The sequence below is a fragment of the Sorangium sp. So ce131 genome (assembly GCF_051519095.1).
Classification (GTDB): Bacteria; Myxococcota_A; Polyangia; order Polyangiales; family Polyangiaceae; genus Sorangium.
Map to the genome: position 1 here is coordinate 11,336,462 of NZ_CP150455.1, position 115,343 is coordinate 11,451,804.

General features: G+C 72.5%; 94 protein-coding genes (1 of these 94 cut by a window edge). 43 read left to right on the forward strand and 51 right to left on the reverse strand.

What is annotated here, in order from left to right:
• Together WMF43_RS41105 and WMF43_RS41110 are read left to right on the forward strand one after the other, a co-directional pair.
• Positions 1-443, forward strand: the 3' end of a protein-coding gene (locus WMF43_RS41105; protein WP_437673350.1) for a DNA methyltransferase. It extends 907 nt beyond the left edge of the window; only the last 443 of its 1,350 coding nucleotides appear in the window; its start codon lies off the left edge, out of view; the stop codon is at positions 441-443.
• 109 nt (positions 444-552) lie between these two features.
• Positions 553-894, forward strand: coding sequence for a hypothetical protein (locus tag WMF43_RS41110; RefSeq protein ID WP_437673351.1), 342 nt, complete (start codon positions 553-555; stop codon positions 892-894).
• Positions 895-970: 76 nt separating this feature from the next.
• On the opposite strand, the gene WMF43_RS41115 is transcribed toward WMF43_RS41110, so the two are convergent.
• The gene (locus WMF43_RS41115; RefSeq protein WP_437673352.1) at positions 971-2,248 is read right to left on the reverse strand and encodes an NAD(P)/FAD-dependent oxidoreductase; all 1,278 of its coding nucleotides are present in this window, start codon (positions 2,246-2,248) and stop codon (positions 971-973) included.
• 118 nt (positions 2,249-2,366) lie between these two features.
• Here WMF43_RS41115 and WMF43_RS41120 point away from each other — a divergent pair, with 118 nt between their 5' ends.
• On the forward strand, positions 2,367-2,666 hold the full coding sequence (locus WMF43_RS41120; protein ID WP_437673353.1) for a 2Fe-2S iron-sulfur cluster-binding protein: 300 nt from the start codon (positions 2,367-2,369) through the stop codon (positions 2,664-2,666).
• A gap of 33 nt (positions 2,667-2,699) precedes the next feature.
• Positions 2,700-3,068, forward strand: a complete 369-nt coding sequence (locus WMF43_RS41125; protein ID WP_437673354.1) for a PDZ domain-containing protein — start codon at positions 2,700-2,702, stop codon at positions 3,066-3,068.
• 25 nt (positions 3,069-3,093) lie between these two features.
• On the opposite strand, the gene WMF43_RS41130 is transcribed toward WMF43_RS41125, so the two are convergent.
• A complete protein-coding gene (locus WMF43_RS41130) occupies positions 3,094-3,489 on the reverse strand; it encodes a YbjN domain-containing protein (RefSeq protein ID WP_437673355.1) in 396 nt (131 codons plus the stop codon).
• A gap of 438 nt (positions 3,490-3,927) precedes the next feature.
• Here WMF43_RS41130 and metK point away from each other — a divergent pair, with 438 nt between their 5' ends.
• Positions 3,928-5,175 carry a methionine adenosyltransferase gene (gene metK, locus WMF43_RS41135; protein WP_437673356.1) on the forward strand — a complete coding sequence of 416 codons (1,248 nt, stop codon included), beginning with the start codon at positions 3,928-3,930 and terminating at the stop codon, positions 5,173-5,175.
• Positions 5,176-5,499: 324 nt separating this feature from the next.
• Positions 5,500-6,795 carry a hypothetical protein gene (locus WMF43_RS41140; RefSeq protein ID WP_437673357.1) on the forward strand — a complete coding sequence of 432 codons (1,296 nt, stop codon included), beginning with the start codon at positions 5,500-5,502 and terminating at the stop codon, positions 6,793-6,795.
• A gap of 103 nt (positions 6,796-6,898) precedes the next feature.
• Here WMF43_RS41140 and WMF43_RS41145 read toward each other — a convergent pair whose 3' ends face one another.
• Together WMF43_RS41145 and WMF43_RS41150 are read right to left on the reverse strand one after the other, a co-directional pair.
• On the reverse strand, positions 6,899-7,546 hold the full coding sequence (locus tag WMF43_RS41145) for a phenylalanine--tRNA ligase beta subunit-related protein (protein WP_437673358.1): 648 nt from the start codon (positions 7,544-7,546) through the stop codon (positions 6,899-6,901).
• A gap of 125 nt (positions 7,547-7,671) precedes the next feature.
• Positions 7,672-8,985, reverse strand: coding sequence for a phage head spike fiber domain-containing protein (locus WMF43_RS41150; protein WP_437673359.1), 1,314 nt, complete (start codon positions 8,983-8,985; stop codon positions 7,672-7,674).
• 137 nt (positions 8,986-9,122) lie between these two features.
• Between WMF43_RS41150 and WMF43_RS41155 the strand changes: the two genes are divergently transcribed.
• Complete coding sequence (locus tag WMF43_RS41155) at positions 9,123-11,771, forward strand: O-antigen ligase family protein (protein WP_437673360.1); 2,649 nt, start codon at positions 9,123-9,125, stop codon at positions 11,769-11,771.
• A gap of 24 nt (positions 11,772-11,795) precedes the next feature.
• Here the strand turns inward: WMF43_RS41155 and WMF43_RS41160 are convergent, their stop codons facing one another.
• Positions 11,796-15,254 (reverse strand): FG-GAP-like repeat-containing protein, encoded by a 3,459-nt coding sequence (locus tag WMF43_RS41160; protein WP_437673361.1) that lies wholly within the window; start codon positions 15,252-15,254, stop codon positions 11,796-11,798.
• Positions 15,255-15,599: 345 nt separating this feature from the next.
• Between WMF43_RS41160 and WMF43_RS41165 the strand changes: the two genes are divergently transcribed.
• The 3 genes from WMF43_RS41165 to WMF43_RS41175 all read left to right on the forward strand — a co-directional run bounded on the left by WMF43_RS41165 (position 15,600) and on the right by WMF43_RS41175 (position 20,745).
• Entirely contained in the window at positions 15,600-17,807 is a 2,208-nt protein-coding gene (locus WMF43_RS41165; protein WP_437673362.1) for a GumC family protein, read from the forward strand.
• Between the two features lie 102 nt (positions 17,808-17,909).
• The gene (locus WMF43_RS41170) at positions 17,910-19,364 is read left to right on the forward strand and encodes a hypothetical protein (protein WP_437673363.1); all 1,455 of its coding nucleotides are present in this window, start codon (positions 17,910-17,912) and stop codon (positions 19,362-19,364) included.
• 130 nt (positions 19,365-19,494) lie between these two features.
• The gene (locus WMF43_RS41175) at positions 19,495-20,745 is read left to right on the forward strand and encodes a glycosyltransferase family 4 protein (RefSeq protein WP_437673364.1); all 1,251 of its coding nucleotides are present in this window, start codon (positions 19,495-19,497) and stop codon (positions 20,743-20,745) included.
• A 7-nt stretch (positions 20,746-20,752) separates the two neighbouring features.
• On the opposite strand, the gene WMF43_RS41180 is transcribed toward WMF43_RS41175, so the two are convergent.
• Together WMF43_RS41180 and WMF43_RS41185 are read right to left on the reverse strand one after the other, a co-directional pair.
• Positions 20,753-21,502 carry a class I SAM-dependent methyltransferase gene (locus WMF43_RS41180; protein WP_437673365.1) on the reverse strand — a complete coding sequence of 250 codons (750 nt, stop codon included), beginning with the start codon at positions 21,500-21,502 and terminating at the stop codon, positions 20,753-20,755.
• 61 nt (positions 21,503-21,563) lie between these two features.
• Positions 21,564-23,072, reverse strand: a complete 1,509-nt coding sequence (locus WMF43_RS41185; RefSeq protein WP_437673366.1) for a glycosyltransferase family 4 protein — start codon at positions 23,070-23,072, stop codon at positions 21,564-21,566.
• Between the two features lie 1,335 nt (positions 23,073-24,407).
• On the opposite strand from WMF43_RS41185, the gene WMF43_RS41190 reads away from it, so the two are divergent.
• The 7 genes from WMF43_RS41190 (at position 24,408) to WMF43_RS41220 (ending at position 30,172) form a co-directional block, all read left to right on the forward strand.
• On the forward strand, positions 24,408-24,893 hold the full coding sequence (locus tag WMF43_RS41190) for a MerR family transcriptional regulator (protein ID WP_437673367.1): 486 nt from the start codon (positions 24,408-24,410) through the stop codon (positions 24,891-24,893).
• Between the two features lie 17 nt (positions 24,894-24,910).
• Positions 24,911-26,128: an IscS subfamily cysteine desulfurase gene (locus WMF43_RS41195; RefSeq protein ID WP_437673368.1), complete on the forward strand. Its 1,218-nt coding sequence runs from the start codon at positions 24,911-24,913 to the stop codon at positions 26,126-26,128.
• 75 nt (positions 26,129-26,203) lie between these two features.
• The gene (gene iscU, locus WMF43_RS41200) at positions 26,204-26,653 is read left to right on the forward strand and encodes a Fe-S cluster assembly scaffold IscU (RefSeq protein WP_437673369.1); all 450 of its coding nucleotides are present in this window, start codon (positions 26,204-26,206) and stop codon (positions 26,651-26,653) included.
• A 51-nt stretch (positions 26,654-26,704) separates the two neighbouring features.
• A complete protein-coding gene (locus WMF43_RS41205; RefSeq protein WP_437673370.1) occupies positions 26,705-27,172 on the forward strand; it encodes a HesB/IscA family protein in 468 nt (155 codons plus the stop codon).
• Between the two features lie 62 nt (positions 27,173-27,234).
• Positions 27,235-27,771, forward strand: a complete 537-nt coding sequence (hscB, locus tag WMF43_RS41210) for a Fe-S protein assembly co-chaperone HscB (RefSeq protein ID WP_437673371.1) — start codon at positions 27,235-27,237, stop codon at positions 27,769-27,771.
• Positions 27,768-29,816, forward strand: a complete 2,049-nt coding sequence (gene hscA, locus WMF43_RS41215; protein ID WP_437673372.1) for a Fe-S protein assembly chaperone HscA — start codon at positions 27,768-27,770, stop codon at positions 29,814-29,816. The genes hscB and hscA overlap by 4 nt, the downstream gene beginning before the upstream one ends.
• Positions 29,816-30,172, forward strand: coding sequence for a 2Fe-2S iron-sulfur cluster-binding protein (locus WMF43_RS41220; RefSeq protein ID WP_437673373.1), 357 nt, complete (start codon positions 29,816-29,818; stop codon positions 30,170-30,172). Before hscA ends, WMF43_RS41220 begins: the two co-directional genes overlap by 1 nt.
• Before the next feature lie 37 nt (positions 30,173-30,209).
• Here the strand turns inward: WMF43_RS41220 and WMF43_RS41225 are convergent, their stop codons facing one another.
• The 5 genes from WMF43_RS41225 to WMF43_RS41245 all read right to left on the reverse strand — a co-directional run bounded on the left by WMF43_RS41225 (position 30,210) and on the right by WMF43_RS41245 (position 34,348).
• Positions 30,210-30,494, reverse strand: coding sequence for a hypothetical protein (locus WMF43_RS41225; RefSeq protein ID WP_437673374.1), 285 nt, complete (start codon positions 30,492-30,494; stop codon positions 30,210-30,212).
• 104 nt (positions 30,495-30,598) lie between these two features.
• Complete coding sequence (locus WMF43_RS41230; protein WP_437673375.1) at positions 30,599-31,225, reverse strand: hypothetical protein; 627 nt, start codon at positions 31,223-31,225, stop codon at positions 30,599-30,601.
• Entirely contained in the window at positions 31,207-31,860 is a 654-nt protein-coding gene (locus tag WMF43_RS41235; protein ID WP_437673376.1) for a hypothetical protein, read from the reverse strand. The genes WMF43_RS41230 and WMF43_RS41235 overlap by 19 nt, the downstream gene beginning before the upstream one ends.
• 224 nt (positions 31,861-32,084) lie before the next feature.
• On the reverse strand, positions 32,085-33,176 hold the full coding sequence (ychF, locus tag WMF43_RS41240; protein WP_437673377.1) for a redox-regulated ATPase YchF: 1,092 nt from the start codon (positions 33,174-33,176) through the stop codon (positions 32,085-32,087).
• 221 nt (positions 33,177-33,397) lie between these two features.
• Positions 33,398-34,348 carry a LysR family transcriptional regulator gene (locus tag WMF43_RS41245; RefSeq protein WP_437673378.1) on the reverse strand — a complete coding sequence of 317 codons (951 nt, stop codon included), beginning with the start codon at positions 34,346-34,348 and terminating at the stop codon, positions 33,398-33,400.
• A gap of 82 nt (positions 34,349-34,430) precedes the next feature.
• On the opposite strand from WMF43_RS41245, the gene WMF43_RS41250 reads away from it, so the two are divergent.
• Both WMF43_RS41250 and WMF43_RS41255 read left to right on the forward strand, forming a co-directional pair.
• Positions 34,431-35,447, forward strand: coding sequence for a zinc-binding alcohol dehydrogenase family protein (locus tag WMF43_RS41250; protein WP_437673379.1), 1,017 nt, complete (start codon positions 34,431-34,433; stop codon positions 35,445-35,447).
• 165 nt (positions 35,448-35,612) lie between these two features.
• Positions 35,613-36,011 (forward strand): hypothetical protein, encoded by a 399-nt coding sequence (locus WMF43_RS41255; protein WP_437673380.1) that lies wholly within the window; start codon positions 35,613-35,615, stop codon positions 36,009-36,011.
• 35 nt (positions 36,012-36,046) lie between these two features.
• On the opposite strand, the gene WMF43_RS41260 is transcribed toward WMF43_RS41255, so the two are convergent.
• From WMF43_RS41260 to trxA, 8 genes are all read right to left on the reverse strand, one after another.
• A complete protein-coding gene (locus WMF43_RS41260; protein WP_437673381.1) occupies positions 36,047-37,165 on the reverse strand; it encodes a DegT/DnrJ/EryC1/StrS family aminotransferase in 1,119 nt (372 codons plus the stop codon).
• A complete protein-coding gene (locus tag WMF43_RS41265) occupies positions 37,162-37,842 on the reverse strand; it encodes an acyltransferase (protein ID WP_437673382.1) in 681 nt (226 codons plus the stop codon). Before WMF43_RS41265 ends, WMF43_RS41260 begins: the two co-directional genes overlap by 4 nt.
• Positions 37,839-39,560: a hypothetical protein gene (locus tag WMF43_RS41270; RefSeq protein WP_437673383.1), complete on the reverse strand. Its 1,722-nt coding sequence runs from the start codon at positions 39,558-39,560 to the stop codon at positions 37,839-37,841. The genes WMF43_RS41265 and WMF43_RS41270 overlap by 4 nt, the downstream gene beginning before the upstream one ends.
• Before the next feature lie 6 nt (positions 39,561-39,566).
• Positions 39,567-39,839: a preprotein translocase subunit SecG gene (secG, locus tag WMF43_RS41275; protein ID WP_104985237.1), complete on the reverse strand. Its 273-nt coding sequence runs from the start codon at positions 39,837-39,839 to the stop codon at positions 39,567-39,569.
• Positions 39,840-39,997: 158 nt separating this feature from the next.
• Positions 39,998-40,831, reverse strand: a complete 834-nt coding sequence (gene tpiA / locus WMF43_RS41280) for a triose-phosphate isomerase (protein WP_437684194.1) — start codon at positions 40,829-40,831, stop codon at positions 39,998-40,000.
• A gap of 5 nt (positions 40,832-40,836) precedes the next feature.
• Positions 40,837-42,072 (reverse strand): phosphoglycerate kinase, encoded by a 1,236-nt coding sequence (locus tag WMF43_RS41285; protein ID WP_437673384.1) that lies wholly within the window; start codon positions 42,070-42,072, stop codon positions 40,837-40,839.
• 4 nt (positions 42,073-42,076) lie between these two features.
• Positions 42,077-43,102 (reverse strand): type I glyceraldehyde-3-phosphate dehydrogenase, encoded by a 1,026-nt coding sequence (gene gap / locus WMF43_RS41290; protein WP_437673385.1) that lies wholly within the window; start codon positions 43,100-43,102, stop codon positions 42,077-42,079.
• Positions 43,103-43,402: 300 nt separating this feature from the next.
• Entirely contained in the window at positions 43,403-43,732 is a 330-nt protein-coding gene (gene trxA, locus WMF43_RS41295) for a thioredoxin (protein WP_437673386.1), read from the reverse strand.
• 199 nt (positions 43,733-43,931) lie between these two features.
• On the opposite strand from trxA, the gene WMF43_RS41300 reads away from it, so the two are divergent.
• Together WMF43_RS41300 and WMF43_RS41305 are read left to right on the forward strand one after the other, a co-directional pair.
• A complete protein-coding gene (locus WMF43_RS41300; RefSeq protein WP_437673387.1) occupies positions 43,932-44,570 on the forward strand; it encodes a hypothetical protein in 639 nt (212 codons plus the stop codon).
• Positions 44,571-44,687: 117 nt separating this feature from the next.
• Positions 44,688-45,410 (forward strand): polyprenol monophosphomannose synthase, encoded by a 723-nt coding sequence (locus WMF43_RS41305; RefSeq protein ID WP_437673388.1) that lies wholly within the window; start codon positions 44,688-44,690, stop codon positions 45,408-45,410.
• Between the two features lie 43 nt (positions 45,411-45,453).
• Here the strand turns inward: WMF43_RS41305 and WMF43_RS41310 are convergent, their stop codons facing one another.
• Entirely contained in the window at positions 45,454-46,830 is a 1,377-nt protein-coding gene (locus WMF43_RS41310) for a serine/threonine protein kinase (protein WP_437673389.1), read from the reverse strand.
• Between the two features lie 159 nt (positions 46,831-46,989).
• Here WMF43_RS41310 and WMF43_RS41315 point away from each other — a divergent pair, with 159 nt between their 5' ends.
• The 3 genes from WMF43_RS41315 to WMF43_RS41325 all read left to right on the forward strand — a co-directional run bounded on the left by WMF43_RS41315 (position 46,990) and on the right by WMF43_RS41325 (position 50,720).
• The gene (locus WMF43_RS41315; protein ID WP_437673390.1) at positions 46,990-47,892 is read left to right on the forward strand and encodes an SPFH domain-containing protein; all 903 of its coding nucleotides are present in this window, start codon (positions 46,990-46,992) and stop codon (positions 47,890-47,892) included.
• A complete protein-coding gene (locus tag WMF43_RS41320; protein WP_437673391.1) occupies positions 47,889-48,860 on the forward strand; it encodes a hypothetical protein in 972 nt (323 codons plus the stop codon). Before WMF43_RS41315 ends, WMF43_RS41320 begins: the two co-directional genes overlap by 4 nt.
• A 231-nt stretch (positions 48,861-49,091) precedes the next feature.
• Complete coding sequence (locus tag WMF43_RS41325; protein WP_437673392.1) at positions 49,092-50,720, forward strand: N-acyl-D-amino-acid deacylase family protein; 1,629 nt, start codon at positions 49,092-49,094, stop codon at positions 50,718-50,720.
• Positions 50,721-50,833: 113 nt separating this feature from the next.
• Here the strand turns inward: WMF43_RS41325 and WMF43_RS41330 are convergent, their stop codons facing one another.
• Together WMF43_RS41330 and WMF43_RS41335 are read right to left on the reverse strand one after the other, a co-directional pair.
• A complete protein-coding gene (locus WMF43_RS41330; protein WP_437673393.1) occupies positions 50,834-51,454 on the reverse strand; it encodes a hypothetical protein in 621 nt (206 codons plus the stop codon).
• A gap of 168 nt (positions 51,455-51,622) precedes the next feature.
• Positions 51,623-52,000 (reverse strand): hypothetical protein, encoded by a 378-nt coding sequence (locus WMF43_RS41335; protein ID WP_437673394.1) that lies wholly within the window; start codon positions 51,998-52,000, stop codon positions 51,623-51,625.
• Between the two features lie 876 nt (positions 52,001-52,876).
• Between WMF43_RS41335 and WMF43_RS41340 the strand changes: the two genes are divergently transcribed.
• Positions 52,877-54,769: an APC family permease gene (locus WMF43_RS41340; protein ID WP_437684195.1), complete on the forward strand. Its 1,893-nt coding sequence runs from the start codon at positions 52,877-52,879 to the stop codon at positions 54,767-54,769.
• A gap of 90 nt (positions 54,770-54,859) precedes the next feature.
• Here the strand turns inward: WMF43_RS41340 and WMF43_RS41345 are convergent, their stop codons facing one another.
• From WMF43_RS41345 to WMF43_RS41375, 7 genes are all read right to left on the reverse strand, one after another.
• The gene (locus tag WMF43_RS41345) at positions 54,860-55,648 is read right to left on the reverse strand and encodes a hypothetical protein (protein ID WP_437673395.1); all 789 of its coding nucleotides are present in this window, start codon (positions 55,646-55,648) and stop codon (positions 54,860-54,862) included.
• A 3-nt stretch (positions 55,649-55,651) separates the two neighbouring features.
• Entirely contained in the window at positions 55,652-56,419 is a 768-nt protein-coding gene (locus tag WMF43_RS41350) for a hypothetical protein (RefSeq protein ID WP_437673396.1), read from the reverse strand.
• Complete coding sequence (locus WMF43_RS41355) at positions 56,416-57,150, reverse strand: ABC transporter ATP-binding protein (RefSeq protein ID WP_437673397.1); 735 nt, start codon at positions 57,148-57,150, stop codon at positions 56,416-56,418. The genes WMF43_RS41350 and WMF43_RS41355 overlap by 4 nt, the downstream gene beginning before the upstream one ends.
• 11 nt (positions 57,151-57,161) lie before the next feature.
• Positions 57,162-57,944 (reverse strand): TetR/AcrR family transcriptional regulator, encoded by a 783-nt coding sequence (locus tag WMF43_RS41360; RefSeq protein WP_437673398.1) that lies wholly within the window; start codon positions 57,942-57,944, stop codon positions 57,162-57,164.
• 171 nt (positions 57,945-58,115) lie between these two features.
• Complete coding sequence (locus WMF43_RS41365; RefSeq protein ID WP_437673399.1) at positions 58,116-59,075, reverse strand: gluconeogenesis factor YvcK family protein; 960 nt, start codon at positions 59,073-59,075, stop codon at positions 58,116-58,118.
• Positions 59,076-59,119: 44 nt separating this feature from the next.
• Complete coding sequence (locus WMF43_RS41370) at positions 59,120-59,878, reverse strand: DNA methyltransferase (protein WP_437684197.1); 759 nt, start codon at positions 59,876-59,878, stop codon at positions 59,120-59,122.
• A gap of 355 nt (positions 59,879-60,233) precedes the next feature.
• Positions 60,234-60,647, reverse strand: a complete 414-nt coding sequence (locus WMF43_RS41375) for a hypothetical protein (protein ID WP_437673400.1) — start codon at positions 60,645-60,647, stop codon at positions 60,234-60,236.
• Between the two features lie 507 nt (positions 60,648-61,154).
• On the opposite strand from WMF43_RS41375, the gene WMF43_RS41380 reads away from it, so the two are divergent.
• Positions 61,155-61,937, forward strand: coding sequence for a hypothetical protein (locus WMF43_RS41380; RefSeq protein ID WP_437673401.1), 783 nt, complete (start codon positions 61,155-61,157; stop codon positions 61,935-61,937).
• 56 nt (positions 61,938-61,993) lie between these two features.
• Here WMF43_RS41380 and WMF43_RS41385 read toward each other — a convergent pair whose 3' ends face one another.
• The gene (locus WMF43_RS41385; protein WP_437673402.1) at positions 61,994-63,511 is read right to left on the reverse strand and encodes a serine/threonine-protein kinase; all 1,518 of its coding nucleotides are present in this window, start codon (positions 63,509-63,511) and stop codon (positions 61,994-61,996) included.
• 100 nt (positions 63,512-63,611) lie between these two features.
• Here WMF43_RS41385 and WMF43_RS41390 point away from each other — a divergent pair, with 100 nt between their 5' ends.
• The 5 genes from WMF43_RS41390 to WMF43_RS41410 all read left to right on the forward strand — a co-directional run bounded on the left by WMF43_RS41390 (position 63,612) and on the right by WMF43_RS41410 (position 73,416).
• Positions 63,612-67,646, forward strand: coding sequence for a protein kinase domain-containing protein (locus tag WMF43_RS41390; protein ID WP_437673403.1), 4,035 nt, complete (start codon positions 63,612-63,614; stop codon positions 67,644-67,646).
• Between the two features lie 366 nt (positions 67,647-68,012).
• Positions 68,013-68,939: a hypothetical protein gene (locus WMF43_RS41395; RefSeq protein ID WP_437673404.1), complete on the forward strand. Its 927-nt coding sequence runs from the start codon at positions 68,013-68,015 to the stop codon at positions 68,937-68,939.
• A gap of 115 nt (positions 68,940-69,054) precedes the next feature.
• Complete coding sequence (locus WMF43_RS41400; RefSeq protein ID WP_437673405.1) at positions 69,055-70,212, forward strand: zinc-dependent alcohol dehydrogenase; 1,158 nt, start codon at positions 69,055-69,057, stop codon at positions 70,210-70,212.
• Between the two features lie 569 nt (positions 70,213-70,781).
• Positions 70,782-71,309, forward strand: a complete 528-nt coding sequence (locus WMF43_RS41405) for a hypothetical protein (RefSeq protein WP_437673406.1) — start codon at positions 70,782-70,784, stop codon at positions 71,307-71,309.
• Positions 71,310-71,559: 250 nt separating this feature from the next.
• Positions 71,560-73,416 carry a hypothetical protein gene (locus tag WMF43_RS41410; RefSeq protein ID WP_437673407.1) on the forward strand — a complete coding sequence of 619 codons (1,857 nt, stop codon included), beginning with the start codon at positions 71,560-71,562 and terminating at the stop codon, positions 73,414-73,416.
• Between the two features lie 21 nt (positions 73,417-73,437).
• Here WMF43_RS41410 and WMF43_RS41415 read toward each other — a convergent pair whose 3' ends face one another.
• The 8 genes from WMF43_RS41415 to WMF43_RS41450 all read right to left on the reverse strand — a co-directional run bounded on the left by WMF43_RS41415 (position 73,438) and on the right by WMF43_RS41450 (position 85,650).
• Positions 73,438-74,991: a PGRS family protein gene (locus tag WMF43_RS41415; protein WP_437673408.1), complete on the reverse strand. Its 1,554-nt coding sequence runs from the start codon at positions 74,989-74,991 to the stop codon at positions 73,438-73,440.
• 65 nt (positions 74,992-75,056) lie between these two features.
• Positions 75,057-76,001: a hypothetical protein gene (locus tag WMF43_RS41420; protein WP_437673409.1), complete on the reverse strand. Its 945-nt coding sequence runs from the start codon at positions 75,999-76,001 to the stop codon at positions 75,057-75,059.
• Positions 76,002-76,055: 54 nt separating this feature from the next.
• Positions 76,056-77,312 carry a hypothetical protein gene (locus WMF43_RS41425; RefSeq protein WP_437673410.1) on the reverse strand — a complete coding sequence of 419 codons (1,257 nt, stop codon included), beginning with the start codon at positions 77,310-77,312 and terminating at the stop codon, positions 76,056-76,058.
• 727 nt (positions 77,313-78,039) lie between these two features.
• The gene (locus WMF43_RS41430) at positions 78,040-79,290 is read right to left on the reverse strand and encodes a serine/threonine-protein kinase (protein WP_437673411.1); all 1,251 of its coding nucleotides are present in this window, start codon (positions 79,288-79,290) and stop codon (positions 78,040-78,042) included.
• A 237-nt stretch (positions 79,291-79,527) separates the two neighbouring features.
• Complete coding sequence (locus WMF43_RS41435; RefSeq protein WP_437673412.1) at positions 79,528-81,267, reverse strand: ABC transporter permease; 1,740 nt, start codon at positions 81,265-81,267, stop codon at positions 79,528-79,530.
• Positions 81,264-82,469 carry an ABC transporter ATP-binding protein gene (locus WMF43_RS41440; protein WP_437673413.1) on the reverse strand — a complete coding sequence of 402 codons (1,206 nt, stop codon included), beginning with the start codon at positions 82,467-82,469 and terminating at the stop codon, positions 81,264-81,266. The genes WMF43_RS41435 and WMF43_RS41440 overlap by 4 nt, the downstream gene beginning before the upstream one ends.
• The gene (locus WMF43_RS41445; protein ID WP_437673414.1) at positions 82,466-84,589 is read right to left on the reverse strand and encodes a hypothetical protein; all 2,124 of its coding nucleotides are present in this window, start codon (positions 84,587-84,589) and stop codon (positions 82,466-82,468) included. Before WMF43_RS41445 ends, WMF43_RS41440 begins: the two co-directional genes overlap by 4 nt.
• Complete coding sequence (locus tag WMF43_RS41450) at positions 84,586-85,650, reverse strand: AAA family ATPase (protein ID WP_437673415.1); 1,065 nt, start codon at positions 85,648-85,650, stop codon at positions 84,586-84,588. Before WMF43_RS41450 ends, WMF43_RS41445 begins: the two co-directional genes overlap by 4 nt.
• Positions 85,651-85,727: 77 nt before the next feature.
• Here WMF43_RS41450 and WMF43_RS41455 point away from each other — a divergent pair, with 77 nt between their 5' ends.
• Complete coding sequence (locus WMF43_RS41455; protein ID WP_437673416.1) at positions 85,728-86,282, forward strand: hypothetical protein; 555 nt, start codon at positions 85,728-85,730, stop codon at positions 86,280-86,282.
• A 49-nt stretch (positions 86,283-86,331) separates the two neighbouring features.
• Here WMF43_RS41455 and cysK read toward each other — a convergent pair whose 3' ends face one another.
• Together cysK and WMF43_RS41465 are read right to left on the reverse strand one after the other, a co-directional pair.
• Positions 86,332-87,291 (reverse strand): cysteine synthase A, encoded by a 960-nt coding sequence (cysK, locus tag WMF43_RS41460; protein ID WP_437673417.1) that lies wholly within the window; start codon positions 87,289-87,291, stop codon positions 86,332-86,334.
• 40 nt (positions 87,292-87,331) lie between these two features.
• Complete coding sequence (locus WMF43_RS41465) at positions 87,332-88,402, reverse strand: sulfate/molybdate ABC transporter ATP-binding protein (RefSeq protein WP_437673418.1); 1,071 nt, start codon at positions 88,400-88,402, stop codon at positions 87,332-87,334.
• A 311-nt stretch (positions 88,403-88,713) separates the two neighbouring features.
• On the opposite strand from WMF43_RS41465, the gene WMF43_RS41470 reads away from it, so the two are divergent.
• Positions 88,714-89,658, forward strand: coding sequence for an NAD-dependent epimerase/dehydratase family protein (locus WMF43_RS41470; RefSeq protein ID WP_437673419.1), 945 nt, complete (start codon positions 88,714-88,716; stop codon positions 89,656-89,658).
• Positions 89,659-89,692: 34 nt separating this feature from the next.
• On the opposite strand, the gene WMF43_RS41475 is transcribed toward WMF43_RS41470, so the two are convergent.
• Positions 89,693-90,409 carry a DUF434 domain-containing protein gene (locus tag WMF43_RS41475; protein ID WP_437673420.1) on the reverse strand — a complete coding sequence of 239 codons (717 nt, stop codon included), beginning with the start codon at positions 90,407-90,409 and terminating at the stop codon, positions 89,693-89,695.
• A 371-nt stretch (positions 90,410-90,780) separates the two neighbouring features.
• On the opposite strand from WMF43_RS41475, the gene WMF43_RS41480 reads away from it, so the two are divergent.
• Complete coding sequence (locus tag WMF43_RS41480; RefSeq protein ID WP_437673421.1) at positions 90,781-91,608, forward strand: hypothetical protein; 828 nt, start codon at positions 90,781-90,783, stop codon at positions 91,606-91,608.
• A gap of 140 nt (positions 91,609-91,748) precedes the next feature.
• Here the strand turns inward: WMF43_RS41480 and WMF43_RS41485 are convergent, their stop codons facing one another.
• Complete coding sequence (locus WMF43_RS41485) at positions 91,749-93,329, reverse strand: AAA family ATPase (protein WP_437673422.1); 1,581 nt, start codon at positions 93,327-93,329, stop codon at positions 91,749-91,751.
• The gene (locus WMF43_RS41490) at positions 93,326-94,912 is read right to left on the reverse strand and encodes an AAA family ATPase (RefSeq protein ID WP_437673423.1); all 1,587 of its coding nucleotides are present in this window, start codon (positions 94,910-94,912) and stop codon (positions 93,326-93,328) included. The genes WMF43_RS41485 and WMF43_RS41490 overlap by 4 nt, the downstream gene beginning before the upstream one ends.
• 382 nt (positions 94,913-95,294) lie before the next feature.
• Here WMF43_RS41490 and WMF43_RS41495 point away from each other — a divergent pair, with 382 nt between their 5' ends.
• Genes WMF43_RS41495 through WMF43_RS41505 form a run of 3 tightly spaced genes read left to right on the forward strand, consistent with a single transcriptional unit; the run spans position 95,295 to position 97,938 of the window.
• Complete coding sequence (locus WMF43_RS41495) at positions 95,295-96,356, forward strand: glycosyltransferase family 2 protein (RefSeq protein ID WP_437673424.1); 1,062 nt, start codon at positions 95,295-95,297, stop codon at positions 96,354-96,356.
• Positions 96,353-96,961: a class I SAM-dependent methyltransferase gene (locus WMF43_RS41500; protein WP_437673425.1), complete on the forward strand. Its 609-nt coding sequence runs from the start codon at positions 96,353-96,355 to the stop codon at positions 96,959-96,961. The genes WMF43_RS41495 and WMF43_RS41500 overlap by 4 nt, the downstream gene beginning before the upstream one ends.
• Positions 96,962-96,963: 2 nt before the next feature.
• Positions 96,964-97,938, forward strand: coding sequence for a lysylphosphatidylglycerol synthase transmembrane domain-containing protein (locus tag WMF43_RS41505; RefSeq protein ID WP_437673426.1), 975 nt, complete (start codon positions 96,964-96,966; stop codon positions 97,936-97,938).
• On the opposite strand, the gene WMF43_RS41510 is transcribed toward WMF43_RS41505, so the two are convergent.
• On the reverse strand, positions 97,935-98,585 hold the full coding sequence (locus tag WMF43_RS41510; RefSeq protein WP_437673427.1) for a hypothetical protein: 651 nt from the start codon (positions 98,583-98,585) through the stop codon (positions 97,935-97,937). The genes WMF43_RS41505 and WMF43_RS41510 overlap by 4 nt on opposite strands.
• Before the next feature lie 107 nt (positions 98,586-98,692).
• Here WMF43_RS41510 and WMF43_RS41515 point away from each other — a divergent pair, with 107 nt between their 5' ends.
• From WMF43_RS41515 to WMF43_RS41530, 4 genes are all read left to right on the forward strand, one after another.
• Complete coding sequence (locus WMF43_RS41515; protein ID WP_437673428.1) at positions 98,693-100,864, forward strand: DUF2079 domain-containing protein; 2,172 nt, start codon at positions 98,693-98,695, stop codon at positions 100,862-100,864.
• Positions 100,839-101,288, forward strand: coding sequence for a universal stress protein (locus WMF43_RS41520; protein ID WP_437673429.1), 450 nt, complete (start codon positions 100,839-100,841; stop codon positions 101,286-101,288). The genes WMF43_RS41515 and WMF43_RS41520 overlap by 26 nt, the downstream gene beginning before the upstream one ends.
• 180 nt (positions 101,289-101,468) lie before the next feature.
• Positions 101,469-102,683, forward strand: coding sequence for an ammonium transporter (locus tag WMF43_RS41525; RefSeq protein WP_437673430.1), 1,215 nt, complete (start codon positions 101,469-101,471; stop codon positions 102,681-102,683).
• 260 nt (positions 102,684-102,943) lie between these two features.
• On the forward strand, positions 102,944-103,693 hold the full coding sequence (locus WMF43_RS41530; protein WP_437673431.1) for a YebC/PmpR family DNA-binding transcriptional regulator: 750 nt from the start codon (positions 102,944-102,946) through the stop codon (positions 103,691-103,693).
• A 102-nt stretch (positions 103,694-103,795) separates the two neighbouring features.
• On the opposite strand, the gene WMF43_RS41535 is transcribed toward WMF43_RS41530, so the two are convergent.
• Positions 103,796-104,638, reverse strand: coding sequence for a CPBP family intramembrane glutamic endopeptidase (locus tag WMF43_RS41535; RefSeq protein WP_437684199.1), 843 nt, complete (start codon positions 104,636-104,638; stop codon positions 103,796-103,798).
• On the reverse strand, positions 104,635-105,942 hold the full coding sequence (gene coaBC, locus WMF43_RS41540) for a bifunctional phosphopantothenoylcysteine decarboxylase/phosphopantothenate--cysteine ligase CoaBC (RefSeq protein ID WP_437673432.1): 1,308 nt from the start codon (positions 105,940-105,942) through the stop codon (positions 104,635-104,637). Before coaBC ends, WMF43_RS41535 begins: the two co-directional genes overlap by 4 nt.
• Before the next feature lie 160 nt (positions 105,943-106,102).
• Between coaBC and WMF43_RS41545 the strand changes: the two genes are divergently transcribed.
• A complete protein-coding gene (locus WMF43_RS41545; RefSeq protein WP_437673433.1) occupies positions 106,103-106,636 on the forward strand; it encodes a putative signal transducing protein in 534 nt (177 codons plus the stop codon).
• Positions 106,637-106,754: 118 nt separating this feature from the next.
• Here WMF43_RS41545 and WMF43_RS41550 read toward each other — a convergent pair whose 3' ends face one another.
• The 4 genes from WMF43_RS41550 to WMF43_RS41565 all read right to left on the reverse strand — a co-directional run bounded on the left by WMF43_RS41550 (position 106,755) and on the right by WMF43_RS41565 (position 113,791).
• Complete coding sequence (locus WMF43_RS41550; RefSeq protein WP_437673434.1) at positions 106,755-108,521, reverse strand: VanW family protein; 1,767 nt, start codon at positions 108,519-108,521, stop codon at positions 106,755-106,757.
• 75 nt (positions 108,522-108,596) lie between these two features.
• Positions 108,597-109,961 carry a protein kinase domain-containing protein gene (locus tag WMF43_RS41555; RefSeq protein WP_437673435.1) on the reverse strand — a complete coding sequence of 455 codons (1,365 nt, stop codon included), beginning with the start codon at positions 109,959-109,961 and terminating at the stop codon, positions 108,597-108,599.
• Positions 109,962-110,255: 294 nt separating this feature from the next.
• The gene (uvrC, locus tag WMF43_RS41560; protein WP_437673436.1) at positions 110,256-112,550 is read right to left on the reverse strand and encodes an excinuclease ABC subunit UvrC; all 2,295 of its coding nucleotides are present in this window, start codon (positions 112,548-112,550) and stop codon (positions 110,256-110,258) included.
• Between the two features lie 995 nt (positions 112,551-113,545).
• Positions 113,546-113,791, reverse strand: coding sequence for a hypothetical protein (locus tag WMF43_RS41565; protein WP_437673437.1), 246 nt, complete (start codon positions 113,789-113,791; stop codon positions 113,546-113,548).
• A 941-nt stretch (positions 113,792-114,732) separates the two neighbouring features.
• Here WMF43_RS41565 and WMF43_RS41570 point away from each other — a divergent pair.
• Entirely contained in the window at positions 114,733-115,185 is a 453-nt protein-coding gene (locus tag WMF43_RS41570; RefSeq protein WP_437673438.1) for a DNA-binding protein, read from the forward strand.
• Positions 115,186-115,343 lie beyond the last annotated feature (158 nt).

Here is a 115,343-nt window from a genome sequence, read left to right on the forward strand (position 1 = left end):
AGCCCGGCTCGGTCCACCTCGCGGTCACGTCGCCGCCGTACCCGGGCGTCTACGACTACCTCGCGCACCACGAGGCGAGGCTGCGGTGGCTGCGGCTCCGGAGCGCCCGCTTCGAGCAGGCGGAGATCGGGGCGCGCCGGCACCTCGACCCGCTCGGCGCCGACGCCGGCCGCACGCGCTGGCGCGAGGAGCTCGGCGGGGTGCTCACCGCGCTCGCGCGCGTCCTCCGGAGCGGCGCGCCGCTCGTGCTGCTGCTCGCCGACAGCGTGGTGGCCGGCGCCCCGGTGTACGCGGTCGACGTCGTCCGGGCTGCCGCGTCCGGCGCGCGCTTCACGGTCCGCGCGGTCGCGTCCCAGCCGCGCCCCCACTTCCACCGCCCCACCGCCCGCGCCTTCCAGCGCCGCCCGCGCCACGAGCACGCCATCCTGCTGATCCGCGGCTGACCCGCCGAAAATTGCTCCTCGACGCGGGCCCGTGGCAGGGTGCACAGGCCCTCGATCAGCGCGCCTCGCGAGCCGCAGCGGCCGCCGGCGGCGCCCCGGGCGCACGACCATGGCGAGAGCTCTCCTGGCAGTCCTCCTGTGCAGCACCATCGCGCTCGGCTGCGGTCGATCCAGCGACGGCAGAGGCAAAGCAGACCTCGACAGCACGGGCGTCGACGAGTGCGACAGCGCCCTCGCCGCGATGGCCGCCTGCGTCGGCAAGCTGCCGGCAGAGGCCAGGGGGAGCCAGGAGGCCGCCCTCCGGATCGCGCGCGACGTGCTCGAGGCCAGGGCGGAGGCGGACGACGAGGCGCTCGAGGGCGAGGCGAAGGCCGAGGCGCGCGCCGCGCTCAAGGCAGCCTGCCGACAGATGAGCGACGCGGCGGCAGACCGCGCCGCCTGCAGCCTCTGATCGGGCGACCCCGCGCGGCGCGCCGCGCGCCGCCGCGCTCGGCGACCCCGCGCGGCGCGCCGCGCGCCGCCGCGCTTCAGACGAAGACGGGGAGCTCGGGCGGGTAGTGCTGCTGGAGGAACGACGCCCACTGCGGCCGCCGCTCGGGATGGAACACGTCGCCCGCGAGGATGGTGGTGATGAGCTTGCGCATCGTGGGCCGCTGGCTCTCCTCGAACAGCGTCTCCCGGAAGTGGCCCTTGTAGAACCCCTGCACCACGCCGAGGAAGAGGTCGACCGCGTAGCGGACCTCCGCCTCGTAGCCCGCGAACGCGGCGCGCGAGGTGTCGCCGGCGTCGAGCGCGCGGTGGATCGCCGTGGCCGCGAGATCGGCGCCCTTGATGGCGAGGTGCGCGCCCGTCGAGAAGAGCGGGTCGATGAACCCGCCGGCGTCGCCGACGAAGAGCCAGCCGTCCCCGGTGAGCTGATCGATCCGGTACGAGAAGTCGGCGAGCGCGCCCACGGGCCGGGTGCGCCGCGCGTTCGCGAGGAACTCCCGCGCCCAGCGGCTCTCGGCGATCGTGCGGTCGAAGAGCTCGTCCAGGGTCTCGCCCTTGGCCCGGCTCCGGATCCAGCTCGACGACACGACCGCACCGACGCTCGTCACCGCGCCGCGGAACGGGATGAACCAGAACCAGCCGTGCTCGAAGATGACGACCTGGATGTTGCCCTGGTGGATCCCTTCCTCGCGGGCCGCGCCCTCGTAGTGGGCGAAGAGCGCGGTCTTGTCGAGCTCGGCCACCTGCGCCTTGCGCCGCATCCGCGAGGCGAGCAGCGTGTCCCGCCCCGTGGCGTCCACGATCACCGGCGCCCGGAGCTCGACGACGTCGCCGGCGGCCGCGCGCGAGCCCGGCGCGGCGTCGCCGGAGCGGGCGACCGGCCGGGCCCGCACCCCGACCGCGCGCGAGCCGTCGAACACGACCTCGACGGCCTCCCACGACTCGCGCACCTCCGCCCCGAGCTCCGCCGCGTGCCGGAGCAGCAGGAGGTCGAACTCGTCGCGCGGCACCTGGTAGGCGAACTCGAACTTCGGGTCGAAGGCGTCCGCGAAGCTGTACGTCCGCGTCCGCCCGGTCGACGAGCACAGGAACCGCGCGCCGTATTTCCGGAGGAACCGCGCGTCGAGCTTCTCGTCGAGCCCGAGCCGCTCGAAGACCTCGCGGGAGTGAGGCAGCAGCGACTCGCCGATGTGAAAACGAGGGAACCTCTCCCGTTCGAGGACGAGCGCCCGGCGACCGAGCCGGGCCAGCGAGGCGGCCAGCGTCGACCCGCCCGGCCCGCCGCCGAGGATGATTACGTCCCAGCGATCGTTCATGAGCTCCTCGTATAGTGCGTCGCCCCGCCCGAGAAAATGCGCTCCCGTGGACGGGAGCGCGCGCGCCCGCGCCGGGGCGGGAGCGCGCCCGCGCCCGGGCGTGCAGAATGAGGCGGCGATGCCCACCGTCGTGTTCGAGGCCAGCGCGCTCGGCCCCGCGGTCTCCGCGGAGGCTCCCGGCGGCCGGCTCATCGACGTCTGCGACGACGCGCGCGCGCCGGTCGCGTCCTCGTGCCGCGCCGCGCGCTGCGCCGCCTGCCGCGTCGAGGTCGTCGAGGGAGCGCAGCACCTCGAGCCGCCGCTCGAGGACGAGCGCGAGCTGCTCGAGCGCCTCGGCGCCCCGCCGCGGCACCGCCTCGCCTGCCAGGCGGTGCTCCGCGCCGGCCCCGGGCTGATCCGGGTGCGCGGCGTCGGCTGACGCTGCCGCCCGCTCCGGCGTTATGGTGTCGCCGTGGCAAGCACATCCTGGAGCGCGGCGCTCCTGCTCGCGGCCGCGGGCTGCGGCGCGGGCGTGGGCTCCATCGGGGCCGTCCTCGGCAGAGACAACGACTCGCAGGCGCTCTACGTGCGCGAGGCGCCGCCCGGCCTCGCCGCCGAGCGGGCCGGGCTCGTCCCCGGCGACGAGATCGTGATGATCGACGGCGTCTACGTCCGGGATCTCCCCTCCGCCGAGATCCGCGATCGGCTCCGCGGCGCCGTCGGGAGCGCCGTCGAGCTCACCGTGGTCCGCGGGGGCGACGTGCGGCGCGTCCGGCTCGTGCGCGGCGAGCTCCAGGCGCAGGAGGGGATCAAGCCGAAGGAGGAGCGGATCCAGCCTTGATCAGGGGCCCGGCCGGGGGCGCTCCTCACTCCGCGGCGAGCTGCTGCAGCTCGGCATAATGCTTGTTCGCGTAGAAGGAGAGCACGTTGACGGCGTCGCGCACCTCGCTCGGATCGAGGTCCTCGAGGCGGTACTCGACGCTCAGGATCACGTCGCCCTCCTCGTCGGCCGAGAGCTTGGCCATGTTGATCTCGCGGTTCAGCTGCAGGAGCCGCCGCACGACGGCGTCGCCGTCCTCGGGCTCGCTCGGGAGACGCACGAACGGGATCACCGCGAAGAGGACGAAGGGGGGCGCCACCCGCACGAACAGCGGGAAGAGCCGCTCGGCCCCCTGGAAGTCGCTGCGCATCGTGTCGTTGGACACGACCTCCACGGCCCAGCCCTCGTTCTCGAGGCAGGCCTTGATCTCATCGAACGTCATGGCGCGGCATCATAGCCGGTCGAGGTGCCCCCGGGAGCGCGCCGCCCCGGCGGCCTTCCCCGCCGCCCAGCCGGCCTCGCGCGCGGCGGCGCCGCGCCGCCGGAGCAGCTCCCTTGCCCGCAAGCAGCGGCGCCAGGGGAAGCAGCGGCAACAGCGGCAGCAGCGGCGGGCTGCTGCGGGGGCACCATCGACGGGCTGCTTCAGGGGCAGCAGCGACGGGCTGCTGCGCGCGGAGGCCAGGCTGCTTCGCCGCGTCCGCCGCGCGCGAGGGCTCGGCGCGCGGCGATCCCCCGGCGGGCGTGGGCAGCGCGGGCCCGCTCCGTCGCCCCGCTCCGACCGACGTCTTTTCTCCGGGGCGGGCCGCGGCTCGCGTTGACGGTGCCGCGCGCTCGAACTATTCGTAGGGGCCGTTTTTTCGAGCCGTTTAAGGAGCGACGCATGCGCCGGTACCAGTTCACTTCCGAGTCCGTCACCGAAGGACACCCCGACAAGGTGTGCGACCAGATCTCCGACGCCATCCTCGATGGGATCCTCGAGAAGGATCCGACCGCCCGCGTCGCCTGCGAGACCCTGGTGAAGACGGGCATGGCCGTCGTGGCCGGCGAGATCACGACGTCCGCGTGGGTCGACATGCCGGTCGTCGTGCGGAACACGATCAAGGACATCGGGTACACCGACGCGGCGATGGGCTTCGACTACGAGACCTGCGCCGTGCTCACGGCGATCGAGAAGCAGTCGCCCGACATCTCCCGCGGCGTCACCGAGGGCGAGGGCCTCTTCAAGGAGCAAGGCGCCGGCGACCAGGGGCTCATGTTCGGCTTCGCGACGGACGAGACGAGCGAGCTGATGCCCGCCCCGATCAGCTACGCCCACCGCCTCGCCCGCAAGCTCGCCGATCTCCGCAAGTCGAAGAAGCTCGACTGGCTGCGCCCTGACGGCAAGACCCAGGTCACGATCGAGTACGAGGATCACACGCCCGTCCGCGTGAGCGCGGTCGTCGTGTCGACGCAGCACCACCCGGACGTCAAGCACAAGACCATCGTCGAGGCGGTGCGCAGCTCGATCATCGACAAGATCATCCCGGCCAAGCTGATGGATCGGAACACGAAGGTCTACGTGAACCCCACCGGCCGCTTCGTGGTGGGCGGGCCCTTCGGCGACGCCGGCCTCACCGGCCGCAAGATCATCGTCGACACCTACGGCGGCATGGGCCGGCACGGCGGCGGCGCCTTCAGCGGCAAGGACCCCACGAAGGTCGATCGCTCCGCCTGCTACTACGCGCGCTACGTCGCGAAGAACGTCGTGGCGTCCAAGCTCGCCTCGCGCTGCGAGGTGCAGATCGCGTACGCCATCGGCGTGGCGCAGCCGGTCGGCGTGCACATCAACACCTTCGACACGGGCCGCGTGAGCGACGAGGTGCTCGCGAAGTACATCCTGCAGAACTTCGACATGCGGCCGAAGGCGATCATCGAGCAGCTCGATCTGCTCAAGCCGATCTACCGCAAGACGGCCGCGTACGGCCACTTCGGGCGCGACGAGTTCACCTGGGAGAAGACCGACCGGGCCGCCAAGATGGCTGACGATCTGCTGCGCCCGACGCAGGTCGCGGTGCCCGCGGGCGCGAACGGCACCAGCAAGAAGGAGCCGCGGCGCAAGGGCAAGAAGGAAACGGGCGCCGAGGCCTGATCGTCCAGAACGCCCTGACAGGCGAGTCGGAGCGGGGCGGAGGCGGATCGCCCCACCCCGCGCGTGATGCAGCGTGAGAGCGCCGGCGTTCCCAAGCGCCGGCGCTCTCACGCTTTGTGACCCGAGCGCTCCTCGCGGGGCGGGGCGCCGCGCATGAAGCGGGGACGCGTGCCCTGATGTGGGCGCCTGACTCACAAAAAAGCACCGGACCTTGCCGGGATCGGCTGACGGTTGGCGCTGCTTCTGCTGATAAAATCATCGTTAACTCCCGTATCGCCGGATTGACCTGAACCTCACCGGTTCATGCGACCTCGAGGAGCGCCGATGAGAGCTTGGCTGGATTTCTTGAGCTTCATGACGATCGCGGGGGGCCTGGGCGTCGCCTGCACCGGGAGGATCGGTCCGGCGGGCGACCTCTCGGTCGGGGACGGCGGCTCGAGCGGCGTGGGAAGCACGACCGGCCTCAGCGACGCGACGAGCACCGCGGCGCCGGCGACGACGACGAGCGCCGCGTCCGGGGGTGGAGGGCCGGGCTGCGGCGGCGAGCCGGACGACGACGCGGACGGCGACGGGTTCACCGAGGGCCAGGGCGACTGCGACGATTGCAATGCGCTGGTCAACCCGGGGGCGCTCGAGCTCGCGACCGTCGGCGGCGAAGGGGGCGCCGCGCCCGGAGGGGTCGACGACGACTGCGACGGGCAGATCGACAACGTGCCCCTGCCCTGCGACGGCGATCTCGCGCTCGACGATCTGGATCCGTTCAACGCGGCAAAGGCGGTCGAGCTGTGCAAGGTGTCCTCAGGCCCGGGCGACTGGGGGGTGGTCTCCGCAAGCTGGGTGTTGGTCGACGGCACCGATCCCCCGGAGGAGCCAGAGCTGAACGAGAACTTCCATCGCGGGCACGGCATCCTCACGGGGTTCGGGCCCAACGTCTCGCCGAGGGGAGGCGCGCGGCTGCTCGCGCTCTCGAGCGGCACGGCGCGACAGCAGGAAGACCCGGGCTTCGAGAGCCCGGAGGGGTTCAACAAGGGGTACTCCAGCGAGTTCCCCCAAGGCTTCCCGAAGCACCCCAGCAACTGCACCGATCCCGTGCCGGCCTCGCCCGAGGACCCGACCGCAATCGAGATCACGATCCGCGTCCCCTCGAACGTCCGCGGCTTCTCGTTCCACGTCAATTACAACACGTTCGACTGGCCCGACCTCTGCTCGGACTTCAACGATTTCTTCATTGCCCTCCTCTCGCCGGCGCCGCCGGACCGCATCGACGGGCACCTCCTGTTCGACACCGGCGAGAACGCGATGAGCGTCAACAGCGACTTCATCAACGTGTGTAATTGTCCAGGCGGCCCGCCGTGTGTGCTCGGGGGCAAGTCGTTCGCCTGCTCGGGCGGGACCCGGGAGCTGCTCGGGACGGGGTTCGAGAACCACGCCGCGACGAGCTGGCTCGTGACCTCGGCGCCCGTGGAGCCGAACCAGGAGATCAAGATTCGCTGGGGAGCGTACGACGCTGGAGACTATCAGCACGACTCGACCGGCCTCATCGACAACTGGCAGTGGATCGCCGATCCAGGCGTGACCGTCACGACGAGGCACGATCCGCCGCCGGATCCAGCGCCATAGGGGGGAGTCAGGAGGCCCGGCGCCGGCGTCCGGGCGCGCCGGCCCGCGCGCCCGCCCCTGCCCCGCTGGCCGCGGCGCGCCCGCCGCTCAGGCGACGAGCCGCTCAGGCCACGATCGGCGCGTCGGAGGTGGTCGCGCCGATGCCGGCGAGCAGCTCGCGGTACCACGCGGCGGCTTCCGCCGCGCGGCCCGGCAGCGCGCGGCTGCCCCAGAGGACCGAGAGCGTGCGCGTCGTGCCGGCGTGGGTCTTCGTCCGCTGCGCGTCCTTCACGGCGTTCGCGCACGGCCCCTCCGCGTCGAAGACGCAGAGGAGCCCGGCGAGGTCGATCTCCTGCCCCGAGGCGTTGAAGACGTACCGGGCGCCGGCGGGCGCGACGCCGACGTGGAGCGGCGGCTTCGCGCGGTCGAGATCGATGACGCTGATGGGCAGCCCGGTGTGGAGCGACACGGCGTTGCACGCGTCGACAGCGGCGTTGATCGGCGAGAGCGCGCCGCTCTCGGCGGCGCGGAGGAGGTACTCGGAGGCCGGCTTGCCCCGACCCGTCGGTTTGTAGCCGCCGTGCCGGAGCAGGTCGCGGACGGCCGAGCGCACGCCATCGTCCGGGCGGAACTCCGGGCGGAACGGCGCGGAGGCCTTGTCGGACAGGAGGCCGCGGAGCGCCTCGCTCGCCGGCAGGTCGCCGAGCGGCGCGGGGAAGCTCGTGACGAAGGCGATGGCGTCGAGCAGCGGATGCGCCGAGATCGTGAGCACGCGCGCACTCTACACCAGCGGCGCGACCGCGCGAACCGCGCCTCCGCCAGGCGCCGGGCGGCCGAGCGCGCCCGGCGAGGCCGGGCCGGAGGCGCGCGCGCGCGCCGAGAACGCGCGCGCGGCGCTCAGCGGACCTCGTAGAACGCGACGCGGCGCAGATCCGCGCATTCCTGGCTGCCCTCGGGGCCCCCGAGGAGGTGGATGCGCCCCGACTCGGGGACTGGGATGGCGCCGACGTCCTCCGATTCGACGACCGAGATCGCCTCCTCCCCGTCGATGACGACGTCCAGCGACAGCCCGGTCGGCGAGCTCAGGACATCGACCTTGAAGGCCTGCTCTCGCTTCCAGGAGAGCGGCTCGGTGGCCAGGGTAGCCGAGCCGCGAGCGCCCGTGATCGTCATCGCGATGGCGCCGTCCGAGGCGCGCAGCGACACGCGGTTTCCGGGATCGATGTAGAGGAGGTCGTGATCGGCGAGCTGCTCGCCAGAGGCGTAGTTGGGAGCGAACTCGATCGATGCCTTGATCCACCCCTTCCAGATCAACCACTCGGCGTTGCTCGCGAACAGCACGTCGGCCTCGCGCCTGCGCGCGGCGCCCGTGGTCGGGATCGCCGACGACGGGTATCTGGCGCTCTCGAGGCTCAAGAACGCGAAGCTCGCCGCGCCCGCCTGGGCCGCCTCGGCCGCCGCGGGATAAACGAAGAGGTTTCCGGCGCGCTCGACCTCGACGCCGGTGAAGTCGATGCGTCGCCACGCGCTCGCCGGCGCGGGCACCCTCGTGGACGCGCCGCCCTGCGTGTCCTCGTCGAAGGTGGAGTTCCGCACCCACGCGAGCTCGCCGTCTTCTCCGGAGACGTCGCCCACCCAGCCGGACACGGTGGAGGTCGCGCCGACGGCGCCGCTGACGGGGACATAAGCCGCGGACGTTTCCTCCGCATCCACGTCGGCGACGCGCCCGGCGGACATCGCGCCGTCCGGCCCGGGCGCCTCCTCGAGGCTCGCCTCGCTGTACAAGCGCCAGAGCGGCATGGTCGGCGTCGAGAACGGGATCCGGTTCTCGCGCGCGCCCTCGAGGCTGAGCCCCCAGGGGCTGTCCTCGCCGACCCGGCGCGCCCGCGCCACGTCGGCGGGAATCCCGCTCACGATGGCGCGCTCGCCGATCTGCACGGTCTTGTCCGGCGTGGGGCTCTCCAGCGTGAGCCAGCGCGGGAGCTCGTAGAGCCCGGGATCTTCGGGGGCGCTCGCGGCCCACCCGTACAGCATCGCGTCCGGCAGACCGTCGGCGCCGCCCTCGCCGCCGGCGGTGGTCGGGGTGGTGCCGGGCTCGCGCTCTGTTCCAGTCCCCTCCCAGCGGGGCGCGCACGTCAACGCCGCGCTCGCCGCGAGGATCACCAGCGGAAGGGCCGTTGACGCGCCACGGCGAGCGGCCGCGCTCCTCATGCCCGGATGATTGTCCTCCCCCACTCACGCTGTCAATGCTGGCAGCGCGCGGCCTTGCCCTCGTTTGACGAGCAATCCCGTCCGCCTGCGACGAAGATCGACTACCCTGGCCGGCCGTGGAGCCGGACGACGCGCGCGTGAGGCCGAGGTCGCCTGTCGAGCGGCGGCGCTCAGCGGCGGCGCGGCGCCGCGCCCCCGCGCCGCCCTCGGAGCGCGCCGTCCCGTGGCTGCTCGGGGCCACGATCCTCGGTTCCGTGCTCGCCATCGGCGCTGTCCATACGCCCACGCTGGCGATCGTGTCGCTCGTGACGGCCGTCGCCGCCGCGCTCTCCCTCCGCGCCAGCGCGCGCGGCGCGGACCGGCAGCCCTACGTGACGGCGCTGCCGACGCTCACGCTGCTCGCCCTGACCGCCTACACGCTCCTGCAGGCCGTGCCGCTGCCGCTCTCGTGGCTCGCGCGCGTCGCGCCGGCGAGCGCCGATGTCTGGTCGCGCGCCCTCATGCCGCTCGGCGAGGCGGCGCCTCGTTATGGAAGCCTCTCGCTCGACCCTGGGGCCACGCTCGTCGAGGCCACGAAATCGCTCACGTACGCCGGGGTCTTCGTCACGGCCGTGTTCGTCGGCGCCAGGCACGGCGCGAGGCTCGGGATCACCCTCGTGTTCGGCAGCGCGTTCCTCGCCGCGCTCACGACGATCGTCCACGGCCTGCTCGGCACGACGCAGGTCTTCGGCGTGTACGAGCCGCGGTTCTCGGTCGCGGCGTGGCACGTCGGGCCGCTGCTCAACCCGAACAACCTCGCCGGCTACCTGAACCTCGGCGTCCTCTCGGGCGTCGGGCTGCTGCTCACGAGCAGGCCGATCCTGCCTGTCTGGGTCACCGGGGTCGGGCTCACCGCGATCGTCGGGGTCGGCATCATCGCCTCGTCGCGCGCAGGGCTGCTCGTGCTGCCGCTCGGCCTCGCCCTCTTCGCGCTGCTCGCGTGGCGGCGGCGCAAGCGGATGCTCTCGAGCCGCCGCGGCTCCAGCACGGCGACCTGGCTGCTGAGCCTCGCCATCAGCGGCGGCGCGCTGCTCGCCGCCCTCGCCACGACGAACCGCACGCTCGCGGAGGTCGCGGACGACAACATCAACAAGCTCTGGCTGTTCTACTCGACGATCCCGCTGCTCGCCGACCACTGGCTCTTCGGCATCGGGCGCGGCGCGTTCGAGACGGTGTTCCCGGCGTACCGCCAGTGGCCGGGCAACATCGTGTTCACGCACCCGGAGAACTTCGTGCTCCAGTGGGCGGCGGAGTGGGGCGTCCCCGTGGCCGCGGCGGCGCTCGTCGCGCTGGGCATCGCGTTTCGCCCTGGCAAGCTCGCCCTCCGGGCGAGCACGGCGGCGCTGGGCGCCTGGGTCGGCTGCATGGTGCTCCTCGCCCAGAACCTGCTCGACCTCGGCCTCGAGGTCCCCGGCGTCTCGATCGCGCTCTTCGCGACGTTCGGCTCGCTCTGGGGCGATGCCTACCGCGAGCGGCCGCTGCGCGAGGCGCCGCCCGACGACCCCGGGTCGGCGCGGCGGGCGTGGCTGCTGCCGGCGTGCGCCGCGGGGTCCGGGGCGGCGCTCGTCGCCCTGATGGTGGGCTTCGGCTGGCGCGACGTCGATCACGACCGCCGGGAGCTGCGCGCCCTGGGCGAGGCCGGCGCGGCGAACGGCGGCTGGCCGCGGTTCCGCGGGGAGCTCCGCGCGGCGATGCTCCGCCACCCGGCGGAGCCCTACTTCCCGCTCCTCGGCGCGGTCGTCGCGCTGCAAAGCCGGAGCGAGAGCCCGATCCCCTGGCTGCAGCGCACGCTCGAGCGCTCGCGCCGCCACGGCCGCGCCCACCTGCTGCTCGCGGAGGTGCTCGCCTCGCGCGGCGCCAAGGAGCAGGCGCTCCTGAGCCTCCGGCTCGCCGCGGAGGACGACCCCGAGGTGATCACCACCGCCGCTGCGCTCGCCCGGCAGTGGACGCAGCGCTGGGACGAGCTCCAGCGGGCCGTGCCGGAGGGCGAGGCGGGCGCCGAGATGCTCGAGCGGATGGCCGTCTCGTGGGATCGCCAGGGCGACATGGAGCTGCGGCTCCGGTGCGCCGAGGAGGCGATCGCGCGCGACCCGGCCCGCATCAAGGCCCGCTGGGCCGTCGGCGATACGCTGCTCGCGATGCTGGATGCGCCGAGCTCCACGCGCTGCGGCGGCGCGGGGGGCGCGGAGGCGCAGCGGGCCGCGTGCGAGCGCCAGGTCGAGGAGCACGCGGCGGCGATCCAGAGCCACAAGGAGAGCTCGTTCCTCGCGGTCCACCTGCGGGCGCGGCTCCTCTTGCTGCGCGGGAAAGCCGCCGAGGCGGAGCAGCTGCTCGCGGGGAGCTGCGAGCGGCTGGACGACCGGACCAGCTGTCTCCGCCTGCGGGTGCAGGCGGCGTCGCAGATGCCGTCGTCCGAGCGGCTGCTGCCCGCGATCCGCGATCTCCTGTCCGCCTCGTGCAGCGCTCCGGCGCCGTGCGCGGCGGCCGCGACCTGGGCCGGCGATCTGCTCGCCGCGCGGCGGGAGTACTCGTCGGCCGTGACCCACTACGCGCGGGCAGCGCAGGACGAGCCCACGGAGGAGCGCCTCCTCAAGCTGGCCGACGCCGCGAGCAACGCAGGCGCGCACGTCCAGGCAGCGGAAGCGCTGGAGCGGGTGCTGCACCGCCGCGGCGGCCAGGATCCCGAGCTGCGCAAGCGGATCTTCGACGAGAAGGCGAAGGCGCTGTCGCCTGCGCTCACCCCCTGAGCGATCGCCCGGCGGCGCACCCCATCAACACAACCTGGCTGCTCGGCGCATGGCCGCGCGGCGGTTCGACGGAGCGCGCGCCGCGGCTCGGCCCCTGACCAGCGCGAGCAACGCGACGGCGAGGCCGCCGAGGCCGGCCGCCCAGGGGCTCCCGGGCTGCCCGGGAGCCTCGGAGCAAGCGCAGCCGCGGCCGTAGAGGAGCGTGTCGTCCAGCGCCGCCTCGCCGCCGGTCCCGCCCACGCCACCACCGCCGCCGCCGCCGCCGCTACTGCCGCCGCCCGCCCCGCCGTCGCCGCCCGCGCCGCCGTCGCCGCCCGCGCCGCCCATGCCGCCGGCGCCGCCGCCCCCTTCGCCTTGGGGCATCCTCACGATCACGCCGTCCGACCCGCGATCCGGAGAGAGCCCGGCGGCGGAGACCGCACGTACGCCGACGTAGTACTTCGCCCCGTCGAGGAGCGGCAGCCCGCTGATCGACGCCTCGGAGACGTCGCCGACGTCCTGCCACGCCGGCGAGGTCACGTACTCCCCGCGGCCGCCGACGACCGCCACCTGGTAGGACATGGCGACGTCGACCGGCGTCCAGCGCACGTGGAGCGTGTCCCTGGTCTCGATCTCGTCGACGTCCTCCTCCGGGTCGGGCCCGCTCGGATCGACGTCCCAGACGCGCGCGGGCGCGGGCAGGATCTCGTGCCGCAGGTTGTAGAGATAGCCGTCCGCGACGCTCACGACGATGTCATCGTGGCCGTCGCCGTCCGTGTCGGCGAGGATCGGTGAGCCCACCGGATCGCCGAACGCGTAGGACCACACGAGCCGCGCCGTGCACGCGTCGACCGCGTAGAGAAAGCCGTTCGCGGAGCCGACCACGACGGTGGGCCCGGCGGACGCGCGCCCGGTGAGGTTGCCCGAGATCGCCACGTCGCCGAGCTGGCCCATGGAGGCCCCCGCGAGCGCCGCGGCTTGCTCGTCGGCGAACGCGGCGTCGCCGGCGAGCACGATCGAGGTCGACTGCCCGGCCGCGGAGGCGCCCAGCTCGGTGAAGGTGAGGCGCGCCGGCCGCACGAAGGACCCCTCGACCAGGAGGGGCCTGCCGTCGCACCTGGCGATCGCGCCGTGCGGGAAGGGGCGGTTGTCGTCCGTGCCGCGCCAGAGCGCGGTGCGCAGGTCGTGCTGCAACGTCCGGGCAGGGAAGCGCCCCCCCTGGAGCGTCATCTCGAGCTGCTGATCGCCGGACACATCGGCGAGGATCGGCATGAAGTAGGTGAGCGCCTCCGCGCTCTGGCCGAGCAGGCTGCCGTCCCGCCCCGACAGCACCCGGGCGGCGTTGATCGCGACCGCGACGTCGTCCGCGCCGTCCCCGTCCCAGTCGGCGATCGCGGCGGCCTGGGTCCCTGCCGACGCGTTGATCGCGTGCTTCCAGCGCATGCCGCCGTCCCGGTTGAGCGCCAGGACGTCGGTGCGCAGGGCCGTGTCGGCCGTGACCGCGACGAGCTCGGGCGCGCTGTCGCCGTCGAGATCGGCGTGCAGCACGTCCCACGCAGGCCTCTTTTCCACCAGCGTCTCGCCTGTCTGCACGCCGCTCGCGTCGAGCGTCGCGACGGAGTACTTCGGCGGATCGACGATCGGGTGCCGCAGCCGGAAGCACGCGAGGGTCGCCGGCGAGCTGCCCTCGGCGGGCAGGATGGATGCGCCGAACGCGTCGCGCGCGCGCCAGGCGGCCTTGGCCGGGGCGACGTTGCTCGCGCCCTCCGACGCGATGCGGACGAGGTCCCCCCGGCTGTCGACGACGACCACGCTCTCGGCCGCGTCGTTCGGGAAGAGCTTGGCCGCGATCGGGGCCCGGCCGAAGTCGACGAACGCGCCCGGGCCGGTGCTGTAGCCGCCGGCGCGCAGCCCGGGCAGCACCTCGCGCCCCTCCTGCATGAGGTTCGTGGGCGCGAGCGACGCGTCGAGCAGCGTGACGAACCCGTCGTCGCGGGAGACGACGAGCTGCGGCGACGCCAGGGAGGCCGCCGCCGGCAGCTCGAGCGCCGCGATGCCGACGTCGGGATCGACGGCGTACACGGCGGTGGTCGAGGCCCCCCCCGCGCTCACCGCGTACGACGTGAGCGCCACCGGCTCCGTGGTCGCCTCCAGGATGAGCTCGCCGCGCCCGTCGCCCGTGAGGTCCGGCGTGACCAGCGAGAACGAGAGGTTCGTCGTGCGCGCCCTCGACCAGTCGACCCGCGTGCGTACCCGCTCGCCGTGCAGGTCCCAGAGCCGCTCGACGCGGCGCGCTGAGCCGCGCCTGAACCGGAACGTCGACACGCGCTCCTCGCGCGCCGTGACGATCCACTGCTCGGCGCCAGCGTCCCCTCGGACCGCGCCCTGCGCGATCTCGTCGGGGATGACGGCGAGCTCTGCGCCGGAGGCCGCGTCGAGCACGTAGGATGTCCACCCATCGCCCGTCTTGCCGCTCACCAGCACCTCGAGCGTGCCGTCGCCGTCGAGATCCCACGCGAGGCGCGTCGGGGCGCGGGCGTCGCCGCCGTCGTTGGGGCCGAGCGTCCTTCGCCACACGACCCCGATCGAGGGCGTCTCGCCCGGCCTGTACGCGAGCAGGAAGATCTCGCGCGTCCCCTGCACACCGATGACGCGGTTCTGCAAGCAGAGCGCGCGCTGTCCGGGGCTCGACGGGTCGCCCACGTTCACGGCCTCGCACACCGCGCCGCCGAGGTATACGCCGATGCGGGCCGACTCCGCGATGACGTCCCCTGTCCCTGAGACGAAGAACATCTGATCGTGAGAGGAGACCAGGAGATCGGCTGTCCCGTCTCCATTCCAGTCGCCCACCGTGTCGACTCCGGTATTGCAATGCGCGCGCGGCGGGAGAGACGGCAGCTTCTCGACCGCGCTGAACCCCCGCGCGAAGCTGTAAATCACGCCCGGGCTGGCGGTGCTCACCGAGCAGCAGCCGCACTCGTCGAGGAAGAGATCGAGGCCGCCGTCGCCGTCGAAGTCGGCGAGGCGCGCGGCGCCGAGCGTCCCGATCTCCGTCGCGCTGTCGAGCCACAGGATGGCGCCGCTCTCGCCGTCGATGGCCGCCGCCCCTGCGCCGGTCAGCACCACCGCCTCGAGCCGCCCGTCCCCGTCGAGATCCTCGACGGCGTGCACCGTCTGGAACCCGAGCGGGGGGGTCCTCCAGAGAAAGTTTCCCTGCGGATCGGAGAGCACCGCGCGGCCGCCGGACACGAACAGGACGTCGGTCTCGCCGTCCTGGTCCACGTCGCCGGCGAACACCTTGGACTGCGCGAGCGCGCCGCCGAGGTACGCCCGCCAGTAGGGCGCCGGCTTCACGATATTGCTGGTCGACTCCGTGGCGCCCGTGCGTTGGGGGTCGTGACGGGCAGATCGCCAGTCGGCGGCGGCCGAGCCGCCGCCCAGCAGGAGCGCAGCGCACACCGAGATCGCCGCCGCGCCGCGTGTTACGAAGGACGATCGTTCCATTCTGGTTGTCCCAGCGCGCATCCCCGCTGCTGCCGCGCGGTCCGAGTGTACCTGATCGTTACGGAGGTACCACCGCGCACGAATGTGTCATACCTCGCCGCCGCCGCGCCGCCGGCGCCGCGGCAGCCGTGACGCCAGAGATGCACACCTTGTACCACATCCACTCCCTATTCGGAGCGCCGGCTTGAATTTCGGGGGCCCGGGAAGCACCTTAGCCCCCCACGCGGACCTCTACCCTCGATGAACGCGCCCGCGCGCGCCTGACTTATGGCCGACGAAAGCAGAGCTTCCTCCACGACCGCCCCTCGCGATGACGCCTCTGGCGAGCGCGGTTTCGACCTCGTTGTGGCCTTGCGCACGGTCAGCAAGCACTGGGCCATCGCGCTCACGACCCTGATCTTCGTCGCGCTCGGCGTCACCTTCTACACGCTCGGGCAGAAGAAGATCTATCAGTCGGCGGCCACGGTGCAGTTCGACCCGAACCCGCCGCGACCGCTTGGCCGCGGCGTCGACACCGTGGTCGACATGGGGGCTGGCTCGTACTGGAACAACCGCGAGTACTACGAGACTCAGTACAAGGTCATCCGGTCGATGCGGGTGGCGACGGCGGTGGTCGCCCAGCTCAACCTGCAGAATGACGCGTACTTCCTGGAGAACCTCCCGAAGGACGCGGCGCCCCCCGCGGCGAAGGCGGTGAGCCCCGAGGAGGCCGCGGCACTCCTGCGCGACCGGCTCTCGGTCGAGCCGGTGAAGGACAGCCGCCTCGCGGTGCTCCGCTACGACGACGCGGATCCCGAGCGGGCGCAGCGCGTCCTCGCCACGGTGATCGACGTCTACGTCGAGCAGAACCTCGACGACGCGCTCGCCTCGACGAACTCGGCGGTCGACTGGCTGAGGACGCAGCTCGACAAGCTGAAGAACGATCTCGAGGCGAGCGAGACGTCGCTCCACGAGTACAAGCTCACGAAGAACATCCTCGACGTCGATTTCGAGGACCAGTCCAACCTGCTCCGCGAGGAGATGAAGCAGATCAACGACGCCCTCACCGCCGTGCGCACGCGGCGCGAGGAGTTCGCCGCGCGGAACCACGAGCTGGCGAAGCTCGACCCGAACAACCCGCTCGATCTCCCGGCGTCCGAGCTCATCCAGAGCCCGGTCCTCCAGATGCTGCGCGCGCGCCACGAGGAGTGCGTCCGTGAGCGCGACGCGCTCATCGGCTCTGGCAAGGGGGAGAATCACCCGGACGTCCGCGCCGCGACCGAGCGGCTGGCCGCGAACAGGAACTCGCTGGTCGCCGAGATCAAGAACGTTCAGGGCGCCGTGAGCCGCGATCTCGCCATCGTGAAGCGCCAGGAAGGCGGCCTCGTGACGCTGTTCGAGGACGCGAAGAAGCAGGCCTTCGAGCTGAACTCTCTCAAGATCGAGTACGATCGCCTCCGCAGGAACAAGGACAACACGGAGAAGCTCTACCAGCTCGTCCTGGAGCGCACGAAGGAGAGCGATCTGCAGCGCATGCTGCGGGTGAACAACATCCGTGTCCTCGACAGGCCCGATGTCCCGCTCGTCCCGCTCCGGCCCCGCGTGGCGGTCAACATCGCCGTGGGCATCCTCGCCGGGCTGCTGCTCGGGGTCGGCGCCGCGCTGGCGCGGGCGATGCTCGATCGCACGCTGAAGACGCCGGTCGAGATCGAGCGGGAGCTCGGGCTGCCGTTCCTCGGCCTGGTTCCGTCATTCGACAAGCGCGAGAAGGAGGCCCCCCTGCGCAAGGGGCGCCGCCGCGGCAAGCTCGCGGTCGACTCCGGCCGGCGCGAGCTCCTCGTCCATGACCAGCCGACGAGCGGGATCGCCGAGGCGGCGCGCGCGATCCGGACCAACCTGCTCTTCATGTCGCCCGATCGGCCTTACAAGACGCTCCTCGTCGCGAGCGCCGGCCCCCACGAGGGCAAGACGACGGTGTGCTGCTACATCGCCGTCGCGATGGCGCAGGCCGGGCAACGGGTCGTCCTCATCGACTGCGATCTGCGCCGGCCGCGTCTCCACCGGGTCTTCGGGAAGGGCCCGGAGATCGGCGTCACGAGCGCGTTGCTCGACGACTCCGTGGTGGACGACGAGGGCGCGCTCAGGACCGAGGTGGACAACCTCTACGTCATCCCCGCCGGCCCCATCCCGCCGAACCCGGCGGAGCTCCTGCACAGCGATCGCTTCAAGGCGCTGCTCCGAAAGCTCCAGGACCGCTTCGACCGGGTGATCATCGACAGCCCCCCGCTCGTGGCGGTCACCGACGGTGCGGTGTTGTCGACGCTGGTCGACGGCACCGTGCTCGTCGTGCGCGCCTCCGCCACGACGCACGACTTCGCGCGCCACGGGATCCGCTCGCTGCGCGACGTCGGCGGCAACGTCATCGGGGCCGTGCTGAACGCCGTCGATCTGGCCCGGCAGGAATACGGCTTCTACCACTACTACGGCTACAAGAAGGACGGCTACTACGAGGCGGCCCCCGAGCCGGCGCCCCCCGAGAGAGCGGACCCGCCCCCGCCCGCCCTGCCGAACTGAGGAACACCGACGTTGCTGTCTGCACGGCTCCCCAGCGCACGCGGCGCTCAGCGCGCCGCCGGCTCGGCCCCTGCGAAGGCGAAGCCGCGCTCTCGGCTGCTCGTGACGCTGGTCGTCGCGGCGCTGGCGGCGGCCGGTCCCATCCTCGAGGGAGCGCTCGGAGAAGGGCGCGGGTGGACCATCGGCCTCCTGCTCATGCTGGTCGCCCCCTCGCTCGCCCGCGCCGGCGGGCCTCGATTCCACCCGATGGACCCGGAGACTTACATCCCGGGCTGTTACTTCCTCAGCACCGGCTACACGCCGCTCCTCGGGATCCTGAAGTCCGCCAACTTCTCCCTGTCGAGCCGCGACGCCGCGGCGATGCAGCTGGCCTATGCCGGCGCGATAGGCTGCGCCCTCGCGTGCACCGCGCTGAGCCGCGTGTGGGAGCGGCCGAACGTGGAGCGTATGGTCCCGCTGCGCAGCCCGAGGGCGATCCTGGACCAGGATTGGGGGGCGATCGCCGTCGGGGTCGTCGGGCTGGCGCTCGTCGGCGCGTGGCTCGCCTCGGTGGGCCTGGGGCGGATCTTGACGGTCGACTACGGCCAGACACACCTGGAGGAGGACGGCAAAGGGCTGCTCACCTCGGGCTGGTACCTGATCCGTTTCGCGCTCGTCTACTGCTTCCTCCGGGTCGTGTCCCTTCGCAAGGTCGGTCTCCCCGCGCCGAAGGTGCTGTTCCTCGTGGGCGCATGCCTGCTCGGGAGCCTCCTCTTCCAGACGATGATGGGCCGGCGAGGCCCGCTCGTCTGGGCCGCCCTCTCGATCGTCCTCGCCTTTCACGCCTACGGGTTCCAGCTCCGCCGCCTGTGGCTGGCCGTCGGGGTGGTGGGCGCCCTCTTCTATGGAGTCGCCCTCGAAGGCGCGCGCGCCCAGCAGGGCAGAGGCTTCGACGCGCAGATCGCCTCGGCGATCATGCACCTCGAGCAGAAGGACCTGCTCGAGGTCAACGAGTTCGAGCGCGTTTATGACAACGTCGTGATCGTGGCGAACGACAGGCCCCCGATCCTCGACTACCCGGGAGAGAGCTGGCTCAACGCGGTTCTCATCCTGATACCCAAGCCGATCTGGAGCGAGCGGCCGCTCGCCGTGTCGCAGCGTTACGTCAACTGGATCGCGCCCGATTTCGCGCGCCACGGCGGCGGGTTCGCGATGAACGCCGCCGCGGAAGGGTTCCTGAACCTGGGCTTGCTCGGCGCAGGCATCGAGGTCGCGGTGTTCTGCGGGCTCTTCTTCATGCACCCGCTCAACGTGGCGGCGGGGCGCGACACGCCGATGCTCGTCCGCACCGGCGGCGCGTGCCTCGCCTCATTTGCCTACAATCAGTTCCGGGGTGAGCTCACCGGGCTGCTCAAGATCACCGTCTCGCTGGGGATCGCGCTGCTCGGGGCGCTCCTGTTCACCTCGGTCGTGAGGCGCCTCCGCCGCGGGGTCTCGCTCCTCGGCCTGGCGCGCCACCGGCCGCTGCGAAACCTGCGCAGCACACGCCTCGATCAGCCGTCGGCGCCCGGCGGATAGGCTCGCGTCCGTGTGGTATGGTCGCGCGCGCCGCGCCTCGCGCGGCGATCGCGCCTTTCCTTGCAAGTCCTTGCAAGAGCTCCGCCGGGCGGATCCGACCCGACGACCTGACTGAAGAGCCACGCGGCCCATGCGCATCCTCTACGTCTCCCCGTATTTTCCCCCCGAGCCAGGGGCCCCTGCCGCGCGCGTGTCGGAGCTCGCCCGAGCCTGGCGGCGCGCAGGGCACGAGGTCACGGTCCTCACCGGCATGCCGAACCACCCGACCGGCGTGATCCCGCCCGACTACCAGGGCCGGATCCGCATCGAGGAGGACTTCCACGGCGTCCGGGTCCTCCGCACCTGGATCTACGCCGCCGCGAACCGCGGCAAGGTGCGCCGCTCGCTCGCCTACGGGTCCTTCGCGCTTTCCGCGCTCACGCTCGCGCAGCTCGGCTTGCCGCAAGCGGATGTGCTCATCGCGACGAGCCCCCAGTTCCTCTCGGCCGCGGCCGGCTACGGCATCGCCACCCTCCGCCGGCTCCCGTTCGTGTTCGAGGTGCGCGATCTCTGGCCCGAGTCGATCGTGGCCGTGGGCGCGTTGCCGGCGGACCACGCGGTCGTTCGGGGGCTCACGCGCGTCGAGGAGCACCTCTACCGCGTGGCCGACGAGATCGTCGTCGTCACGCAGCGCTTCCGCGAGCGGCTCGTCGAGCGAGGGGTGCCCGCCGAGAAGATCGAGGTCATCCGCAACGGCGTGGACCTCGGTCGCTTCACGCCGACCTCGCGCGACACGCCGCTCCGCGCGAGGCTCGGCTTCGGCGACCGCGTCGTCGTGGCGTACGTGGGCACGCACGGGATGGCGCACGGCCTCTCCGCCGTGCTCGACGTGGCGAACGGCCTGCGCGCTCGCGACGACATCCGGTTCCTCTTCGTCGGCGAGGGCGCGGAGCGCGCGAGCCTCGAGGCGCGCGCGCGGGAGCTCGGGCTCCCAAACGCCACGTTCCTCGGCGCGCTCCCGCGCGACCTGATCCCCGAGGTGTATGCCACGGCCGACATCTGCCTCGTCCCGCTCCGCAACGCCGAGCTCTTCCAGACGGTCATCCCCTCGAAGATCTTCGAGATCCTCGCCATGGCGCGGCCGATCGTGATCTCGGTCGACGGCGAGGCGCGGTCGATCGTCGAGGAGGCGCGCGCGGGCGTCTTCGCTCCCCCCGAGGACGTGCCGGCCATGACGGAGGCCATCGTCGATCTCGCCTCGGATCCCGCGAAGCGGGGGCGCATGGGCGAGGATGGGCGAGCCTACGTGATCCGCTCGTTCGATCGCGACACGCTCGCGCGCGACTACGTAGACCTCTTGGAGCGCGTGCTGCGTCGCTCGGATCGCGCAGCAGCTCGTTAGGCAGACCTCACTCGCGCACGAGGCTGGCGGTGAGCGTGATGCGGAACGGCGCGAGCGCCTCGACCTTGTCGAGCACGAGGTGCATCGCCATGACCGCCTGGTGCACCCCTGGGAACAGCACGGTGTACGTCGGGTGGTCCACCCCGGAGCTGAGCTTGTCCACGCGGAAGCCCGTCTCCTTCGCGATGCGGTCCACGGCCCACACCGTGTTCATGCGAAAGAAGGTGGGGTAGGCATCGCCTTTGGTGGTCTTGCTGGAGTTGGAGCGCAGCAGGTCCACGTAGAGCTTGTGGAACCAGTACGGCGTCAGGTGCGTCGCGAGCCCGGTATACGAGAGGAGGTTCGGCGCCGTGAACACGAACCGCCCGCCCGGGCGCAGCAGCCGGTGCGCCTCGCGCATCAACGCCTCGGGCTTCTCCACGTGCTCGAGCAGGTGGTCCGCGGCGATCACGTCCACGCAGCCGTCCGGCAGCGGGATCGCGTCGCCGAAGGCGCGGATGTGGTGCGGCGCCGGGTTGCGCGCGAGCGCCTGCTCGTCCGGATCGACGGCGTAGATGGTCTTGCCGTCGAGCGGCACGGTCGCCACCTTGCCGAACCACAGCGGCCCGCAGCCCAGGTGGATCACGTCCTTCGCCGGCGCGACCGCCTCGTCCACCATCCCCTGGTAGACCTTCCAGTAGTGCGGGCGGTCGGTGAACCGGTAATAAAGCTCGTTCGTCTTCTTGTTGAAGTCGACGATATTCCGGAGAATCCTCACGGTATCCTTGCTTCATCCGGCGTCGCGACGACGCCGGATGCGGGAAGAAGGCCTCACACGCTCACACGATCGACAGGTGCCCCTGCGCGCGCGGCTCCAGCGTGCGGGGCGGCGGCCGGCGCAGCAGGCGCTCCGCCGAGTCCACCACGAGCTGCAGCAGCAGCTCCGCCTGGGGGCTGACCGCGCTCTCCTCGCTGTCCCAGCGGAAGCGCAGCGTGACCGTCTCGCCGCCCAGCTCGATCGTGAACGCAGCGACCACCGCCTCGCGGAGCTGCTGCTGCGTCGCCGCGTCGTGCGTCCAGCTCCAGGACTTCACGCGCGCGCTGCCGTTCGCGCCGGCCGAGCCCACCTCCATGGCCACGAGCTGCGCCTCCTTCGCGAAGCGATCGAGCACGGCCCGCAGCTTCTCCGGGCCGCTGGCGGTCTCGATCTCGAGCAGCGCTCGCGGCACGGCGCGCCGCAGCGCCTCCACCGTGGCCTCGCGCAGGCGCCCGGCCTTGGCCGGCCGCGCGCCGAAGACCGCGAAGGAGCCGGCCGCCCGCACCACGATGAAGAGCACCGCGCTGCAGCCCGCGAGCGCGAAGCCGATCTCGTGCGAGCGGCCGACATACGCCACCAGCGCGACGACCGTGAAGAGGAGGCTCAGCCCGTACAGGATGAGCACCGCCCCGCGGTGAGAGTGGCCCTTGTCGAGCAGCTTGTGGTGGATGTGCGAGCGGTCCGCCGAGAAGATCGGCCGGCGGGCGATGAAGCGCCGCACCATCGCCGAGATCATGTCGAAGATCGGCAGGCCGAGCGCCAGCAGCGGCACCATGACCGCGAGCGCGGTGCCGCCCTTGGCAGTGCCCACGCCGAAGAGCGGGATGGCCGCGAGCATGAACCCGAGGAACATGCTCCCGGTGTCGCCCATGAAGATCGTCGCCGGGTGGAAGTTATGGAACAGGAACCCCACGATCGCGCCGGCGAGCGTCGCCGCGAGCAGGCAGATCACCAGGTTGCCAGGGTAGCCGCCCAGGTACGCGGTGATGAAGTTGGCGACGCAGGCGAAGAAGCCCACGCCCGCCGCCAGCCCGTCGAGCCCGTCAATCAGGTTGACCGCATTGATGATCGCGACGAACCAGGGGATCGTCACCAGGAACGACAGCGGCCAGAAGGAGACATGCCCGAAGTAGGGCAGCGTCACGCATTCGAGGCGGAGACCGAAGGCCCACGCCAGCGACGCCACGAGGATCTGCGCCAGCAGCTTGTGCCGCGCCCGCATCCCCTTGATGTCGTCCCAGGCCCCGACCGCCGCGATCGCCAGGCCGCCGACCACGAGGCCCGCCACCAGCGAGGTCTGCGAGAACCACATCACCGCGATCTGCGTGCGCAGCGCCACGAGCGCGAAGAGCGGCAGCATGAAGCCGGCCACGATCGCCAGCCCACCCAGGCGCGGGATGCACCGCGTGTGCACGCGCCGCGCGGTCGGCTCATCCACCGCCCCCACGGTGAACGCCAGGCGCCGCACCAGCGGCGTCGCCACCCAGCTAAGGATCAGCGCGAGGATGACCGCGGTGAGCGTACTTACCATCGCTCACCCGCCGTGCGGGAGCTCCGCGCGTCTCGAAGGCGTCGCGGTGCGCGGAGTTCGTAGCTCGTACTCATACAGACATCCTTCGTCGGTGCGCCCCTACTACACCAAGTCAGCGCGGGGAGCATGGGAAAAGTAAACGGAAGAAAAAAGTCAAGCCCTTCGTTGCAGCCCGTGGATTTTACAATGATGCTGCACGGTTCACTTCCCCTATCAGAGCTTGCGTAAAGCCGCTCCACGGTGGAGTGACGTCGTGCCGACGTCTCGATGTCCCGAGAGCGGAGTCATGTGGTGCCGATCCATGGCGCGGCGGCGTGTCGCCGAGGTGCGCTGCAGCCGCCCGATGTTTCCACCCGCTCCGGAGGGACAGGGGAGCATCGTGGGCCGGTTTTTTGAAATGAACGCACGAAGCAATTGCCCGCGTAGGACGGCGCCCCTCGGCGCCGCTGCAATGTCCTGGTGAAGCGCCCCGGGGACAGGAGCCCCGCTCCTCGAAAGGAAGGCCGACGCGAAAGCGTTGCGCGAAAGCCGCGAGCCGGAGCCTCGCCCCAGGTGGAGCGCCTCGGCGGCGCATGGCCTGGCGGCTGCGACCCCGGCGCGTGCGATGTAGCACGTGGCGACCGAGCACGGCACGAACCTTGACGAACGGCCGCGACGGTAAGTGCTACCGGCGTCCATAAAGTGCTCTCTCCGGGCGGTAGATACGAGCTCTGCAGTCCGTGAGGCCACCGGAGCACACATCCGAGCTCTGTCCGCCGAACCGAGGCGATCGCAGGGACCGGGCATGGCGACTTCTCTGGTGCTCGCCATTCGCGTGGCATTCACCGGAAGCACCACCGAAATCTGAGTCGGACGAATAGGGATCTTCCCTATACAGGTCAGCGCAGGCCTGCTTGTGGTGAAGCAGGGAGCGCCTGAACAGCATAAATAGCGTCCTTGACGTAATTTTGTGAGCGGACGGCAAGAGCATTCACCGCGGCGCCCGGTCACACGCCAGGAACGAGCCTCTCGACCGATGCAGCCGGACGTGGCGTTGGCGCCGTGAGAGCGTGGGCGGACGGTGGCAGCCGGGGGCGCTCTTCCAGGATTTCGCGCACGCCCGATTCCAGGTGCTTCCGGAACACGGCGACGTTCCCCGTACAACCCGGTTGACAGTCTTGGCGCAGCGCTCTAAAAGGTCCCCCAACCCTGACGCATACGTAAGGGTCAGGCTTCAGCATGACGACCCGGCACCACCTCCCCGTCGCCCAGCAGCACCCCGGAGGACCGCCCACGTTCAGTCCGTCTGGGACGGAAAGTTCCGAAGGCACCGAGGAAGAGGAGCGCCTCCTCCAAGTGGGGGACATCGCGAAGGCGACCGGGAAGACGGTGCGGGCCATTCATCATTACGAGGAGGTCGGGCTGCTCAGGCCGCACGCCCGGTCCAAGGGGCGCTACCGGCTCTACGACCACGCGGCCCTCACCCGGGTCCGGTGGATCGGCAAGCTCCACGACCTCGGGCTGTCGCTGAGCCAGATCCAGCAGATCGTCTCGACCTGGGAGGCGTCCTCGTCGGCCCCCGGCGCGATGTCGCGCATCCGGGACGTCTACCAGCAGAAGCTCGAAGAGGTGCGGGGGCAGATCGCGCACCTCGAGGCGCTCGAGCACGAGCTCGTGGCGAGCCTCGCCTACCTCGACACCTGCGAGACGTGCGACCCGGCGGAGCTCGTCGCCGCCTGCACGAACTGTAACCTCCACGACAAGAACCAGGCTGAGCCTGAGCTCGTCGCCGGGATCCGCGGCGGCAATGGGCATTGCCGCCAGGGCTCGAATCACCGCTGAGCGAGAACACCATGGGCATGCAACTTCCGATTTACATGGATTACCACGCGACGACGCCGGTCGATCCGCGTGTCCTCGACGCCATGCTGCCGTACTTCAACAGCAAGTTCGGCAACGCCGCGAGCCGGAGCCACGTGTTCGGCTGGACGGCCGAGGAGGCCGTGAGCCACGCCCGCGAGACGCTCGCCAAGTTCATCGGCGCGTCGAACCCGAAGGAGATCGTGTTCACCTCCGGCGCCACCGAGAGCGACAACATCGCCATCAAGGGGGTCGCCGAGTTCTACAAGGACAAGGGGAACCACATCATCACGAGCGTCATCGAGCACAAGGCGGTGCTCGACACCTGCAAGCGGCTCGAGAAGCAGGGCTACGAGGTGACCTACCTCAAGGTCGACAAGTACGGGATGGTCGACCCGGACGACGTCGCCAAGGCGATCACCGACAAGACGATCCTCGTCTCGATCATGCTCGCCAACAACGAGGTCGGCACGGTCCAGCCCATCGCCGAGATCGGCAAGATCACGAAGTCGAAGGGCATCCTCTTCCACACCGACGCGGTGCAGGGGGTCGGCAAGATCCCCTTCAATGTCGAGGAGATGGGGGTCGACCTCGCGTCGGTGACGGCGCACAAGATCTATGGCCCGAAGGGCATCGGCTGCCTGTACGTGCGCAGGTCGAAGCCGCGCGTGCGCATCACCGCGCAGATGGACGGCGGAGGCCACGAGTTCGGCATGCGGTCCGGCACGCTCAACGTGCCCGGCATCATCGGGTTCGCCAGGGCGGCGGAGATCCTGATCGAGGAGGGCGCGGCGGAGTCGGCGCGCATCCTCGCGCTGCGCGAGCGGCTGCGGACGCGGCTCTGGAAGGAGCTCGACGCCATCCAGCTGAACGGCTCGCCCGACCGGCGGCTGCCGGGCAACCTCAACGTCTCGTTCAGCTTCGTCGAGGGCGAGGCCATGATGATGGCGATCAAGGACGTGGCCGTGTCCAGCGGCTCGGCGTGCACGAGCGCCAGCCTCGAGCCCTCGTACGTCCTCCACGCGATGGGCATCGGCGACGACCTCGCCCACTCGTCCATCCGGTTCGGGCTCGGCCGCTTCACGACCGAGGAAGAGGTCGACTACGTGGCCGATCTCGTCATCCGGAAGGTCAACAAGCTGCGCGACATGTCGCCGCTCTACGAGATGCACAAAGAGGGGATCGACCTCAACAGCGTGCAATGGGCGGCGCATTGAAGAGCGGCGCGGACGGCGCCGGTCCATTCGAAGATTTGGATTTCGATACGGAAGGAAACGGTCGAGGAGAGAGCCATGGCATACAGCAATAAGGTCATCGAGCACTACGAGAACCCCCGGAACGTCGGGACGCTCGACAAGGACGACGAGCACGTCGGCACCGGGCTCGTCGGCGCTCCGGCCTGCGGCGACGTCATGCGCTTGCAGATCAAGGTCGGCGAGGGCGGCGTCATCGAGGACGCCAAGTTCAAGACGTTCGGCTGCGGGTCGGCCATCGCGTCGTCGTCGCTCGCCACCGAGTGGCTGAAGGGCAAGACGATCGACGAGGCGGAGACGATCAAGAACAGCATGATCGCCGAGGAGCTCCACCTGCCGCCGGTGAAGATCCACTGCTCGGTCCTCGCCGAGGACGCCATCAAGAGCGCGATCGCCGACTTCCGGGCCAAGCAGCAGGCGAAGCGGGCGCTCACGGCGCAGCCCTCGGGCAACGCCGAGGGCGCCGCGTCGGTGGGCGCGGCGGAGTGACAGCACGGGGCCGCGGGGGGGCGGCCCAGCGCGCCGGAGAGGAGCAACGCCATGCAGAGCAGTGAGGAGACGACCACGACCAAGGCGGCGGACGCCGACGCCCGCGCCGCGACGGGCGCCGCGCCCGCGCAGGACGACGGGGCAGCGGCCGAGGCGCCGGCCAAGTCGAAGCGCACGCTCGCGGTGAGCGACGCCGCGGTGCAGGCGATCCGGGCCCAGCTCGCCAAGCGCGGGACGCCGGAGGGCGCCATCCGGGTCGGGATCCGCGGCGGCGGCTGCTCCGGGTTCTCCTACGTCATCGAGTTCGACGACAAGCCGCCCCGGTCCGGCGACCTCGTCCTGGAGTTCGCGGAGCAGGACAAGCCCACGGTGCGCGTCTTCTGCGACAAGAAGAGCATCATCTACCTGGGGGGCTCGGTGCTCGACTGGGAGAAGACGCTCATGTACCAGGGCTTCAAATTCAAGAACCCGCACGAGGCGACGCGCTGCGGCTGCGGCCACTCGTTCACGGTGGCCTGAGCCGCCGCCCGCGCCCGCCCCCCAGCGGAGGCGCCTCTTTTTCGAGCATTCCCGAGCCCGCCATGACCGATCCCTTCGATACCCTGGGCGTCGAGCCTCGGTTCGACCTCGACCTGCGCGCGCTGGAGCAGCGCCACCGCGATCTCTCGCGCGCGCTCCACCCCGATCGCTACGCGGGCGCGCCCGCGGCCGAGCGCCGGCTCGCGCTCGGCCGCGCGATCGAGGCCAACGACGCGCTGCGCGTCCTCAAGGACCCGATCCGCCGGGCCGAGGCGCTGCTCCAGCGCGCCGGGCTCGCGCGGGGCGAGGAAGCCGAGCAGAAGGCGTCCCCTGCCCTGCTCATGGAGATGATGGAGTCGCGCGAGGAGCTCGCCGAGGCGGCGCGGGGGCGCGATCGCGCGCGGGTGGCCCGCCTGGGCGACGCGATGCGGGCGCGCGAGCAGGCGACCCTCGCGGCCATCGGGCGCGCCTTCGCGGCCGCAGGGGGCGAGGCGACGAAGCTGAAGGGCGTGCTGGCCATGCTCAGCGAGCTCCGCTACATCCGGCGCTTCCTCGACGAAGTGAGCGCGATCGAAGAAGAACTCACGGATCCGACATGACCCTCCTCGAGATTTTCGACCCCAAGGCCAGGCCCAGCCCGATCGGCATCGATCTCGGGACGACGAACTCGCTCGTCGCCCGCGTGCGCGACGGCCGCCCCGTGGTCATCGACGACTGCAACGGAGAGCGCCTCGTGCCCTCCGTGGTGCACTACGACGAGCGCGGCAACGCCGTCGTGGGCCAGAGCGCGGCGCGGCTCGCGCCGAGCCACCCCCGCGAGACGATCGTGAGCGTGAAGCGGTTCATGGGCCGCGGCGCGGACGATCCGGAGACGCGGCGGCTCGGGCCGTACGAGTTCGCGGAGCCGAAGGGGCCCGAGGACGCGAAGAGCGTGCGCTTCAGGGTGCGGGACAGGGTCGTGACGCCGGTCGAGGTGTCGGCGGAGATCCTGAGGGAGCTGCGCACCTCGGCCGAGCGCGAGCTCCGGTCGGTGGGCGGCGTGGTGATCACGGTGCCGGCCTACTTCGACGACGCCCAGCGGCAGGCGACGAAGGACGCCGGCCGGCTGGCCGGGTTGGAGGTGCTGCGCCTGCTCAACGAGCCGACGGCCGCGGCGCTCGCCTACGGGCTGGACAAGCAGCAGAACGGCCTGTTCGCCGTCTACGACCTCGGCGGCGGTACGTTCGACGTCACCGTGCTCCTCCTCGACAACGGCGTCTTCCAGGTAAAGTCGACCGGCGGCGACAGCGCGCTCGGCGGCGACGACATGGACAGGGCGCTCGCGGAGCGGCTGCTCGCGGAGATGGGCGCGACCCGGCGCACGCCCGAGGTGGTGCGGCTCGCGCTCGACACCGCCCGGAGCATCAAGCACGCGCTGACCGACGTGGAGCGGGTCGAGATCGAGCTGCCGGTGCAATCAGGCGAGGCGACAGAGGCGGCGCAGGCGCCGGCCCGGACGGACGCTCGCGCGGCGTCGAGGCTGGTCACCGTCACGCGCGGCGAGCTCAACGCGCTCATCGCGCCGCTCCTGGAGCGCACGGGCGCCGCCTGCCGGCGCGCGCTCCGCGACGCGGGCGTCCAGGCCGCGGACCTCGACGGCGTGATCCTCGTCGGCGGGGCGACGCGGGTGCCGTACGTGCGCGAGTACGTGGCGAAGCTCTTCGGCAAGGAGCCGCTCAAGGACATCGATCCGGAGGAGGTCGTCGCGCTGGGCGCGGCGATCCAGGCCGACATCCTGGCCGGATCGGAGGAGCGCGCGGACGAGGTGCTCCTGCTCGACGTGCTGCCGCTGTCGCTCGGCATCGAGACGATGGGCGGCGTCGCCGAGAAGATCCTGCCGCGGAACACGACGATCCCGGCGGGGGCGCGGCAGGTGTTCACGACGTATGCGGACAACCAGACCGGGTTCGATCTGCACATCGTGCAGGGCGAGCGGGAGCTCGCCGCCGATTGCAGGTCGCTCGCGCGCTTCGTGCTGAAGGGCATCCCGCCGATGCCCGCGGGCATGGCGCGGCTCGAGGTGACGTTCCGCGTCGACGCGGACGGCCTGCTCGGCGTGACCGCGCGCGAGCTGACGACCGGCGTCGAGCAGAAGGTCGAGGTCAAGCCGAGTTACGGGCTGACCGACGAGGAGGTGGAGAACATGCTCCTCGCGGCGCTGGATCACGGCGAGGACGACCTGCTCAAGCGGCGGCTGGTCGAGGCGCGGGTCGAGGCGGAGCGCGTGGCGATGGCGACGCGCAAGGCGCTCGCCGCGGACGCCGACCTGCTCGGGCCGGGCGAGCGCGAGGCGATCGAGGGGGCGCTCAGCGCCCTCGACGCGGCGATCCGCGGCGACAAGCCGGGGCTGATCCAGGCGCGCACGGACGCGCTCGATGAGGCGACGCGCGGGTGGGCGGGGCGGCGGATGGATCGCGCGGTGGCGAAGGCGATCGGGGGCAAGCAGGTCGAGGACGTCGAGGCGAAGGTCGCCGCGGCGAGGGGCGTGGACGCACACCTGGCCGAGCACGCGGGGAACGACGCGGGCCGCGCGCCGGGCGACGTCGAGGCGAGCGGCGCGCGCCCGGCGCAGACCGGCGCCGGCGCCGAGGCGAGGAGGAGCTGATGGCCAAGGTCCGCTTTCTGGCGCACGGGCGCACGTGGGAGGTCGAGGTCCCGGTGGGGTCGACGATCCTCAAGGCCTCGAAGGCCGTGGGCGCCCCCGAAGGGGACGCGTGCGGCGGCGTGTGCGCGTGCTCCACCTGCCACGTCTACGTCACGAAGGGGCGCGAGCTCCTCAGCGAGGCCGAGGAGGACGAGGAGGACATCCTCGACAAGGCCTTCGACGTGCGCTCGGTCAGCCGCCTCGGCTGTCAGGCGACGATCCAGAAGGAGGGCGAGATCGAGGCGGAGATCTCCCGCGAGAGCCTCGACGCCTTCTACAACGAGCACCCGAACGTGAAGGATCCCCGCAAGGGCTGAGCCTGCGGCGCGAGCCGCGCCAGGCCGGGGCGGCGCGTTACGACGGCGGCTTCGCCTTCGCCGTCGCGGGCTTCGGCTCGCGCGGCGGGGGCGGCGGGGGCGGCGGCTTGTTGAGCTTCTCCAGCTCGGTGCGAGCCTCGCTGGTGATGCGGCGAGCGATGTGGGCGAAGGCCGAGGCGGCCTCCCGCGCGGGCGGCGTCGAGAAGATCGCGACGACGTGTTGTGCGGCGGTCTTCCTGCCGATGGGGACGAGGAAGAAGGTCAGGGCGGCGAGGAGGAACACGACGCCGTTGACGAGGCGTTTGAAGAAGTCGCCGACCACAGGAGGCGGAGGCTAGACGGCGCGCGCGCCCGCGGCCCACTTCCTGGCAGCCGGGCGGATCCGTGCGGGACCCGCGGCGGCGCAGCGCCGGGCCGCGGCCGCGCTCAGGCGACCACGCGCGCGGCGCGCTCGGGCGCGTCCGCGGGCGGGGGGGTCGTCCTCGACCTCACCGCGCCGCGGACCGGCGCGAGCTTGGCCCGGAGCTTCCGGTAAGCGTCCGCGTCGACCGGCTCGCCGCGGACCCAGGCGCGGAGGAACGGCATCACCGAGGGCTCCCAGGCGGCCCCGAGGCGCAGGGCGAGGAACTCGCTGTAGAGCGCGGTGAAGAGCGTCTCGAGCTCCTCGATGAGGTACATGCGCTCGTAGAACTGCTCGTCCACGGCGTCCTTGACGACGCTCGGGATCTTGACGCCCGAGAGCGCGAACGCGTCGGTGTTGAAGAGGAACGTGTACTCGAGCTCGCCGCGGGTGATACGGACGCGCGCCTGCGACGGGAGCTTGCCCTGGCGCAGCGCCTCGTGCGCCTCGGGGGCGCTGCTCGGCGCCGCGCCCTTGAGGCGGCTCTGCTCCTTCTCCTGGACGAGCGTGATCTGCCCCTCGAGCCAGAGCTCGCAGACGCCGAGGGCGTCGAGGGAGAAGCGGCCCTCGAAGACCTCGCTCTCGAACCAGAGCCAGACCAGGAACTCACGGCCGACGAAGCGGCGCTGCTCGATCAGTTCGGCGAGGCCCACAGGGCACCTCCAGCGGTGGGGTCTGCGTGAAAGACGGTGGGTTTGAGGAGCTCGAAGGCGGTCTGCTGCTCGGCCGTGAGGCCGAGATCCCGGGCGGCCGTGTAGGGGCTCTCGGGCACCAGATCGAGCTCGAAGGTGTCGCCGAAGAGCTCGACGAGCCCCTCGTGCGCGCGCGACGACTGGTTCCAGAACCGCACGACGCCGGCCTCGAGGTTCCAGGAGAGATCGACGACCTTCATCGCCGGGATGAGCTGCGCGCGCAGCTTCCTCGACACGACGGCGCGGAGCTCCTCCTTCTCGCGGCGCCCGAGCTTCTCGCGCCCGCGTTTGGCGAGGTGCTCCCGCTCCGCCTCGGCGAAGTGCGCCTTGAAGAGCGCCGAGGGCACCTGCCAGCGATCGGTCCGCAGGCCGAGGTTGAGGTACGAGTTGAAGAAGATCTTGCCGTGATCGAGCTCACAGTCGAGCGGGTTCTCGATGGAGCACCACCCGGCGCGTTGCTCCGCGTCCTCCTCGACCGTGAGCGGCTGGAACGCGCGGAGGCGGATGCGCTCGACGAAGCGGTCGCGGAACCCGTCCGGCAGCTCGCCGCGGACGTAGAACTTCGAGAATGAGATGGATCCTTTGAGTGCGCCCAAATGATCGTCCTTTCGTCTCGTGAGGACGAGCGACGTAGCCGAGGCGGCCCGCAGGCGTCAATAAACCGGACCCGGGCGGCCGGGCGTGCGTGCGGCCGGCGGGGTCAGACGGAATCTGACGGAAGCTGACGGAAGCTGACGGAAGCTGACGCGAGCTGACGCGAGCTGACGCGAGCTGACGCGAGCTGACGCGAGCTGACGCGAGCTGACGCGAGCTGACGAGATCAGACGTTGAACAGGAAGTGCGTGACGTCGCCGTCCTGGAAGACGTACGTCTTGCCCTCGACGCGCAGCTTGCCGGCGGCGCGGATCGCGGCCTCGGTCCGGTGCTCGACGAGGTCGTCCACCTTGTAGACCTCCGCGCGGATGAAGCCCTTCTCGAAGTCGCTGTGGATTACGCCCGCGGCCTGCGGCGCGGTGCAGCCGATCGGGATCGTCCAGGCGCGGATCTCCTTGGGGCCCGCCGTGTAGTAGCTCTGGAGGCCGAGGAGCCGGTAGGCCTCGCGCGCGAGCGTCGACAGCGCCGGCTCCTTCATGCCGAGGCTCTCGAGCATCTCCTTGCGCTCGTCGGGGGCGAGCTCGTTCAGCTCCGACTCGAGCTTGCTGCAGACCGGCACGACGCCGCTGCCCTCGGACGCGGCGCGCTCGCGCACCTTCGACGCGAGCGGGCCCGTGCCGGAGACGTCGGACTCGTCGACGTTCGCCACGTAAAGGACCTTCTTCGCCGTGATCAGGCCGAACGTCTTCACGACCTTGCGCTGGTCGTCGTCGAACGAGACCCCGCGCACGGGCTTGCCGGCCTGGAGCGCCTCGAGGCACCGCTCCATGAGCGCGATCTTCGGCAGGAGCTCCTTGTCGCCCTTCGCCTGCTTCCTCGTGCGCTCCAGCATGCCCTCGAGCGAGCCGAGGTCGGCCAGCATGAGCTCCGTCTCGATGGTGTCGATGTCGCGGAGCGGGTCGACGCCGCCGTCGACGTGCACGACGTCGGAGAGCGTGAAGCAGCGGACGACGTGGAGGATGGCGTCCACCTCGCGGATATGACTGAGGAATTTGTTCCCGAGCCCCTCGCCCGTGCTCGCGCCGCGCACGAGCCCGGCGATGTCGACCACCCGCACCATGGCGGGGACGATCTTCTCGGTCTTGATGTACTTCGCGAGCGTCGTGAGCCGCTCGTCCGGCACCGGCACGGCGCCGACGTTCGGCTCGATCGTACAGAACGGGTAGTTCTGCGCTTCGGCCTTCGCCGCCGTCAGGGCGTTGAACAGGGTGCTCTTGCCCACGTTGGGCAGTCCGACGATGCCGACCTCGACGCTCATGGCGCGCACGTCTAGCACAGGCAGGGTCGCGCGGCCGGCCTCGCAGTAGAACGCCCCTAAGGTCATCCCCGACGGACGCGGCGGTCGCCGCGGAAGGCCCTGGGGCTCAGAGTCCGGCCCGTCCGGCTCCCTGCACCGACGGCGCAGCGCGGCTCAGGAGGTGCGCTGGCCGAAAAGGCGATCGGCCCAGAGGACCGCGCCCGGCATGCCCGCGCCCGCGGTCAACGCCGCGCCCGATCCGGCGCGCGCAGGGCGCCGGCGAGGAAGTCGACGAAAGCGCGCACCCGCGCGGGGAGAAAGCGCGACGGGAGGTACACAGCGACGACCTTCCGGCGCACCGGAACCCACCCGGCGAGCACCTCGCGCAGCCCGCCCGCGGCGACGTCGGGCGCGGCGAGGTACGCCGGGAGCTCGGCGATGCCGAGGCCAGCGCGCGTGGCCTCGAGCACCGCGAGGACGCTGTCGCTCGAGAAGACCGCGGGTAGGCGCACCGGCGCCTCGGCCCCGCCGGGCTCGGCGAGCCGGAACACGACGTGCGCCGCGCCGCCCGCGCCGTAGCGGAGCCCGGCGTGCGATCCGAGCTCCGCCGCGTCGCGCGGGGCGCGGTGGCGGCGGAGGTACGCGGGGCTCGCGTAGAGCCCGCGCCGGTCTTCCTCGAGCGGGCGCGCGACGAACTCGGCCGGTGGGGCGGAGAGCATGCGCACCGCGACGTCGATCCGCTCGTCGACCAGATCGGCGAGCCGGTCGCCGCAGCGGAGATCCACGGTGACGCCGGGGTGCTCGGCCTGGAAGCGCGCGCAGAGCGGGGCGACGCGGCTCGCGCCGTAGACCGCCGGCGCCGCGACGCGCAGGGGGCCGCGCACCGCCTGGTCGCGCGCCGCTATGTCGCGCTCGAGCGACTCGACGTCGGCGAGGAGCTGCCGCCCGCGCGCGACGTACGCCTCGCCGAGGTCCGTGAGCGAGACCCGGCGCGTCGTGCGCTGCACGAGCCGCACGCCGAGCCGCGCCTCCGCGCGGGAGACGGCCTTGCTCACCGCCGAGGGCGTCAGACCGAGCCGCTCCGCCGCCGCGGAGAACGAGCGCAAATCCGCGATCGCGACGAGGAGCTTCAGCGCGTGCGCAGCCTCACCCGGGTCGATTGATGAACTCGGTTCATGAATCCTCGTCTTCACGCGCCGATTGTACGCCGCAGCGATCGGGTGCACCTCTCCATGCGCAACGGGACCTCCTGCCGGTCCCGGAGAGGAGAACGCCATGCGCGCCGTTGGATTGCACCGTTACCTGCCCATCGATCACCCCGAGAGCCTGCTCGACCTGGAGATCCCGGAGCCGACGCCCGGGCCGCACGACCTGCGCGTGCGGGTGCGCGCGGTGGCGGTGAACCCGGTCGACGTGAAGGTCCGCGCGCCGAAGCCAAAGGTCGAGGACCCGCCGCGCGTCCTCGGCTGGGACGCCGCCGGCGTCGTCGAGGCGGTCGGCGCGGAGGTGAGCGCGTTCCGGCCAGGCGACCAGGTCTACTACGCGGGGAGCATCGCGCGGTCGGGCAGCAACGCCGAGGTGCACCTCGTCGACGAGCGCATCGCGGCGCGGATGCCGCAGTCGCTCGGGTTCGCCGACGCGGCGGCGCTGCCCCTCACCGCGCTGACGGCGTGGGAAGGGCTCTTCGAGCGCCTCGGCGTCGATCGCGACGGGCGCGACGCCGGGCGCACGGTGCTCGTCATCGGCGGCGCCGGCGGCGTGGGCTCGATGGTGGTGCAGCTCGCCAAGGTCGCCGGGCTGCGCGTCGTGGCCACCGCGTCGCGCAAAGAGAGCCAGGCGTGGGCCCGCGCGCTCGGCGCGGACCTCGTCGTCGACCACCGCGCGCCGCTCCGCCCGCAGCTCGAGGCCGCAGGGCTGCGGCACGTGGAGCTGATCTTCAACACGCAGAGCACCGACGCGTGGTGGGACACGATGGTGGACGTCGTGGCGCCGCTCGGTCGCATCGTGGGGATCGTGGAGACGAAGGGGCCGATCGATCTCGGGAGGCTGATGTCGAAGAGCGCGAGCTTCGCGTGGGAGCTGATGTTCACGCGGTCCCTCCACGGGACCCCGGACATGGACGCGCAGCGGGAGATCCTCACGCGCGTGGCGGCGTGGGTGGACGAGGGGCGGCTCCGCACGACGCGCGGCCAGCACCTCGGCCAGATCAACGCGGCGAACCTGCGCGCCGCGCACGCGCACATCGAGTCGGGGCAGGCGATCGGAAAGCTGGTGCTGGAGGGGTGGGGCTGACCGCGACGGCCGCCGCGCCTTGCGCGAGGGCCGACGGCCCGCGACGGCCGCCGCGCCTCCGCCGGGTCAGGCAGGCGCGTCCGCGCCCGGGTGACCCGCGCCGCCACGCGGCCGCGCGCTCGGCCAAGGCGGTGCGCTCGGGCGCCGCTGCTACGCTGCAGCGACATGGCCGAGCCCACGTGGAAGAAGCTCGTCGACCAGCTCAAGAACGAAGGCTACAGGAGCCCATACCTCGACCGCCTGCGGCAGCGCCTGCCCGCCTCGGGCCCCTCGGACATCGCCGGCGAGATCCTCCGGGAGATGGCCTCGGCGCTCGGGAGGTCCGAGGACAAGGTCAACGTCGCGCTGCTGGAGCTCGAGCTGCAAGGCAAGGCGCTCGACGCGCTCGCCTGGCGCCAAGGCGCGGACCCGGGGGAGCGAGCGGCGAGGGTAGCGGCCTTCAACCGGCAGCGCGAGGCGGCGACCCAGGCGCTCTGGGAGCTGCGCGTACACCGGGAGGCGCTCGGGTTCCGGCGGAACGAGGACCTGGCCCAGCTGTATCCGATCCCGCCGAAGCGCACGTAGCCGCCCTTCACGCGGCGGCGCGCGGACGCCGCAAGTCACGCGAAGAATGAGCGGATGGCGGTCGCCACGCGGTCGATCTCCTCGCCCGTGAGCTCGGGGAAGATCGGGAGCGCGAGCGTCTCGCGCGCGGCGGCCTCCGCGACAGGGAGAGCGCCGGCCGGCGGGCCGAGCGGCGCGAAGCAGGGCTGGAGGTGGAGCGGCGCCGGGTAGTAGACCTCGGTGCCGATGCCCTGCTCGGCGAGGAAGCTCCGCAGCGGATCGCGCAGGGACGCGTCGTCCAGGCGGATGACGTACTGGTTGAACGTGTGCCCGGCGGCGGCGGCGTCAGGCAACGAGATGGGCAAGCCCGCCCCGCCGAGGAGCGCCGCGTACCGCTCGGCGTGCCGGCGGCGCCGCTCGAGGAGCGCGCCGAGCCGAGGGAGCTTGCGCCGGAGGAGCGCCGCCTGGAGGGCGTCGAGGCGGAAATTGCCGCCGACCAGCGTGTGGTGGTGCTTCCTGCGAGCGCCCTGCGCGCGCAGCGACCGGACGCGCTCGGCGAGGTCGTCGCGCTCGGTGGTCACGAGCCCGCCATCGCCGAAGCCGCCGAGGTTCTTGGTCGGGAAGAACGAGAAGCAACCGAGCTCGCCGAGCGCGCCCGCGCGGCGGCCGGCGCGCTCGGCGCCGAAGGCCTGGGCCGCGTCCTCGATGACCGGCACGCCGCGGGGCGCGATGGCCAGGAGCTCGTCCATCGGGGCACAGTCGCCGAAGAGGTGGACGGCGAGGATCGCCCGGGTGCGCGCGGTCACGGCGCGCTCCGCCGACGCAGGGTCCAGGTTGAAGGAGCCCGGGAGCACGTCCGCGAAGACCGGCGTCGCGCCGGTTCGATGGACGGCGCCGGCGGTCGCGAAGAACGTGTACGCGGGGCACACGACCTCGTCGCCGGGGCCGATACCGAGCGCCATCAGCGCCACGAGCAGGGCGTCCGTGCCGGAGGAGACGCCGAGCGCGTGCCGGACGCCGAGGTACGCAGCGCACTCCGACTCGAAGGCCTCGACCTGCGGACCGAGGATGTAGTGGCCGCTCTGGACGACCTCCTCGAACACCGCGGCGAGCTCGCCTTGCATCGCGAGATCGCCGCGGGTGCGGTCGAAGAAAGGAATGGGGGGCGGCGTCATCGCGCGGCGTCCTCGTCCTCCGGCGTGTGCACGTCGCGGTAATGACGCGCGGCCGCGGCGCGGGGCGCCGGGAGCGGCGCGTCCTCGTCGAGGTCGAGGCAGCGGACGACGTCGCCGCGGCGCTCGTAACGGTAGCCGCTCTCAGGGCAGCGCATCAGGCCGTCGCGCGAGGCGACGAGCTTGTGGCCGTGGCGGCTCATCCAGCCGGCGCGCCGGGCAGGGACGCCGGTGACGAGCGCGTAGTCGGGGACGTCGCGGGTGACCACGGCGCCGGCGCCGATGAACGCGTGGCGGCCGATCGTGACGCCGCAGACGACCGTGGCGTTCGCGCCGACCGTGGCGCCGCGGCGGAGGATCGTCCGGTCGAGGAACGCGCGACGGTCGATCGCGGCGCGCGGGTTGACGACGTTCGTGAGCACGGCGGAAGGGCCGAGGAACACGTCGTCCTCGATGACGGTGCCGTCGTAGACGGAGACGTTGTTCTGGACGCGGACGCCATCGCCGAGGACGGCGCTGCCCGCGACGAAGACGTTCTGCCCGAGCACACACCCGCGGCCGATCCTCGCGCCCGCAGCGACGTGGCAGAAGTGCCAGATCCGCGTCCCCTCGCCGATCGTGCACGGCTGGTCGATGCACGCGGTGGCGTGGGCGAAGAACGGCTGATCGAGCGGGCTCATCGCGCCCCTTCCGCGGACGGCGCGGGGCGCGCGCCGATGGGCTCCGGCGCGGCCGGCTGCGCGGGCTCCGGCGGGGCCGGCTGCGCGGGCTCCGGCGCAGCCAGCCGCGCGCCGCCGGCCGGGGGCGCGGCCCAGAGCCCCCAGGAGCCGCGCGTCGCGAGCGGCGTGCCCGCGAGGTCCGTCACGGCAGGGCGGACGCGCGCGATGAGGTGGGTCGCGCCCACCTCGGCGGCGCGGCGCGCGAGGGACGCGCGATCGTCGAAGCTCGAGCGGACGGGGGGATCGCGGGGGTCGATCGAGCGATCCGGGTGCACGCGCCCGGGGCGGCCGAGGGCGGCGAGCGCCGCGAGGTAGCCGTAGTCGACGACCTCGAGGAGGAGGGACGCGTCGGGAGGGGAGAGCTCGGCCGCGACGCGGCCGATGGCGACCTCGTCGCTCCGCGGGTTGAAGTGCTCGCGGCGCAGGCGGGGGCGATAGTAGAGGCCGATGAGGAGCACCCCCAGCGCCGCGCCGACGAGCGCCCGCCGCGCCCCGGGCGAGGCGCCGCGGAAGGCGCGCACGGAGAGATCGCCCACGGCGAGCGCGACCAGGAGCAGCGCGAGCAGGGTCGCGCGCTCGGGGTGGTGCGTGGGAGCGCCGTCGCGCACGAGGGCGAGCGAGAGCGCGGCGATCTGGAAGACGGCGACGGCGCCGGGCAGCACGTACGGGCGCGCCGCGCGCAGGAGCGGCGGGAGCGGGCGGGCCGCGGGCGCGGCGCCGGCGCGGCGGCGGACGCGCCAGGCGATCACGGCCAGGGCGACGGGAGCCAGGAACAGCTCCGGCTCCTCGCGCACCATCGCGGCGGGGTACGCGAAGAGCCGCGCGAGCGTGCCGTCTTCCCGCGGGCCGAGGGCGCTCCGGTAGGCGGCGACCCGGGCCAGGAAGTGCAGCGCTTCCCCGTGGGCGACGCGGTTCCACGCGATCCACGCGAGGGGGCCGGCGAGGGCGACGAGCGCGGCCGCCGCGAGCTTCACCTGCGCGGCGCGGCCCTGACCGAGGCGGGCCGCCGCGAGCAGCGCCATCGCCGCGAAGGCGGCGGCGACGGGCCAGGGCTCGTACCGGGAGAGCGCCGCGAGCGCGAGCGCGAACGCGCCGAGCAGGGCGCGCCCGGCCGGCGGCGCAGGGCCGGCCGGCGGCGTAGGGCCGGCCGGCGGTGTGACGAGCGACGCCAGCGCGAACAGGGAGAGCGCCGCCGTCGGCAGCTCGGGGACGGTCGCGACGCCGAGGCACGCGCTCCAGGGGAAGACGCTGGCGAGCACCGCGCCGGAGAGCGCGGCGCGGCGGTCGCCCGTGATCCAGCGGGCGGCGACGTAGATGAGCGCAGCCGAGAGGAGGCCGAGCGCGAAGGCGACGGCGCGGGCGACGTCGAGCGTCGGCGCGAACACGCGGAAGAGCGCGCCGTAGATCCAGAACGGGACAGGGAGCCAGCTCGTGCCCGTCGGGTCGAGCCGGGGCGCGTTGGCCCACTCCTGCGCGAGGACCACGCGCGCGAAGTCGTCGTCGCTCACCGCGCGGAAGCCGAGGGCGAGCGCGAGCGCGGAGACGGCTGCCTTGGCGAGCACGACGAGGGCAAGGTCGCGCGCGAAGGGGGCGGCGGAGGCCGACGCCCGATCCGCAGGCAACCCCGCGCCCTGCGCCCCGCCCGCCGCCCTGCTCGGCACGGGAGCGGGCCGTCCCACGCGGGCCTACTTCTCCTGGGACTTCTCGAACTCGCGCAGCTCCCGGTCACCCGCGGACGAGAGGTAAGCGAGCGACACGCTGGTCGCCATGAAGACGGCGGCGCAGATGGCCGTGAGGCGGGTCATGAAGTTGCCCGCGCCGCGGCCGCCGAACACCTGGGCCGTGGCGCCTCCCATGGCCGACCCCATCCCACCCCCGCGGCCCTGCTGGAGGAGCACGACGAGGATCAGGAACAGGCAGACGAACACGTGCACGATGTTGAGGAACGTGTGAAGCATCGGCGTCTTTCGGGTGGGCGAACCTGCCGGCGCGAGGGCCCGGGGGCAATCAGAGCGAGCAGAGCGAGCGGAGCAAACGGAGCGATGGCGGCAACCAGGGCACGCTGAGCGAGAGGGCGGGCCGGCGCTCCCGTCGCGAGACGGGACCGGCCCGCGATCTACCCCTGTTCCGCGCGCTCCGCCAGTCGGTGCGCGGCGTCGACGATCTTGGCGAACCCGGCGGCGTCGAGGGACGCACCGCCGACGAGCGCGCCGTCGATGTCGTCCTGGGCGAGCAGCCCCTCGGCGTTGTCAGCCTTGACGCTGCCGCCGTAGAGGATGCGCGTGACGCCGGCGAGGTCGTCCGAGGCCTTCGCGAGCAGGCCGCGGATGAACGCGTGGACCTCCTGGGCGTCCTCGGCGCGCGCGACCTTGCCCGTCCCGATCGCCCAGACGGGCTCGTACGCGATGACGCCGAAGCCGGGCTGCTTCGCGAGCTCGTCGAGGAAGGCGCGGACCTGACGCTCGACCACGGCGAGCGTCTCGCCCGCCTCGCGCTGCTCGAGCGTCTCGCCGACGCAGACGATGGGGCGCAGCTCGGCGGCGATCGCCGACGCGACCTTGCGGGCCACGGACTCGTCGGTCTCGGCGAACAGCTGCCGCCGCTCGCTGTGGCCGAGGATCACCCAGGTCGCGCCCGCGTCCTTGAGCATGCCCGCGGAGATCTCGCCGGTGAACGCCCCGGAGGCCTCGGCGCTCATGTTCTGGGCGGCGATGCCGACCTCGCTCTTCGCCTCCGCGAGCTCGTGGGCGACGGCCGCGATCGCCGTGAACGGCGGCGCGACCACCACCTCGGCCCGGGTGAGCTCGCGGGTCGCCTTGGCGACGGCCGCGGCCAGCGGGCAGGCGTCCTGCCCGCCGGCGTTCAGCTTCCAGTTGCCGGCGATGAGCGGACGACGCGAGGCCGCCCGGGGGGCGACGCCCGTGTCGCCGGGCGTGCCCCCGTCGTTCACGGGCTTCACTCGCTCACCTCGGCGGACCGGAGCGCCTCGACGCCCGGCAGCTTCTTGCCCTCGATGAGCTCGAGCGAAGCGCCGCCGCCGGTCGAGATGTGGTTGAAGCCGCGGGCGATGTCCTCGCCGGCCACCTTGACCGCCGCCGCGCTGTCGCCGCCGCCGACCACCGTGAAGCCGGGGGCGTTGCTCATGATCCGCGCGACGTCGAACGTGCCCTTGGAGAAGGCCGGCGTCTCGAAGAGGCCCATGGGGCCGTTCCAGAACACCGTCTTCGCCTTCTCGATCGCCGCGCCGAAGAGCTCGACCGAGCGGGGGCCGATGTCGAGCGCCATCGTGCCCTCGGGGATCGCGTCGGCCGACGCGGGCGTGCCCTGCGTCGCGTCGATGCCGGAGGCGACGACCACGTCGACGGGCAGGAGGAGCTGGATGCCCCGATCGCGCGCCTTGCTCATGATCGTGCGCGCGAGCGGGAGCTTGTCCTCCTCGATGCGGCTCTTCTGCACGTTCTTGCCCTGCGCGGCGAGGAAGGTGTTCGCCATCGCGCCGCCGATGCACAGGGTGTCGACCACGTTGAGGAGCGCCTCGACGACGTCGATCTTGTCGGAGACCTTGGCGCCGCCGAGGACGGCGACGTACGGCTTCTCCGGGCGATCGATGAGCCGGCTCAGCGCCTTCAGCTCCTTCAGCAGGAGCAGGCCGGCGGCGCGCTCGCGCACGAGGCGCGGCAGCGCGTGCACCGACGCGTGGGCGCGGTGCACGGCGCCGAAGGCGTCGTCGACGTAGACGTCGCAGAGCTCGGCGAGCTGGCGCGCGAAGCCCTCGTCGTCCTTCTCCTCCTCCTCGTGGAAGCGGAGGTTCTCCAGGAGACAGATCTGGCCCGCCCGGAGGTCGTAGATGACCTTCTTGGGCGAGTCGCCGACGCAGTCGTCCGGCAGGTGGACCTCGTAGCCGGTGAGCTCACTGAGCCGCCCCCCGCACGGCTCGAGCGAGAGCCCCTCGGTCTTGCCCGGCTTCGGGCGGCCGAGGTGCGAGGCGAGGATGACCTTCGCGCCCGCCTCCACGGCGAGCTTGATCGTCGGGATCGCCTCGCGGATGCGCGAGTCGTCCGTGATCTTGCCCGTCTTCTTGTCGAGCGGGACGTTGAAGTCGACGCGGATGAAGACGCGCTTGCCGCTCAGGCCGGCGGCGTCGCCGGCCGCGGCGAGGTCCTCGATGGAGCGGATTCCGGTGAGCTTCACGGCGCTACACGCCCTTCTTCGCCACGAGCTGAGCGAGGTCGATCATGCGGTTCGAGAAGCCCCACTCGTTGTCGTACCACGAGAAGATCTTCGCGAAGCGATCGCCGAGGATCGACGTCATCGTCGCGTCGAACGTGCTGGACGCGGGCGAGCCGATGAAGTCGCCCGAGACGAGCTCCCGGTCCGTGTAGTTGAGGATGTCCTTCATCGGGCCGGAGTCGGCGGCCTGCTTCATCGCGGCGTGGATGCTGTCCTTGGTGATCGGCTTCTCGGTCTCGAGGGTGAGGTCCACGAGCGAGACGTCGACGGTCGGGACGCGGATCGCGAGGCCGTCGAACTTGCCCTTGAGCTCCGGGATCACCTCGGAGAGCGCCTTGGCGGCGCCGGTGCTCGAGGGGATCATGTTCACGGCGGCGGCGCGGGCGCGGCGAAGGTCGCCCTTGCGGTGCGGGATGTCGAGCAGGTGCTGGTCGTTCGTGTACGAGTGGACCGTCGTCATCAGGCCGCGGACGATGCCGAAGTTGTCGAGCATCACCTTCGCGACCGGGGCGAGGCAGTTCGTCGTGCAGGAGCCGCACGAGATCACCGTGTGCTTCGCCGGATCGTAGAGGTTGTCGTTGACGCCCATGACGACCGTGAGGTCGTGGCCCTTGGCGGGCGCGCTGATGATCACGCGCTTCGCGCCGGCGTTCAGGTGGCCCGCGGCCTTCGCCTTGTCCGTGAAGATGCCCGTGCACTCGAGGACGATGTCGACGCCGAGGTTCTTCCACGGCAGCTCGGCCGGGTCCTTCAGCGCGAGGACCTCGATCTTCTGGTCGCCGATGCTGATGTGCTTGTCGCCGTAACCGACCTTCGCCGCCTTGAACTCGCGGTGGATCGAGTCGTACTGGAAGAGGTGGGCGAGGGTCTTCGGATCCGTCAGGTCGTTGATGGCGACCAGCTCGACGTCCTTCACCCCGCGCTCGACGAGCGCGCGGACAATGCAGCGTCCGATGCGCCCAAAACCGTTAATTGCGATCTTCGTCGCCATCACGAACTCCTGGGAAAGTGGCCGGGCGCGATACGTAGTCACCTCGCGCGCGACGGTCAAGCAAAGCTCTCAGGGGCGGAGCGCTGGCGATCTAGCGCGCGCCGCCGCGCCGCCGCGCCGCCGCGCCGCCGCGCTGTGCGCCGCGGTAGCGGCGCCTCGGTCGGCTGGTCGGGGGAGCGTGCGGGCAGGGAGGTGTTCGGTCGGGGAGGTGTTCGGTCGGGGAGGTGTTCGGTCGGGGAGGCGTTCGGTCGAGCGTGGCCCGCGTCGCCGCGCCGGCCTCGGCGCGGGGCGGCGCCCGGCTCAGACGGCGCCGACGAGCTGGAGGAGCTTCTCGCGGTTCGCGAGGCCGACTTGCGACCCCGTCTTCTGCCCGCCATTGAACGCGAGCACCGTCGGAACGCTCCGAATCCCGTACTTCTTTGTCGTCTCCGGAGACTCGTCGATGTCGAGCTTGCCGACCTTCACCTTGCCCTGAAAGTCGTCCGCGATCTTGTCGACGATCGGCGCGAGCGCCTTGCAGGGCCCGCACCAGGTGGCCGAGAAATCCAGGAGCACGGGGATGGGGGACTTGAGGACCTCGGACTCGAAATTCTGGTCCGTGATGGTGACGACGTTCGGGCTGCTCGCCATGGGTTGTCTCCGGTGCCGCGCTGTTCTTCAGGTTCGGGGCTGCGCCGTGGCGCGAGCGACGCAACCCCACAAGTGACCGAGGCTGCTTCAGCCAGTCGGCCCGAGGCAGAGCGAACGCCCTGTCGGGAGAGGAAATTAACTGGCGCGCACGCCTCCGGCAAGCGAGCGGGTGCGCGCGCCCGCGGAGGCTTCCGCTCCGGTGGTCGTTTTGGTAGATCGCCCGACCCGGATGTCGTCGGACGAGACCACCCCGAAGCGCCCGAGGGTGCGCGGCGCGCCCGCGACGGTCCCGCCGGCGGCGGCCGAGGTGACGGCCGCCTACAGCGCCGAGGAGACCTGGCGGCAGACGCGCAGAGCGCTCGTCGCGCCGCTCGAGCGCACCTTCACGCTCGCCGCGCTCCGCGACGCCTGCGCGCGGCTGGCCGAGCTCGCCGCGCGGCAGCGCCTGAGGATCCTCGAGGAGCCGCTGTTCGGCCTGAAGGGCGATCCCAGCGAGGATCCGCCGCACCTCTGGGGCTACGAGGCCGTGCTGCCGATCCACGGGGCGGCCAGGCCGGAGGGCGAGATGAGCGTCGCGCGCATCGAGGGCGGGCTGCACCTCGCCGCGGTGACGCCGCGCGGCCTCGGCGATCTCAGGGACCTGTACCGCTACATGTTCGGCAAGCTCCTGCCGGCCAAGAAGCAGCAGCTGCTGCGGCCGTACATTCTCCACCGGGTGCAGCGGCCCGCGGGCAGCCGGGAATGCGAGCCCGACGAGGCGGTCGCGGTCGCCGTCTACGTCCCGGCGGTGCTCTCGATCAAGCCGGTGCCGTTGCCGGCGAACGAAGCGGAGGCCTGAGCGCAGGCGGACGACCGCGGACGCGGCGCGCGCCGCACGGCAGGGAGGCCGCGCGACGCCGCGCGACGCGGACCACGCCCGTGTTACGAGCGCCTGCGCGCGCGGCGCCGACCCAGGATGGCCCCCCGAACCCTCGTCATCACGCCGACCTACAACGAGCGGGACAACCTCGCCGAGTTCGTGAGCTCCGTCCTCGCGGCGGCGCCGGAGGCGCACGTGCTCGTGGTCGACGATGCGTCGCCGGACGGGACCGGCGCCGTCGGCGACGCGCTCGCCGCCCGCGACGGGCGCGTCCACGTGCTCCACCGCCCGGCCAAGCTGGGGCTCGGCACGGCCTACCTGGAGGGCTTCCAGCGCGCGCTGGACGGCGGCTACGACGTCGCCTTCGAGATGGACGCGGACCTCTCGCACGACCCCGGCCACCTGCCGGCGTTCCTCGACGCGATCGCCCGGGGCGCCGACGTGGTCCTCGGCTCGCGCAACATGCCGGGCGGGGGCGTGGAGGGCTGGGGCCTCGGGCGGCACGTGCTCTCGAAGGGCGGCTCGCTCTACGCGCGGACCATCCTGGGCGTCGGCGTCCGCGACCTCACGACCGGGTACAAGGCGTTCACGCGGCGCGCCCTCCTCTCGCTCGATCTCGGCAGCGTCCGATCGAACGGCTACGCGTTCCAGATCGAGACGACCTACCGGGCGCTCCGCAAGGGGCTGCGCGTGGTCGAGGTGCCGATCGTGTTCGTCGATCGGCGCGCCGGCCACTCGAAGATGAGCCGGAGGATCTTCGCCGAGGCGATCGTCGAGGTCTTCCGCCTGCGGCTCGACGCCGCGCTCGGGCGCATCTGAGCGGCGCGCCCCGCCGCGGCGCCGCGGCGCGCGGGCCGGCCGCTCAGCGCTTCGCGGCGCGGGGCGGCCCGGAGGTCGACCGAGACTGCTCGTCGGCCGCCGCGTCGTCGAGCTCCGCGTCGAGATCGAGATCGAGATCGCTGTCGCGGAAGCGCGCGCGCCCGTCGACCTCCTGATCCTCGATGCGCACGCGCCCGGCCGCGCCCTCGGCGCGCTGGCCGGCGTCGCCCGCGTCGTCCACCGGCGCGCGCCCCCGGACGACGCGGATCGCGCGGAGCAGCGCGAGCTCGGCCGCGCGGCCCGCGCTGCGCACGCCGCGCGCGGCGTTCTCGCGCAGCACCCGGCCGAACACGAGCGACAGCAGCGTCAGCACCGTCGGGACGATCACCCCGAGCGCGAGGCCGACGGCGATTCGGGCGACGGTGAGGCCGAACAGCGCGGCCACGAGCGGCAGGCCATCGAGGCCGCGGACGGGCCTCACGCGGTAGCCGTGCTTGCGCGCGCGCCGCTCTTCCTTGCGCTCCCGCTTGCGCGCACGCCGCTCTTCCTTGCGCGCGCGCCGCTCTTCCTTGTGCCCGGCCGGGTCGCCGGCGGGCTCGCCGGCGCGCGATCGCTCGGGGGGCGCCCCGCCGCCGCCGAGGCCTTCCAGGAGCGGCGCGATGCGCGCGGCGCGGCGGTCCGGATCGGGCTCCAGCATCGCCGAGAGCGCCTTGACCAGCCGCGGATCCGCGCGGCCGCCGAGCGCCGCGGGCACGTCGATCGCGAGCCCCCGGTGCGGCAGGTTCTCGGGCTCCTCGCCGGTCAGCAGGCAGATCGCGGTCGCCCCGACCGCGTAGACGTCCGACGCGGCCAGCGCGCGGCCCTGGAACTGCTCCGGCGCCATGTACCCGAACGTGCCGACCACGGTGCTCCCGCCCTCGGGGCGCAGGCGGTCGCGGACCGCGCCGAAGTCGACGAACGCGAAGGAGCCGTCCGGCCGCCGGATCACGTTGTTCGGCTTGATGTCGCGGTGGATGACCGGCGGCGCGCGGCCGTGCAGGTAGTCGAGCACGCCCGAGGCGTCCCTCAGGAAACGCACGACCTCGTCCCGGCCGAGCACCACGCGGCGGCGGCGCATCGCGCCCAGGCTCTCGCCATCGATCTTTTCCATCACGAGGAAGAGCGCTCCGTCCTCCTCGAAATGATCGAGGTAGGCGGGCAGGCTCGGATGCGAGAGCGAGGAGAGCACCCGCGCCTCGCGCTCGGCGAGCTCCACGCCCTTCCAGCTCGAGGCGCCGCGGATCTGGAACCGCTTGATCGCGACCAGCTTGCCGAGCCGCTTGTCGACCGCCTCCAGCGTGTGCCCCTGAGCCCCTTCGCCCAGGGCCCGCGTGATCACGTAGCGCCCGTCGCGCAACGCCTGACCCGGCTCGGAGCTCATCGCGGAGCGAGGGTACACCGCCCAGGCAGCGACACCAGCGCGAAGCCGCTGGAGCACGCCCGCGTACGCTTGTCCGAGCGCGCGCTCCCACGCCGACCGAGCGCCGACCGGACGCTGACCGAGCGCTGGCCGTGGAGCGCTCTGCTAGAGTCGCAGGCGATGTCCCTGGTCCTCGTCCTCCTCGCGGCGTTCGCGGTCATGTACCTCCTGTCGGGGCTGCGGCAGATCAACCAGTGGGAGGCCGCGCTGCGCTTCACGCTCGGCAAGCTGACCGGCCGCGTCTCCCCCGGCGTGACGCTGTTCCTCCCGGGGCTGCAGGAGCTCCGGCGCATCGACACGCGGATGAAGAACCGCGATCTGCTGCAGCAGATGGTGATCACCCGCGACAACGTGACCACGATGATCGACGCGGTCGTCTACTACCGCGTCGTCGATCCGGAGAAGGCCACGCTGGCCGTGGAGAACTACGAGACGGCGATGAAGGATCGCGCGAAGGTCGTGCTGCGCGACGTGGTGGGCGAGACGCGGCTCGACGAGCTGCTCGCGCACCGCGAGGAGGTCGCCGCCAAGGTGGGCGCGCAGGTCGAGGCGGCGGCGGCGTCGTGGGGCCTGCACGTGGAGATGATCGGGCTCCAGGACATCGCGCTGCCGCCGCAGATGCAGGAGGTGCTCGCGAAGGGGGCCATCGCCGAGCGCGATCGGCGCTACGTGGTCATCAAGAGCGAGGCCGACGTGGAGAGCGCGAAGAACTTCGCCGAGGCGGCGAGCATCCTCGCGCGGTCGCCCGGGGCGATGGAGCTCCGGCGCTTCGAGGCGCTCGCGAACCTGAGCCAGGGCAACACGAAGGTGATCTTCGACCTCGCGAAGCCCTACGATGACGTGCGGCACGCGGCGGCGGCGATGGCGGAGGCGACCGCCGCCGAGGCGAAGCCCGTGCGCGTCCAGGAGGGGCGCCGCGCGGTCGACGCCGAGGCGCAGCGCGAGGCCGAGGCGGCCCTGGAGGCGGACGCCGCGCTCGAGATGGAGCGGACCGCGCGGCGCGGGCGCATGGGCGGGGCGTGATCCCGGCGCTGGCCGCGCTGAAGGCGGCGGCCGTGGCGCTGCTCGAGGCGCGCGGCGAGCGCGGCCTCTCCGCGCTGGTCGGCGGCGCCGGGCTCGAGCTCACCGGGCCGCCCGAGCGGTGGACCCTGGGGTCGCGCGCGGTGAGCGCGTCGCGCCTCGCGCTGACCGTCGACGCGCCGGCGTTCGCGGCGCTCACGGCGGACGCGGCCCGCCTCGCGGCGGTGAGGGAGGCCTTCGCGAGCGCGGTCCGCACGCCGGAGACGGAGCTCGCCGACCTGGCGGTGCTGCTGCGCCTGCCGGGCGCCGGGCGCGGGTGGAACCAGGTGTACCGGGAGGCCGCGCCGCCGGCCGCGCCGGAGCGGCCGCACCCCGACGCGGTCCTCGGCGGCGCGGCGGCGCTGCTCGAGGCCTCGGGCGACGCGCAGGGCGCGGCGATGCTCCGGCGCGCGCGGCTCGAGGCGGCGGAGGTGCCGAGCAGCGGCGGGTCGGCGCTGGTCCGCTGCGTGGTGCGGCTCGACCCGGCGGATCTCGCCGCGCTGGGCTGCGACGGCGAGCGCGCGGATCGGCTCCGGCGCGCCGTGCGCAGCGCCGGGACGCGCGCCGCCGAGGCGGTGGCGTCCGTGGAGCTCGCCGCGGCGCTCCGCCCGCTCGGCGCGGCGCCGGCGCCACGCGGCGCTGCCGATGCGCCGGAGGTGCGGCTCACGCGGGCGCTCGAGGCGCGCGGCGCCGTCGTGGTGCCCATCTCCCGCGAGGAGGGAGGCCCAGACGGCGGGGGCGTGGAGCTCGCCGTCGTGGCCTCGGGAGAGCTCCTGCACATCCGGATCGCGGCAGGCCCGGCGCGCGGGGGCGGCGAGCGCGGCTTCGGGGTCGAGGAGATCCGCGCGATGACGGTCGCCGCCCAGGACCTGGCGACGCCGGAGCGGGCCGGAGAGCTCGCGGCGCTGCTCTGCGGGGGCGGCCTCCCGTGACGAGCGCGCCCGGGCGCCGGGCCGCGAGCGTGGCGCCGCCCGCTTGATCTTGTCCTGCCGCCACGCGACCCCGTCCCGCAGCGCCTCGAGCAGCGCCTCCACCTCGGCGCGCGGCAGCCAGGGGTCGAGCAGCGCGAGCCAGCCGCCTTCGACGAGGCGCTCGACCCGCGTCGGCACGAGCGCCGACTGGCGCGCTCGCGGCGCGCGCGCCAGACCTGGCCAGGAGCACGCGTGGACTTCGACCTCGTCGTCTCGCGGGGGACGATCCTCGACGGGAGCGGCCAGCCGCGTTACCCGGCCGACCTGGGCGTCCAGGACGGCAGGATCGCGGCGATCGCCGGGCCGGGCGCGCTCGCGGGCAGGCGGGTGATCGACGCGCGCGGGCTCGCCGTCGCGCCCGGGTTCATCGATATCCACTCGCACGTCGACTGGCTCCTCACCCTGCCCGATCACGAGGAGATCCTCGCGCCGATGGTCGCGCAGGGCATTACGACCGTGGTGGCCGGCAACTGCGGGCACTCCCCTGCCCCCGTCACGCGCACGTCCATCCCGCTGGTGGAGCACTCCGCGGAGATCATGAAGGACCGAGATCTCGCGTATACGTGGCGATCGATGGGCGAGCTCCTGAGCGCGCTCGGGGGCGGCGGGCTGCTCATGAACGCGGCCCTCCTGGTCGGCCACGGCACGCTCCGCCAGGCCGTCATGGGCAACAACGCCGCGCCCCCGAGCCCGGAGCAGGTGCGGCGGCTGTGCGCGCTCGCGCGTGCGTCCCTCCGTGAGGGCGCGTTCGGCCTGTCGGCCGGGCTGGCCTACGCTCCCGGCGTCTTCGCGCGGAGCGACGAGCTCCTCGCGTTGCTCCGGACGGTGGCCGACGAGGGCTGCGTTTTCACGGTCCACGGCCGGGCCTACACGTGGGTCTCGCCCTTTTACAGGCCGCTGTTGCTCGGCCCGCCGCACAACCTCCGCTCCGTGCGCGAGCTGCTCGGCCTCGCCGAGCAGAGCCGCGCGAAGATCCAGCTCTCGCACCAGATCTTCATCGGCCGGCGCACGTGGCCCACCGCGCCCTGGGTGCTCCGCGCGATCGAGCGCGCGGTCGACAGGGGGGTCGACGCGGCGTTCGACGCGTTCCCGTACACGGCCGGCAACACGACCGTGAACGCGCTCCTCCCCGCCTGGGTGCTCGACGACTTCCGCGCCCGCATCAACGACCCGGCCGTCCTGCGCCGGCTCCGGCGGGAGTTCGCCATGTTCCGGCTGCTGCTCGGGCTCGATTACGCGGACATCCGGCTCCTCTGGGGCGCGGCGCCGGAGCTCGCCGACCTCGAGGGGCTCGACCTCCGGGAGATCGCCGGGCGCCTCCGCCTGAGCGAGTTCGACGCCTACGTGCACGTCGCCCGCGCGAGCGACGGCAGGGCGCGGGTGCTCATCGACACGTACTCCGGCGAGGGCGAGCGCGACGAGCCCCTCCGGACCGTGCTCTCGCACCCGCTGTGCGCGTTCGAGACCGACGCGATCCTCACGCGGCGCGGCCGGCACAACCCGGCGTCGTTCGGCACCTTCCCGCGGGTCCTCGGGCGCTACAGCCGCGACCTCGGGCTGTTCCGGCTCGAGGAGGCGGTGCGCCGGATGACCGCGCTCCCCGCCGAGCGGATCGGGCTCCGCGATGTCGGGCGGATCGTGCCTGGGCACTGGGCCGATCTCGTCGTCTTCGATCCGCTCACGGTCGCGGACAACACGACGCGGGAGCGAACGGACGCGCCGCCTTCGGGGATACGCGCCGTCCTGATCACCGGCGGTGTCGTCGTGCAAGACGGCGCGCTGGCGAGCAAGACGCGGCGGGGGCGCCTCCTGCGCAGGTAGGCCGGCAGGGCTTCCGAGCAGGGCGGCGGGAACGCGGGGCGAACTTCGGGCCTTCTCCCCGTCTCCTCGCCGCGCGGCTCAGCGCCTCGCCTCTCCGCGCATCACTTCTCCGCTCACCGCTGCGCCGACCGCTCCACGAGCCACGCCGGGTACCCCATCGACTCGGAGCCCTCCAGCCGGAGGTCGGGTTGCTCAGCAAACACCCCACGGCCCACGGCGTAGAGCGCCTCGAGCAGGGTCTCCGGCGGGCCGAACGCCTCGAGCCCGAGCGTCCACGCCGCCGGCGCGGCGTCCCCGCCCACGAGCTCGACCCGGGTCAGCTCCACGGTGCACCCGGCCCTGAACCGGCCCTCGCCCTTCGCCTCGACGGGGCGACCGCGCTCGAGACCGAACATCCTGAGCCGGCGCTCCTTCCGGAGCGTCAGCCATCCGCGGCCTTCGTCGTCGGCGTCGCTCGACGCGACGCACAGCTTCGTCCAGCGCTCCAGCTCGCCGAGGATCGTGGGCGCGAAGTGGACGGGGCCGAACGCACAGCTCCGGAACTTGGTCTCCAGGCTCGTGGTCTCGCGGCCGCCGCGCACCTTGAGCCCGAGATCGGCGCGCTGCGTCCGCACGTAGCGGTCGATCCGCGGCTCCTCGGCGGGCACACGCGAGAACCACGACGTAAGCCGCCGCACCCGGGCGTCCTCCGCCGGCAGGAACCAGCGGACCTCGATGCTCTCCCAGAACTTCATGCGTCCTCCCGTCCGGTGCGCTGGCGGCACGCGCGCCTCCGTCTCTGGGATGCCAGAGCGCGGAAGCGCGTGCGCCGCCGGCGCCGCGGAGGGTAGATCAAACCGCGTCCGCCAGGGACTGACTAGGCACCGAGCGAGCAACGAGTCGACGCGCTGCCCGTCCCGCGATCACGCCCTCGACGACGCCCGGAACGAATCCGAGACGACCTTCTTGGCGAAGTCGACGATCTGGTCCTTGGGAGCGTTCTGGATGGCGTACTTGACCACGTAGCCGCCGGCGAGGAGGGTGAGCTGGCGCAGGATCTTCGAGCTCGCCAGCACGCCGATCGCGAATGCCGCGCCGCCGATCGCGATCGGAACGATGTAGGGGACGTCCTTGACCTTGCTCTGGACGTCCTTGGCGAACTTCAGCAGCGCGTCGAGGCTCACGCCACCTTCGCCGCCCTGCGCCTGCTGCGATTCCTGCGCGCCGGACTCCTGGGAGCCGCCCTCGTAGATGCCGTTCTTGTATCCGCCCGAAGTGTACTGGTCATTCCCCATGGTCATAGCGCTCTACCTCGTCCTGAAGGATCAGCCTTGTAGATAGCGAGAGCTCCCGACTCCATGCGAAGTACATACCAACCTGGAAGGCCGCAGCGGCCGACGGGCGGCAAGGGTGGGCCCTGGCGGCTCGTCCCGGCGACAGGGAGCTCAGCGTGCGCTCGCGCTCGCCGACGATGGGGCAAGTTGGCCATGCGTGACAAATGATCCCGCCTCAGGCGCTCACGCGGGCTCAGTTGGCTGGAGCACGCCGGCGATGCAGCGGACGATGAGGGCTGCGCCGCGAGCCCGGCGCCGAGCCGCGAGCCCGGCGCCGAAGAGGGCAGACCGGGCGAGGGCACGGTCGGCCGGAGCTGGCCCGCCGCTGGAGCAGGTCACGGTCGGCCGGAGCTGGCCCGCCGCTGGCGCAGGTGCTGGAACAGACCTCTGCGATGGCTGGCCGGGGTAGCGGACGGAGCTGGCGAGAACGACGGGAGCCGGGAGCAGGCCACCTGGGCCAGGAGGAGGGCGTCCACAGCGCGACGCAGGCGCGGGCCGTCCTGTGCCGCTCCCGTGGACGGCTCCTCGAGGCCGCGAGCGCGGCACGTGCATCTTCCCTCGGAGTCGATGGGGCTCCGCAGGCTCGAGCGAGCCCTGGGCGCGATCGCCTCGCCGCGGGGACCGCGCAAGGATCCTCGGCTCGGCTGGTGCCGGCCGCTCGCGCGAGGCGGCGCGCGTGCTCGACCAGCTTCGCCTCCGCGTTCCAGCTTCGCCTCCGCGTTGCGGAGCGCTCCCGGCCCGCAATTTGATCCACGCGCGGCAAGCCGCGCCCCCCGCGACCAATGCGTCGAATGCGCGCGAGGAGCTCACCTCGGCATACGCGTTGCTCATCCCCGCGTGCCCATGTCTCTCACGGCGCTCCTGTTTGGTCGACGGCTGGCTTCGGATGAAGAAGAGAAGGAACAGATAGGCCCGTTCTCCGGGGTCCCGGTCCTCGGGCTCGACGCGCTCGCTTCCGCGTCGTACGGCCCCGAGGCCGCGCTCACCGTGCTCATTCCCCTCGGCGCGCTCGGCCTCCGCTACATCGTGCCGCTCAGCGCCCTGGTCATCGCGCTGCTCACGATCGTCTACGTCTCGTACCGCCAGACGATCGTCGCGTACCCGAACGGCGGCGGCTCGTACATCGTGGCCAAGGAGAACCTCGGCACCACCGCGGGCCTCATCGCGGCGGCGGCGCTGCTCATCGACTACGTGCTCAACGTCGCGGTCGCGGTCTCCGCGGGGGTGGGCGCGCTCGTCTCCGCGGTGCCCTCGCTCCTGCCCCACACGCTGGGCCTCTGCCTCGCCGTCCTCATCCTGCTCACCGCGGCCAACCTGCGCGGGCTGCGCACCGCGGGCCTCGTGTTCATGGCGCCCACGTACGCGTTCCTCGGCTGCCTCTTCGCGGTGATCGCGATCGGCATCGGCAAGACGCTCCTCCAGGGAGGGCACCCGACGCCCGTGGTCGCGCCGCCCTCGGGCCACGCCGAAGCCTCGCTCGGGACAGCGAGCTTGTGGTTGCTCTGCCACGCGTTCGCGAGCGGGTGCACCGCGATGACGGGCGTGGAGGCGGTGAGCAACGGCGTCCCTGCCTTTCGCAAGCCGAGCAGCCTGCAGGCGCGCCGGACGCTCTCGTACATCGTCGGCTCCCTCGGCGTCCTGCTCGCCGGGATCGCCCTGCTCACGCGGTCCTATGGCATCACGGCCACCGAGCCGGGCCAGACCGGTTATGAGAGCATCCTCTCGCAGGTGGTGAGCGCGGTCGTGGGGCGCGGCCCGTTCTACTACGCAACCCTGTCCGCCGTGGTGGCGGTGCTCCTGCTCTCCGCGAACACCAGCTTCGCCGACTTCCCCCGCCTCTGCCAGCTCCTCGCGATCGATCGCTTCCTGCCCGAGCCCTTCATCCACCGCGGCAGGCGCCTCGCCTTCTCCTACGGCATCGGCGTGCTCGCCGGGCTCTCGGCGATCCTGCTCGTCGCGTTCCAGGGGATCACCGACTCCCTCATCCCGCTCTTCGCGGTGGGCGCCTTCCTCGCCTTCACCATGTCGCAGTCGGGGATGGTCGCGCACTGGCGCAGGGTCGGCGGGAAACGCTCCGGGCTCCACCTCGCGATCAACGCCACCGGCGCGACGGCCACGGCCGCCACGCTGGTCGTCATCATCGTCTCGAAGTTCACCGAGGGGGCGTGGATCTCGTCCCTGCTCGTGCTCACGGCCTTCCTCACCTTCCGCGGCGTGCGGCGGCACTACGACCGCCTCGACGCGGAGGTCCGCACCCACGAGCCGCTCGACCTCAGCCCGCCCCCGCCGCCGCTCGTGGTGGTCCCCGTCCGGCGGTGGGATCTCGTGACGCAGAACGGGCTCCGCTTCGCCCTCCAGCTCTCGCCCGACGTGTACGCGCTCCAGGTGCTGCTCGACGATCCGCGCGTCGAGGACCTGAGCCGCGAGTGGCCCGCGCTCGTGGAGGAGCCCGCGAAGCAGAAGGGGCTCACGCCGCCGCGGCTGGTGGTGGTCCGGTCCAGGTACCGGCGGCTCTTCCGGCCGCTGCTCCGCTTCGTCGCCACCGTCGCCCGCGCCCACCCGGATCGGAAGGTCGCGGTCGTCGTGCCCGAGGTGGTGGAGTCGCGCTGGTACCATTACCTGCTGCACAACCACACGGCCACGATCCTCAAGTGGCTCCTGCTCTTCCGCGGTGGGAAGGGCGTCGTGATCGTCAACACGCCGTTCTACCTGCACGACGCGCCCAAGGCGGCTTGATCCTCGTCCCCGGGGCCAACGGGGTCCGCGTGCCCAGGGGCGCGGCGTCGGGCGTTCAGACGCGATCGAGCGTTCAGCGGCGGCGAGCCGTCAGGTCCGGTCGGTGCGCTCGAGCAGGGCGCCGGCGAGGCGGACGGAGGGAACGGCGAGCGCGAGCGCGGCGAGGAGGGCGAGCGGTCCGAGCCAGGCGAGCGTGCGGTCGTTCCAGATCAGGCTCGTCATGACCGTGAGCGAGGCCAGGGTCTCGCGGCCCTCGAAGAGGTCGGGGCGGTAGAGGAAGACGGCGGTCGGCAGGAGCGGGACGAACCAGACCACGAAGGCGATGAGCAGGGCGTGGAAGGCGTCGGCGACGCGGACGAAGATCGGGGTCAGGAGCGCGAGCTGGACCAGGGCGATCGCCGTCAGGGCGAGGCCCGCGCCGACGGCGCCGGCGACGGTGACGCTCGCGCCGCCGCCGGCGTGGGGGGCGACGGCGAGCCCGCACGCGAGCGAAAGGACGACGCCGGCGAGCACGGCCGCCGCGAAGACCGGCCAGACGCGCGCCGCGAGGAAGGCGGCGGCGGGCACGGGCTTGCTGAGGAGGAGGCCGAGCTGGCGCTCCTCGCGGGGGCCGACCACCGCGCCGAGCACGCCGGAGACGCCGACGAAGAAGGCGATGAACGACACCGCGAGGTGGTCGTTCGCCAGGAGGACGGCGCCCATGTCGTCGAGCCGGAAGCCGCGCTCCAGGATCGCGAGCGCAGGCCGCGGCATCCGCGGCACGAGCAGGTGGGTCCCGGCGATGATCGCGACGCCGGCGGCCGTGGCGACGAGCGGGGCGCGGCGCGGGGCGTGGCGGGCCTCCAGGAGGCGGTAGTCGCGGAGCGAGGCTTCGTTCACGGGTCAACCCTCCATGCGCCGGACCGCGAGGGCGCCGGCGGCGATCGCGAGCGCCGTGAGGGCGCTCAGGGTGAACATGGGCACGAGGAGGTGCTCGGGGCGGAGCGCGTCGAGGTGCGCGAGCGCCTCGGCGCCGAGCGCGATGGGGTTCACGAGGGAGGCGCGGCGCCAGGCGGGGTTGTAGAAGCCGAGCAGCGCCGTGCCCACGAGCGTGGAGAGCGCGAGGAGCGCCACCAGGACGCCGAGCCCGCGGCGGCCGACCCAGACGGCGATCGCGGCCGACAGGGCCGTGGCGAAGATCGCCGCGAAGAGGTGGAGGGACATCGCGGCGAGGAACACGCCGGGGCGGAACCCCTCGACGCGCCACGCGAAGTAGACGGCGCCGACGAGGTGCGCGGCCACGTAGAGCGTGGCCATCACCGCGCACGCGGAGACCGCCCGGACGACGAAGTACCGGGGGAGCGAGATCGGCTTGGCCGCGAGCACCGGGAGCACGCCGGTGTCGCGCTCGCGCACGACGATCCCCCCGGCGAGCACGACGGAGACGATCGCGATGACCTTGTTCATGGACAGGTCGATCCAGAGATAGAGGAAGAGGGCGAAGCGGTCCTGCGCGCCGAACCAGGCCGTCATCGCCTCGGTCACGTGCGCGGGCGGGCGGGCGAGCAAGACGGGCACGCCGAGCACGGCGTAGGCGAACAGGGCGGCGACGAGCCAGATCTTCCGCTCCCGGAGCGCGGCGAGGTAGTCGAGGAAGGCGAAGCGGATCACGCGGCCTCCCGGCGCACGAGCGCGAGGTAGAGCTCGTCCATGGTGGCGGCGCCGTGCGCCCGCCGGAGCGCCGCGATCTCGTCGCACGCGACGAGCCGGCCGCGGTGCAGCACGGCGACGCGGCGGCACAGGGTCTCGACGTCGGAGAGGATGTGCGACGAGAAGAGGATCGTGACGCCGCGCTCGCGCGCGAGCTCGCGGAGCAGCTCGAGCAGCTCGTGGCGGCCGAGCGGATCCAGGCCGGAGGTGGGCTCGTCGAGGAACAGGACCCGGGGGTCGTTCACGAGCGCCTGCGCGAGCCCGACCTTCTGGGTCATCCCCGTGGAGAAGCCGCGGAGCTTGCGATCGGCGGCGGCGGTGAGGTCGAACCGGCCGAGGAGCGCCTCGACGCGGGCGCGCGCGTCGGCCCGCGGCAGCGAGAACATCGCGGCGACGTACTCGAGGAACTGGCGCGCCGTCATGTCGGGCGGCAGCGCGTAGCTCGCGGGGAGGAAGCCCGCGGCGCGGCGCACCGCGAGCGTGTCGGCCGCGACGTCGTGCCCGAGCACGCGGGCGCTGCCGGCCGTGGGCCGCGTCAGGCCGAGGAGCATGCGCAGGAGGGTGGTCTTGCCGGCGCCGTTGTGGCCCATGAGCCCGAAGATCTCGCCGGGCTCCACGGTGAAGCGGATGTCGGAGGCCGCCTCGACCGCCCCGAACCGCTTGGAGAGGCCTCTCACGTCGATCGCTGTCACGGATCACCTCCTCACGTCTGCGGCTTCTGCTGCCGTGGTTTCTGCTGCCGTGGTTTCTGCTGCCGTGGTTTCTGCTGCCGTGGCGTCTGCCCCTGCGGCTCCTGCTGCGCGGCCGCGCGCTCGATCGGGGCGGCGGGCACGGGGCGCGGCGCGCCCGGGGCGGCGCGCGCGGCGAGGCCGGCGGCGAAGATGTCGACGATGGCGTCGAGCGCCCGTTCGCCGGGGAACATGCCCGCGGTCGCGAGGCGGAGGTGCAGCGGGACGAAGCGGAGCGCCGACAGGACGAAGGGCACCGCGTCCCGATCGATGTCGGCGCGGATCTCGCCGCGCGCGACGCCCTCGTCGACCCACCGGAGCAGGCTGTCGACCTCGGCGCGCGCGGCGCGCTGCTCCGTCGCGGCCTCCTCGGGCGGGCGGAGCGCGCGGAGCTCGGGATCGTCGCGGAGCAGGCGCTCGAAGAGGGGCTCCTCCCCCATGAGCCGGTAAACGAAGCGCAGCGTCGCCTTGAGGCGCTCGAGGGGAGACTCGAGCCTGGCGACCTCGGCCTCGTAGCGGGAGCGGATCATGCCGAAGAGCTCGGCGACCACCTCGCGCAGCAGGATCTCCTTGCTCTCGAACTCGAGGTAGAGCGCCCCCTTCGCGCAGCCGACCTCGGCCGCGATCGCGTCGAGCCGCGTGCCCTTGAAGCCGCGCTCCGTGAAATGCCGCTTGGCGGCGTCGAGGATCCGCCGGCGGCGCGTCGGATCGCGCGGCGCGACGACGCGGTGGCCGGAGGACGGCGGGTCGCTGCTCACAGAACCAAAATGACTCGTTCAGTCATTCCAGTCAACTCGACCGACAGCATCGCCCGGCGCCGCTTCCGTGCCCGGGGCGCGGCGGCTCCGGACATATGCCCCGGCCGGAGCGCCGTTGCGCCCGAGCGCGGCGGTGGCGGCAATGGCGCGGGCGCGCTCGCCCTCAGGCGTTCACCACCACGACCGCTCCCGGGCAAGCTCGACGATCGCCGCAGAGAGCTTGTGGGGGTCGTGGCGGATGAGCTTCCCGCCGAACAGCAGATCGGCCGGGACGAGGAGGTCGGATCTGAGCCGCCTGTCCGGCGAGGTCACGACCGGCTCCGAGCCGGCCGAGGCGTACTCCAGGAGGCTCGCGGACGGCCATACGTCGTTGTAGAGCACGGCGTCGAGCCGGGCCTCGCCGAGGTACATCGCCATGGTCCCCACGAAGTCCTCGACCGTGTAGCCCGGGGTCTCGTTGGGCTTCGTCATCAGGTTGCACACGTACAGCGCCCGGGCGCGGCTCGCCGCGATCGCCTCGCGGACCCCTTTGACGAGGAGGTTCGGCACGAGGCTCGTGTAGAGATCGCCCGGGCCGAGGATGATGAGATCGGCGTCGGCGATCGCGTCGAGCGCCGCCGGGTACGCGTGGGCCTCGGGGTCGAGATAGACCGAGAGCACGGGCGCATCGAGCATGTCGGAGAGGTTGTCAATGGACGCCTCCCCGCGGATGGTCCGGTCGTTCTCGAGGTGCATGACGAGATCGACGTGATCCATCGTGACCGGGAGGACGCGGTTCTCGACGGAGAAGATCTCGTGCAGGCGCTCGACGGTGAGCGGGAGCGAGCCGGTGATCTCCTGCACCGCGGTGAAGATCAGGTTGCGCAGGGTATGCCCGCCGAGGCTCCCCGAGCGGAAGCGGTGGCCGAGCAGCTCCTTCAGCGCGTCCGGGTGCGAGGAGAGGGCGACGAGGCAACGCGTGAAATCGCCGGGAGGCAGGAGGCCGTATTCGTCCCGGAGCCTGCCGGAGCTCCCGCCCGAGTCCATCATGGTCACGATCGCGGTGATCCGGGCGCTCAGGTCCCGCAGGCCCGTGAGGAGCGTGTAATGGCCCGTCCCCCCTCCCACGGTCACGATCTTCGGCGTCGCCATCGGGGCGAGGGTATCACGCGGCGGCGCGGCGCCGACACCGGCCGTCACGCCGCCGAGATCTCGACCCGGGGGCGCGGCGCGCACTTCGCGAGGCGGCTCGAGGCGACCGCGTGGTAGGCGGGCGCGATCTCGGCGCTGTAGCAGCGCCGCCCCGCGGCGAAGGCCGCCACCGCGACCGAGCAGAGCCCGCCGAACGGCTCCCACACGACGTCGCCGGGATCGGACGAGGCGCGGATGATGCGGTCGAGGAGCTTGAGCGGCTTCTGGTTGCCGTGCACCGACCGGGTCTCCTCCTTGAAGCGCTCGGGCCCCCGGACCGCCGGCTCGTGCCAGACGTTGGTCACCCCGATCTCGCAATGGAACTTCGCCCGCAGGCGCGACCATTCGTCGCCGGTCAGCGGGCGCTTGCCGTCGACCGAGAAGTAGGGTCGCCCCTCGGGGCGGCCGTGCGTGTTGGCGAAGGCGACGAGCCGCTCGAACGCCGAGGCCGGGGGGTAATACCAGAGGTGACAGCGCGTGAAGTACTTCCGCGTGGCGGCGTTCTTCACGCCGCACGCCTCGTTGGTCTGGCAGAGCGGGAGGCCGGAGCGCTCCCACTCGCGCCGGAGCCAGGCCTTGAGCGTCAGCCGCGAGCCCTCGCTCTCGAGCAGGACCCTGCGCACGTACTGCACGCACACCTCGCTCACGACCGGGAATTTGCGCAGCGTCCGCGTGTTCGCGTTGCCCGCGACGTGGGCGATCCCCTTGTCCCAGACATGGCAGCTCCGGTACTCCCATCCATGCTGGTCGAGCAGCGGGTGCACGGTCGCCCAGCCGATCTCCGTCCCCCAGAACCAGAGCGTGGCCGACGGCAGGGCGCGCTCCGACCAGGCCGCGACGTGGGGCGCGTACCACGCGGCGAGGCCCTCGTGCGTCGGGGGGTCGCCGGGGAACCCGGAGACGCCATAAGCGCCGTCGGAGACGATCACCGTGGGCCTCGGCCAGGTGGCGTAATGATCCAGCGCGTCCCCGAGCTTCAGGACGGGCTGGTGGTCGATCGACAGGCGCTTCGCGGAGGGGTGCACGCGGCCATCCAATCGAACCGGGCGGATCTGTCAACAAATCGGCGGTTTTTGCGGCGGCGTGGGGCGGCCCGGCGGCCGCCGGCGAGCGCGGGCGTCAGCCCTTGCCCTCGGGGTAGAGGTGCTCGACCAGGGCGTCCGCGAGGTCGTCATAGAGCTCGCCCTCGCCCTCCATCCGCCGGAAGTGGTCTTCCGCCGGGTCGTACACGTAACGCACCGTCGTGCGGGGCTGACCGTGCTTCTCCGCCGTCATCACCATCGCGCCGATGTCGCGCTGCCACTCGACCGCGATCTCGGCGTTGCGCGGGGGGCGCTGCAGGCGGAACTTGCCGGCGCTGTCGCGCCAGACCCGGAGACCAGGCATCGCGTTCTCGCCGGTGAGATCGCGGGCGAGCCGCTCGATCATCTTCAGCCCCTGACGGTTCAGCAGCGCCGATCCGGACGGGGCGATCTTCTCCTGAAGCGCCTTCGAGAGGGCCTGGAGCTTCTGTCGACCGCGTTCTTCCGACATTCGACGACCGTACCACACGGCCGCATCCACCGTCGACGACGGCCCGCAGCCCACCTCGCCTGCGGCGCCGGCGGCCGCCGCAGACCAAGGGCGCGCGCTCGCGGTGTGCTGCGGCGCGGTCCTATGAAGACGTAATCCGAAGTCGCCAAGAGCGAGAGACCCTGCGGAATAGAGGGAGCAATAGGGAATAAGGAGCAATAAGGAGGAACAGGGGGATGAATGAGGACGAATGAGGACGAATGAGGATAAATGAGGGACGAGGGGGAACGAGGGGGAACCAAGGCGCAACGAAGAGCCGCACTGCGGCTGGACAGAATCGCGCCGACCTCGTGCGCCGCCATCACGACGGCATTTACGCGGACCGAGCCATGGGCGTATGGTGGGACGATCGGAGTTCTTCTTCGCTTTGGTCGGCGCGCCTCGCGGTGCGCGCGAGAGCGCCGGCGCCGTGGTGTGCCCAGCGTGTGCCTATCCCCCTGGATTTCTCGACCCCCACGCGGAGGAAACATGAATGCATTGAAGCGCAGGAGCTCACGTTCCGTCGTCTACACGCTCCCGGCCGTCATCCTGGCGGGGCTCTGCGCGCTCGCGCCGCGCGCAGCCCAGGCTCAAACTGCAGCGGCGCCCAACCTCACCTACTGGGCGAACACCCTCGCCGACCACGTCGCGCCCGAGAACAACGAATACGGGAGCTCCCCGAGTTATGTTTTCTGGGCCGGCGTCGCAGGATCCAGCGAGTACAAAAGCCGCACCTTCTGTTCGACGTTCGTCACGAACGTCCTCAAGCAGACCTACGGGCTGACCTCCTACAACATCAGCGCCTGGTTCGGCAGCACGAGCCCCAACGCGATCCAGTACCACGACAGGATCGTCGAGCAGTTCGGCTTCGTGCAGGTCTCGTACATCGACGAGATCGAGGCGGGCGACGTCATCGCCATCAAATACCCGGCGGGGAGCGCGGCGTCGGGCCACGTGGCGATCGCGATGGGGCCCGCGCGGTCGCGCGTGGCCAGCTATCCGTACGTCTCGGGGACGACCCAGTACGAGATCGCCATCGTCGACTCGAGCAACACGGGCCACGGCATGACCGACAGCCGGCGCAACCCGGACGGGACATGGCACCCGGGCGTCGGGAAGGGCCTGATGCGCTTCTACACGAACAGCAGCGGAGAGATCGTCGGACATACGTGGAGCCCGCAGGCGAGCGCGACGTATTACCCGAGCTACGTGCGTCCCATCGCCATCGGCCGGGTCACGACGCCCTACGCCGAGCTGCCGCTGCCGGAATAGCCGGGCTCTCCGCTCCCCTCGCCGCCGCCCCGTGCCTGGCGTGGTGCCTCGGCGCCTCAGCGCGCCACGCGCGCGAGCTCCAGCGGCTCGGCCTCGAGATCGAGGCCGTCCAGCATCGCCGCCGTGGCGGCGACGCCGGGCCGCTTGGCCTCCGGCACCCACGCCTCGACATCCATCAGCTCTCCTCCGACCACCTCCGACGATCGCAAGAGGGCCCGGCCCACGTGCGCGCAGAGGCTCACGTGCACCCGCGCGTCGCGGCCCCGCCGCTCGCCGAGCGCGCCGTCGAGCGCCAGCGCGGCGGACACGACCGCCCGGCGCGACGCCCCGTCCGAGCGCTCCGGGCCGGCGAGCTCCTTGACGAGCAGCAGGGTGTTGCCGGTCCGGAGCGCCACCCCGAAGCCCTTCGCCGCCATGAGGCGCGACGCGAGCGGCAGGACCTCATCCATGTCGGTGAGCAGGGCGTCGTCCGGGTCCTCCATCGCGCCGCAGTCCGCGTACACCTCGACGTGGATCGCGGCCATCCGGCGCTCCTCCGGTCGCCCGGACACCGGCAGCACGCTCCGCCGCTCCGACGTCACGGCGGCGCGGAACCCCTCGAGGAACTCCGCCGCGGTCTGGTGCCGCGCGGCGGGATCCTTCGCCATCGCGCGGAGCACCACCTCGTCGAGCTCGGGGCTCACGGGGGCCTCGCGGCTCGGGCTCGGCGGGAGCACCCAGAGGTGCATGTGCAGGAGCGTCGCGAGCATGGAGTCGAAGAACGGGAGCTTGCCCGTCAGCATGTAATAGGCGAGCGCGCCGAGGGCATACACGTCCGTGCGCGCGTCCGCCTGCTGGCCCTTGATCTGCTCCGGCGCCATGCACGCCGGCGTGCCGAGCAGGTGAGTCGGCGCCGTGATGCCCGGCCCCGCGTCGTCGAGCACCTTGGCCACGCCGAAATCGAGGAGGACCACGCGCCGAGACGCGCCCTCGTCGGCGATGAACACGTTGGACGCCTTGAGATCGCGGTGGACGATGGCGCTCTTGTGGACCGCCGACAGCGCCTCGCAGACAGGCTCCAGGATCTCGAGCGCCTCCTCCGCGGACAGCCTGCCATGAGAGAGGATGTACGACTGGAGATCCTCCCCGCTCAGCAGATCCATCGCGAAGAACGGGCTGCCCCCGTCAATCTCGCCGCAATCGAGGATGCGGATCACATTGGGATGATCGATCCGCCGGATCGCCTGGATCTCGCGCTCGAAGCGCACGACCGCCTCGCGGGTGAACGCGAGCTCCGGGTGGAGCACCTTGACCGCCGCGCTCCGGCCGCTCTCCGCGTGCACCGCCCGGTAAACGACGCCGAAGCTGCCGTGGGCGATGCTCTCCTGCACGAGGTAGCCGCCCACCTGGCTGCCGGGAGGTAACGTCACCACGCGGCCCGACGAGGCCGGCGCGCCGCAGGCGTCAGGATCGAGGAACGGCCCTGCCCCGCCGTCGCACTCCGTGCGCAACGTGGCGCTCCCATCCGACAAAGCTCGCGGGATCGCAGCCTCCTGCGCCGGCACCACGGAACGGATGGTCTCTTGCCACACCACGCCAAAACATAAGCACATTCCGTACCATCGACATGCCCCGGTCGAAACCTTGCGCACGACCTGGGACGCGAGCGAGTAAGCTCCGAGGGAAGGAGGCAGTTTGCCCCGCTGTCCGGTCTGCCATCGCCGCGTCACCGGCACGACGCCCTGCCCGCGCGACGCGTGGCTCCCGCCGCCGAGCCGCACGCTCGACGTGGCCGAGGAGCCGGCCCCGCCCTCCCTGCCCGGGCTGACGCCGGTGCGGCTCGTCGGCGCGGGCGGCTTCGCGACGGTGTGGGAGGCGGCCCGGGCGGCGGGCGAAGGCGCCGTCGCGCTCAAGGTGGCGCGGTGGACGAGCCCCCTCACGACGGAGCGGTTCCGGCGCGACGCGGAGGCGCTCGCGCAGGTGGGCCCGCCCCACGTGCCCCGGCTCCACGAGAGCGGGACGCTCGGCGACGGCCGGCCCTACATCGCGATGGAGCTCGTCCGCGGCAGGACGCTCGCCGAGCTGCTCGCGGAGCTCGAGGCGCCGCCGAGCGCGGCCGACGTCGTGGCGACGGGCGCGGCCATCCTCGAGGCGCTCGCCGCGGCGCACGCGAAGAGCGTGATCCACCGCGATCTGAAGCCCGAGAACCTGCTGATCACCGAGGGGGAGCGGCGCGTCGTGCTCCTCGACTTCGGGCTGACGAAGCACGCGCGGACGCCGGAGGAGGAGGGCCTCACGCCCCGGGGCACGGTCGTCGGCACCCCCGAGTACATGGCCCCCGAGCAGCTCCGCGGCGACCCGGTGCAGGACGAGCGCACGGACATCTACGCGTTCGGCGTGATCCTCTACGAGCTGCTGACGCTGCGGCTGCCGTTCTGCGGCGACCGGAGCGCGGTCGAGCACGGCCACCTCGCGCTCCGGCCGCCGCGCCCCCGCGAGTTCGCGGCCGTGCCCGAGGAGCTGGAGCGGCTCGCGCTCGCCTGCCTCGCCAAGGAGCCCGAGCGCCGCCCGCCGGACGTCGCCGCGCTCCGGGGCGCCCTCGCGCGGGCGTGCCCGAGCGACGCGCCGCCCGCGCCGCACGCGTCGCCCCCGCGCGGCGCGCTGCTCACCGAGGGCCGCCAGCCCGCGATCGTGCTCGTGGCCGAGGCCAAGGGCGCGTCCGCCGGCGTGATGAGCGCGGTGGCCGCGCGCAAGGGCTTCGTGGCGCGGCAGCGCGGGAGCCGGCTCGTGTGCGTGTTCTCGGGCGTCGACGCGGACGACCCCGTGAGCGCCGCGATCGCCGTCGCCCGCGAGGTCGAGGAGCGGTACGCAGGGCGCGCGGCGCTGCACCTCGCGGGGCTGATCGTGCGCCGCAAGGAGCAGGGCCCGCCCGCGGTCTACGGCTCGCCGGTCGAGCAGCCGGACGCCTGGATGCCCCCGGACGGCTGGGGCGGCGTGGTGCTCACCGTGGACCTCGTGCGCGCCCTGCCCGAGGGCGAGCTGCGCAGCGCGACGCGCGATCCGGCGCTCTCGCGCTCGGCCGGCCGGGCGTTCTACCGCCTCGCCGCCGCGCCCCCCGCGCTCAGCGACCCGCTGCGCGCGGCGCGCGGCGCGCCGCTCGTCGGCCGGGGCGAGGTGCTCGGCGCGCTCGCGGCGAGCATGGACGCGAGCATGTCCGGCGCGTGCCCCGGCCTGTTCACGCTCATCGCCGAGGGCGGCCTCGGCAAGTCGCGCCTCGCGGACGAGGCGGCCGCGCTCGTGCGGCGCATGCAGGGGCGGGCCCAGCTCATCGCGGTGCGCGCGGCGCAGCCGCTCGCGGGCGAGCGCGCGTCGATCGAGCTCCTCGCCCGCGCGCTCGACGCGACCCCGGGCGCCCCGCCCGAGGATCCGCGGGCGTTCTGCGCGGCGAGGCTCGGCGAGGAGCTCGCCGAGGAGACGTGGCGGGCGGTGGCCGCGGCGCTCGGGTGGACGCCGGCGGAGGAGCTCCTCGCGTCGCCGTGGTCGCTGCGGCAGAGCACGATGCGGGCGATCGCCGGGGGGCTCCGGCGCCGCGCGCGCGAGGCGCCGGTGGCGGTCATCCTCGACGACGCGCACTGGGCCGACGACGCGGCGCTCGACGCGCTCGAGTACGCGACGCTGGACGCGCCGGGCTGCGCGCTCTGGGTGCTCGTGGCGGCGCACCCGAGGTTCGAGGACATGCGCCGGGGCTGGGGCGCGCGCGCGGAGCGGCACGACCGCGCCGTGCTCGGGCGGCTCTCGGAGCAGGACGCGATGCGGCTCGCCGCCGAGCTGCTCCGGCCGGCGGAGTACCCGCCCGAGGCCGCGCTGCGGCAGCTCGCGGGCTGGGCCGGGCACAACCCGGCCTCCCTGACGGAGCTCGTCCGCGCGCTGAAGCGCACGGGCGCCGTCCAGCAGCGCCCGACGGGGACGTTCTACGTCGCGACCGCCGCGCTCGACCAGCTCCCGCCGCTGCCCGTGTGGCAGTGGCTCGCCGCGCGCCGGCTCGACGCGCTCTCGCCCGAGCTCGCGGCGTGCGTGCGGCTCTGCTCCGTGCTCGGCCCCGACTTCACGCGGGAGGAGGTCGAGGAGATCCAGGACGCGATCGAGCAGGCCGGCGGCGCGAGCACGCCGATCGACGCGGGGGTGGGCCTCGGCGCGCTCTCGTCGCTGGGCCTGCTCGTGCGGTCCGAGCGCGGGATCTACGCGTTCGAGAACGCGACGTTCCGGGACGCGGTCTACGACGGGCTCGCGCCCGCGCAGCGCCAGACGATCCACGCGCACGCGTTCGCGTGGTGGCGGCGGCGCGTGGATCCCGCCGCCCCGGACCGGCGCGGCCTCGAGCACCTGGCGCGGCACGCGGCGGCGTGCGGCGAGCGCGCGCAGGCGGCCGCGGCGCACCTCTCGCTCGGCGACCGGGCGACGGCGAGCCACGACAACGTCGAGGCGGACCAGCGGTACACGGCGGCCCTCGCGCTGCTCGACGAGGCGGCCGCGCGGCCGCGCGCGCTCGCGCTCGCGGGCCGCGCCAAGGCGCGTTACAGCCTGCACCGGATCCCCGAGGCGCTCGCCGACCTCGAGCTCGCGCGCGGGCTCTCGCGCGAGCTCGGCGACGACCGGCTCGCCGCCGAGCTCCTGCTCGAGGAGGCGACGGCGCTCGATCACGCGACGGACTTCGCCAGGTCGGCGCGGCGCGCGGACGAGGCGCGCGTGTTGATCGAGCGCCTCGGCGACGCGCGGCTCGAGAACCGCCTGCTCATGGCGCTCGGCCGCTCGCGCTGGCGGCAGCAGCAGGTGGCCGAGGCGATCGGGCTGCTCGAGCGGGCCTCGGCCGGGGCGGCGGCGGACGGCGACCGGGAGACGCGGGTGATCGCCCTGCTGCTCCTGTCGAGCGCGCTCGTGATCTCGGGCCGGCTCGGCGACGCGGAGGCGCGCTTCTGCGAGGTGATCGCGCTGTCCAAGGAGATGAGGGACCGGCTGCACCTCTGCTCGGCGTACGCGAACCGCGCCTACCTGTGGGCCGCGCTGAGCGCGCCCGAGCGCGGGCTCGAGGATCTGAGCCGCGCCGTCGAGCTCGCGCGCGAGATCGGCAACCCGGGCCCCGAGCACGTCGCCACGCACAACCTCGCGGAGCTGCTCCACTGGTGCGGGCGCGCGGACGAGGCGCTCGCGCTGGCGCGCCGCTCGCTCGTGCTCGCGGAGCGCTTCGGCGGGCGCGACGCCCCCGACGACGCGCTGCTCGACGCGCTGCTCATCGCCCGCATCCAGGCGGCGCGCGGCGATCTCGGCGAGGCGGCGCGCCTCGTCGCCTGGATCGACGAGCGGTGCAGGCCGGACCCGTCGAGCCCCACGATCTACGCGCTGTTCCGGATGCTGAAGCTCGTGCTCGCCGCGGGGGGGATCCGCGGCGCGCCCGCCGAGGGCGCCGAGGAGAACGGCTGGGAGGCGCTCACGGAGCTCGCGGAGCGCACCGTGCCCGTGGAGGAGCTGCTCGAGGTGCTCTACTTCCGCGCGCGCGTGGCCGCCTCCGCCGGCCGCCACGCCGAGGCGAGCGCGGCGCTCGGCAGGGCGCGGCCCGCGCTCGCCGGGTGCCGGATGTGGCAACCGCGCTTCGGGGCGCTCGCGGCGCTCCTGCCGTCGCCGGGCGAGCCGGCCGGCGGTGCGCCCCCTTGCGCGCCCCCGGAGCCGGAGTGATGCGATCTGCGCCGGCGTGGGGGGCAGGGCGCCTGTTGCAAATCGCCTCAGCGTGGCGGGAGCGTGCCGCAATCGCCGCGCGTTACCATCGCGTCTCCGAGCGAGAATTTTCGGGCGATTTTCACAATGGATCACGGGCCGGCTCGCCCGCTTCGCGACCTGAGACATTTCGCCTCATCGCGCCGCGACCCGGGTGATTTGGTCGGCCTGAACATCTCCGCGGGAGGTGCGCCTCGGCGCCCGCGCGCTGCGCCTCGGCGCCCGCGCGCTGCGCGTCAGTGCGCTGGTGTCCGTCTCGGTCAGGGGTGGCCCGACGGTTGCAGTAATTCCCGGAAACCCCCAAGCACTCGAACAGAGAGGCGACCCATGGACTTCAGCGCGCTCCGGGCTGCTCTTGCGATCCCCTGCCTTGCCTTGATCGGCTGCGCTTACAGCGCCGATCCGACCTCCGAGGAGACCGGCACGCCGGAGGAGGAGACGGTCGGCACGTCGGAAGAGGCGGTGCTCTCGACCAACCGCATGTCGATGAATCGCCTGTCGATGAACCGTATGTCGATGAACGGCCTCTCGATGAACCGGCTCTCGACCGACGGCCTCCGCATGGCGGCCACGGAGCTGCTCGAGAGCGAGGACGGCCGCGAGCTGCTCCGGTACACCGTCCGCTGCGCGCTCGCCGAGGGCGTGTCGCTCGTGGCCACGGTGGGCGAGACCACCTACAGGTTCAACGGGCTGATCGGCCTCGCGCCCGAGTGGATGCGCGGGCCGCTCGCCGAGAAGTCGCAGCGCTGGGTGTCGGCGTGCCTGCTCGCGCACGTGAACGGGTACGGGGTCGAGGTGGCCATCTCGCTGCGCGGCCGTCACCCCGCGCTGGCGACGGACTCCGTGGAGCGGAGCGCTTACCAGGAAGAGGAGGTCTCCTTCTTCGGCAACGTGTTTCAGCCGATCGACCGGCGCGACGAGCTCGGCGACATCGGCGCGCGGATGTACTCGTGCGGCGGCGCCCTGCTCCAGCTGTCATGCGCCGGCAGCGAGGGGGCCTTCGCCCCGGAGCGGACCTGCGCGTCGAAGGCGGACTGCGGCATCAAGTTCCTGGGCCCGTGTCGCGACCTCATGTCGTCGGGCGCCAGCGTGTGCAAGAACGTCTCCCTCGAGGGCTATTCGCAATGCGAGGCGCCGGCGAGCCTCACGGCGCGCAAGGCCAAGGAGACCCCCTACAACGAGGTCGTCACGGTCTTCCTCGGCCGGCCTGATTTCTCGGCCTTCTATCCGCTCTGCACGCCGCTGCTCCCCTGAGGCGCCGGCTGCCGGCCCCGCGGCGCATGCCCCTGCTGCGTCAACGAGCGCAGCAAGGGGCATGCGCGTTGCAGACATGTCGCCCGGTCTCACCGCATGAAGGCGAGGAGGGCGAATGAAGGCTCTGGTATTTCACGGCCCGAAGCATGTCAGCGTGGACACCGTCGCCAGCCCGGTCCTGGAGCGGCCGACCGACGCGATCGTACGGGTGACGAGCACCGCGATCTGCGGCTCGGATCTGCATATCTACAACGGTCTCTTCCCGCAGTCGAAGCCGCTCGTGCTCGGCCATGAGTTCATGGGCGTCGTCGAGGAGGTGGGGAGCGAGGTGAGGAAGCTCCGCCCGGGGGACCGGGTGATCGTGCCCTTCGCCGTCGCGTGCGGGGGATGTTACTTCTGCGAGCGGGACCTGCCCGTCCACTGCGAGCGTTCGAACCCCGGATACTACGGCCCGGAGGGCAACGTCATCAGCTCGAAGGGCGGTGGGCTCTTCGGGTATACCGATCTTTACGGCGGCTACGCGGGGGGCCAGGCAGAGTACGTTCGCGTCCCCTACGCGGATGTAGGGCCGCGTAAGGTCGACGCCGACCTGACCGACGAGCAGGTCCTGTTCCTGACGGACATCCTCCCCACCGGCTACACGGCCGTCGACTGGGCTGGCCTGCGGGGCGGGGAGACGGTGGCCGTCATCGGCTGCGGCCCGGTGGGCGTCATGGCGATGAAATGCGCGTGGCTCCGCGGCGCCGCGCGCGTCATCGGGGTCGACCGGGAGGAGTACCGGCTGGAGAAGGCGCGCCAGATCGCCTCGGCCGAGACCGTCAACGTGGATTCAGGCGTCGCGCACGAGTTCATCCGCGCGGCGACGAACGGCCGCGGCGCGGACGTGTGCATCGACGCCGTGGGGATGGAGGCGCACCGGACGCCGCTCGAGAAGATCTCCAACATGGTTCACGGCCAGATCGGCTCGTTCGTCGCGTTCAAGCTGGCGGTGAGCGCGGTGCGGCGGGGCGGGGTGGTCAGCGTCGTCGGCGTGTACGGGATGCCCTTCGACAACTTCCCGCTCGGGCAGCTCTTCGATAAGGGGGTCGCCGTGCGTTTCGGCCAGGCCCCGGTCCACAAACACGTGGACAAGCTGCTGGGCTGGATCAAGGAAGGCAAGCTCCGCGCAGACGATGTCATCACGCATCGGCTGCCGCTCACCGAGGCGCCTCGGGGGTACGAGATCTTCAATGCGAAGAAGGACGGGTGCGTGAAGGTCGTGCTCAAGCCGTGAGGGGTTGATTCCTGCTGCTGCTGCTGCTGTGGCGGCGGACGTTCCACGGGAGCTATCGGGATGGCCCAGCGGCCGCCGGGCTCGCGAGCACACAGGAGATGTCCTCCACCGCCGCGGCTCGTGTCAGGGGGCGCGCCTCAGGGGTCGACCCACGGGTCGAGTTGACCACGCTCGGCGCTCTGGCTCCGCAGCGCGAGGACAACGACGCAAAGAGCGCGATAGAATGTTTTCTATTGCGCGCAACGACGATTCGCAGGCGCGTGAGCAGGTCGCGGGAGGCGCATACCCGAAGGGCGCCATGATCGAATCTCTCGCAGGCCGCCTTGCCCGCCTCCGCAACCTCGGCCAGGGGCCGCGCTCCAAGCTCTGTCAAAGCCCAGGTCCACGGCCCGAGGCAACTCGGCCTGCTCCCTGAGCACGTCCCTGAGGCAACGTCGGTCTGGTCCTGCCCCCGAGGTCCTCGTTTCCAGTTGACATCTGGGACGACACATGGATCAACCGCCTTGCGCGTGTTCATGGTGGTCGACCTCGTGCGATGCTCCCGCCCGTCATGCTGCCGGAGAACTCCCATGCGCCGAACCCTCCTCACCCAAGGCCTCGTGCTGTCCCTGTCGCCGCTCGGGTGCTCTACGCATACGGGAATTCCTGAGGCCCGCGGCAAGGCGATCGTGATCATGGACGGGGAGGAGCTGGTGCTCGAGACGGGCGATGGCGGCAAGCAGCTTGTCTCCAAATTCGACGATGCCTGGTACGTCGACTGCTCGGTGATCAACGGCGAAATCAACCTGGAGCTGGCCGACCGCTCCAGGGACAGAAAAGGCTTCTACTACCTCGATCTCCACCTGCTCACCAGCGAGGGCGATGGCGAGGGCGACGAAGCTGCGAACGTGGACCTGCGACTGTACGTCGGCGACACGCTTTTCCAAGCCTCTTGTCCGGCCACGCTCCGGACGTCGCAGCAGGCGCCGCACGAGTGTGAGTTTTCTTTCGCCGAGTGCGATCTGAGCCAGCTGGGGAGTGACCAGGACGTTGTTTCAGCGCGCGTCGAGCGCGCGGCGTTCTACGCGAGAGGGTGCCTCTTGCCGGGAGACGACTGAACGCGAGCGGGAGCTCTCGCCCACGGCGCGACCCGGGAACCTCGGCCGGGCCGGCTGCGGCGCGCGGCGCGCGGCGCGGGAGGTGGCGCCCACCGCGGGACCCCTCCGGGCAGGCGTGCCCTGGTCCACCAGCGCGGCGGAGAGTCGCCCAGCGCGGCGGAGAGTCGCCGCGAGGCGGCGCTGACCGCTACATCCACCACCAGAGGGTCCCCGGTGGCCGCCGCATCCGCTAGCGGGTACACATCGATCGATGGTGGATGTGCCTGCCCTGCGGAGCTTCAGCGCCGCGTTCGCCCTCTGGTCTCGGCGCGTCCGGCGGCGGCTCGCCCTGGAGAGGGTCCTCACCGGGGCCGCCGTCGGAATGGCGCTCGGCGCGGCAGGCGCAGCGGCGGCATGGCAGTCGGGGAACGGCGCGCTGCGCCCCTGGATGGCCGGCTTTGGCCTCGTCGGCGCAGCGGCGGGCGCTGCGGCGGCGCGGCGGCGAAGGTGGTCGGACCCGGACGTCGCCCTGTTCCTCGACGGCAAGCTCGGCTCCGAGGAGTCGATCGCCACCGCCGTGGAGCTCGCCTCGGCCGAGGCCGCCCAAGACGGGGCGCCCCCGGGGGGTACGAAGGCGGCGCGCGACGTGGTGCTCGCGCACGCCACCGCAGCCCTCCGCGCGGCGACCGCGAAGCAGGTGCGCGCGCCGATGTGGCGCCCATGGCACGCCGGAGCGCCCGTCGCGGCCGCGGCGATCGGGTACCTCAGCTGGCTCCCGCTGCCGCCTGCGCCCGCCGCAGCGGCGCCGCCTCCCGGCGCCGAGCTGGTGCGCCTCGCCGAGGCGAGCGGGCTGGAACGGGTGATCCAGCTGGCCGACGTCGGCGCGCGGGACGCGGCGCAGCGCGAGCGGCTGAAGCAGCTCGCCGAGGACGCGAAGAAGCTCCGGGAGAAGCTGCGGAGCGGCGTCGAGCGGCGCGAGGCGCAGGCCGAGATCGGCAGGCTGCACGACGCGATCACGGCCGAGCGGCTGTCGCTCGGCGAGGGCGAGCAGCGCCACGGCATGGAGTCGGCGCTCGGCAAGCTCGGCGAGAACCCGGATCTGAAGCGGGCGGCCAAGGCGCTCGGCGATCGCGACCTCGTGGCGTTCGACGAAGAGATGGAGCGGCTCGCGAACAAGCTCGAAAAGGACGCGCGCAGCCGGGCCAGACAGACGCTCGAGGAGGCCGCCGAGGCCGCGAAGCGGGCCGGCGCGCCCGGCGTGGCGAAGGCGCTCGAGGAGCAACGGAGGCTGCTCGAGCAGCGCGGGGGCGACGCCGACAGGCTGAAAGAGCTCGCCGAGGCGCTCGGCGAGGCGCTCGGCGAGGAAGGGCGGGACGCGCTCGGCGACCTCGGCCGGACCGGGAGCGGCGACGACGCGCGGCGGCTCGCCGACGCCCTCGAGAAAGCGCTCGAGAAGCTGAGCCCCGAGGAGCGCAAGCGGCTCACGGATCAGCTGAAGCAACGGATGGCGCAGGCCCAGGGCGGCGCCCCCGGGGCGGCCTCGGCGGAGCAGCTCCGGGATCTCGCGCGGCAGCTCGAGACCCCCGAAGGCCGGCGGCAGCTCGAGGAGCAGCTGCGCCGGATGGCGCAGGAGGGAGGCCCGAGCAGCGAGGAATCGGAGCGCCAGCGCGCGCTCGACGACGCGCAGCGCGGGGCGGGCGAGGCCGAGGGGCAGCTCGGGGGGACGGCGCCCCCGGTGCCCATCGCGGGCACGCCGGGCGGCGCCGGGCCGAGCAGCGGCGCGGACGGCCAGAGCGGGTCCCAAGGCGCGGCGGCGGGCGGCGCCGGCAAGGAGGGGGCCGGCCAGGGAGGGCGCACGCAAGGAGGCGGGCCCGGGAGCCACGAAGGGCAGACCGGCGCCGTCGCCGGCGGCGAGCTCCGCTCGCGCGCCGGCGCGCGGCTCAACCAGGGCAAACCGATGCCGGGAATCGTGATGGGTCGGACCGCGGGGCGCGCCGGAGAGACCGCCAATTTACAAGGCGAAGGCGCGCTCGGCGTCGTGGGTCCCCAGGAGATCGGCGGCGTCGAGCGCAGCGATATCCCGGAAGAGTACCGCGAGCAGGTGGGGCGCTACTTCCAGCCCCGGTGAGCCCCGCCCGCCCGCCGCACGTCACTCGTCGAAGCTGACCAGGACGCCGCGCTGGCCCGTCGCGCCAGCCGCAGCGCCGGCGCCCGGACCGCCCTCGCCGGGCGCGCTCGTCTGGGCCGTGTAGCCCTGCCCCTCGGCGGGCGGCGTCAGCGCCCCACGGTACGCAATCGCGATCGAATGCCCACCAGCGCCGCCGCCGCCATCGCCGCCGTCACCGCCCTTGCCGCCGTCGCCGCCGTTGCAACCCGGCTTCAGATCCGTATTCGCAGGCGCCTCCTCGGGGACGCTGCCGCCTTTGCCGCCTAGGCCGCCCGTGCCTCCGCTCTGCCCGTACTGCCCAGCGCTTCCGTTGCCGCCCTTGCCGGCAATCAGCGTCACCTGATCGAAATGGAGCTCCGAGGCGAGGCTGATGACCGCAATGCTGGAGCCCCCCGCCTTGCCGCCGCTCCCCCCCAGCCCGCCGCATCCGCCGGTGCCCCCTGCCCCGCCGCCAGCGCCGCCGGCAGCCGGCAGGCCCGCGCACCGGCTCACTCCGGTCCCCCCCCTGGAGCCGCCGCCGCCGCCTCCTCCTTCGCCAGGGCTCCCGGGCGCCCCGCTCTTGCCGTTCGCGCCCGTGTATCCGGTCCTCGAGATCTGGCCACGGCTCTTCGCCCCCTCACCGGGCAAGCCCTCTTGCCCCGGAGCTCCCGAGCCGCCGGGGCCGCAGGCGCCCGCGCTCGGCTGGGGAGCCCCGCCCGTGTTGCTGGCGCCCGCGGGCGTGCCAGCGCTGCCCGCGCCGGCGCTGTTGACACCCCCTTGCCCGCCGGCCCCCCCCTCCGTCACCAGGTCCGTGCCGCAGCGGAGAGGCTCCGTCTCTCCTCCGGCGCCGGGGGCCTTCAGGCAGGCATCATCCCCGCTGCCGCCCGAGATGCCCACCATGGCATCCGCTGTGAAGTTGTCGATCGTCGCGCCCTGCTTCGCGTCGCTGGCCTCCAGGTTGCACCGGATGAACTCGACCTTGGCGCTGTCGGCCACCACGGCGATCGACGACCCGCCCGACTGCGTCGCAGGCTGCGCGCGGACATCCAGGTCCTCGATGTGGGTCAATGCCGCGCCGCTGCCGCCCACGATCGTGAGCGGGATCTGGTCAGCCTCGGCGCTCAGCGTCGTTCGCTTGCCCTCGTCCGCGATGCGCCACCCCTGATCGCAATCGAGGCTGCCATAGATGTGGACGCCGTTCGACGCGAGCTGGACCTTCTCCGTGAGATCGCCGACGCAGACATAGATGTTGCGCGCGCCCGGGCTGCGCGAGGCCGCTGCGCTGACGGCGGCGCCCAGCGTGGTGAAGGGCTTGTCCTTCGTGCCGTCCCCCTCCGCCGCCGCGCTGCTGACGAAGACGCCGCACGACGCGTCCGGCCCCTCCTGGGGGCCAGGGACGCAGCTCGGCTCAGGAGGCTGGCCGCCCCCGCCGCCCCCGCCGGCCGACGAAGAGGCGTCCTCCTCGGTATAATCCAGCGGAAAGCAGCCGATCGCCTGCAATCCAACCGCGAGCGACAGGATCGTGACACAACCGGACGCCCAATGAGATCGACGCATCGCGAAACCTCCACCGCCAAGAGAAGGAGTTGTAAGGAGTTCTAGAGCCCCCGCCCGCGTCCTCGCTAGAAGCTCGCGCCGACCAGCATGCCTGCGACCTCGGAGGTCACGAGGGGCACGGCGCGGAAGCCGGTGAGCCCGGCGTGCGGGCTCGGCGCGCGGCTCGAGGTGGAGAACACGTACACGGCGGTCCCGGCGAGCACCACGCCGCTGCCGACGAAGCTCCAGAAGGAGAGGTTGGCGAACGTGGTCTGGGTCCTGCGCAGCTCGGCGCGCTCCTGGCTGTGGCGCGGCTCTCCGTCGGCGTACTCGCCCTGGGACGTGGAGAGGAACGCGAAGGTCACGCCCGACGCGATCCCGAGGAGCCCGACCGCGCCGCCGGCGACCACCAAGGGGATGCTCGGCCCCGTGTCGAGGCTGAGCGCGATGTTCTGGTCCGATCCCCTCGCCACCAGCAGCGATGTCGACGTCCTCGCGCCGGCGCGGCGCGCCTCGATGTCGCGCTTGCCAGGGTCGACGAACACCTCGCCCTGGAGGGGCGACAGCCCGATGAGCTTGCCGTCGACGAACACCTCGGCGTTGTCGACGTTGACGCTGATCCGGAGCGTGCCGACCTGCGACTTGGCCTGAGCGAGCCGGTCCTTCAAGAACTGCCGCTTCTCGGCCCTCTCGCCGAGCGGGAACGCCTCGAGCGCGTACGCGAGGTGCTCGGCCGCCTCGCGAGCTTGCTTCAGCTCCAGCTCGACGTTCCCCAGGTTGCCGGCGACGTCGAAGCTCTTCTGGAGGTCCCACGCCGCCTGGTACCGCGCCTCCGCCTCGACGAACTTCGCCTCGTCATAGAACTTGTTCCCCTCCCGGTAGAGCTGCGCCGCGCGCTCGCCGACGCTCGAGCTCGCAGACGCGCCCTCGACCGGAGGGTTGCCGTTCAGACGAGCGCCGTCGGCCGCGCTCGCGACGCTCGGCCTCGCAAGGAGCGCCGCGCCCAGGATCGATAGACAGGGGTATCTCACGAATGGCTTTCGCATGGTGGTGCCGGGAAAATTGCGCTCCGGAAGGGCGGCTCCTCAGTGGCCGAACGGACGCGGAGGCGCGGTCGTCCCCGGCGGCGGAGAGGGTGCCGGGGGTGGTGATGGCGACGGCGGGGCCCCGGCGCTCGCCGCGGACGCGGCCGGCTTGTTCTCGATCGACTCGTACACGTCGTCCGGCTTCGCCGAGGGTCTCGGGCGCACGACCGGACGGGGGCGCACCGCAGGCGCGCGAGCGGCCTGCACCGACGCTTCGGGATGTGCGCGGGACGCGCTCGCGTCCGCCGCCGGCGCCGCCGTCGAGGCTTCCGGCGCAGCGGCGACGGGCGGCTCGGCGGAAGGCGGCGGCTCCTCGCGCGGGACCGGCGCCGGGATCGGCGGCGGCGGCTCGATCGTGGGCGTCGTGGCGCCGCGGCCCGGCGCGGGAACGCTGCCGCTCTCCACCGTCGACGTGCTGCCGTCGTCGATCGGGGGGTTCGCGGCGCGCCACAGCGCCCAGAAGCCCGCGGCGGTCGCGCTGCCCAGGAACACGAGCAGCGCGAACAGCCCGAGCGGCGCGCGACGGCGGCGCGCGGCGAGCGCCGCCGCGGACGCGGCCGCGGTCACCACGGTGGCCTCGGTCCGCGTCGAGCTCGGCTGGCCGGCGCGAGGCGCGACGGCGGTGGCCACCGGGACCGCGGCCGCCTGCGGCCGCTGCTTCCGGGCCGACTGACCACGCGCGCCGGACAGATCCTCGTCGGGCGGCGGCCAGACGCCGCTGCCGACGCCGACGCGCGCCGTTCGTGCGCCGCCCGAGCGCGGGGCGCCCGGATCGTCGGGGATCCCCGGCGGGCGCGCCGGCAGGCCTTGCACGGGGATCCGCCGCATCGTCGGGCGGTTCCGCTCGTCGACGCCCTTCAGCAGCGACGGCGCCACCTGGATCTTCTGCAGATCCATGGCCTGATGCTCCCGGTTCGGGGGCAGGGTGACGGGCGGGACGTACACCTGCTTGTCGCTGGGCCCCGCCTCGCGGTCCTGCCGGCGGCGCGGCCTGGGCTCGCCCCACTGCATCACCCGCTCGGCGGGCGCCGCCGCGGGCGCGGGCGCGCCCTCTTCCGGCCTGCGGCGCGGCTCGTGCGGCAGCGCCCGCGGCTGCGCCAGCGAGGGGTGCTCCTGCGGCCCGAAGCCCGGCGCGTCGTACCCGCGCGGCGGTTGCTGCTGCGGCTGCTGCGGCTGCGGCTGCGGCGCGGCGTCGCCCGCAGCGCCCTGACCCGCCGGCTGGCCTGGCGGGCTCTTGTTCGGGTTCCTGTTGGTCATGCCTGCCCCTCTCGCGACGCGCAAAGGCCGCGCTGCTGCCCGGCGTGGGCAACGGCGCTTCGAGCACCCGGTTCAAGGCTCAGCGTTCTCATGGGCGCGCTCCCGACGCCATCTGCCTCGATCGCTCTTCTGCGGATAACGCGCATAACGCGGATGGCGCGGATGGCGCGGATGGCGCGGCGGCAGCGCTCCGGCCAGCCCGCGCGTGGCGGCGCGGGCCAGCGTAGTACGCGCGCTGGCCGGAGCGCGATACCCTCGGAGATGGCTCGGGGGCAGGGGCACGGCATGGCCCCGAAGATACCCCACCCGGCCGCGGCCATCATGCGCCCAAGCATCACGTCACCCCGCAGCGGTACACGAGCGGCGCCGGTGGATGCACCGCCGGAGCGCCCCTCCCGTCGTGGGCGTGACGGCGCGCCCGCGGGCCCGCGGGCCTCGGCGTCGCGGGCTGCGACGCGCCGCCGCGCGCAGCGACGCCGCGGGAGATCGCTCCCGAGCACCATCTTGCTACCTCGCTGGAACGCCCGGGTGTGCTCGGGGGCGAGGTCGCGCCGCTCCTGGCCCTGAGCCCGCGCCCAGGTCGAGCCGCCTGCCGCCCTGCCTCCCGGCGTCCGCACCCCGGTTGAGCTCTCCGCCAGCGCTGCGCGTCCATCCACAGCCGCATGGTAGCGATTTCGTCGCGCCGCGGGCGATTCCTGGCGAGCGCTGACCACGTCGCGGCCGCCCGTCAGCCCGCGACGCTGGCCAGCAGCGCCAGGGCGAAGCCGAAGAGCACCACGCCGACGACCAGCATCACCATGTCCGCGCGGCTCGGCTCCGCGACCGCTCTCGGCCGCCGCGCGCGGCGCGTCTCCCCGGCCCCGCGGCCTTCCGGGCGGCGCGGCGGCGGCGCGGCGGCCGGCGCGGCCGGCGCGGCCTCGCCCGGCGCCCCGAGGCCGAACGCCGCGACCGTCGCGCTCAGGGTGGGGGCGACGTGGGCGCGGACCGGGGGGATCACCAGCGGCGCCGTGCTCTGCCAGCACGGCCCGTACGGCAGGGCGACCGCCGGGCTCGACCCGTGGGCCAGCCGCGCGGCGATGCGGGAGAGCTCGGCCGCGAACGCCGCGGCGCCCGGGAACCGCAGCTCCGGCCGCTTCTCCAGCGCCCGCAGGACCGCGCGGTCGAGCTCCGGGGGCGTCGGCCACGGCGCGTGGCGCGACGGGGGCGCGGGGACCTCGCTGGCATGGGCGCGCAGGAGCTCCACGAGCGGCTTCACATGCTCGAACGGACCGCGGCCCGCGAGCAACGTGTAGAGGACGACGCCGGCGGCGTACACGTCGGTGCGGGCGTCCACCGCCAGCCCGGAGACCTGCTCGGGCGAGAGGTAACGCGGCGTGCCCACGACCACCCCCTCCTCCGTCTGGTAAAGCGACGGCGACGGCGCGCGCCCGTCGCCCTGCGAGGCCAGCACCTTGGCGATGCCGAAATCGAGCACCTTCACCACGCGCCGCCCCTGCGCGTCCGGATCGCACACGAAGAGGTTCTCGAGCTTCACGTCGCGGTGGACGATCCCCGCGCCGTGCGCCGCGTCGAGGCCGGCGAGCGCCTGCTCCACGAGCGCGATCGCCTCGAGCGCCGGCAACGCGCCGCGCGCCGCGAGCTCCTCGCGCATCGTCCGGCCGTAGAGCCGCTCCATCACGAGGTACGTACGCCCCTCGGCCGTCTGCCCGAAATCGGTGACGGTCACCAGGTTGGGGTGCGCGAGCCGCGCCAGCGACTGCGCCTCCACGCGCATCCGCTCCACCAGCCGCGGCTCGCGGCTGAGATCCCGGTGCAAGAGCTTCACCACCACGGGCTTGTCGAGGCCCACGTGGGCGGCCTCGATCACCTCGCCCATCCCGCCTCGCCCGAGCCGGCGCGTCGGCCGGTACGGCGTGCCGTACAGCAGGGTGTCGCTCAGCTCGGGCGCCGCGCAGCGGCAGTCTTCGTGCGAGGGCAAGGCGATCCTCAGCAGGTCGGCGTCGCGCCTCCATCGCCGCGTTGCGCGGAGATCCGTGTGTCCCCTCGCCCCCGGACCGCGAGCGCGCGCTCGCCCTTCTCCCACGCCCCCTGAGAGCGCTCAAGATTTCGGCAGATCTGCGCGCGAGCGCATCGTCGCGCATTCCCGTGGTGAGCTCCAATTTTCCGCGCGACGTCGAGCGCACGGTCGATTTTTGAGGGCAGCGCGAGGGCTCGTTCAGGCGGGGGTGTCGGCGGCGCCTCCCGGCGCCCCGCCCTCTGCAGCCGCTGCGGCGGCGCGCTCCGCCGCGCGCGCCGCCTCATCTTCCTGGGCGAGGAGCACGTCCGTCTGCGCGAGCGCCGCCTCGCGCTGGTCGATCAGGGCGGCGCAGCGCGAGCGCGCCGCGGCGAGCAGGCCGAGCCCGAGGGCGAGCCAGCCCGCCATCGCCGCGAAGCCGCCGGTGAGGAAGGCGCCCGGGTCGCTGCTGCCGGCCTTGGACATCATCAGGAACACGTAGAACGGCGAGGGCGCCGCGACGACGAGCGCGCCGTCGCCCGCGCCGTTCCTGGCGATGAGGCCGGCGATCGCCGCGACGATCCAGGGGCCCACCGCGATCGTGAAGAGCAACGTCACGAGCAGCACCCGCGCGACCATGGACGAGCCGGTCCGCGCGCGGAGGAACGCGCCGAGGCCGACGAGAAACACGTAGAACGCAAGCGCGTAGCTGGTCAAATACCCGAGCTGCTGCGCCGAGAACCCGGGCGACACGACCGAGGGGTCGACGAGCAGCTGGAAGCCGAGGAGCCAGAGCGCGGCGATCGCCGCGACGCCGACCCCGAGCAGGAGGTACGCCGAGCGCATCACGCCGGGGCCGAAGAAGCGACGGAGCCGGCTCGCGCCGTCGCGGGCCCAGTGCACCTCGACCCGGCGCGAAGGGGCGACCGGCTCGCCTGCGAAGAGGAACACGCAGAAGGTCAGGAACAGCAGCACCGCGCACATGCCCGCGAGGATCGCGGCCAGGCGCTCGTGCGGGTCCACCGAGAGCGCCGGCACCGCGGCGGCCGCGGCGAGCACCGGCGCGCAGACCACGAACCACCGCTTCAGGCCGACGGAGCGATCGTCGCTCTCGCTCGTGAGGTTCGCGACGGTCACCTGGTACAGGAACCAGGCGGGGACGAGGATCGCCGCCGTCGGCAAGAGGACCAGGAAGAGCACGTAATCCAGGCCGAACGGGGCGCGCTGGTACGCGGCGGGGAGCCAGATCGGGGGGCCCTCGGGGACCTCGGGCCAGGCGTGGTGGGCCGCGTACGAGAGCCCCCAGCCGGCCGCCATGAACAGGCCGCTCGAGATCGGGAAGGCGAGCAGCAGCGTGACGAGGATCGCCACGCGGAGGCTCGCCATCTTCGAGCTGATCGCCAGGCCGAAGGCGACGCTGAGCAGCGCGATCAGGAAGAGGAACAGGAAGGCGATCACCACCTCGAGCGCGGTGATCCCGCCGAACAGGAACGGCAGCGCCCCGACCGGCGCGAGCATCACCACGTACATCGAGATCGCCGTGTAAGCGGCGAGGAACTTGCCGCGCGCGATCTCGCCGGGCGGGATGCCGGTGAGCAGCACCGCCTCCCACGTGCGGCCCTCGCGCTCCGACGCGATGCTGTTCGCGGCGACCGCCGGCCCCACGAGGGTCACGAGGAGGTACGCGAGCGAGAAGAAGACCTGGAACAGGATCACGCCCGTCGTCGCAGGCGAGACGTCCGTCGACAGGATGCCGCCGAGCGACGACACGAGCAGCGTCATCAACACCACGAACACGAGGAGGATGACCGGCGTGCGGCCGAGGCGCGCCGCCTGCTTGAGCTCGCGGATCCAGATCGGGTTCGGATCGCGAAAGAGGCGACCCACCCGGTGGCGCGCTCGATCGACGAGCCGCTGGGACGACGGGCCGCCGGACGGCGATGTGCCGGTCTGCACGCTCACTGCACCTCTCCTTGCGTGACCTCCAGGAAGATCCGCTCGAGCTCGTTGCGCTCCGGCTCGACCCCGATCACCCCGACCCCGCTCCGCACGAGGTGCTGGACGATCTCGGCGATCGTGACGTCGTTGCCCACGTAGCTGACGTGCACCGCGCCCGCGACGAGCTCGACGTCGAGGATCCCCGGCCCGCCCCTCAGCAGGAAGGCCGCGGCCTCGGGATCGCCGAGGACCCGCACCTTCACCTTGCGCCGCGGGAGCGGCGCGGGCGGCGCCGCGTAGGCCGGCCCCGCGGGCGCGGCGGCGTGCGGCGGGCCCGCGCCGTACGCCGCCGGAGAGGGCTCGGGCGCGAGCGGCTGGCCCGGCGCGCCGAGCGGCCTCGCCTCGGGGCCGTACGGCGGCGCGCCGTGCACGTGCGGGCTTGGCCCGCCGCCGCCGCCGCCGCCGTGCGGGGCGCGCCCGGCCGCGTGCCCGGCGCGCAGGGCCTCGAGGCGCGCCGCGATCTCGCCGATGGGACCGGCGACCACGAGGCGGCCCTTCTCGAGGATGCCGATCGACGTGCACACGTCGGAGAGCTCCGTGAGGATGTGCGACGAGAGGAAGATCGTCTTCCCGAGGCTCCGCAGCTCCAGGAGCAGATCGCGGATCTCGATGCGCGCGCGCGGATCGAGATCGCTCGCCGGCTCGTCCAGGATGAGGACCTTGGGGTCGTGCAGCAGGATCCTCCCGAGCTGGAGCCGCTGCTTCATCCCCTTCGACATGGTCGCGACGATCCGGTCCTGGATCTTGCCGAGGTCGGTCAGCTCCAGGACGGCGTCGACCACGTCGAGCGACGGCACCCGGAAGGCGTCCGCGAAGAACTCGAGGTACTCGCGCACGGTGATCCGGTCGTACACGCCGGCGTGATCCGGCATGTACCCGATGCTGCGGCGGACCGCGGCCGGGTCGATCGTGACGTCGACGCCGTCGATCTCGACCCGCCCCGCCATCGGCTCGAGCAGGGTCGCCATGACCCGGATCGTCGTCGTCTTGCCGGCGCCGTTCGGGCCGATGAAGCCGAAGATCTCGCCGGGGCCGACGTCGAAGGTCACGTCCTTGAGCACGTCGAGCGCGCCGAAGCGGTGCGAGAGGTGGCGGACCCGGATCGTCGGCGGCGGCCGCTCGGGCCGCGCGTCCGGGGGCGGCGCGACGCCGGGCGCGGCGCTCACGGCGCACCCCCGAGGCCGACGATCCGCACGAGCACGCGGTCGCTCTCGATCCGCAGCCCCGCGTCGCTCGCGCGGCCCTCGCCGCCGTCGAGCTGGCCGAGCAGCACGGGCACGCCGGCCGGGAACCAGTCGACCGCGTCGCCGGCGGCCTCCTCGACCGCCCACCACGCCTCGCCCAGGCCCGGGGCGTCGGGCGCGAGCAGGGGGACGAGGAGGCTCCCGCCGAGGTCGTGGACGTCGATGCCGCCGACCCGCCGCCCGAAGCCCACCTGCGCCAGCCACGTCCGCCCCTCGCTGCGCGTCCCGACGTCGATCCCGTCGCGCGACGAGACCTTCTCGCCGTCCCGGACGCGGGCGAAGTAGCGGGCCTCGCCCGACGGCAGCCGCAGGATCCCGCCGCGCAGATCACGCCCGCTCCGGTTGTTCACGACGAGGTCGCCGCTCGTGTCGGCGACCATGGCGATGCCGTCGCCGATCGGCGCGGTCCCGTCCTCGCGGACGATCACCGTCTGCCACGCGCGCGCGGCGACGTCGGCCAAGCGGGCCCCGTCGCGGTCCACCTTCAGCCGATCGGGCCGCACGGGCACCTCGGAGATCGCCGCGGTGCTGATGACGCTGCTCGCGTCGGTCGTGCGCACCGTGAGGTCCTCCGCCGTCGCGACGAAGAAGCTGCGGAACCGGCGCACCGCGCCCTCCGACATGCCGGCCCCCGCCTCGACGAGCGTGAGGTGGCGCGCCCTGCCCCGCACCCCCTTCGCGAGCACGCCCACGCCGACGACCGCCGCGAACGCGACCGCCGCGTAGATAGGCAGGAAACGGAGCGCGCGGAGCGGCCTGCCCTGCCTCGCCGCCCGCGAGAAATTGATCGGCCCGGCGAGCACCGCGTACAGGCAGAGCAGCAGCGCGGAGAGCCCGATCGCCCAGCGCGAGCTCTCGTTCGGGTCGAGCTGCTTCCGCACCTGGTCGAGATCGAGGCCCATCACCTCCTCCCCCGGCCGGAAGGCGACGGTCGAGCGGCGGTCGTAGGCGCGGCGCGCGAGATCGGCCATCCGGATCTTCACCCACGGATCGACGGCGGCGGGCGAGCGCGAGGGATCGAACGCGAGCAGGTGCACCTCCCCGAGGCCGTAGGTCGCCGAGCTGCCGTACAGGCTCCCGCGCAGGTTGCCGCCCGACCAGCCCGAGAGCGTCTCGGCCACCTCGGGGCTCGCGCTCGGCGCCGGCGCGAGCGCGTTGCCCTGCTTGCCGAGGCCGCTCCCGCCGCCCGGCGCGGGCGGCGCGATCTCCTCGAGCACCTCCCGCGCGAGGCCCGCCCTCGCGACCTCGCCCCCGACGAGCGCCGCGAGCGTCGGGTGCCGGAGATCCTCGGGGCGGGCCACGGCGAGCGCCAGCGTCCCGCCGGCGAGCACGTACCCGGCGAGCGCGTCGAGCTCGGCGCCCCTCAGCCGCGCGAGCTTGTCCGTGCGCATGAACACCACGTCCGCCGCGCTGTAGAGGGCCGCGCGATCGGGCAGCAGCGGGTCGCCCGTCGCGCTGTCGAAGCCCGCCTGCTCGACCCACAGGGTCGGGCCGGGCGACGGCCCGGGCCCGCGCCCGGTCGGCAGGTACAGCGGCGCGACCGGCGCCTCGTGCAGCGTCCCCCGCAGGGGCGACGCCTCGCTGACGTCGAGGAGCACCACGGCGCGCTGCGAGGTCGACGAGAGCGACGCCACGTGCACGCGCGCGCCGTGCTCGTCGATCGCCCGCACCTCCACCTCGCCGAAGGGCGACACCTGCACGGGAACGCGCACGTGGATCGACGCGCCCGCCGCGACGCTGTAGGGCGCCGACGCGATGAAGACGCGGTCGTCGGAGTAGCGCTTCGACTCGACCTCGACCTCGCCCTTCACCGCCCCGCCGCCGCGGTTCTCGATGCGCAGGACGACCTGGTTCCAGCCCCAGGGCAGCGCGCCGCTCGTCCCGAACAGCGGCGCCGCGTCGACGCGGAGCTCCGGCGGAGACCACGGCGGCGCCTGCGCGAGCGCCGGCGCCGCCGCCGCGAGCGCCGCGAAACACGCCGCGCCCGCCCACAGCGGGGCGGGCCCGATCGCCCGCCCCCGCGCCGCCTCTCCGCGCCTCATCGCCGGATCGCCTGCGCCACGGGCTCGGGGCGCGCCTCGACCGCGGCGGTGAGCGCGGCGACCACCTGGTCGGTCGTGATCCCCTCCGCCTCGCCCTCGAACGACCGGATCAGGCGGTGGCGCAGCACCGGCTTCGCGACCCGCTGCACGTCGGCGAAGGCGACGTGCGCCCTGCCCTGGAGCAGCGCCGCGGCCTTCGCGGCCAGCACCAGCGACTGCGCGCCGCGCACGCCGGCGCCGAACCGGAGCGCCCGCCGCACGATCTCGGGCGCGCCCTCGGCGGCCGGGTCGCTCGCGCGCGTGAGCCGCGACGCGTACCGCAGGACGGGCTCGGCGACCGCGACGTCGCGGCAGAGCGACCGCAGCGCGAGCACGTCGTCGCGGGTGAGCACGCGCGGCGGCGGCCCGCCGTCGTGGCCCGTGGTCCGGGCGAGGATCTCGGTCAGCTCGTCCTCGGTCGGGCTCGGCACGAGCACCTTCAGCAGGAACCGGTCGAGCTGCGCCTCCGGCAGCGGGTACGTCCCTTCCATCTCGATCGGGTTCTCGGTGGCCAGGACGAAGAACGGCTCCTCCATCACGTGCCGCGTTCCGGCGATGGTGCACGCGTGCTCCTGCATCGCCTCGAGCAGCGCGCTCTGCGTCTTCGGCGTCGCCCGGTTGATCTCGTCGGCCAGGATCACCTGCCCGAAGATCGGCCCCTTGTGCAGCGAGAAGTGGCGCGCGCCGTCCGCCGCCGCGACGAGCACGTTCGTCCCCGTCACGTCGCTCGGCATGAGGTCCGGGGTGAACTGGATGCGGGAGAACCTGAGGTCGAGGCAGCCGGCGATGGTCCTGACGAGGAGCGTCTTGCCGAGCCCGGGCGCCCCTTCGAGCAGGACGTGTCCGCCCGCGACGATGCCCCAGAGCGTCTGCTCGATGACGTCGCCCTGGCCGACGATGACCTGCCCGATCGCCTCCCGCAGGCGCCCGCTCGCCTGGCGCGCGAGCTCGAGCCGCGCCTCGAAGGAGGCGGGGGCCGCGCCTTGCCCGCCGTCAATACCTGCGCCTGATTCCGCCGCCATTCGATCGCCCTCGGGCCACGACCATAGCCGGCCGCGCGCCGCGCGTCGATCGCGGCCTCGCGTGTTATCTTTTGCGCATGAACCTGCTTAGCCGACGCTGTCGAAATGCCCTCGCATCGCTCTGCATTCCCGCGCTCTCCGCGCGCGCCGGCGTGGCGCTCGCCGCGGCCCTCTCGCTCGGCGCGAGCTCCTGCGCCAGCATCGTCGGCGAGCACGAGGCGGAGACCAAGTTCCTCGTCAAGCCGACCTCGCAGGCGAGGTTCTCCGGGTGGAGCGAGGTCTCCGTCTCGCAGGATCCAAACTCCGTCGACGGCGCCAAGCTCATGTTCATCCGGCTCGAGGCGCGCGACAGCAACGTCCCCGACCTGACCTTCATCAAGAGCATCACCGCGGAGGCCGTCGTCGACGGCGAGGCGACGACGATCGCCAGCAAGTCGCCGATGCCGAAGGGGGAGCGCATCGTCCCGCTCGATCGCGCCTACCACGGCGACATCCGGAAGTTCTTCTACGAGGACACCGAGAACGGCGGGTACACCGTGCACGTCGACTGGAGCGGCGAGATCGACCTGACGAAGAAGATCCCCGAGGAGGGGGTGTGGATGAAGGTGATCGTGGCGGTCCGCATCGAGTGAGCGCGCCGCCGCGGCCCCGCCTCCCCTCTCCGGGGCTCCGTCAGCGCTGCTAGTTCCGGAGCGCGGCGCCGCGGGCGCAACCCACCAGCTCTTTGAAGAGCGGCGACGTGACGTAGCGCTCGCCGCCGTCGGGCAGGATCACGATGATCTTCTTGCCCTGCATGTCGTCGCGCGCCGCGACCGACAGCGCCGCGGCCATCGCCGCGCCGCCGGAGATGCCGACGAGGATGCCCTCGGTCTTCGCGAGCCGCTGCGCGGCGTCGAAGGACTCGTCCTCGGACACGGGCACGACCTCGTCGATGAGCTCGCGCCGGAGGATCTTCGGGATGAAGCCCGCGCCGATCCCCTGGATGAGGTGCGCCCCCACGCGGCCGCCGCTCAGCACGGCCGCGTTCCGGGGCTCGACCGCGATCATCTTCACGCCCGGCTTCTTCTCCTTGAGCACCTCGCCCACGCCGGTGATCGTCCCGCCGGTCCCCACGCCGGCGACCACGGCGTCGACCTGGCCGTCCGTGTCCTCCCAGATCTCGAGCGCGGTGGTCGCGCGGTGGGCGGCCGCGTTCGCCGGGTTCTCGAACTGCTGCAGCATCACGGCGCCGGGCCGCTCCTCCACGATCTGCCGCGCCCGCGCGACGGCCTGCACCATCAAGGTCCCGGGCGTCAGCTGCACCTCCGCCCCGAAGGCCCGGAGCAGCGCGATCCGCTCGGGGCTCATCGACTCGGGCATCGTGAGGATCAGCCGGTAACCCTTCGCCGCGGCGATCATCGCCAGCGCGATCCCCGTGTTGCCGCTCGTCGGCTCCACGAGCACGCTGCCCTGGGTCAGCTTGCCCTGCCGCTCCGCGGCCTCGACCATCGCGAGGCCGATGCGATCCTTGATGCTCCCGCCCGGGTTCCGGCTCTCGATCTTGCCGATCAGCTCGGCGCGCAGCCCCTTCCCCGCAGAGCTGAGTCGAACGAGGGGGGTCCGCCCCACCGTCATCGCGATGTTGCCGAAGATGCTGCCCACGTGCCGCCCTCCCGCGCTGGGGGCGGCCGACGCCGCCCGGCTAGATGGCGTAGTCTTGCACGAAGATCTTGGCGTCGCGGAGATTCACCATCACCCTGTCGCCCTCGGCGAGCCCGAGCTCGGCCACCCGGTCCTTGGTCAGCTCGACCGAGAGCGGCTGACCGTCGGACAGGCGTAGCTCCGCCTTGACCATCCATCCGACCCGTGATAGCCGCTCGACGCGCGCCACGCTGGCGCCGTCGCCGCGCTGCTCGTCCGACGAGTCGATCCGCGCGTGGAGCTCGACGTCGTGCGGCCGCACGAACGCGCGCACGCTCGCCCCGTCGCCCGTCCCCGGGGGGGCGTGCATCGCGAAGGTCCCGAGCGCCGCCTGGCCGTCGCGCACCTCCCCCTTGAGCACGTTGATCGATCCGACGAAGCTCGCGACGAACTCGGTCGCCGGCCGGTCGTAGATCTCCTCGGGCGTCCCGATCTGCTCGACGCGCCCCTTGTGCAGCACGATGACCCGGTCGGCGAGGTCCATCGCCTCTTCCTGGTCGTGGGTCACGAAGACGCTCGTGATCCCGCGCTCCTTGTGCAGCTTCCGGATCCACTCGCGCAGCTCGAGCCGCACCTTGGCGTCGAGCGCCCCGAACGGCTCGTCGAGCAGGAGCAGCGACGAGCCCGGCGCGAGCGCGCGCGCCAGCGCGACGCGCTGCCGCTGGCCGCCGGACAGCTCGTGCGGGTACCGGCCCCCGAGCCCCTCGAGCTGCACGAGGCCGAGGAGCTCGGCCACGGTGGCGTCGATCTCCTTCCGGGGCCGCTTCCGGATCGCGAGGCCGAACCCGATGTTCTCGCGCACCGTCATGTGGCGGAACAGCGCGTAGCTCTGGAAGACGAAGCCGATGTTCCGGTCCTGCACCCGGGTGTTCGTCGCGTTCTCGCCGTTGAGGATCACCTCGCCGGCGTCGGGGGTCTCGAGCCCGGCGATGATGCGGAGGACCGTGCTCTTGCCGCCTCCGCTCGGCCCCAGCAGCGCGACCAGGGCGCCGCGCTCTATCTCGAACGAGACCTCGTCGACGACCTTGTTCGGACCGAACCGCTTCGTGAGCTGCTGGACGATAATCCCCATAAGAACATCTGGCCTTCTGCCGCCTGAACGCGCCGCAGACAGAAAATCTGGACGCGCAAACGCGCACCAGGGTCGCGCGCCGGCCGGAGAGGCGCAACCAGATTCAGAAATATGCATCGGAAAGGTGAGGGAATTTGCAAGAAGGTTCCCTCGCCGTGCGAGGTTTGCCTTGCGGCGCGCTCAGCCATGGAGCGATGAGCGCGGGCTCCGCGCCGGCTGGCCTGCCGGTCCGGTGAGCGGCCCGAGGTGCTAGCATCGCCGCGCCGCGGCGAGACGGGAGGCCGCGGGCGGCGGACCAGGGACGGAGGCGGATGCGTTGTCTGGTGACTGGGGTGGCCGGATTCATCGGTTCACACCTGGCGGAGCGGCTGATCGAGCTTGGGCATGAGGTGCTCGGGGTGGATCGCTTCGCGGACTACTACGGCCGCGAGCTCAAGGACGGGAACCTGGCCCGGCTGCGCGGCGAGGCTCGGTTCTCGCTCTCGACGGCCGATCTCGCGACCGCCGACCTCCGCCCGCTGCTCTCGGGCCGCGAGGTGGTCTTCCACCAGGCGGCGCAGGCCGGCGTGCGCCCGAGCTGGGGGCAGAGCTTCGAGGGGTACCTGCGCGACAACGTGCTCGCGACGCAGCGGCTGCTGGAGGCGGCGAGGGCCCGCGGCGAGGTGCGCAAGCTCGTCTACGCCTCGTCGTCGTCGGTGTACGGCGACACGGACGACGTCCCCATGCGGGAGTCGAGCCGGACGGCGCCGTACTCGCCTTATGGGGTGACCAAGCTCGCCGCCGAGCACCTCTGCGAGCTCTACCGGCGCAACTTCGGCCTGCCCACGGTGTCGCTCCGGTACTTCACGGTGTACGGGCCGAGGCAGCGCCCCGACATGGCGTTTCACCGGTTCATCGCCGCGATCCTGAAGGGCGAGGCGATCCGCCTGCACGGCGACGGCGAGCAGACGCGCGACTTCACCTACGTGAGCGACGCGGTGCAGGCCAACCTCGGCGCGATGGAGGGCGGCGCCGTCGGCGTCTTCAACATCGGCGGCGGCTCGCGGGTGAGCCTCAACGAGGCGCTCGGGCAGCTCGCGGAGCTCGCCGGTCCCGTGCGCGTGGAGCGCGGCGAGCCGCAGGCCGGCGACGTCCGGCACACCTTGGCGGACACGGCGGCGGCGCGGGCGGCGCTCGGGTACGTGCCCCGCGTCGCCCTGCGCGACGGGCTCGCGGCGCAGGTGGCCTGGCAGAAGCAGCTGGCCGGCCCGCGGTAGCGAGCTCGCGGCGCCCCGGGCGGCGAGGCGCGCCTCAGGGGAGGGCGAGATCGACGACGTGCGCCGCGGGCACCCGCGCGGCCACGATCTCGCCGGCGAGGTTGATCCAGCCTGCGCAGCGGTCGAGGACGACGCTGTCGGAGGAGACGACGCCGCGCGCGCCCGCGAGGAGGCGATCGGGATCGGGCACGAGCGTCGCCTCGATCGAGAACGGCGCGCCGCCGAGCCGCTCGAGGAGGCGCGCGCGCAGCTTCCCCGAGCTGGAGACGGCGGCGTCGAGGAGGACGCGCGCCCGCGCCGCGCCGGCGAGGGCGAGCGCGTCGCCGAGCAGGTCGACGGCCGCGTCGGTCTCCGCGATCGGCGCGTAGCTGCCGCGCAGCCCCGCGAGATCGCGGAGCGCCCCCTCGGGGCCGCGCACGAGCAGGCCGCCCGAGAGGGCCACCTCCAGGGTGATGATCAGGTTGAAGCCGTCGATGTTCACCTCGGCGCCGCGCAGCGACGACGCGGGCGCGCGCCGCGCGGCGCGGGAGGCCCGCTGCGCCTCCGAGCAGGCCGCGCGCTGGACCGCGAGTCGCTGGCGCGCGGCCAGCTGGTGGTGATCGCCGACGGTCCGGATCGCCGTGGTCGCGGGGTAACCGCGGCCGAGGAGCCACGTCACCTCCTCGAAGGCGACGCGCAGGCGCGCGACGGCGTCGGGGCCGAAGAGCTGGCCGTCGTCGGGGTGGCTGCCGCGGGATGAGGTGGCGTTCATGCGGGCGCCGGGCTGGCTGCAGGGCTCCCAGCCGCCAGGATGTAGCACCTCGCCGCGCCTCCATCCGCCACGCCGGCGAGCGGACCCATTCGACCACGAGATCGAGATCCTCGCCTGCGCACGCCGCGGCGTCGCAGCGTTCGATCACGAGCGGTATCGCGCCCGGCAGCGCCACATCGACGGCCGTGATCGGCCGCGCAGGACGCGCGTACAGCCCAGGTCACGCCCAGCCGAAGTGAAGCTCTCACCCCGCCGCACGGCGCGCCGAGCAAGGTTCCGACCGAGCATCTGGAGCTGAGCGCTTGCGGAGGCGCGCGCTCCTCTCGCTAGAATGCGCGGTTTCCTGGGGGAGGATCATCAAGGAGACAACGATGGCAGCCTATGGTTACAGCTTCGTCACGGACAAGGCGTTCAGCGCGTTCGCCCGCGATCTCGAGCAAGGCGCGTGGAAGAGCGTCTCGATCGCCAAGTACGATGTCCCGAACCGCGTACCGACGGCGCTGCTCCTCGAAGCGCCGAAGCCGGTGATCTGGAAGGTGCGCGCGCTCTGGAGCATCACGGCGCTCGATGACGCGCTCGGCGTCGCCTCGGCCGCGGCGCTCGCCGAGCTCGACTCGGAGTGGGACGCTTCCCAGCGGGCGCTGCACCTGTTCCTGGCGTCGGAGGCCGAGAGCAAGGAGCCGGCGCAGCGCGACGCGGCGGTGCGGCTCCGCGGCGCCCTGCTCGCGGGGGCCGGCACCGAGCAGACCCGGTACACGTACGACGCCGAGGTCGACTACGGCTGGCATCAGGTCGCGGTTGCGGGCAAAGCGCCGCTCGCCGCTGACGTGAAGAAGGTCGGCGCCGGGCCGCACCTGAAGCGCATCGAGGAGGCGACCGAGGCGCTCGCCAAGGGGCTCGGCCGGAGCGCCGGCCAGAAGCGCGCGGTCGCCCGGTCGAAGCGCATCCGGGAGGCCGTGGCGGCGTGCACGTCGGCGTTCAACGCCATCCACGACGACATCGGCTGGCTGATCGAGCACACGCCGAGCGGCAAGCACCGCGAGCTCCTCGAGGCGCTCCACGCGCCGTTCCTCGCGCTGCTCGAGCGGAGCCCGCAGCGCGCCCCGGCGGCCGCCGAGCCGGAGGAGGACACCGGCGAGGCGGACGCCGAGGAGACGGCGCCGTCGGAGCCCGCCGAGATGGAGAGCACGCCCGGCTGAGAGCATCCGCCGGCCGGGGCGCGACCGGCCGGCGGCTCGTGCCGCCCTGATCCGCCACGCGCGTCCCTGCCGTGACGTCAGCTCGCTTCTTGATATCCACTCACGAGGGCGGCGCTCCAGCGCGCTCTCCCTGCGCAGGATCACCTGCGCTTCGGGAGCTGCACCACCACGTGATCCGTGAGCCACGCCTTGCCCCCCGGATCCGTCTGCTGAACCCGCCAGCGACCTACCAGGTCCAGCGGCGTCGGGAGTCGCTCGAAGCTGCGGCCCGCGAGGCAAGTCCGCTCGTACACCTCCGGCCAGCCGGCCGCGTCACGCGCTCCCAGCATCACGGCGATACCGTGGCGGGTCTCCGCGAGACGATAGTCGTCGATCTGCTTCTGGATCCCCTCGTTGTGGGCAGCGTCGCGCCAGATCTTGGTCTCGATCAGGGCATGGCCGTCGATTCCCGGCCGGGTCAGGCGCACCTTGATATCAGGAAACCCCGCCACCTGGACGACCTCGCGGTCCGTCTCCCATCCGAGAAGGCGCAGCCCCGCCGCGATGAAGGAGCTGAACACCTGCTCGTGCAGCAGCCCGGAGTCGCCATGGAAATCGCGCCCGAAGCGGCGCAGGTTCGCAAGCACAGCGCTGACGTCCTGGATCAGACGCTCGATGGGGTCGCCTGAATCTGCCGGGACCGCCGGCAGGTTCAGGATCGAGGCGATGGGCCAGGCTGTTACGGGGTCGGCGAGCATCGAGCCTTCGACCTTCACCAGACCGGCCGCGCGCAGGAGCTTCAGCGCCTGCTCCGGGTCGATGGAGATGCGCTCACCGGACTGCAAGGCGCACGCGTCGCGGAGCCGCTGCATCGGGACCGAGCCGGCGTGCTCGCGGACGATCTTCAGCACGCGCCAGGGCGCATCGAGCCGCCCGTACTGCGAGACGGAGGAGTGCACCGCGCGAATGAAGCCATCGTGCCTCTCGCGAAAGACGCCGAAGATCTGGTCCAGCGCCTGCACGGAGGGGCTGCTCGCATCCCACAGGTGCTGCAGCCCGTAGGTCACGAGCACCGGGCTGCCCCCGGTGAGCACGCGAAGGGTCTCCAGGGCGATGTCGCCGAGGGGGCGCTCGTCGTCCTGGAAGGGCCTGGCGAGCTCCGAGATCTCCGCTGGTCCGAATGGATCGAGCACGCAGGGCTCGGCGCGGCTGACGATGCCGGACCCCACCTCGCTCTCGAGGTAGAAGAGGCCGATCCCGCCCGCGAACACGACGTCGAACCGCGTGCTGTGTTGCTTCCGCGCGACCTCCAGCCGGTTGAACCAGCTCCGCGCAAACGCCCCCCGTTCGCCCTCTCCGGCCGTGACGTACTGGTCGGCCTCGTCAAAGAGAACCACCAGCCGCGTCGTGTTGCCATCGAGCACGCGCTCGAGAAGGTCATCCATCCGTGGCGCCGAGAGCTCGCGGATGCCGAGCCGCTCCGCGAGGTCACGCACCGCTCCGGCCACGGTCGGCTCCTCGGGCGGCCCCGCGACGAGCAGGACGCGCGTCCCCGGTGCCTCCTCGAGACGAGCCTGGATCTGCTGAAGCAGCACGCTCTTTCCCATCCCGCGGGCGCCGATGATCTTGACGGCAGCGCCGAGACGGAGATGCTCCGTGATCGCCTTCACCAGCTCATCGCGGTGCACCGGGTGGCCTGGAGCGTGCTGCTGCCAGTTGTAAGGGTTGGGTCGCCTCGTCACACGGCCACCTGAGTCTGCGTGGGCAGCAGGGTCCGCACGTACCACGACAGGTGCTTCGGTAATCCCAACGTCTTCTCGTCGAGGAGGCCGAAGTTCCGCAGCATCCGCGCGCCAGGGCCATGCAGCCCGCCTGCCCGCTTCACAGACGCCGCGCGATCGTGGCTCTCGACGAGATCGAGGAGCAGCGAGTAGGCAGCCGGGTATCTCTTCGAGAGCAGCGCGATGATTTCCCGGTCCACGTCCAGCACGGCCTGGCGGCCTAGAAAGCGCTCGATAGCCCCCTCGCGATAAGGATCCGTCGGCTCCTTCTGCTGGCCCCCCGGGGCATGCAGGCGAACCTCTTCGAGGAGTGCCGAGCCGAACTGTCGGTGCAGCAGCGGGTGCCCGCCGGTCCACGCGCGGGCAAGCTCCGCCGTCTCGTACCCCACGTCGAGACCCACGCGGCGCCCGAGCTTCCGGAGCATCTCGGTGTCGCGCGGCGGACGGATCGGTCCGAGCCACATCGGCGTGAACCCCGCGAGCAAGGGGTTCGGCACCCCGTCCAGTTGCGGAACGGACAGGTGCTCGGGATCACGACCGATCAGCACGAGCGAGACGGCCCCCTGCTGTTGCTGGGACAGCGCGCGCACGAGCCCGAGGAGCCTGGAAATGCCCGGCACCGGGCCGAGGTTGCCCTCGCGCTCGAAGAGGAAATCGTACTCGTCGATCACGAAGCACAGGCGCAGCCCCTCGTCCAGGATCGCCTGGGCCGCCTGCTTCAGGCCGGCGATGCCTTGCCGTGCCGGAGGCTCATAGGACACACCTGCCACGCGCATCCTGCGACCCAGCGCGGCAAGCATGTCGTCGGCGACGCTCTCGACGTTCGCTAGATCCAGCCCCTCCGCGTCGACCCAGAGGACGCACGCCTGGAACACGACCTTCTCGGCGTCCAGCGCCTTGATCCCGCTCGCCGGGTCGAGCCAGTCGGTGACCGCGCGAACCAGGGATGTCTTGCCAGATTTGCGCAGCCCGAACACGCCGACCGCGTCGCCGCGGAGGACGCGCGTGCGGAGCTCCATGACCTCCGCATCGCGGCCCATGAGCTGGTGCCCTCGGACCGCGTCACGCTCCTCGAAGACGTCGTACGTGGGCAAGCACTGGCGGAGCACCTCGGAGAGCGGCGGCCAGTACCCCTCCTCGTCCCATACCCACGCCACCCGCTGACCCCGACCGGGCATCCGCCCGAGGCGATCCTTGAGCAGCCGACCCTCATCCATCGTATGGCCATCGTCCGTGACGATGACCAGGTTGCCGTCGAGCCGCAGGCCAGAGCGTACGACCTCGTCGGCGGCGCGCTGGAGATCCCTCGACTGGATCTCGCCCTGGACTGCGATGAACAGCAGCTCGGGGGCCAGCCCGAACCCCTCCTGGATGTGCTGCGGCGGCTTCGCGCGGAGGAGCCAGCTCCGCGGCGCAACTGGACGAGCATGGGTCAGCTCGAACCCGTCCCTCTTGAGCGTGTCAAGCATCACGGCGCCGTAGTGGAGCTCCTCGTCGAAGCGCCGCAGGAGGTGCTCCAGTGCCTTCGTGCCGCCGCCGTTCATGCGCAGAGTCTCCCACACAGCTGCGACCTCGTCATCGGCCGGCCAGACGCTGGCGAGCTCTCGAGGCTGCCACCACACGCTGCCGGCACCCGGCAGCGCTTCCGTCTGCCGCTGCCGACACCCGGCAGCGCTTCCCTCCCCCTGTGCCGGCACCCGGCAGCGCTTCCCTCTCCCCTGCCGACACCCGGCAGCGCTTCCCTCCCCCCGTGCCGGCACCCGGCAGCGCCTCTCTCTACTGCTGCCGGCACCCGGCAGCGCTTCACCTCTCCCCGTCCCCGTGCTGGTAACCGGCAGCACTTTGTCTGCGCACGATCGACCCCCGGCGGCGCTTCCCACGGACGGAACCGCGCCATCCCGTGACGATCTGCTATCCTCCGCCGCCGTGATTGTGGACCAACCCACCACACCTGCTCCCCCCGAGGCTCCGGAGGACCGGGTGACGTTCGGGCTCTCGGCCTTCGAGCCCCGCCCGAGCCTCATGGCGCCCAGCATCTCGCCGCCGACGTCGACGGCGCCGTACGTCTCGGTGGTCGTCCCGGGGCTGAACGAGGCGGAGAGCCTCGCCGAGCTCGCGCAGCGCGTGGACCAGGCGCTCCGAGGGCGCTTCACCTACGAGCTCATCTTCGTGGACGACGGCAGCACCGACGACAGCTGGGCCGTCATCTCCAAGATCCACGCGGACAACCCCCTCGTGAAGGGCATCCGGCTGCGGAAGAACTTCGGCAAGGCGACGGCGCTGACCGCGGGGTTCCGCAAGGCCAAGGGCGACGTGGTCGTCACCATGGACGCCGACCTCCAGGACGATCCGGCCGATCTGCCGAGCTTCATCGCCAAGGTGCAGGAGGGACTCGACGTCGTGGTCGGCTGGAAGGTCAACCGGCTCGACCCCACGAACCGCCTCGTCCTGTCCCGCATCTTCAACGGGACGGTCCGCTCGCTCACGGGCGTGAAGCTCCACGACATGAACTGCGGCTTCAAGGCGTACCGCAGCGAGGTGCTGCGCACCTTCCCGATCTACGGCGATCTCTTCCGGTTCATCCCGGCGCTCGCCGCGTGGCAGGGCTTCCGCGTCACCGAGATCCCGGTGCGCCACCACGCCCGCAAGTACGGCACCTCCCGCTACGGCCTGGAGCGCATCCTGCGCGGCTTCTTCGACCTGCTCAGCGTCCTCTTCCTGACCCGCTACTCGAAGAAGCCGATGCACCTGTTCGGCCTCATCGGCCTCGTGTTCACGGCGATCGGGCTCCTCATCAACGCCTACCTGACCTTCCTCTGGTTCTTCGGGCACAAGATCGGGGATCGCCCGCTGCTCCTGCTCGGCGTGCTGATGATCCTCCTCGGCATCCAGCTGTTCTCCATGGGCTTCATCGGCGAGTTCCTGGCCTTCCAGATGCAGCAGCGACACCAGACGGACGAGCTGCCCGTCCGCGAGGAGATCGAGTGATATCCGACGCTTACTTCGGTCGCTTCGAGACCGTCAAATACCGGAATGCAGGCGCCCTGAAGCGGAAGCTCATCCAGCGCTTCGCGTCCACGATCCACGACCTCTTCGTCGAGGCGAACCCGGTCGAGCGCGTGCTCGAGATCGGGGTCGGCGAGGGCTTCCTCTCCGGCTACCTGTCCGAGAAGTTCCCCGAGAAGCAGTTCCACGGCGTCGACCTCAACCCCGCCGACGTCGAGCGGGTGAAGCGGCTCTTCCCGCGCATCGAGGCGCGGGTCGGGAGCGCCTACGATCTCGGCGATCCCTCGCCCGGGTTCGATCTCGTGATCTGCGCCGAGGTGCTCGAGCACCTCGACGCGCCCGACCGGGCGCTCGCCGAGATCCAGCGGCTCTCGCCCCGGCGCGTCATCCTCTCCGTGCCGCACGAGCCGTTCTTCAAGCTCTCGAACCTGCTCGCGGGGAACAACGTGCGCCGCCTCGGCAACGACCCCGATCACATCAACCACTGGAACCCGACGTCGTTCCGCCGGCTCGTCGAGCCGCGCTTCGAGATCCTGCGGCTCACGACCTCCTATCCCTGGGTCCTCTGCCTCGCAGCGCCGCGCTGAGCATGCGCCGCGCTGCCGTCGGCGCGCTCGTCCGCCTGATCGGGCCGCTCCTGCTCGCGATCGTGATCCTGCGCATCGAGGACCGCGACGCGGTGGTCGCCGCGCTCGCCGCGGCGCCTTTGGGCCCGCTCGTGCTCGCGACGGCGCTGAACCTCGTCAACATCCACCTCAAGGTGCTCCGCTGGGACGTGCTGCTCCGCGCCCGGGGCATCCGTTACCCCCTCGGCCGCGCCTGGGCGTCGTTCATGACGTCGCTCTACGTCGGCATGTTGACCCCGGGGCGCGTCGGCGACGTGCTGCGGATCCGCTACCTGCGCCACGATCTGGGCGTGCCCTACGCCGAGGGGCTGGCCTCGGTCGTGATGGACCGGCTGTGCGACCTCTACGTGCTCGCCGCGTTCGTCGCCGTCGGCGTCGCGCACTACAGCGCCGTCGTCGTCGGCCGCCTGGCGTGGCTGACGTGGGGGGGCATCGCGCTCACGGTCCTCGCCCCGCTCGCGCTGCTCATCCCCGGGCTCGCCGACCGGGCGCTGCTCGCCGTGTACCGGAAGGTCGCGAGGAAGGGGCCGGCCGCCGGCGCGGAGCCCGACGGCCCGAGCCGCTTCCTCGCCGCATTGCGCGCGCACGTCGGGCGCGGCCTGCTCATCACCCTCCCGCTCACGGTGGCGACGTTCGCCGTCAACTTCGTGCAGGGCTACCTGATCGCGCGGGCGCTCGGGCTCTCCCTCTCGCTGTTCGACGTCACCTGCCTGCTCGCCATCGCGAGCCTGCTCGGCCTGCTGCCGATCTCGGTCGCCGGCGTCGGCGTCCGGGAGCTCTTCTTCTCGCTCGTGTTTCCCTCGCTCGGCATCAGCGCCGAACACGGCGTGACCTTCGGGCTGCTCGTCTTCGCGGTCATCTACCTCGCGGTCGTCGCCCTCGGCTTCGTGAGCTGGCAGATCGCCCCGCCGCCCACGGAGCCAGACGCGGTTTCCTAAAGGGAGAAACGGGCGGTCAACGTCAGGGGCTCCCCGTCGTAGGCGGGCACCTTCGCCGCGGCGTCGCGGAAGGACTCGATCACACATTCACCCACCTGGGTGCCCTCGTAGGGCGCGCCCTCCAGCTCCACGCGGGGGCCGCTCGGCTCGAAGGTCACGGTCACGCTCCCCTCGCCAGTCGGGCCGCCCGGCTCCCAGCAGCGCTGCGCGCGCGCCTTGCCGTGCTCGATCGCCGCGCCCGCGGCCCTGCCGAGGCGGACGCGCGCCATGGTGGCCCGGCGCGATCCCGGCTCGGCCGCCGCGCGCGCCTCGGCCCCCTCGGAGGAGAACGGGGACGCGTCGGCGGTGGCGGGGAACATCGCGGTGCGCTGGAGGCAGTGCGAGGGGCGGATCATCGCGTAGCCGGTCGCGGTCGCGAAGCCGCACACCGCGAGCGCCATGAAGAGGGCGCGCGGGCCGCCACGGCCGGGAGGCCCGTCGAGCGGGCCGTCGTCGCGCGAGCCGCCGCGCAGCCGCTCGACCTCCGCGCGGACCTCCGCGAGCTCGGCGTCCCGGGCGGCGAGCGCCGCGTCCCGCTCCTTCAGCTTGGCTTCGAGGGTTTCGATGCGCGCGCGAGCCGCATCGAGGTGATCCCGGTATTGCGACATGCGCCTAGTCTAGCCTGGCCCGCGCGGCGCGCCCTGCCCTTCCCGCGCCCCCGCCGTTCCTTGACAACGGGGGGTAGGGTCAAGTAGCCGAGGACGCCTCCGCCCCCATGCTCGCCAACCCTCGCACCAGGCTCAACCAAGCGCTCGCAAGGCTCGACGGCGCCATCGAGCGGCTCGCGCGCGCCGCCTTGACCCTGGCGCCGTGGCCCGTCCTCTTCGGCATGAGCGTCGGCGTGGCGGTCTGGGTCTTCACCCACCCGACCCGCCTCGCCCTGTTCAGCACGAACAAGCTGCCCGAGCTGGAGCGCCGCTGGATGGCCGGCGGCGTCGGCGCGGCCGTCGTGGCCGTCGGGCTCGTCTACTTCCTGGCGATGCTCGCGCGGCGCGTCCGGACCGGCTCGTGGGCCGTCCTGGAGACGGCCGGGCGCCTCAACCGCGCCCTGCGCCCCCTGCTCGCGCTCCCGTTCGTCGCCGCGCTCAAGCTCCCGGGCATCGAGAAGGAGAGCCCGAAGACCGCGCTCTTCTACGCCGCCCTCGCGGCCGTCGCGGTGGGCGCCGGCGCCTACGCCTGGGGCAAGGGCCCGCGCCTCTCGCCGGCGGACGACGACGCGGCGGACGACAATGCGCCCGCGCCGTCCCGCGCCGGCGCGCTCGCCAAGGCCGGGCGCTGGCTCGCGCCGCTCGGCGTGCTCGCGCTCTGGGCGGGCTACGCCTTCTTCTTCTCGCGGCTCGCGATCACCAACCACCGCGCGCTGCACACGCGGACGCCGGACCTCGGCTACTACGACAACATCTTCTACCAGTCGATCCACGGCCGGCCGCTCGGCTGCTCGTTCCTCAAGGCCGGCTACCACGGCTCCGCGCACTTCGATCCCATCCTCGTCCTGCTCTCGCCGCTCTACCTCCTCTATCCGCGGGCCGAGTTCCTCCTCGTGCTCCAGGCGGTGTGGCTCGGGACCGGCGTCATCCCCGTCTACCTGCTCGCGCGCGAGAAGCTCGAGCGCCGCAGCAAGGCGCTCCTGCTCGCCGCCGTGTGGGCCATCTACCCGGCCCTGCACGGCGCGAACATGTACGAGTTCCACTCGCTCGCGCTGATCTCACCGCTCGTCGTGTGGCTGCTCTACTTCTACGAGGCCGGCAAGGACAGGCACTACTGGGTCACCCTCGGCCTGCTCCTGCTCTGCCGGGAGGACGTCTCCCTGCTCATGTGCTTCGTCGGGCTCTACGCCATCCTCGACCGGCGCGCGGGCAAGACGCGCATGGGGTGGACGACCATCGCGGCGAGCCTCGTCTACTTCGTCATCGTCAAGCTGTTCTTCATGACGTCGGCCGGCATCATCATGTCGGGCAAGGACGCCTACTCGTACGCCTACTACTACGAGGAGCTCATCCCGAACCGGAGCGGGGTCGGCGGACTCCTGATCTCGTTCCTGACGAACCCCGTCTTCACGCTCAAGGTCGCGCTCGAGGAGGCGAAGATCAACTTCCTGCTCCTGATCTTCCTCCCCCTCTGCTTCCTCCCCTTCGTCGCCAAACCCGGGCGCTGGATGCTCGTCTACGGGCTCGCGTTCTGCCTGCTCGCCTCGCGCGACGCGGTCTTCTCGATCCACTTCCAGTACTCGTCGATCCTCTTCCCCGTCGCCTTCGCGCTGACGCCGCTCGCGCTGAAGCGGGTCGAGGACGCCGCGCCCGCCGCCTTCCTCGGGCTCGACGGGCGGCGCCTCTCGCGCGCGCTGCTCGCCGCGACCCTCGCGGCGAGCGCGCTGGTCTCGTGGAAGTTCGGCGGCCTCGTCGAGAACGCCTCGTTCCGCGGCGGCTTCTCCCGCGTGGCGCGCTCGCTCACGCCCGAGCAGGAGGCGACGTACGCGTGGGTGAGGCAGCAGGTCGAGGTGATCCCGCCGGGCGCGGTCGTGGCCGCGACGAGCAAGATGGGGCCGCACATCTCGAACCGGAAAGAAGCCTATTTCTACCCCGGCGAGCGCGCCGAGAGGGCCCACTACGTGCTGCTCGACGAGAGCGAGCTCAAGGGCAAGAACCAGGAGCGCCACAGCGCGGCGGTGAAGCGCGGCGAGCTCGAGGAGGTCAGCCGGCTGAAGAAGATGGCGCTGTTCAAGCGGGTGAAGCCGGCGCAGCGGACGGACGCGGCGGAGCCCGACGAGGACCCTACCGGGGAGGCGCCGCCGGAGGTAGGAAAGCGGAACAAGAAGCCCGACGCCGGCGCGCCGGCCGCCCCCTCCAGCACCGCGGAGCAAGATGAAGACCCTCCTCCTGGCCCATGACTTCGACGCGACCTCCGAGCACGCCCTGAGCGAGGCCATCGAGCTCGCCCGCAAGCTGCCCGCGAGGATCGTCGTGGCGCACGTGTACAGCGTGCCCGTGTACAACTTCCCGGAAGGCTCCTCGCTGATCCCCTCGGCCGAGGACGCCGCGCGCCTCGCCGAGGTGGCCCAGCGGAGCCTCGATCAGGTGCTCGCGCGCGCGAGCGCCGCGCCCGACGTCGCGATCTCCGGCGTGCTGCGCGCCGGCGTCCCCGACGAGGAGATCTGCCGCCTGGCGGACGAGCTCCGGGCCGACATGATCGTGATCGGGACCCACGCGCGCGGCGCCCTCGCCCGGGCGCTGCTCGGCAGCGTGGCCCAGCGCGTGGTGCGCGCGGCGAAGGTGCCAGTCCTCAGCATCCGCGGCCCGCAGCCCGCGGGCTGATCCGGCGTTTGCTGACGCCCGCACGCCCGCGCGCCCGCACGCCCGCGCCCCCGCACGCGGGCCGCGCCGCTCCGGCGCCCCCTTAGCCGACCACGGAAGTTTCCCGAGGCGCTGTCAAATACGTCCTGCGGCGCGCCCGAAACCTCGTTGAAACAGAGAGCACGTTACACGCCCGTGCTCATGAAGATCGACACTGGGGATACGGCCTGGCTCCTCGCTTCGACAGCCCTCGTCCTTTTCATGACGCCGGGACTCGCCCTGTTCTACGGCGGCATGGTGCGCCGGAAGAACGTGCTCGCGACGCTGATGCACTCGTTCGCGGCGCTCGCGGTCGTGACCGTGCAGTGGATCGCGCTCGGGTATTCGCTCGCGTTCGGCACGTCCCACGGGGGGCTCATCGGGGGGCTCGACTATGTCGGTCTTCAGGGGCTCGCGCAGGTGGAGCGGGGCACGGTGCCCCACCTCGCCTTCGCGGCGTTCCAGATGATGTTCGCGGTGATCACGCCCGCGCTCATCGCGGGCGCGTTCGCCGAGCGGATGCGGTTCCCGGCCTACCTCGTGTTCATCCTGCTCTGGTCCACGCTCGTCTATGACCCGGTCGCGCACTGGGTCTGGGCGGAGAAGGGCTGGCTCTACGAGATGGGGGCGCTCGACTTCGCGGGCGGCACCGTGGTGCACCTCGCCGCGGGCATCTCGGCGCTCGTCTGCGCGATCGTGCTCGGCAAGCGCTCGGGGTACCCGCACGAGCGGCACGTGCCGCACAACCTGACGATGACCCTGACGGGCACGGGCATCCTCTGGTTCGGCTGGTTCGGCTTCAACGCCGGGAGCGCGCTCACCTCGGGCGGGCTCGCCGCGCTCGCGCTGCTCGACACGCACGTCGCCGCGGCGGCGGGCGGCGCCGCGTGGCTCTTCGTCGAGTGGGCGCAGCGGGGCAAGCCGACCGCGCTCGGCGTCGCGTCCGGCATCGTGGCCGGGCTCGTCGGCATCACCCCGGCGGCCGGGTTCGTGGCGCCCTGGGCCGCCGCCGTGATCGGCCTGCTCGCGGGCGTGGTCTGCTACTTCGCCGTCGTCTCGAAGGAGCGCCTCGGCTACGACGACTCGCTCGACGCGTTCGGCGTGCACGGCGTGGGCGGGCTGCTCGGCGCGATCCTCACCGGCGTCTTCGCCGAGAAGGCCCTGAACGAGGCCGGCCGCGACGGCGTCATCGCCGGCAACCCCGGGCAGCTGGTCCCGCAGCTCGCCGGCATCGTGGCCGTCGGGCTGTACGCCGCGATCGTGACGTTCGTGCTGCTCAAGCTGGTCGACAAGGTGATCGGCCTCCGCGTGGCCGAGAGCGACGAGCGCGAGGGCCTCGACGCCACGGAGCACGGCGAGACCGGCTACGCGTTGTGACCGCACGCCTCTTCTGAGAGTGCGCGCGGCGCGCGGCGCGGTGTCGCGGCGCCGCGCGGGCAGGTAAGTACCCCCAAAACCTAGAGAAAAGGGCGCCCGTGGGCGCCCCTGCCGCGCTCGCTTCCCCGGTAAGGCGCCGCACGTGAGACCGGGACGCCCGTCGTAGTTGCCTCCCCCCGGGCGCATCGCTAGCTTGCGCCGAATTTTTCCCCTGGGCGCGCGCCGCGGGTGCTCGCCCCGTCATCACGGAGCAGACACGTATGAGCGGCCATTCGAAGTGGGCCACCATCAAGCGGAAGAAGGGCGCGCTCGACGCGAAGCGCGGCAAGCTCTTCACGAAGCTCATCAAGGAGATCACCGTCGCCTCGCGCATGGGCGGCGGCGACCCGAACGGCAACCCGCGCCTCCGCAAGGCGGTGAACGACGCCAAGGGCCAGGCGATGCCCGCCGATACCATCAAGCGCGCCATCCAGCGCGGCACCGGCGAGATCGAGGGCGCGAACTACGAGGAGATCCTCTACGAGGGCACGGGCCCCGGCGGGACGCTCTTCCTCGCCGAGGCGATGACCGACAACCGGAACCGCACCGTCGCCGAGATCCGGAAGATCTTCGAGAAGAACAACGGGCAGCTCGGCGCCGGCGGCTCCGCGCAGTGGGCGTTCGACAGGAAGGGGATCATCCTCATCGCGAAGGACGCGGCGACGGAGGACCAGCTCATGGACATCGCCGTGGGCGCGGGCGCCGACGACTACAGCGACCAGGGCGAGGAGTGGCAGGTGCTCTCCAGCGTCGAGGCGATCGATCCCGTCGTGAAGGCCCTCGAGGACGCGAAGATCCCCGTGAAGTCGAGCGGCGCGGGGTACGTGCCCAAGAACAAGAAAGAGGTCGCGGGGCGCGACGCCGAGGTCTGCCTCAACCTCGTCGACACGCTCGACGACCACGACGACGTGCAGAACGTCTACGCCGACTTCGACGTGCCCGACGAGGAGCTCGCGAAGCTCGAGGGCTGATCGCGCGCGGCGCATCGCGCGCGACGCGGCGACGCGGCGCGCGCCGCGCCCCCCCCGCGCTCACCCGCGCCACCGCCGGCCCCCTCGCGCGGGCGGCGCGCCTCAGGGGCGCCAGATCGGGAAGCTCACGATCGCCCACGAGAAGAACGCGTGCGCGAAGATCGCCGGCGGCAGGCGCCCGGTCCGGTGCACGACGCGGCCCCACACGAGGGAGCAGCCGAGGCCCGCCGCGACGAGCAGCGGGTTCGGGCCGGCGAACGGATCGCCCAGCAAGAACAGCGTGGGGAGGTGCGCGGCGGCGAACAGCGCGCTCGAGAGCAGCCAGGCCGCGGTCAGGCCGAGCGGGCCCTCGAGCGCGCGCATCACGAGGCCGCGCCAGACGACCTCCTCGAGCGCGGCGATGACGAACACCGCCGCGCCGACGAACACGCGGGCGTCGGCGGAAGGGTCGCCGAGCTGGAGGTAAAGGCGCAGGATCCACGCCTCGCGCGGCGAGCCCCGCGGGGCCAGGGTCAGCTGCACGGCCATGGCGAGGCCGTAGAGCGCCGCGGCGACGAACGCGCCGCGCGCGAGATCGCCCGAGCGGGGACGGAACGCGGCGCGGAGCTCGCCGCGGCGGCGGAGCCACGCCACGGCAAAGGCAGCGAGCAGGGCGTAGAGCGCGCCGGGCGCCGCGAGCAGGGCGGACGAGCCGCCGCGCGCAGGGTTGAACGCGAACCCGACGGCGACCGCCGTGCCGGCGGCGACGGCGGCGGCGATGAGCGCCGCCTCGCGGCGCGAGGCGCGCGGCGGCTCGCGTGGATCGGGCGGTTCGGGGGAATCGAGGGAATCGGCGGAACTGAGCGGATCGGGCGGATCATGCCCCGGCGGCTCGCGCGCCAGGGCCGGGTCGGCGGCGCCGGGGACGGCCGGAGAGGCAGCGGGGCCAGGATCGTCGGGCGTCATCGCGGGCACGGCGGGCACAGCTGCAAGACCCGGTCGAGGATGCGGTCCGCGAGCACGGGCTTCGGCAACACGCCGAGGGCGTCGGCGGCGTCGCGGGTCACGAGCGTCGCGCGGTTGTCGTCCCGGCCGAACGAGTCCGCCGCGTGGTTGGCGACGATCAGGTCGACGCGCTTGTTCGCGAGCTTGTGCCGCGCCAAGGCGACCACCCGCTCGTCGGTGTCCGTCTCGACGGCGAACCCGACGAGCACCGGCGCGCGGCGCCCGCCGTCGTGCGCCGCGCCGGCGAGGCCGGCGCGCGCCGCGCCGACCTCGGCGAGCAGATCGGGGTTCGGCACGAGCGGCAGCGAGGTGAGATCCGGCGTCCGCTTCAGCTTGGTCGCGTGCTGCTCGGCGGGCCGGTAGTCGGACACGGCGGCCGTCATGATGAGCACGTCCGCGGCGCCGAGATCCTCGCCGAGCGCCTGCCAGAGCGCGCCGCGCATCGCGAGGGCGCCGCGCACGTCGACGCGCCGGGCGCCAGGCGGGGTGGAGAGCGACACCGGGCCGGCGATGAGCGTGACCTCGGCGCCGCGCGCCGCCGCCCGCTCCGCCACGGCGAAGCCCATCTTGCCCGTCGACCGGTTGCCGAGGAACCGCACGGGATCGAGGTCCTCGAGCGTGGGCCCGGCCGTGACGACGACGCGGAGCCCGGCGAGATCACGCGGGGCGAGCCGAGAGAGCGCCGCGGCCGCGATCGCCGCGGGATCGGCCATGCGCCCGAGGCCGCGCTCGCCCGAGGCGACCTCGCCGAAGACCGGGCCGACGAGCTGCACCCGGCCGTCGGCCTCGAGCGCGGCGACGTTCCGCGCCGTCGCGGGGTGCGCCCACATGCGGGGGTGCATCGCCGGCGCGGCGAGGACCGGGCCCCGGGCGCACAGGGCGAGCGCCGTCACGAGATCGTCGGCGCGCCCCGCGGCGAGGCGCGCGAGCACGTCGGCGGTCGCGGGGACCAGGAGGACGAGATCCGCCTCGGCGGCGAGCGCGACGTGCAGCTCGCCCGCGAAGCCCGGATCCCACATCGTGTCGCGGACCGGCTCGCCGCAGAGGCCGCTGAGCGTCATCGGCCCCAGGAACTGCTGCGCCGCGCGCGTCATGATCGGGAGCACACGCGCGCCGCCCTGGATGAGCATACGAGCGACCTCGGCGGCCTTGTAGGCGGCGATGCTGCCGGAGACGGCGAGCGCGACGGTCGGCCGCGCGCCGGCGGTCGGCGGCGCGGGTACATCAGGGGGAGGCGCGGGCGAGGACGGCGTTCGGCCGGACATGGAGCAGGTGCGAACGTGGGTCGAGGACCCCTCAACCGGGGTCGGGGATCCGTCAACCGGGGTCGGGGATCCGTCAACCTGGGTGGGAGCCGCCGCCCACCGTGGCACGAAAACGGGCGGCCGTACACGCCGCGCGGCGCGCGGATGCTAGCCTCGCGAGGTGCGCTCTCCCGATCGGCCTCGGGGCCGCGCCCCGACAGGGGCCGAGCGGCTCATCACCGTGGCGACCTACAACGAGGCCATGGAAGCGCAGATGGGGCGCTCGGCCCTGATCGCGCACGGCATTCGCGCCTTCATCGCCGATGAGCACGTGTCCACCCTGACCCCGCACTACATCGGCAGGGCCCTCGGCATCCGCCTCCAGGTGCCACGCTCCGATCTGGAGAGGGCGACCGAGATCCTGAAATCGCCGCACAGCGACGAGGACGGCGACATCGATGAAGAGGAAGAGGACGATGCGGCCGAGCTCGACGGGCCGAAGTGCCCCGCGTGCGAGGCGCGCTACGCTTACCGCGAGTGGTCGCCGGGCCAGGTCCTCGTCATCGTCGTCCTGCTCGGGCTGCCGCTCCTCGTCCTGAAGAAACACTGGCACTGCCGCAAGTGCGACACCTACTGGACGCCGGGCGCGCCGCCGCCGAAACACGGCAACCCGTACCGGGCGCCGCGCGGGGCGACGCTCCGCGGGAAAAAGTAAGCGCCGCTCGCCGCGCGCCCGCGAGCGGATCCCCACGAAAGACGACTCCAGGCAAGCGCCGCCCTGACCGGCATCAAGCCCACCGGAGCGCCGCACCTCGGCAACGACGGATCACCCGTCAGCCGTCGTCGCTCTTGTCGCTCTTGTCGCTCTTCTTGCGGCGCCGCTTCTTGCTCTTGCCGTCCTTCGCCTCGTCGGCGGCGTCCTTCTGCCCCCGGGCTTCCCTCGCCGCTTTGCCCTCGGCGCCGGCCGCGCTCGCGGCCTGCATGATCGCGGCGCCCTCGGCGGGCAGCGCCTCGTCCCCGCGCGCGCGGCCCCCCTCCCCTTCGCCGCGGTCCTCCCGGTAGCTGCCGAACCCCGCGCGCTCGGTCCAGCCGCGCTCGCCGGTGAGACCCGGCTCGCGGCTCTCGACGGTGCCGCCGCCCGGCTCGGGGCCGGTCGCGCCCGGCGTGCGGACGTCCGGGCCCTGCGTGACCACGAGGTACTCGTCCGCGACGTACTCGGGGTGGTTGTCGTCGCCCGCCTTGAACTCCAGGTCGCGCGGGCCGCTGCCGACGTGGATGATCTGCGTGGTGGGCGGGTAGCTGTCGCTCCACTTCTCCCGCACGGCGTAGGCGCCGTCGCGGACGACCCGCGAGCTCGTCGTCCTGAAGCCGGGGATGCCGCGCTGGGCGAGCACCCGCTTCCCCTCGGGCAGCTTGGGCGCCGGGCGCTCGAGCTCCTCGAACGGGAGGACCTCGTCGATGCGGCGGAAATACGTGACCGTGAGCTTGCGCGACGGGCCGAGGATCTCGGCGCGCACGACGCCGCCCGCGACCGTCTCGTGCAGCACGATCGGGAAATCGAACGGGTTCCTGAAGCGGTAGTTGATCGTCGGGTAGACGACGGTCGCGTCGAGCCCGAGCTTGATGTAGTAGCTCGGGCGGGAGTGCGGGTAACGCTCGACGATCTCGAGGCCCGCGAAGAACGCGGCGCCGTGGAGCGTGCCGGAGATCTGGCAGGTGCCGCCGCCGAGCCCGTCGACGAGCTCGCCCTGGGCGATGACGGGCGCGACGCGGTAGCCGTGCGCCTCGTCGCGCGGGCCGACCGTCTCGTTGAAGTCGAAGATCTCCCCCGGCATGACGACCACGCCGTCGAGCTTCGAGGCGGCGAGCCGGAGGTTGTACGTCCGCTCCTTGGACCTCCCACCCGTCGCGTAGCGCGTCTCGAAGTAGCCGAGCACCTGGTCGAACGTGACGTTGCCGAGCTGCGCGGCGGCGAGCTTCGGCGCGATCGTCTCGACGCTGGCCTGCGCGGTGTCCTGGCCCGCCCGGAGGGCCGCGTCGATCCGCGCGAGCGTGCCGTAGACGTCCAGCCGGTACCCGATCTTCTCGGGCTTGAGCTTCCTGGCCTCGAGGTCGACGTAGGCGTCGACCGCCGGCGCGTCGAGCTCGATCTTGAGGTCGAGCAGCTTGCTGATCGCCCGCTCGGAGTCGAGGAGGAGCGGGATCGGGATGTCGAGCGGCGCGTCCTCGCCGTCGTGCTTGCGCTCGTGGGCGCGGCGGAGCGCGCTCTCGGGGCGGAGCGCCTCGCGGACGAACTCGGCGAGGCGGACCCGGTTGATCTCGACGCCGAGGTCGTTGCGGCGGAGCGCGCGCTCGGAGCCGTCCGGGAGCACGATCCGGATCTCCCCGGTGGCGTAGCGGCGCACGAGGTCGAGCGCGTTGGCCACGACGTCGCCGGTCATCGGCACCGGCGCCTCGGCGACGCGCAGGACCGGCGGGGGCTTCGGGCCGTCGTCCGGCGGCGGCGGCAGCACGAGGTACGTGATGACGAGGCCGCTCGTGACGAAGATCGCCACCAGCGCGGCGAACCGCCAGAGCTCCGGCGAGCGGCGAAGATCCATGCGAGGGCGGCCATCTTGAAAAGCCTTCCCCGAACCGTCAAGCAAACGCCGCCGCGAGGGGCGCGGGCGCGGGAGCTACGGGGCGGCGCCGCGGGGCTCGCGCGGCGGGCGCGTCAGCTTCGAGGACGCGGCCCGCGAGGCCCGGAGGATCGACGCCTTGATCGAGCCCGCCCTCGGCGCGGGCGCGGCGCCCGTGCCGTCCCCGCCGAGCGGCGCGGCGCCGCGCGGCGCGTCGCTCGGAGAGGGCCGCAGGAGGTACACGCCCGCGAACGCCGCGAGCGCCGCCAGGACGACCGCGGACAGGATGAGGGGCCAGCGCTGCGCCGGCCGAGCGGGCCGCGGCGCGGTCGCCGGCTCGCTCGCGGCGCGCGCGGGCGTTGCGCCCGCGCGCGCCGGCGTGACGACCGCGCGCGCGGGCGCCGCGCCCGGCGGGCTCGGCAGCGGCGGCGGCTCGTCGTGGTGGCTCGAGCTCTCGCGCGCGATCTGCATCGCCTCCTGGATCGCGGCGCGCCGCCGCGCGCCGCGCGGGCCGAGCAGCTTCTGCATCAGCGCGGCGAGCTCGTCCGCCGTGGCGAGGCGCGTCGCCGCCTGCTCGATCGCGCGGCGCAGCTCGGCCATCGAGGCGAAGCGCTCGTCCCGCGGCTTCGCGAGCGCCCGCAGGACGATGCGCTCGACGTCCTCCGGGATCGACGGGGTGAGGGTCCGCGGCGGCTCGACCGAGCCCTTGTCGCAGATGCGGCGCACCATCGCGGTCTCGTTGTCGGCGTGGAACGGGTGCCTGCCGGTCAGGAGCTGATAGAAGACGATCCCGAGCGTGAACACGTCGGAGCGCCGATCGACGGGCTCGCCGCCCGCCTGCTCCGGCGACATGTACGCGAACTTGCCCTTGACCTGCCCGACCTTGGTCCGCTGCAGGTTGGAGGCGGCCTTGGCGACGCCGAAATCGACGATCTTCACCGCGCCGTCGTAGCCGACCAGGATGTTTTGCGGCGAGACGTCGCGGTGGACGAGGCCGACGGGCTTGCCGTCGCGGTCGCGCAGCTCGTGCGCGGCATGCAGGCCGAGGGCCGCCTCGCCCACGATGCGGAGCGCGACCGCGAGCGGCACGCCGCCGCGCGCCTTGCTCTCGCGGAGGACCAGGTTGAGCGGCTCTCCGTCGATGAGCTCCATCACCTGATAGAGGACGCCGTCCTCCTCGCCGACATCGATCGTCTCTGCGACGTTCGGGTGGTGGATCTGCGAGACCAGGCTGGCCTCGTCCAGGAACATCGCCTCGAAGTCGGGGTCGTCGCTGAGCTCCGCCCGCAGCAGCTTGACGGCGACGAGCCTCGGGAGCTGGCCGCTCGTCCGAGCGGCCCACACCGAGGCCATGCCCCCGAGCGCGATCGGAACGAGGAGCTCATAGCGACCGAGCGTATGGCCAGCGCGTACTTCTCCCATGGTGCTCACGTGCTGCGTAACTCCGGAGGGAGGCAATTCCCGCCGGGGATCATGCCCGCCGAGCCAGGCCGCGCGCGAGGTCGCGCCCGTGAAAATCGCTCGATGTGCCGGGCGTAGCTCTTGACCGATGACCGACAGCCACCGCCCGGACACGGCCGGGCGGTTGTGCTCTGGATCGTCGCAGAGAACGCCCTGGGGCTCAACCGGGAACGCTGTTCAGGGCACAGCGTGATCTTCCACCGTCGCCCGCTGGATCGGGGGCCCCCGTAGGCTCACCGCGTGAGCCGATCGGCGTCAGGAGCGCTCGCCGCTCCCCTCGACCGGCGCGCCCGACTGCGGGGTCTCGGGCGCCGGGATGACCTTGCGCAGCGCGGTGAGGTGGCGCTTGGTGACGCCTGACACCGCCAGGATCTGCGCGTCGGTCGCGCGTCGCACGCCCTCGAGGGAGCCGAGCTCGCGGAGGAGCGCCGTCCTCACGGCGCTGCCGAGCCCCGGGATGTCCTCGATCTCGGAGCGCAGGCGCCGCGCCTTGCCGAGCCGCTTGCGCGCGTGGTTTGCGAACCGGTGCGCCTCGTCTCGCGCGCGCGCGAGAAAGAAGAGGGCGGAGCTCGTGGAGCGGAGCGGGATACCGTTCTTCTGGCCAGGCAGGTAGACGCGGTCCACGAGCTTCTCGCCGGTCTGCGTCTCGCGCTCCTTCGCGAGCCCCACGATCGGGAGATCATGCAGGCCGAGATCACGCGCCGCCGAGAGCGCGACCTGGAGCTGGCCGCGGCCGCCGTCGACCACGAACAGATCGGGCAGATCCCACTCGGCGGCGCCGGACGGCGCGCTCGGCTGCGCGTCCTGCGCCGGGGCGGCGGCCGCTCGGGCCGCGGCGCTGGGCGCTTCCGTTTCCGTCTCCGTTTCCGTCTCCGTCTCCGGCGGAGCGTCGCTCTCGGGTGCAGCGTCGCTCTCGCTCGCCAGCGCCTCCGCCTCCGGCAGAACGTCGCTCTCGCTCTCCGGCGCCTCCGCCTCCGGCAGAACGTCGCTCTCGCTCGCCGACGTCTCCACCTCCGGCGGCGCCTCGCTCGCGGGCGCGACGTCGTCTTCATGCGAGCCGATCGCCGCATGGCTCTCGAGCGCTGGGGCCCCGGGCGCCTCCGGAGATCCCGGCGCGGCGGCCACGTCATGTGCGCTGGCCGGCGGGCTCGCCGAGCGGGCGGCCTTTCCGCGCCGGAACCGGCGCGCGAGCACCTCGTACATGGCGGCGTAGTCGTCGCCGTCGGCCACGCTCTTCACGTTGAAGCTGCGGTAGCGCTTCTTGTCGGGTTGTCCGTCGAGGAGCGCCACGATCGATCCCACGGTGTCACCGCCGCCGAGATGCGAGATGTCGCAGCACTCGATGCGACGCGGGAGCGTCGGGAGGCGGAGGCGCTCCCGGAGCTCCTCGAGCCGGCCCTCGAGATCGTCGGAGCTCCTCTGCTTCTCCCGGAACGCGTGAGCCGCGTTCTCGCTCGCCATCTTGAGCAGGTCCACGCGCGGCCCGCGCTGAGGCACGAAGAGCGATACCTTGCGGCCGCGCCGGTCGCCGAGCCACTCCGCCACGCCCTCCGCGCCGTCGGGCAAAACCGGCACGAGGACCTCATCGGGGATCGTGGTGGACGCGACGCCATAGTACTCGTTCAGGAAGCCGCCGAGCACCTCGTCGTCCGGCAGCTCCATGTTGCGGAGCGAGAAGGACAGCGTGTCAGTGACGCGCCCCTGGCGTACGAGGATCACTTCGACCTCCACGAGCGTCCCCTCGCGGTAGAGGCCCACCACGTCTTGATCGACGTCCTTTACATAGACGACGCGCTGGGCCTCCCGCACCGCCTCGACCGCCCGGAGCTGATCGCGGTAGATGGCCGCGCGCTCGAACTCGAGCTCCCGCGACGCGTCCCGCATTCGCGCGGTGAGCTCGCCCGTGAGCTCGTCGTGGCGCCCTTCGAGGAAGAGCGCGACCGAGCGGACCATCTCCGTATAGAGCTCCCGGTCCACCTCCATCACGCAGGGCGCGAGGCAGCGCTTGATCTGGTACTGGAGGCAAGGGCGCCGGCGCGACGCCATCTCGGCATCGGAGCAGGTGCGGAGCTGGAAGTGCTTGTTCACCAGGTGGAGCGTCCGCCGCGCGCTCGTCGCCGAGTGGTACGGGCCGAAATAGCGGGCCTTGTCCGGGTCGGGCCGGCGGACCGTCTCGAGCATCGGCCACTCCTTCTGCGGATCGAGCTTGAGGCAGAGGAAGTCCTTGTCGTCGCGCAGCTTGACGTTGAACCGCGGCTTGTGCTGCTTGACGAGCTCGTTCTCGAGTACGGCCGCTTCCTTCTCGGTGGCGGTCACCACCGTCTCCAGGTCGGCCACGATTTTCCGCAGTATCGGGATGAAGTAGCGGGCGTCGCTCCCGCTCTCCTGGAAGTAGCTGCGGACGCGCGAGCGCAGGCTCTTCGCCTTGCCGACGTAGACGACGGCGCCGGTCTTGTCGATGAACATATAGCAGCCCGGCTTCGTCGGGAGCGACGCGAGCTTGGCTGCGACGAGGGCTTCGGAGTCCTGCTTCACGCTCGGGTTGACCACGGCCGGAAGGATCTAGAAGTCGCGAGCGCCGGCAGCAAGCGCCCCGATCAGCTCCGCTCCGGCAGAGAGCGGCGGGCCCGACCGGCGGCGGCCCTCCTTATACACCTCGAGCGACGCCGCCCTCCGGCGCGGGAGCGGCGCCGCTCGCCGCGGCGACGCGCGGAACGCCCGGGTCGAGATCTCGATCCGCCGCCCGACCGGATCACGACGTTGGTCGGCGCCAGCACGCGAGCGCGCTAGCACGCGAGCGCGCAAGCGGCGGAGGGGCGATGGCCTCCGCCACATCGCGTCGCCGGGAGCGACGAGCTCCACCGGCGTGCGCGCCGGTGAGGCCGGCGCGGCGAGGTCGCGACTCGCGCTTCGGGCACGTTCTCGCCGGACGGCGGCGACACCTTCTTGCCCGCCGCGCGCCGAGCGCCCGTGTGGCGCGGGACCGGAGACGACTGAGGAGATCACCGCGGCGCGCGCAGCTCGGCGCGAGACGGGCGGCGGGTGTGTCGTCGGCGCGAGGTCCTGGTCTTCGTGCAGAGGGCTTGCCGAGTCGCCGGCGCGCGCGGCGCGGCGACGGCGCCATCTTCGCCTCGGTCACAATCCGGCGCGACTCCCGCTCGCGTCATCGCGACCAGTCCGTCTGGAGCTTCCTGGCCTCGAGAGAGGCCGCCCGCCCGAGAGCGAGGTTCGCGCGCGCCCTCGGTGCCCGCTTGTCCTCGCCGTAGCCGCGCTTCGGGTTCTCCCCGCAAGCCACCTTCGTCCCCCCGGCCGCCACGGTGACGAGCATCTGGCGAGGAGCGAGGAGGGAGGAGCGAGGAGAGAGGAGAGAGGAGAGAGGACAGAGCGCCCGCCGGCGGTTTATCGTTACCGCGCACCCTCTAATCAGGTTGCCTGAACGGGGAAGGACTTGTATGGTCGTAACATCACCAGCGACTGCCCGTTCGATACCTGGGTCTGTGACCAGAAGGCGTCGGCGGACTGAGCCCGCAGCGCCACCGGTTCCGTCATCTGGTTCCCGTTCGCTGCCGTTCGCTGCCGTCCAGGTGGGCCTCTGCGCCTGGCGTCGGGTAGACCCCGAGGTGGGAGCGCGAGTCGATCAGCCGAGGAGTGACGAACTGTCCAGCAGCGTCCACCACCACCGCCCCGCTCGGGGGAGCGATGTCGCCTCCGGCGGCGGCGGACCGCTCTGCCTCCTGGAGCAGGAGCGCGCCGAGGGCGATCGTCACCCGGATGCCCAGCACGAGTGTCACCCTCCGAGTCAGGATGGGCGGCAGAGCAGGCACGCTGGCCTCGCGCCCCCCAGCCGGCGCGCGCTCAGCCTGCCAGCAGGGCGGCGGGAGCTCGGGCGCGACGGCGGGTTGGGGCGACACGCCCGGAGGCTGAGCAGCTCCAGCACATCGGCAGAAAGGTGCAGCCAGCCCGGAGGCGCGGTGACCTCCGGTCTGGAGCGTGGATGGGCGCGCGCGCCTCGGTCCGCCGCGCCCCTCCTCCGGAGGGATGTGCTCGTGGGTGCGCGACGCAGCGCTCGTGACCTCGACAGCGCCGGAGGGAGGCTCCGAGGCCGACACGTTGCGGTCGATCCCGGAGAGCGGCTCGGTCTGGTGACGGAACTTCGGGCGTGCGGACACGCCACCCGGGCAGGGCGGAATGCAGAAGTGAAAGGCATGAGCCGCCGGCCCGCGCATGGGTGGTGGCCCGGAGCGACGGCCTCGGCCATGACACCGCGCTTCCCCCACGGCGGCTCGCCGGGGGGGCCAGGCTCTTCCACGCTGCCTCGGTCGAGCGCGCGCCGGGGCGCGGGGGGGTGGGCTCTTGTGTCCGGAGCACAGGAAAGGGCGCGGCCGAGGGAATGTCGCTGGCTCCCCGCGGTTACGGGGCTGGCGCGAGGTGCGCAGCGCTCGGCTTCACGCGAGGCCGCGGCGCGGAGGGGGCGTGGAGAGGAGCGCGGTGCTGTCCATCGGACCCGTCCTGGGCTCTGGGGGCAGAACCTGGCTTCGCGGAGCGAAGCTGCGTGGGAGGAGAGCGGTGGCTGGAGTCCGGCTCGACCGGTCGCCCCAGCACCCCATGAGCCGTCGGGCCCCCGTGAGGGCGGCTTCCCGACGCATGGTGAAGGGACACCTCTCGAATTATTTTCAGGTCAGATGCTGATCTTTAGTTGACAACTCTACCTATTCATGGGACGCGAGATCCAATGAGCAACGTCGAAACCGAAATCAGAAGCCACGTTGATTCGTTCGTCTCTCAACTGAGCGCACTTGTCCGCAAAGCGGCTCTCGAGGCGGTCGCTGACGCCTTGAGGGAGGGGGGCCAGCCGGCCGCCGCCGCGCCGCGCAAGGCGGGTCGGGCCAAGGCCGCTCCTCAGCAGCAGCCCGCGGAGGTCAAGAAGGCGGCGGCGGGGCGCCCTGCGCGCGCCGCGAAGCCTACCCGCAAGAAGGGCGAGAAGCGCTCGAAGGAAGAGCTCGCCGCCATGACGCAGAAGGTCCTGGAGCACATCCGGGCCAACAGCGGCCAGGGCGTGGAGCAGATCGCCAAGGATCTGGGCACCACCACGAAGGAGCTGACCCTGCCGATCCGGAAGCTGCTCGTCGAGAAGAAGATCACGTCGAAAGGAGAGAAGCGGGCTACCAAGTACTTTTCCCGCTGAACGCGACGTCGGCGCCTCCCGGGCGCGTCCGGTCCGGCGAGCCGAGGTTGAAGTCCAGCCTCCTCCCGGCCCGAAGCGGGGAGATCTTGGCGAGCCAGGAGCTCCCCAGGTTGCCGCGGAGTCGTCGCACATCGGAGCGGAGCAAGCTCCGCAGCCGT

Excerpts from the sequence above, each read along its gene's own strand:
- WMF43_RS41110 (WP_437673351.1), top strand. The coding sequence starts at position 553 with ATGGCGAGAGCTCTCCTGGCAGTCCTCCTGTGCAGCACCATCGCGCTC.
- WMF43_RS41115 (WP_437673352.1), bottom strand. The coding sequence starts at position 2,248 with ATGAACGATCGCTGGGACGTAATCATCCTCGGCGGCGGGCCGGGCGGG.
- WMF43_RS41120 (WP_437673353.1), top strand. The coding sequence starts at position 2,367 with ATGCCCACCGTCGTGTTCGAGGCCAGCGCGCTCGGCCCCGCGGTCTCC.
- WMF43_RS41130 (WP_437673355.1), bottom strand. The coding sequence starts at position 3,489 with ATGACGTTCGATGAGATCAAGGCCTGCCTCGAGAACGAGGGCTGGGCC.
- metK (WP_437673356.1), top strand. The coding sequence starts at position 3,928 with ATGCGCCGGTACCAGTTCACTTCCGAGTCCGTCACCGAAGGACACCCC.
- WMF43_RS41140 (WP_437673357.1), top strand. The coding sequence starts at position 5,500 with ATGAGAGCTTGGCTGGATTTCTTGAGCTTCATGACGATCGCGGGGGGC.
- WMF43_RS41150 (WP_437673359.1), bottom strand. The coding sequence starts at position 8,985 with ATGAGGAGCGCGGCCGCTCGCCGTGGCGCGTCAACGGCCCTTCCGCTG.
- WMF43_RS41160 (WP_437673361.1), bottom strand. The coding sequence starts at position 15,254 with ATGGAACGATCGTCCTTCGTAACACGCGGCGCGGCGGCGATCTCGGTG.
- WMF43_RS41175 (WP_437673364.1), top strand. The coding sequence starts at position 19,495 with ATGCGCATCCTCTACGTCTCCCCGTATTTTCCCCCCGAGCCAGGGGCC.
- WMF43_RS41185 (WP_437673366.1), bottom strand. The coding sequence starts at position 23,072 with ATGGTAAGTACGCTCACCGCGGTCATCCTCGCGCTGATCCTTAGCTGG.
- WMF43_RS41195 (WP_437673368.1), top strand. The coding sequence starts at position 24,911 with ATGCAACTTCCGATTTACATGGATTACCACGCGACGACGCCGGTCGAT.
- iscU (WP_437673369.1), top strand. The coding sequence starts at position 26,204 with ATGGCATACAGCAATAAGGTCATCGAGCACTACGAGAACCCCCGGAAC.
- WMF43_RS41205 (WP_437673370.1), top strand. The coding sequence starts at position 26,705 with ATGCAGAGCAGTGAGGAGACGACCACGACCAAGGCGGCGGACGCCGAC.
- hscB (WP_437673371.1), top strand. The coding sequence starts at position 27,235 with ATGACCGATCCCTTCGATACCCTGGGCGTCGAGCCTCGGTTCGACCTC.
- hscA (WP_437673372.1), top strand. The coding sequence starts at position 27,768 with ATGACCCTCCTCGAGATTTTCGACCCCAAGGCCAGGCCCAGCCCGATC.
- WMF43_RS41220 (WP_437673373.1), top strand. The coding sequence starts at position 29,816 with ATGGCCAAGGTCCGCTTTCTGGCGCACGGGCGCACGTGGGAGGTCGAG.
- ychF (WP_437673377.1), bottom strand. The coding sequence starts at position 33,176 with ATGAGCGTCGAGGTCGGCATCGTCGGACTGCCCAACGTGGGCAAGAGC.
- WMF43_RS41250 (WP_437673379.1), top strand. The coding sequence starts at position 34,431 with ATGCGCGCCGTTGGATTGCACCGTTACCTGCCCATCGATCACCCCGAG.
- WMF43_RS41255 (WP_437673380.1), top strand. The coding sequence starts at position 35,613 with ATGGCCGAGCCCACGTGGAAGAAGCTCGTCGACCAGCTCAAGAACGAA.
- WMF43_RS41260 (WP_437673381.1), bottom strand. The coding sequence starts at position 37,165 with ATGACGCCGCCCCCCATTCCTTTCTTCGACCGCACCCGCGGCGATCTC.
- WMF43_RS41265 (WP_437673382.1), bottom strand. The coding sequence starts at position 37,842 with ATGAGCCCGCTCGATCAGCCGTTCTTCGCCCACGCCACCGCGTGCATC.
- secG (WP_104985237.1), bottom strand. The coding sequence starts at position 39,839 with ATGCTTCACACGTTCCTCAACATCGTGCACGTGTTCGTCTGCCTGTTC.
- gap (WP_437673385.1), bottom strand. The coding sequence starts at position 43,102 with ATGGCGACGAAGATCGCAATTAACGGTTTTGGGCGCATCGGACGCTGC.
- trxA (WP_437673386.1), bottom strand. The coding sequence starts at position 43,732 with ATGGCGAGCAGCCCGAACGTCGTCACCATCACGGACCAGAATTTCGAG.
- WMF43_RS41305 (WP_437673388.1), top strand. The coding sequence starts at position 44,688 with ATGGCCCCCCGAACCCTCGTCATCACGCCGACCTACAACGAGCGGGAC.
- WMF43_RS41310 (WP_437673389.1), bottom strand. The coding sequence starts at position 46,830 with ATGAGCTCCGAGCCGGGTCAGGCGTTGCGCGACGGGCGCTACGTGATC.
- WMF43_RS41315 (WP_437673390.1), top strand. The coding sequence starts at position 46,990 with ATGTCCCTGGTCCTCGTCCTCCTCGCGGCGTTCGCGGTCATGTACCTC.
- WMF43_RS41330 (WP_437673393.1), bottom strand. The coding sequence starts at position 51,454 with ATGAAGTTCTGGGAGAGCATCGAGGTCCGCTGGTTCCTGCCGGCGGAG.
- WMF43_RS41335 (WP_437673394.1), bottom strand. The coding sequence starts at position 52,000 with ATGACCATGGGGAATGACCAGTACACTTCGGGCGGATACAAGAACGGC.
- WMF43_RS41340 (WP_437684195.1), top strand. The coding sequence starts at position 52,877 with ATGTCTCTCACGGCGCTCCTGTTTGGTCGACGGCTGGCTTCGGATGAA.
- WMF43_RS41365 (WP_437673399.1), bottom strand. The coding sequence starts at position 59,075 with ATGGCGACGCCGAAGATCGTGACCGTGGGAGGGGGGACGGGCCATTAC.
- WMF43_RS41375 (WP_437673400.1), bottom strand. The coding sequence starts at position 60,647 with ATGTCGGAAGAACGCGGTCGACAGAAGCTCCAGGCCCTCTCGAAGGCG.
- WMF43_RS41380 (WP_437673401.1), top strand. The coding sequence starts at position 61,155 with ATGAATGCATTGAAGCGCAGGAGCTCACGTTCCGTCGTCTACACGCTC.
- WMF43_RS41395 (WP_437673404.1), top strand. The coding sequence starts at position 68,013 with ATGGACTTCAGCGCGCTCCGGGCTGCTCTTGCGATCCCCTGCCTTGCC.
- WMF43_RS41400 (WP_437673405.1), top strand. The coding sequence starts at position 69,055 with ATGAAGGCTCTGGTATTTCACGGCCCGAAGCATGTCAGCGTGGACACC.
- WMF43_RS41405 (WP_437673406.1), top strand. The coding sequence starts at position 70,782 with ATGCGCCGAACCCTCCTCACCCAAGGCCTCGTGCTGTCCCTGTCGCCG.
- WMF43_RS41410 (WP_437673407.1), top strand. The coding sequence starts at position 71,560 with ATGGTGGATGTGCCTGCCCTGCGGAGCTTCAGCGCCGCGTTCGCCCTC.
- WMF43_RS41415 (WP_437673408.1), bottom strand. The coding sequence starts at position 74,991 with ATGCGTCGATCTCATTGGGCGTCCGGTTGTGTCACGATCCTGTCGCTC.
- WMF43_RS41425 (WP_437673410.1), bottom strand. The coding sequence starts at position 77,312 with ATGACCAACAGGAACCCGAACAAGAGCCCGCCAGGCCAGCCGGCGGGT.
- WMF43_RS41445 (WP_437673414.1), bottom strand. The coding sequence starts at position 84,589 with ATGAGGCGCGGAGAGGCGGCGCGGGGGCGGGCGATCGGGCCCGCCCCG.
- WMF43_RS41450 (WP_437673415.1), bottom strand. The coding sequence starts at position 85,650 with ATGGCGGCGGAATCAGGCGCAGGTATTGACGGCGGGCAAGGCGCGGCC.
- WMF43_RS41455 (WP_437673416.1), top strand. The coding sequence starts at position 85,728 with ATGAACCTGCTTAGCCGACGCTGTCGAAATGCCCTCGCATCGCTCTGC.
- WMF43_RS41465 (WP_437673418.1), bottom strand. The coding sequence starts at position 88,402 with ATGGGGATTATCGTCCAGCAGCTCACGAAGCGGTTCGGTCCGAACAAG.
- WMF43_RS41470 (WP_437673419.1), top strand. The coding sequence starts at position 88,714 with ATGCGTTGTCTGGTGACTGGGGTGGCCGGATTCATCGGTTCACACCTG.
- WMF43_RS41475 (WP_437673420.1), bottom strand. The coding sequence starts at position 90,409 with ATGAACGCCACCTCATCCCGCGGCAGCCACCCCGACGACGGCCAGCTC.
- WMF43_RS41480 (WP_437673421.1), top strand. The coding sequence starts at position 90,781 with ATGGCAGCCTATGGTTACAGCTTCGTCACGGACAAGGCGTTCAGCGCG.
- WMF43_RS41490 (WP_437673423.1), bottom strand. The coding sequence starts at position 94,912 with ATGAACGGCGGCGGCACGAAGGCACTGGAGCACCTCCTGCGGCGCTTC.
- WMF43_RS41505 (WP_437673426.1), top strand. The coding sequence starts at position 96,964 with ATGCGCCGCGCTGCCGTCGGCGCGCTCGTCCGCCTGATCGGGCCGCTC.
- WMF43_RS41510 (WP_437673427.1), bottom strand. The coding sequence starts at position 98,585 with ATGTCGCAATACCGGGATCACCTCGATGCGGCTCGCGCGCGCATCGAA.
- WMF43_RS41515 (WP_437673428.1), top strand. The coding sequence starts at position 98,693 with ATGCTCGCCAACCCTCGCACCAGGCTCAACCAAGCGCTCGCAAGGCTC.
- WMF43_RS41520 (WP_437673429.1), top strand. The coding sequence starts at position 100,839 with ATGAAGACCCTCCTCCTGGCCCATGACTTCGACGCGACCTCCGAGCAC.
- WMF43_RS41525 (WP_437673430.1), top strand. The coding sequence starts at position 101,469 with ATGAAGATCGACACTGGGGATACGGCCTGGCTCCTCGCTTCGACAGCC.
- WMF43_RS41530 (WP_437673431.1), top strand. The coding sequence starts at position 102,944 with ATGAGCGGCCATTCGAAGTGGGCCACCATCAAGCGGAAGAAGGGCGCG.
- WMF43_RS41535 (WP_437684199.1), bottom strand. The coding sequence starts at position 104,638 with ATGACGCCCGACGATCCTGGCCCCGCTGCCTCTCCGGCCGTCCCCGGC.
- coaBC (WP_437673432.1), bottom strand. The coding sequence starts at position 105,942 with ATGTCCGGCCGAACGCCGTCCTCGCCCGCGCCTCCCCCTGATGTACCC.
- WMF43_RS41550 (WP_437673434.1), bottom strand. The coding sequence starts at position 108,521 with ATGGATCTTCGCCGCTCGCCGGAGCTCTGGCGGTTCGCCGCGCTGGTG.
- WMF43_RS41555 (WP_437673435.1), bottom strand. The coding sequence starts at position 109,961 with ATGGGAGAAGTACGCGCTGGCCATACGCTCGGTCGCTATGAGCTCCTC.
- WMF43_RS41570 (WP_437673438.1), top strand. The coding sequence starts at position 114,733 with ATGAGCAACGTCGAAACCGAAATCAGAAGCCACGTTGATTCGTTCGTC.